This window comes from Mesorhizobium sp. M1217 (assembly GCF_040318275.1).
In the GTDB taxonomy this organism is placed as follows: Bacteria; Pseudomonadota; Alphaproteobacteria; order Rhizobiales; family Rhizobiaceae; genus Mesorhizobium.
Genome location: NZ_JAMYMA010000017.1, coordinates 1 through 111,499 on the forward strand (window position 1 = coordinate 1; position 111,499 = coordinate 111,499).

Annotated in this window: 113 protein-coding genes, 1 tRNA gene, 1 other RNA gene, 2 pseudogenes and 1 riboswitch (1 of these 118 cut by a window edge); of the genes and pseudogenes, 73 read left to right on the plus strand and 44 right to left on the minus strand. The window is 63.0% G+C overall.

From position 1 onward, the window contains the following. The first annotated feature begins 142 nt into the window (after positions 1–142). The 4 genes from NKH37_RS25000 to NKH37_RS25015 all read left to right on the plus strand — a co-directional run bounded on the left by NKH37_RS25000 (position 143) and on the right by NKH37_RS25015 (position 3,762). Positions 143–1,021 carry an ABC transporter permease gene (locus NKH37_RS25000; RefSeq protein ID WP_352482952.1) on the plus strand — a complete coding sequence of 293 codons (879 nt, stop codon included), beginning with the start codon at positions 143–145 and terminating at the stop codon, positions 1,019–1,021. Beyond that, on the plus strand, positions 1,018–2,154 hold the full coding sequence (locus tag NKH37_RS25005) for an ABC transporter permease (RefSeq protein WP_353003384.1): 1,137 nt from the start codon (positions 1,018–1,020) through the stop codon (positions 2,152–2,154). The genes NKH37_RS25000 and NKH37_RS25005 overlap by 4 nt, the downstream gene beginning before the upstream one ends. A gap of 40 nt (positions 2,155–2,194) precedes the next feature. Continuing rightward, positions 2,195–3,166, plus strand: a complete 972-nt coding sequence (locus tag NKH37_RS25010; RefSeq protein ID WP_353003382.1) for an ABC transporter substrate-binding protein — start codon at positions 2,195–2,197, stop codon at positions 3,164–3,166. Between the two features lie 152 nt (positions 3,167–3,318). Further along, on the plus strand, positions 3,319–3,762 hold the full coding sequence (locus tag NKH37_RS25015) for a CHRD domain-containing protein (protein ID WP_352495157.1): 444 nt from the start codon (positions 3,319–3,321) through the stop codon (positions 3,760–3,762). 40 nt (positions 3,763–3,802) lie between these two features. Here the strand turns inward: NKH37_RS25015 and NKH37_RS25020 are convergent, their stop codons facing one another. The 3 genes from NKH37_RS25020 to NKH37_RS25030 form a co-directional block, all read right to left on the minus strand. Further along, complete coding sequence (locus NKH37_RS25020; protein WP_023720843.1) at positions 3,803–5,452, minus strand: thiamine pyrophosphate-binding protein; 1,650 nt, start codon at positions 5,450–5,452, stop codon at positions 3,803–3,805. Further along, on the minus strand, positions 5,449–6,624 hold the full coding sequence (locus NKH37_RS25025; RefSeq protein WP_353003380.1) for a CaiB/BaiF CoA transferase family protein: 1,176 nt from the start codon (positions 6,622–6,624) through the stop codon (positions 5,449–5,451). The genes NKH37_RS25020 and NKH37_RS25025 overlap by 4 nt, the downstream gene beginning before the upstream one ends. Before the next feature lie 164 nt (positions 6,625–6,788). Beyond that, positions 6,789–7,724 carry an alpha/beta fold hydrolase gene (locus NKH37_RS25030; protein WP_352482958.1) on the minus strand — a complete coding sequence of 312 codons (936 nt, stop codon included), beginning with the start codon at positions 7,722–7,724 and terminating at the stop codon, positions 6,789–6,791. 265 nt (positions 7,725–7,989) lie between these two features. Here NKH37_RS25030 and NKH37_RS25035 point away from each other — a divergent pair, with 265 nt between their 5' ends. The 4 genes from NKH37_RS25035 (at position 7,990) to NKH37_RS25050 (ending at position 11,042) form a co-directional block, all read left to right on the plus strand. Continuing rightward, the gene (locus tag NKH37_RS25035) at positions 7,990–8,775 is read left to right on the plus strand and encodes an alpha/beta fold hydrolase (protein ID WP_023720840.1); all 786 of its coding nucleotides are present in this window, start codon (positions 7,990–7,992) and stop codon (positions 8,773–8,775) included. Next, positions 8,772–9,221 carry a MarR family winged helix-turn-helix transcriptional regulator gene (locus NKH37_RS25040; RefSeq protein ID WP_352482959.1) on the plus strand — a complete coding sequence of 150 codons (450 nt, stop codon included), beginning with the start codon at positions 8,772–8,774 and terminating at the stop codon, positions 9,219–9,221. Before NKH37_RS25035 ends, NKH37_RS25040 begins: the two co-directional genes overlap by 4 nt. Before the next feature lie 118 nt (positions 9,222–9,339). Further along, positions 9,340–10,353 carry a ribonuclease T2 family protein gene (locus NKH37_RS25045; protein WP_352482960.1) on the plus strand — a complete coding sequence of 338 codons (1,014 nt, stop codon included), beginning with the start codon at positions 9,340–9,342 and terminating at the stop codon, positions 10,351–10,353. A 74-nt stretch (positions 10,354–10,427) separates the two neighbouring features. Continuing rightward, entirely contained in the window at positions 10,428–11,042 is a 615-nt protein-coding gene (locus tag NKH37_RS25050) for a hypothetical protein (RefSeq protein ID WP_352482961.1), read from the plus strand. Between the two features lie 28 nt (positions 11,043–11,070). Here the strand turns inward: NKH37_RS25050 and NKH37_RS25055 are convergent, their stop codons facing one another. Then, on the minus strand, positions 11,071–12,366 hold the full coding sequence (locus tag NKH37_RS25055) for a GGDEF domain-containing protein (protein WP_353003375.1): 1,296 nt from the start codon (positions 12,364–12,366) through the stop codon (positions 11,071–11,073). Positions 12,367–12,608: 242 nt separating this feature from the next. Between NKH37_RS25055 and ettA the strand changes: the two genes are divergently transcribed. The 7 genes from ettA to NKH37_RS25090 all read left to right on the plus strand — a co-directional run bounded on the left by ettA (position 12,609) and on the right by NKH37_RS25090 (position 18,068). Then, positions 12,609–14,258 carry an energy-dependent translational throttle protein EttA gene (gene ettA, locus NKH37_RS25060; RefSeq protein WP_023720834.1) on the plus strand — a complete coding sequence of 550 codons (1,650 nt, stop codon included), beginning with the start codon at positions 12,609–12,611 and terminating at the stop codon, positions 14,256–14,258. A gap of 59 nt (positions 14,259–14,317) precedes the next feature. Then, positions 14,318–14,566 carry a DUF6290 family protein gene (locus NKH37_RS25065; protein ID WP_352482964.1) on the plus strand — a complete coding sequence of 83 codons (249 nt, stop codon included), beginning with the start codon at positions 14,318–14,320 and terminating at the stop codon, positions 14,564–14,566. Positions 14,567–14,664: 98 nt separating this feature from the next. Beyond that, positions 14,665–14,796, plus strand: a complete 132-nt coding sequence (locus NKH37_RS25070) for a type II toxin-antitoxin system RelE family toxin (protein WP_352482966.1) — start codon at positions 14,665–14,667, stop codon at positions 14,794–14,796. Positions 14,797–14,818: 22 nt separating this feature from the next. Next, on the plus strand, positions 14,819–15,616 hold the full coding sequence (gene tam, locus NKH37_RS25075; RefSeq protein ID WP_352482967.1) for a trans-aconitate 2-methyltransferase: 798 nt from the start codon (positions 14,819–14,821) through the stop codon (positions 15,614–15,616). 108 nt (positions 15,617–15,724) lie between these two features. After that, positions 15,725–16,066 carry a hypothetical protein gene (locus tag NKH37_RS25080; RefSeq protein WP_352482968.1) on the plus strand — a complete coding sequence of 114 codons (342 nt, stop codon included), beginning with the start codon at positions 15,725–15,727 and terminating at the stop codon, positions 16,064–16,066. 121 nt (positions 16,067–16,187) lie between these two features. Then, complete coding sequence (locus NKH37_RS25085) at positions 16,188–17,309, plus strand: beta-ketoacyl-ACP synthase III (RefSeq protein ID WP_352639723.1); 1,122 nt, start codon at positions 16,188–16,190, stop codon at positions 17,307–17,309. A 141-nt stretch (positions 17,310–17,450) separates the two neighbouring features. Next, positions 17,451–18,068, plus strand: a complete 618-nt coding sequence (locus NKH37_RS25090) for an MOSC domain-containing protein (protein ID WP_352495167.1) — start codon at positions 17,451–17,453, stop codon at positions 18,066–18,068. 226 nt (positions 18,069–18,294) lie between these two features. On the opposite strand, the gene NKH37_RS25095 is transcribed toward NKH37_RS25090, so the two are convergent. Beyond that, complete coding sequence (locus NKH37_RS25095; RefSeq protein ID WP_023676715.1) at positions 18,295–18,492, minus strand: hypothetical protein; 198 nt, start codon at positions 18,490–18,492, stop codon at positions 18,295–18,297. Between the two features lie 147 nt (positions 18,493–18,639). Beyond that, positions 18,640–19,125: a thioesterase family protein gene (locus tag NKH37_RS25100; RefSeq protein ID WP_352495168.1), complete on the minus strand. Its 486-nt coding sequence runs from the start codon at positions 19,123–19,125 to the stop codon at positions 18,640–18,642. Between the two features lie 119 nt (positions 19,126–19,244). Here NKH37_RS25100 and NKH37_RS25105 point away from each other — a divergent pair, with 119 nt between their 5' ends. From NKH37_RS25105 to NKH37_RS25115, 3 genes are all read left to right on the plus strand, one after another. Next, entirely contained in the window at positions 19,245–20,657 is a 1,413-nt protein-coding gene (locus NKH37_RS25105) for an FAD-binding oxidoreductase (protein WP_353003373.1), read from the plus strand. Between the two features lie 104 nt (positions 20,658–20,761). After that, positions 20,762–21,283 carry a hypothetical protein gene (locus NKH37_RS25110; RefSeq protein WP_352515711.1) on the plus strand — a complete coding sequence of 174 codons (522 nt, stop codon included), beginning with the start codon at positions 20,762–20,764 and terminating at the stop codon, positions 21,281–21,283. Positions 21,284–21,398: 115 nt separating this feature from the next. After that, a complete protein-coding gene (locus NKH37_RS25115) occupies positions 21,399–25,553 on the plus strand; it encodes an AsmA family protein (RefSeq protein WP_353003371.1) in 4,155 nt (1,384 codons plus the stop codon). 11 nt (positions 25,554–25,564) lie between these two features. Here the strand turns inward: NKH37_RS25115 and NKH37_RS25120 are convergent, their stop codons facing one another. Next, positions 25,565–25,810 (minus strand): winged helix DNA-binding protein, encoded by a 246-nt coding sequence (locus tag NKH37_RS25120; protein WP_352844476.1) that lies wholly within the window; start codon positions 25,808–25,810, stop codon positions 25,565–25,567. Between NKH37_RS25120 and NKH37_RS25125 the strand changes: the two genes are divergently transcribed. Then, positions 25,694–25,966, plus strand: a complete 273-nt coding sequence (locus NKH37_RS25125) for a CBS domain-containing protein (protein ID WP_245278655.1) — start codon at positions 25,694–25,696, stop codon at positions 25,964–25,966. The genes NKH37_RS25120 and NKH37_RS25125 overlap by 117 nt on opposite strands. A 3-nt stretch (positions 25,967–25,969) precedes the next feature. On the opposite strand, the gene NKH37_RS25130 is transcribed toward NKH37_RS25125, so the two are convergent. From NKH37_RS25130 to NKH37_RS25145, 4 genes are all read right to left on the minus strand, one after another. Further along, complete coding sequence (locus tag NKH37_RS25130; RefSeq protein ID WP_352844475.1) at positions 25,970–26,191, minus strand: ribbon-helix-helix domain-containing protein; 222 nt, start codon at positions 26,189–26,191, stop codon at positions 25,970–25,972. Positions 26,192–26,208: 17 nt separating this feature from the next. Next, the gene (locus NKH37_RS25135; RefSeq protein WP_023720822.1) at positions 26,209–26,412 is read right to left on the minus strand and encodes a DUF4169 family protein; all 204 of its coding nucleotides are present in this window, start codon (positions 26,410–26,412) and stop codon (positions 26,209–26,211) included. Positions 26,413–26,430: 18 nt separating this feature from the next. Beyond that, entirely contained in the window at positions 26,431–26,967 is a 537-nt protein-coding gene (locus NKH37_RS25140; RefSeq protein WP_353041673.1) for an SspB family protein, read from the minus strand. A gap of 134 nt (positions 26,968–27,101) precedes the next feature. After that, complete coding sequence (locus NKH37_RS25145; protein WP_353003369.1) at positions 27,102–27,791, minus strand: TetR/AcrR family transcriptional regulator; 690 nt, start codon at positions 27,789–27,791, stop codon at positions 27,102–27,104. 167 nt (positions 27,792–27,958) lie between these two features. Here NKH37_RS25145 and NKH37_RS25150 point away from each other — a divergent pair, with 167 nt between their 5' ends. Further along, positions 27,959–29,164 carry a multidrug effflux MFS transporter gene (locus NKH37_RS25150; RefSeq protein ID WP_353003367.1) on the plus strand — a complete coding sequence of 402 codons (1,206 nt, stop codon included), beginning with the start codon at positions 27,959–27,961 and terminating at the stop codon, positions 29,162–29,164. Positions 29,165–29,266: 102 nt separating this feature from the next. Beyond that, positions 29,267–30,088, plus strand: a pseudogene (locus tag NKH37_RS25155) (LysR family transcriptional regulator); the annotation flags it as partial. Between the two features lie 66 nt (positions 30,089–30,154). On the opposite strand, the gene NKH37_RS25160 reads toward NKH37_RS25155, so the two are convergent. Next, a complete protein-coding gene (locus tag NKH37_RS25160; RefSeq protein WP_353003365.1) occupies positions 30,155–30,895 on the minus strand; it encodes an SDR family oxidoreductase in 741 nt (246 codons plus the stop codon). 405 nt (positions 30,896–31,300) lie between these two features. Between NKH37_RS25160 and NKH37_RS25165 the strand changes: the two genes are divergently transcribed. Further along, positions 31,301–33,097, plus strand: coding sequence for an acetolactate synthase 3 large subunit (locus NKH37_RS25165; protein WP_353003363.1), 1,797 nt, complete (start codon positions 31,301–31,303; stop codon positions 33,095–33,097). An 83-nt stretch (positions 33,098–33,180) separates the two neighbouring features. On the opposite strand, the gene ssrA is transcribed toward NKH37_RS25165, so the two are convergent. Then, positions 33,181–33,536, minus strand: a transfer-messenger RNA (tmRNA) gene (gene ssrA / locus NKH37_RS25170). Positions 33,537–33,698: 162 nt separating this feature from the next. Here ssrA and NKH37_RS25175 point away from each other — a divergent pair. The 6 genes from NKH37_RS25175 to NKH37_RS25200 all read left to right on the plus strand — a co-directional run bounded on the left by NKH37_RS25175 (position 33,699) and on the right by NKH37_RS25200 (position 38,236). Beyond that, on the plus strand, positions 33,699–34,010 hold the full coding sequence (locus NKH37_RS25175) for a DUF2853 family protein (RefSeq protein WP_023676702.1): 312 nt from the start codon (positions 33,699–33,701) through the stop codon (positions 34,008–34,010). Positions 34,011–34,123: 113 nt separating this feature from the next. Beyond that, positions 34,124–34,918, plus strand: a complete 795-nt coding sequence (locus NKH37_RS25180) for a thymidylate synthase (RefSeq protein WP_352482986.1) — start codon at positions 34,124–34,126, stop codon at positions 34,916–34,918. A 274-nt stretch (positions 34,919–35,192) separates the two neighbouring features. Then, complete coding sequence (gene modA, locus NKH37_RS25185; RefSeq protein ID WP_352482987.1) at positions 35,193–35,984, plus strand: molybdate ABC transporter substrate-binding protein; 792 nt, start codon at positions 35,193–35,195, stop codon at positions 35,982–35,984. Between the two features lie 15 nt (positions 35,985–35,999). After that, on the plus strand, positions 36,000–36,704 hold the full coding sequence (gene modB, locus NKH37_RS25190; RefSeq protein ID WP_353003361.1) for a molybdate ABC transporter permease subunit: 705 nt from the start codon (positions 36,000–36,002) through the stop codon (positions 36,702–36,704). Next, the gene (modC, locus tag NKH37_RS25195; protein ID WP_023720813.1) at positions 36,701–37,813 is read left to right on the plus strand and encodes a molybdenum ABC transporter ATP-binding protein; all 1,113 of its coding nucleotides are present in this window, start codon (positions 36,701–36,703) and stop codon (positions 37,811–37,813) included. The genes modB and modC overlap by 4 nt, the downstream gene beginning before the upstream one ends. Before the next feature lie 81 nt (positions 37,814–37,894). Beyond that, positions 37,895–38,236, plus strand: a complete 342-nt coding sequence (locus NKH37_RS25200; RefSeq protein WP_023676697.1) for a winged helix-turn-helix domain-containing protein — start codon at positions 37,895–37,897, stop codon at positions 38,234–38,236. Positions 38,237–38,269: 33 nt separating this feature from the next. On the opposite strand, the gene cobF is transcribed toward NKH37_RS25200, so the two are convergent. Beyond that, positions 38,270–39,043, minus strand: coding sequence for a precorrin-6A synthase (deacetylating) (gene cobF, locus NKH37_RS25205; protein WP_352482990.1), 774 nt, complete (start codon positions 39,041–39,043; stop codon positions 38,270–38,272). A gap of 141 nt (positions 39,044–39,184) precedes the next feature. Here cobF and NKH37_RS25210 point away from each other — a divergent pair, with 141 nt between their 5' ends. The 5 genes from NKH37_RS25210 (at position 39,185) to NKH37_RS25230 (ending at position 44,588) form a co-directional block, all read left to right on the plus strand. After that, positions 39,185–40,192 carry a DUF4424 domain-containing protein gene (locus tag NKH37_RS25210; protein WP_353003359.1) on the plus strand — a complete coding sequence of 336 codons (1,008 nt, stop codon included), beginning with the start codon at positions 39,185–39,187 and terminating at the stop codon, positions 40,190–40,192. Continuing rightward, the gene (locus NKH37_RS25215) at positions 40,192–40,710 is read left to right on the plus strand and encodes a dihydrofolate reductase (protein ID WP_023720810.1); all 519 of its coding nucleotides are present in this window, start codon (positions 40,192–40,194) and stop codon (positions 40,708–40,710) included. The genes NKH37_RS25210 and NKH37_RS25215 overlap by 1 nt, the downstream gene beginning before the upstream one ends. A gap of 160 nt (positions 40,711–40,870) precedes the next feature. Continuing rightward, positions 40,871–41,965: an FtsH protease activity modulator HflK gene (gene hflK / locus NKH37_RS25220; RefSeq protein ID WP_023720809.1), complete on the plus strand. Its 1,095-nt coding sequence runs from the start codon at positions 40,871–40,873 to the stop codon at positions 41,963–41,965. After that, on the plus strand, positions 41,965–42,927 hold the full coding sequence (gene hflC, locus NKH37_RS25225) for a protease modulator HflC (protein WP_023720808.1): 963 nt from the start codon (positions 41,965–41,967) through the stop codon (positions 42,925–42,927). Before hflK ends, hflC begins: the two co-directional genes overlap by 1 nt. A gap of 143 nt (positions 42,928–43,070) precedes the next feature. Then, complete coding sequence (locus NKH37_RS25230; protein ID WP_023720807.1) at positions 43,071–44,588, plus strand: DegQ family serine endoprotease; 1,518 nt, start codon at positions 43,071–43,073, stop codon at positions 44,586–44,588. Positions 44,589–44,630: 42 nt separating this feature from the next. On the opposite strand, the pseudogene NKH37_RS25235 reads toward NKH37_RS25230, so the two are convergent. Continuing rightward, positions 44,631–45,197 (minus strand): annotated as a pseudogene (locus tag NKH37_RS25235) (GNAT family N-acetyltransferase); the annotation flags it as partial. Next, positions 45,194–46,015: a phosphoserine phosphatase SerB gene (serB, locus tag NKH37_RS25240; protein ID WP_352495198.1), complete on the minus strand. Its 822-nt coding sequence runs from the start codon at positions 46,013–46,015 to the stop codon at positions 45,194–45,196. The gene serB and the pseudogene NKH37_RS25235, both read right to left, overlap by 4 nt. Positions 46,016–46,064: 49 nt before the next feature. Here serB and miaA point away from each other — a divergent pair, with 49 nt between their 5' ends. From miaA to NKH37_RS25255, 3 genes are all read left to right on the plus strand, one after another. Further along, positions 46,065–47,036 (plus strand): tRNA (adenosine(37)-N6)-dimethylallyltransferase MiaA, encoded by a 972-nt coding sequence (gene miaA / locus NKH37_RS25245; RefSeq protein WP_352788455.1) that lies wholly within the window; start codon positions 46,065–46,067, stop codon positions 47,034–47,036. A gap of 104 nt (positions 47,037–47,140) precedes the next feature. After that, entirely contained in the window at positions 47,141–47,935 is a 795-nt protein-coding gene (locus tag NKH37_RS25250; RefSeq protein WP_023720804.1) for a GGDEF domain-containing protein, read from the plus strand. Positions 47,936–48,064: 129 nt separating this feature from the next. Next, positions 48,065–48,451, plus strand: a complete 387-nt coding sequence (locus NKH37_RS25255) for an ester cyclase (protein WP_023720803.1) — start codon at positions 48,065–48,067, stop codon at positions 48,449–48,451. Positions 48,452–48,495: 44 nt separating this feature from the next. On the opposite strand, the gene NKH37_RS25260 is transcribed toward NKH37_RS25255, so the two are convergent. Continuing rightward, complete coding sequence (locus NKH37_RS25260) at positions 48,496–50,325, minus strand: ATP-binding protein (RefSeq protein ID WP_352788453.1); 1,830 nt, start codon at positions 50,323–50,325, stop codon at positions 48,496–48,498. 151 nt (positions 50,326–50,476) lie between these two features. Between NKH37_RS25260 and NKH37_RS25265 the strand changes: the two genes are divergently transcribed. The 12 genes from NKH37_RS25265 (at position 50,477) to NKH37_RS25320 (ending at position 62,786) form a co-directional block, all read left to right on the plus strand. Beyond that, a complete protein-coding gene (locus NKH37_RS25265; protein WP_352788450.1) occupies positions 50,477–51,043 on the plus strand; it encodes a helix-turn-helix domain-containing protein in 567 nt (188 codons plus the stop codon). Between the two features lie 4 nt (positions 51,044–51,047). Further along, complete coding sequence (locus NKH37_RS25270; protein WP_352547049.1) at positions 51,048–51,356, plus strand: hypothetical protein; 309 nt, start codon at positions 51,048–51,050, stop codon at positions 51,354–51,356. A 61-nt stretch (positions 51,357–51,417) separates the two neighbouring features. Beyond that, positions 51,418–51,942, plus strand: a complete 525-nt coding sequence (locus tag NKH37_RS25275) for a GNAT family N-acetyltransferase (protein WP_352788447.1) — start codon at positions 51,418–51,420, stop codon at positions 51,940–51,942. Between the two features lie 233 nt (positions 51,943–52,175). Next, entirely contained in the window at positions 52,176–53,972 is a 1,797-nt protein-coding gene (locus NKH37_RS25280; protein ID WP_353003357.1) for an acetolactate synthase 3 large subunit, read from the plus strand. 66 nt (positions 53,973–54,038) lie between these two features. Further along, positions 54,039–54,611, plus strand: a complete 573-nt coding sequence (gene ilvN / locus NKH37_RS25285) for an acetolactate synthase small subunit (protein ID WP_023720797.1) — start codon at positions 54,039–54,041, stop codon at positions 54,609–54,611. 60 nt (positions 54,612–54,671) lie between these two features. After that, positions 54,672–55,268 (plus strand): LysE family translocator, encoded by a 597-nt coding sequence (locus NKH37_RS25290; protein ID WP_352483004.1) that lies wholly within the window; start codon positions 54,672–54,674, stop codon positions 55,266–55,268. A 168-nt stretch (positions 55,269–55,436) separates the two neighbouring features. After that, a complete protein-coding gene (locus NKH37_RS25295) occupies positions 55,437–56,690 on the plus strand; it encodes an efflux RND transporter periplasmic adaptor subunit (RefSeq protein ID WP_352483005.1) in 1,254 nt (417 codons plus the stop codon). Further along, a complete protein-coding gene (locus NKH37_RS25300) occupies positions 56,687–59,845 on the plus strand; it encodes an efflux RND transporter permease subunit (protein WP_352547052.1) in 3,159 nt (1,052 codons plus the stop codon). Before NKH37_RS25295 ends, NKH37_RS25300 begins: the two co-directional genes overlap by 4 nt. Before the next feature lie 56 nt (positions 59,846–59,901). Beyond that, positions 59,902–60,507 (plus strand): nitrile hydratase subunit alpha, encoded by a 606-nt coding sequence (gene nthA / locus NKH37_RS25305; RefSeq protein WP_023720794.1) that lies wholly within the window; start codon positions 59,902–59,904, stop codon positions 60,505–60,507. Next, positions 60,504–61,163, plus strand: coding sequence for a nitrile hydratase subunit beta (nthB, locus tag NKH37_RS25310; RefSeq protein WP_352589607.1), 660 nt, complete (start codon positions 60,504–60,506; stop codon positions 61,161–61,163). Before nthA ends, nthB begins: the two co-directional genes overlap by 4 nt. After that, complete coding sequence (locus NKH37_RS25315) at positions 61,132–61,512, plus strand: nitrile hydratase accessory protein (protein WP_051409715.1); 381 nt, start codon at positions 61,132–61,134, stop codon at positions 61,510–61,512. The genes nthB and NKH37_RS25315 overlap by 32 nt, the downstream gene beginning before the upstream one ends. A 146-nt stretch (positions 61,513–61,658) precedes the next feature. Then, a complete protein-coding gene (locus tag NKH37_RS25320; protein ID WP_023720791.1) occupies positions 61,659–62,786 on the plus strand; it encodes an ATP-dependent DNA helicase in 1,128 nt (375 codons plus the stop codon). Between the two features lie 10 nt (positions 62,787–62,796). Here the strand turns inward: NKH37_RS25320 and NKH37_RS25325 are convergent, their stop codons facing one another. After that, a complete protein-coding gene (locus tag NKH37_RS25325) occupies positions 62,797–63,201 on the minus strand; it encodes a SpoIIAA family protein (protein ID WP_023720790.1) in 405 nt (134 codons plus the stop codon). 114 nt (positions 63,202–63,315) lie between these two features. Between NKH37_RS25325 and NKH37_RS25330 the strand changes: the two genes are divergently transcribed. The 3 genes from NKH37_RS25330 to NKH37_RS25340 all read left to right on the plus strand — a co-directional run bounded on the left by NKH37_RS25330 (position 63,316) and on the right by NKH37_RS25340 (position 68,119). Beyond that, positions 63,316–64,056 carry a pyridoxine 5'-phosphate synthase gene (locus tag NKH37_RS25330; protein WP_352589610.1) on the plus strand — a complete coding sequence of 247 codons (741 nt, stop codon included), beginning with the start codon at positions 63,316–63,318 and terminating at the stop codon, positions 64,054–64,056. 71 nt (positions 64,057–64,127) lie between these two features. Continuing rightward, complete coding sequence (locus NKH37_RS25335; protein WP_352483011.1) at positions 64,128–66,041, plus strand: potassium transporter Kup; 1,914 nt, start codon at positions 64,128–64,130, stop codon at positions 66,039–66,041. Between the two features lie 158 nt (positions 66,042–66,199). Continuing rightward, positions 66,200–68,119, plus strand: a complete 1,920-nt coding sequence (locus NKH37_RS25340) for a potassium transporter Kup (protein WP_352483013.1) — start codon at positions 66,200–66,202, stop codon at positions 68,117–68,119. Between the two features lie 43 nt (positions 68,120–68,162). Here the strand turns inward: NKH37_RS25340 and NKH37_RS25345 are convergent, their stop codons facing one another. Continuing rightward, positions 68,163–69,053, minus strand: coding sequence for an SDR family oxidoreductase (locus tag NKH37_RS25345; RefSeq protein ID WP_352589614.1), 891 nt, complete (start codon positions 69,051–69,053; stop codon positions 68,163–68,165). 136 nt (positions 69,054–69,189) lie between these two features. On the opposite strand from NKH37_RS25345, the gene NKH37_RS25350 reads away from it, so the two are divergent. Continuing rightward, a complete protein-coding gene (locus NKH37_RS25350) occupies positions 69,190–69,600 on the plus strand; it encodes a winged helix-turn-helix transcriptional regulator (protein ID WP_353003352.1) in 411 nt (136 codons plus the stop codon). Positions 69,601–69,855: 255 nt separating this feature from the next. Here NKH37_RS25350 and NKH37_RS25355 read toward each other — a convergent pair whose 3' ends face one another. Both NKH37_RS25355 and NKH37_RS25360 read right to left on the minus strand, forming a co-directional pair. Beyond that, positions 69,856–70,581 carry a glutathione S-transferase family protein gene (locus NKH37_RS25355; RefSeq protein ID WP_353003350.1) on the minus strand — a complete coding sequence of 242 codons (726 nt, stop codon included), beginning with the start codon at positions 70,579–70,581 and terminating at the stop codon, positions 69,856–69,858. Position 70,582: 1 nt separating this feature from the next. Then, complete coding sequence (locus tag NKH37_RS25360) at positions 70,583–70,888, minus strand: Rieske (2Fe-2S) protein (protein ID WP_353003348.1); 306 nt, start codon at positions 70,886–70,888, stop codon at positions 70,583–70,585. Between the two features lie 100 nt (positions 70,889–70,988). On the opposite strand from NKH37_RS25360, the gene NKH37_RS25365 reads away from it, so the two are divergent. After that, on the plus strand, positions 70,989–71,441 hold the full coding sequence (locus NKH37_RS25365; protein ID WP_352495188.1) for a MarR family winged helix-turn-helix transcriptional regulator: 453 nt from the start codon (positions 70,989–70,991) through the stop codon (positions 71,439–71,441). A gap of 37 nt (positions 71,442–71,478) precedes the next feature. Here the strand turns inward: NKH37_RS25365 and NKH37_RS25370 are convergent, their stop codons facing one another. Further along, positions 71,479–71,907 (minus strand): anthrone oxygenase family protein, encoded by a 429-nt coding sequence (locus tag NKH37_RS25370; protein ID WP_023720782.1) that lies wholly within the window; start codon positions 71,905–71,907, stop codon positions 71,479–71,481. A 156-nt stretch (positions 71,908–72,063) separates the two neighbouring features. Here NKH37_RS25370 and NKH37_RS25375 point away from each other — a divergent pair, with 156 nt between their 5' ends. The 5 genes from NKH37_RS25375 to NKH37_RS25395 all read left to right on the plus strand — a co-directional run bounded on the left by NKH37_RS25375 (position 72,064) and on the right by NKH37_RS25395 (position 76,613). Next, positions 72,064–72,717: a TetR/AcrR family transcriptional regulator gene (locus NKH37_RS25375; protein WP_023720781.1), complete on the plus strand. Its 654-nt coding sequence runs from the start codon at positions 72,064–72,066 to the stop codon at positions 72,715–72,717. A 23-nt stretch (positions 72,718–72,740) separates the two neighbouring features. After that, entirely contained in the window at positions 72,741–73,760 is a 1,020-nt protein-coding gene (ilvC, locus tag NKH37_RS25380; protein WP_352483016.1) for a ketol-acid reductoisomerase, read from the plus strand. Positions 73,761–73,998: 238 nt separating this feature from the next. Beyond that, on the plus strand, positions 73,999–74,976 hold the full coding sequence (locus NKH37_RS25385; protein ID WP_353003346.1) for a DUF3592 domain-containing protein: 978 nt from the start codon (positions 73,999–74,001) through the stop codon (positions 74,974–74,976). 499 nt (positions 74,977–75,475) lie between these two features. Next, positions 75,476–75,997: a hypothetical protein gene (locus NKH37_RS25390; RefSeq protein ID WP_353003344.1), complete on the plus strand. Its 522-nt coding sequence runs from the start codon at positions 75,476–75,478 to the stop codon at positions 75,995–75,997. Next, on the plus strand, positions 75,990–76,613 hold the full coding sequence (locus NKH37_RS25395) for a hypothetical protein (protein WP_353003343.1): 624 nt from the start codon (positions 75,990–75,992) through the stop codon (positions 76,611–76,613). The genes NKH37_RS25390 and NKH37_RS25395 overlap by 8 nt, the downstream gene beginning before the upstream one ends. 12 nt (positions 76,614–76,625) lie before the next feature. On the opposite strand, the gene NKH37_RS25400 is transcribed toward NKH37_RS25395, so the two are convergent. Together NKH37_RS25400 and NKH37_RS25405 are read right to left on the minus strand one after the other, a co-directional pair. Then, positions 76,626–76,910 carry a PilZ domain-containing protein gene (locus NKH37_RS25400; protein WP_353003724.1) on the minus strand — a complete coding sequence of 95 codons (285 nt, stop codon included), beginning with the start codon at positions 76,908–76,910 and terminating at the stop codon, positions 76,626–76,628. Positions 76,911–77,083: 173 nt separating this feature from the next. Then, positions 77,084–77,671: a BA14K family protein gene (locus tag NKH37_RS25405; RefSeq protein ID WP_353003342.1), complete on the minus strand. Its 588-nt coding sequence runs from the start codon at positions 77,669–77,671 to the stop codon at positions 77,084–77,086. A 187-nt stretch (positions 77,672–77,858) separates the two neighbouring features. On the opposite strand from NKH37_RS25405, the gene NKH37_RS25410 reads away from it, so the two are divergent. Next, on the plus strand, positions 77,859–78,971 hold the full coding sequence (locus NKH37_RS25410; protein WP_023720773.1) for an endonuclease/exonuclease/phosphatase family protein: 1,113 nt from the start codon (positions 77,859–77,861) through the stop codon (positions 78,969–78,971). Positions 78,972–78,978: 7 nt separating this feature from the next. Continuing rightward, a complete protein-coding gene (locus NKH37_RS25415) occupies positions 78,979–79,728 on the plus strand; it encodes a hypothetical protein (RefSeq protein ID WP_353003340.1) in 750 nt (249 codons plus the stop codon). On the opposite strand, the gene NKH37_RS25420 is transcribed toward NKH37_RS25415, so the two are convergent. The 4 genes from NKH37_RS25420 to NKH37_RS25435 all read right to left on the minus strand — a co-directional run bounded on the left by NKH37_RS25420 (position 79,703) and on the right by NKH37_RS25435 (position 83,281). Continuing rightward, positions 79,703–79,945 carry a hypothetical protein gene (locus tag NKH37_RS25420; protein ID WP_353003339.1) on the minus strand — a complete coding sequence of 81 codons (243 nt, stop codon included), beginning with the start codon at positions 79,943–79,945 and terminating at the stop codon, positions 79,703–79,705. The two genes, NKH37_RS25415 and NKH37_RS25420, sit on opposite strands and share 26 nt — an antisense overlap. A gap of 113 nt (positions 79,946–80,058) precedes the next feature. Further along, a complete protein-coding gene (locus NKH37_RS25425) occupies positions 80,059–81,276 on the minus strand; it encodes an ABC transporter permease (protein WP_352495191.1) in 1,218 nt (405 codons plus the stop codon). A gap of 2 nt (positions 81,277–81,278) precedes the next feature. Continuing rightward, on the minus strand, positions 81,279–81,986 hold the full coding sequence (locus NKH37_RS25430; RefSeq protein WP_353003337.1) for an ABC transporter ATP-binding protein: 708 nt from the start codon (positions 81,984–81,986) through the stop codon (positions 81,279–81,281). A 2-nt stretch (positions 81,987–81,988) separates the two neighbouring features. Next, positions 81,989–83,281, minus strand: coding sequence for an efflux RND transporter periplasmic adaptor subunit (locus tag NKH37_RS25435; protein WP_353003335.1), 1,293 nt, complete (start codon positions 83,279–83,281; stop codon positions 81,989–81,991). A gap of 111 nt (positions 83,282–83,392) precedes the next feature. Between NKH37_RS25435 and NKH37_RS25440 the strand changes: the two genes are divergently transcribed. Both NKH37_RS25440 and NKH37_RS25445 read left to right on the plus strand, forming a co-directional pair. Further along, positions 83,393–84,298, plus strand: coding sequence for a PhzF family phenazine biosynthesis protein (locus NKH37_RS25440; protein WP_353003334.1), 906 nt, complete (start codon positions 83,393–83,395; stop codon positions 84,296–84,298). Between the two features lie 105 nt (positions 84,299–84,403). Beyond that, positions 84,404–84,479: transfer RNA gene (locus NKH37_RS25445), tRNA-Lys, on the plus strand. Positions 84,480–84,564: 85 nt separating this feature from the next. On the opposite strand, the gene NKH37_RS25450 is transcribed toward NKH37_RS25445, so the two are convergent. The 8 genes from NKH37_RS25450 to cbiE all read right to left on the minus strand — a co-directional run bounded on the left by NKH37_RS25450 (position 84,565) and on the right by cbiE (position 91,381). Further along, complete coding sequence (locus NKH37_RS25450; RefSeq protein ID WP_353003333.1) at positions 84,565–84,780, minus strand: hypothetical protein; 216 nt, start codon at positions 84,778–84,780, stop codon at positions 84,565–84,567. Positions 84,781–85,043: 263 nt separating this feature from the next. Continuing rightward, positions 85,044–86,054 carry a nicotinate-nucleotide--dimethylbenzimidazole phosphoribosyltransferase gene (cobT, locus tag NKH37_RS25455; protein WP_353003332.1) on the minus strand — a complete coding sequence of 337 codons (1,011 nt, stop codon included), beginning with the start codon at positions 86,052–86,054 and terminating at the stop codon, positions 85,044–85,046. A 24-nt stretch (positions 86,055–86,078) separates the two neighbouring features. Then, positions 86,079–86,849, minus strand: coding sequence for an adenosylcobinamide-GDP ribazoletransferase (gene cobS / locus NKH37_RS25460; RefSeq protein ID WP_353003330.1), 771 nt, complete (start codon positions 86,847–86,849; stop codon positions 86,079–86,081). 3 nt (positions 86,850–86,852) lie between these two features. Beyond that, positions 86,853–88,202 carry a cobyrinic acid a,c-diamide synthase CobB gene (locus tag NKH37_RS25465; protein ID WP_353003328.1) on the minus strand — a complete coding sequence of 450 codons (1,350 nt, stop codon included), beginning with the start codon at positions 88,200–88,202 and terminating at the stop codon, positions 86,853–86,855. Continuing rightward, positions 88,199–89,005, minus strand: a complete 807-nt coding sequence (gene cobA, locus NKH37_RS25470) for a uroporphyrinogen-III C-methyltransferase (protein WP_353003327.1) — start codon at positions 89,003–89,005, stop codon at positions 88,199–88,201. Before cobA ends, NKH37_RS25465 begins: the two co-directional genes overlap by 4 nt. Next, positions 89,002–89,766 carry a precorrin-4 C(11)-methyltransferase gene (cobM, locus tag NKH37_RS25475; RefSeq protein ID WP_352496381.1) on the minus strand — a complete coding sequence of 255 codons (765 nt, stop codon included), beginning with the start codon at positions 89,764–89,766 and terminating at the stop codon, positions 89,002–89,004. The genes cobA and cobM overlap by 4 nt, the downstream gene beginning before the upstream one ends. Continuing rightward, the gene (locus NKH37_RS25480; RefSeq protein ID WP_023720761.1) at positions 89,763–90,143 is read right to left on the minus strand and encodes a cobalamin biosynthesis protein; all 381 of its coding nucleotides are present in this window, start codon (positions 90,141–90,143) and stop codon (positions 89,763–89,765) included. The genes cobM and NKH37_RS25480 overlap by 4 nt, the downstream gene beginning before the upstream one ends. Continuing rightward, a complete protein-coding gene (cbiE, locus tag NKH37_RS25485; protein WP_353003325.1) occupies positions 90,140–91,381 on the minus strand; it encodes a precorrin-6y C5,15-methyltransferase (decarboxylating) subunit CbiE in 1,242 nt (413 codons plus the stop codon). The genes NKH37_RS25480 and cbiE overlap by 4 nt, the downstream gene beginning before the upstream one ends. A gap of 1 nt (position 91,382) precedes the next feature. Here cbiE and NKH37_RS25490 point away from each other — a divergent pair, with 1 nt between their 5' ends. Beyond that, positions 91,383–92,165 (plus strand): cobalt-precorrin-6A reductase, encoded by a 783-nt coding sequence (locus NKH37_RS25490; RefSeq protein ID WP_353003323.1) that lies wholly within the window; start codon positions 91,383–91,385, stop codon positions 92,163–92,165. Here the strand turns inward: NKH37_RS25490 and NKH37_RS25495 are convergent. From NKH37_RS25495 to NKH37_RS25530, 8 genes are all read right to left on the minus strand, one after another. Further along, a complete protein-coding gene (locus NKH37_RS25495; protein ID WP_353003321.1) occupies positions 92,129–92,893 on the minus strand; it encodes a precorrin-3B C(17)-methyltransferase in 765 nt (254 codons plus the stop codon). The two genes, NKH37_RS25490 and NKH37_RS25495, sit on opposite strands and share 37 nt — an antisense overlap. Continuing rightward, the gene (locus tag NKH37_RS25500) at positions 92,890–93,648 is read right to left on the minus strand and encodes a precorrin-2 C(20)-methyltransferase (protein ID WP_353041675.1); all 759 of its coding nucleotides are present in this window, start codon (positions 93,646–93,648) and stop codon (positions 92,890–92,892) included. Before NKH37_RS25500 ends, NKH37_RS25495 begins: the two co-directional genes overlap by 4 nt. Beyond that, positions 93,645–94,298 (minus strand): precorrin-8X methylmutase, encoded by a 654-nt coding sequence (locus NKH37_RS25505; RefSeq protein ID WP_353003317.1) that lies wholly within the window; start codon positions 94,296–94,298, stop codon positions 93,645–93,647. The genes NKH37_RS25500 and NKH37_RS25505 overlap by 4 nt, the downstream gene beginning before the upstream one ends. Continuing rightward, positions 94,295–95,764: a precorrin-3B synthase gene (gene cobG / locus NKH37_RS25510; protein WP_353003315.1), complete on the minus strand. Its 1,470-nt coding sequence runs from the start codon at positions 95,762–95,764 to the stop codon at positions 94,295–94,297. Before cobG ends, NKH37_RS25505 begins: the two co-directional genes overlap by 4 nt. Beyond that, positions 95,761–98,694, minus strand: a complete 2,934-nt coding sequence (locus tag NKH37_RS25515; protein ID WP_353041691.1) for a cobaltochelatase subunit CobN — start codon at positions 98,692–98,694, stop codon at positions 95,761–95,763. Before NKH37_RS25515 ends, cobG begins: the two co-directional genes overlap by 4 nt. A 622-nt stretch (positions 98,695–99,316) precedes the next feature. Beyond that, positions 99,317–100,369: a cobalamin biosynthesis protein CobW gene (cobW, locus tag NKH37_RS25520; protein WP_353003313.1), complete on the minus strand. Its 1,053-nt coding sequence runs from the start codon at positions 100,367–100,369 to the stop codon at positions 99,317–99,319. After that, complete coding sequence (locus NKH37_RS25525; RefSeq protein ID WP_023720752.1) at positions 100,366–100,800, minus strand: DUF1636 family protein; 435 nt, start codon at positions 100,798–100,800, stop codon at positions 100,366–100,368. The genes cobW and NKH37_RS25525 overlap by 4 nt, the downstream gene beginning before the upstream one ends. Positions 100,801–100,838: 38 nt before the next feature. Further along, positions 100,839–101,042, minus strand: a riboswitch (cobalamin riboswitch). A gap of 29 nt (positions 101,043–101,071) precedes the next feature. Next, a complete protein-coding gene (locus tag NKH37_RS25530; RefSeq protein WP_023720751.1) occupies positions 101,072–102,271 on the minus strand; it encodes a winged helix-turn-helix domain-containing protein in 1,200 nt (399 codons plus the stop codon). 336 nt (positions 102,272–102,607) lie between these two features. Here NKH37_RS25530 and NKH37_RS25535 point away from each other — a divergent pair, with 336 nt between their 5' ends. The 10 genes from NKH37_RS25535 to nuoH all read left to right on the plus strand — a co-directional run. Beyond that, on the plus strand, positions 102,608–102,973 hold the full coding sequence (locus NKH37_RS25535) for an NADH-quinone oxidoreductase subunit A (RefSeq protein ID WP_023720750.1): 366 nt from the start codon (positions 102,608–102,610) through the stop codon (positions 102,971–102,973). Continuing rightward, complete coding sequence (locus NKH37_RS25540) at positions 102,964–103,536, plus strand: NuoB/complex I 20 kDa subunit family protein (protein ID WP_353003311.1); 573 nt, start codon at positions 102,964–102,966, stop codon at positions 103,534–103,536. The genes NKH37_RS25535 and NKH37_RS25540 overlap by 10 nt, the downstream gene beginning before the upstream one ends. Before the next feature lie 5 nt (positions 103,537–103,541). Further along, on the plus strand, positions 103,542–104,144 hold the full coding sequence (locus tag NKH37_RS25545) for an NADH-quinone oxidoreductase subunit C (protein WP_023720748.1): 603 nt from the start codon (positions 103,542–103,544) through the stop codon (positions 104,142–104,144). Continuing rightward, the gene (locus NKH37_RS25550; protein ID WP_023720747.1) at positions 104,145–105,335 is read left to right on the plus strand and encodes an NADH-quinone oxidoreductase subunit D; all 1,191 of its coding nucleotides are present in this window, start codon (positions 104,145–104,147) and stop codon (positions 105,333–105,335) included. Further along, positions 105,332–105,739: a hypothetical protein gene (locus NKH37_RS25555; protein WP_353041677.1), complete on the plus strand. Its 408-nt coding sequence runs from the start codon at positions 105,332–105,334 to the stop codon at positions 105,737–105,739. The genes NKH37_RS25550 and NKH37_RS25555 overlap by 4 nt, the downstream gene beginning before the upstream one ends. Positions 105,740–105,774: 35 nt before the next feature. Beyond that, positions 105,775–106,845 (plus strand): NADH-quinone oxidoreductase subunit NuoE, encoded by a 1,071-nt coding sequence (nuoE, locus tag NKH37_RS25560; RefSeq protein ID WP_352496386.1) that lies wholly within the window; start codon positions 105,775–105,777, stop codon positions 106,843–106,845. Between the two features lie 10 nt (positions 106,846–106,855). Further along, positions 106,856–108,160, plus strand: a complete 1,305-nt coding sequence (gene nuoF, locus NKH37_RS25565; protein WP_353003309.1) for an NADH-quinone oxidoreductase subunit NuoF — start codon at positions 106,856–106,858, stop codon at positions 108,158–108,160. 77 nt (positions 108,161–108,237) lie between these two features. After that, complete coding sequence (locus NKH37_RS25570) at positions 108,238–108,933, plus strand: helix-hairpin-helix domain-containing protein (RefSeq protein ID WP_352483048.1); 696 nt, start codon at positions 108,238–108,240, stop codon at positions 108,931–108,933. A 74-nt stretch (positions 108,934–109,007) separates the two neighbouring features. After that, the gene (nuoG, locus tag NKH37_RS25575; protein ID WP_352483050.1) at positions 109,008–111,089 is read left to right on the plus strand and encodes an NADH-quinone oxidoreductase subunit NuoG; all 2,082 of its coding nucleotides are present in this window, start codon (positions 109,008–109,010) and stop codon (positions 111,087–111,089) included. 2 nt (positions 111,090–111,091) lie between these two features. Further along, positions 111,092–111,499: the 5' end (the start) of an NADH-quinone oxidoreductase subunit NuoH gene (gene nuoH / locus NKH37_RS25580; RefSeq protein ID WP_352483051.1), read on the plus strand. 636 nt of this gene lie beyond the right edge of the window; 408 of the gene's 1,044 nt are visible here — the first part of the coding sequence; its start codon is at positions 111,092–111,094; its stop codon lies beyond the right edge, outside the window.

A 111,499-nucleotide genomic window follows, 5' to 3' on the forward strand; every position in this document is an offset into this window, starting at 1 on the left:
GCGAGACGCCGGAGTTCCTGGCCATCGCGGCACGGGTGCGCGACGGGCTGAGGGCAGGGCACAGCTATGATGATTGAGCGGGATGAGGGTCCTCCTCTCCCCGTTGGGGAGAGGAGGGCGCCAAGCGCCCGAGGATCGCTAGATGGACTCGTTTCGCGACAAGATCGTTCCCGTGACCTCGATCCTCCTGGGCGTGGTCGTCGTCTGGTACGTCATGGCCGTTGTCCTCAACGCGCCGTTCCAGCGCGATCTCGACCGCCGCGCCAATTTGACACCGGGCATTGTGGAATTCATCGGCAAGACGCTGGCACAACCGAAGCCGACGCTACCGGCGCCACACCAGGTGGCGGTGAATTTTTTCGAAAACACCTTTTTGCGCAGCATCACCTCGAACCGCAGCCTTGTCTACAATGCCTGGGTGACGCTGTCGTCGACGCTGCTCGGCTTTGCCTTCGGCACAGCGCTCGGCATCGTCATCGCCGTCGGCATCGTGCATGTGGCGACGCTCGACCGCAGCATGATGCCGTGGATCATCGCCTCGCAGACCATTCCGATCCTGGCGGTGGCGCCGATGATCATTGTCGTGCTGGCGGCGGTCGGCATCACCGGGCTGATCCCGAAAGCGCTGATCTCGACCTATCTGTCGTTCTTCCCGGTGGCGGTTGGCATGGTGAAGGGGCTTCGCTCGCCCGAGCTCACCCATCTCGACCTGATGCATACCTATAATGCCAGTCCCTCGCAGACCTTCTGGAAATTGCGGGTGCCGGCCTCGGTGCCGTTCCTGTTCACCTCGATGAAGGTGGCTGTCGCCGCCAGCCTGGTCGGCGCCATTGTCGGCGAGCTGCCGACCGGCGCCGTCGCCGGCATCGGCGCCAAATTGCTCGCCGGCGCCTACTACAGCCAGACGATCGACATCTGGTCGGCGCTGGTCGCCGGCTCGGTGGTGGCGGCGCTGCTGGTTATGCTGGTCGGCATTGCTGGGCGCCTTGTCGACCGCGCCATGGGCGGGAGGCCGGCATGAGCTCGCTCCTGAGCCTTTCCTCAATCACCCCCCGATCCTGGCAAGGATATGCCGCGCTTATCCTGCTTATCGGCGCGCTGCTTCTTTGGCCGCTCGTCAGTGCTACGCCCGGTTACGGCATGGCGACTACGGTTTTGATTTTCATTTTGCTGCTCATCGCAATCGAGGCCGACAACTTTCCACCGATGATCGGGGTGGTGTTGCTGTTCCTTGGCGCGCACGGCGCGGCGTGGATGTTGCTCGCCGGCATAACCGGCAATGAGGGCAGCGCTCGTGGCTCCTTCTATCTGCTGCTCGTCGCGGCGTGGTTTTTGGCCTGGCGCTGCGTAACGGTCTTGTCGTCGGTTCGCCCGACGTCGCGCTGGGCGTCAACCGCCTTGCGCCTGATCATTCCAGCCATCTTCGGCGCTTGGATCCTGATCATCTGGGAGGCGGTGACGCGTGGCGCCGGCATTCCCTTCATCCTGTTGCCGCCGCCAAGCGCCATCGGTGCACGCATCGTCGGCTCGCTGCCGGTGCTGGGGGCCGATGTCAGGCAGACCATCTTCAAGGCGGTGATCTTCGGCTATGTCGTGGGCAGCAGCGCCGGCTTCCTCGTTGCCATCGCCGCCGACCGTGTGCCGTTCCTGCGGCGCGGGCTTTTGCCGATCGGCAATATGGTGTCGGCGCTGCCGATCATCGGCGTCGCGCCGATCATGGTCATGTGGTTCGGCTTCGACTGGCAATCCAAGGCAGCCGTGGTCATAATCATGACCTTCTTCCCGATGCTGGTGAACACCGTCGCCGGGCTTACCGCCTCCGGCCATATGGAGCGCGACCTGATGCGCACCTATGCCTCGAGCTACTGGCAGACGCTGTTCAAGCTGCGGCTGCCGGCGGCGGCACCGTTCATCTTCAATGCGTTGAAGATCAATTCGACGCTGGCTCTGATCGGCGCCATCGTCGCCGAGTTCTTCGGCACGCCGGTGGTCGGCATGGGATTCCGCATTTCGACGGAAGTCGGGCGGATGAACATCGACATGGTGTGGGCCGAAATCGCAGTTGCAGCACTTGCGGGTTCGGTCTTTTATGGCGTGGTCGCTCTTTTCGAGAGAGCAATCACGTTTTGGCATCCCTCTGTCCGTGGTGGATAGGGGCGGTGGGTTTAGGGCGCTAACTTCAGAGGGTAAAAACATGAAAAGACTTGTTGTTTCGATGCTGGCCGGCGCGATGTCGCTTGCCGCGTTCCAGGCGGTGGCCGCGGACAAGGTGACGCTGCAGCTGAAATGGGTCACCCAGGCACAGTTCGCCGGCTATTATGTCGCCAAGGCCAAGGGCTTCTATGACGCCGAAGGCCTCGACGTCGACATCAAGCCCGGCGGCCCGGACATCGCACCCGAGCAGGTCATTGCCGGCGGCGGTGCCGACGTCATCGTCGACTGGATGGGCGGCGCGCTGGCTGCACGCGAAAAGGGCGTGCCGCTGGTCAACATCGCCCAGCCGTTCAAGAAGGCCGGCATGGAGCTGGTCTGCCCGAAGGACGGCCCGATCAAGACGGAAGCCGACTTCAAGGGCCATACGCTCGGCGTCTGGTTCTTCGGCAATGAGTATCCTTTCTATGCCTGGATGAACAAGCTTGGCCTCAAGACCGATGGCGGGCCGGACGGCGTCACTGTGCTCAAGCAGAGCTTTGACGTGCAGCCGCTGATCCAGAAGCAGGCGGATTGTATCTCGGTGATGACCTATAACGAATACTGGCAGCTCATCGACGCCGGCTACAAGCCGGAAGAGCTGACCGTCTTCAACTATTCCGCCATGGGCAACGATCTGCTCGAAGACGGGCTCTATGCGTTGGAGGACAAGCTCAAGGATCCGGCCTTCGAGGACAAGATGGTGCGTTTTGTGCGCGCTTCGATGAAGGGTTGGAAATACGCTGTCGACAATTCCGACGAGGCGGCCGGCATCGTCATGGACAATGGCGGCCAGGACGAGAACCACCAGAAGCGGATGATGGGCGAAGTCGCCAAGCTGATCGACAATGCCGATGGCAAGCTCGATCCGGCGACGTACGAGCGCACCGCGAAGGCGCTGCTCGACCAGAAGATCATCAGCAAGGAGCCTACCGGCGCCTACACGACCGCGATCACCGACAAGGCCATCAAATAGGGGCTGTCAAACCGGCTCCGTTGGAAACCGAAAGGGGCGGGCGACCGCCCCTTTTTAGTGGGATGTAAAATGAACGTTACCGGTGGAAACATCCGCTCGCAAAATCGTTGTGCCGGTGCATCCGCCTCAAGGGTGTCACAACGGAGGTTTCCATGCGCATCCAGTCCTTCACGCCGATGCTTTCGGCGCTGGCCATTTCTGCAGCCATCTTCTCTGCTTCACCGGCCCTGGCCGAAACTATAAAGATGACGGCGACGCTCGATGGTGCTCAGCAGAACCCGCCCGTCACCACGAAGGGCAAGGGCACCGCCACGCTCAGATTCAACACCGCCACCAAGAAACTCAGCTGGACGGTGAGATATTCCGGCCTCAGCGGGCCGGCGAAGGCCGCACACATTCACGGCCCGGCGGCAGAGGGTCAAAACGCCGATCCAGTGGTGCCGTTCGAAGGCAAGCTGAAGAGCCCGATCAAGGGTTCGGCGACATTGACCGATGCCCAGGCCACCGATCTTGAGGCGGGCAAATATTACGTCAACATCCACACCGCGGCCCACGCCGACGGCGAGATCCGCGGCCAGATCGAAAAGGTCAAATAGGCACATCAAGACGACAAAAACAGGGCAACCACCCTGTTTGTCAGGCCTTGTCGCGAATCTGGGTCATCGTGCGGGTCGGCGTGATGGCTTCGGGGTCGAGCCTGATCTCGACGATCGACGGCTTGCCGCTAGCACGGGCGCGCTCGAAGGCCGCCGCGAAGTCGGCGGTCTTTTCCACCGTCTCGCCATGGCCGCCATAGGCACGGGCCAAAGCAGCAAAGTCGGGGTTTTTCAGATCGGTGGCGACGACACGGCCCGGATATTCGCGCTCCTGATGCATGCGGATGGTGCCGTAAATGCCGTTGTTGACGACTATGACGATGATCGGCAGCCCGTATTGCACGGCGGTGGCGAATTCCTGCCCGTTCATCAGGAAACAGCCGTCACCGGCAAAGGCGATCACGTCGCGGTCGGGGAAAAGCTGTTTGGCGGCGACGGCCGCCGGCGTGCCGTAACCCATCGAGCCGGATGTGGGTGCTGCCTGCGTGCCGAAACGCCGGAAGCGATGGTAGCGATGCACCCAGGTGGCGTAGTTGCCGGCGCCATTGGTGAGGATGGCGTCGTCCGGCAGCATCGTTTCGAGATAATTCATGATCGGCCCCATCTGCACGGCGCCGGGGCCGCTCTCCGGAGGCGTCGACCAGTCGAGATAGGCGGTGTGCAGCTTCGCTGCCTCCGCCGCCCACACCGGCGTTGCGGCCGGCTTGCGTTTGGCAAAGGCTTCGACGAAAGCGGCAGGCGAGGTATTGATCGCCAGCGCCGGCCGGTAGACGCGGCCGAGCTCGCCGGCGTCGGCATGGATATGGACCAGCGTCTGGTCGGGGTAGGGGCTCTTCAGCAGCGTGTAGTCGGATGACGGCATCTCGCCCATGCGGCCGCCGATCAGCAGCACAAGGTCGGCCTGCTTGATGGCGGTTGCCACTTTGGGATTGATGCCGATGCCGACATCGCCGGCATAGTTCGCGTGGAGATGGTCGAACAGCATCTGGCGGCGGAAGGAGCAGCCGACCGGCAGCGACCAGGCTTCGGCTATCGTCCGCATCCGTGCAACGGCCTGCGCATCCCAGCGCGTACCGCCAAGGATGACGAACGGCCGCTTTGCCTTGTTGAGCAGCTCGTCCAGCGCGTCGAGCTCGGCTTCGCCAGGCCGCGTCTCGACAGGGGTGTAATGCCGGGCTTCCGGTGCCTCGGCAAGGCTGGTCAGCATGTCCTCGGGCAGCGAGATGACGACCGGGCCCGGGCGGCCGGACGTCGCCACTGCAAATGCCCGTGTGACGAATTCGGGGATGCGCGCGGCGTCGTCGATCTCGACCACCCATTTGGCGATATCGCCGAAGAACCTGACATAGTCGACCTCCTGGAAGGCCTCGCGCCCCTTGGCGTGGCTGGCGACCTGGCCGATGAACAGGATGAGGGGGACCGAATCCTGCATGGCGATGTGGATGCCGGCCGAGGCATTGGTGGCGCCTGGGCCGCGGGTGACGAAGCAGATGCCGGGCCTGCCGGTCAGGCGGCCATGGCAGTCGGCCATCATTGCGGCACCGCCCTCCTGGCGGCAGACGATGGTGCGGATTGGCGAATCATGCAGCGCGTCGAGCACCGCCAGATAGGATTCGCCGGGCACGCAATAGATACGGTCCGTTCCGTTGGCTTCGAGCGCATCGACGATGAGTTGTCCGCCGGTCTTCATTTTCCTGACCTCTCCAGTTCGGCAAGGATTTCTTCGGTGTGTTCGCCGAGACGCGGCGACGGCCGTTCATAGACCAGCGGCGTGCCGGACATGACCATCGGCGCGCGCACCGAGGGCAAGAGATTGCCATGGCCGTCATCGAGGTCGAGCCGCATGCCGCGCGCGATGGTCTGCGGGTCGGCAAACATCTGGCCGATATTGTTGATCGGGCTGGCCGGCACGCCGGCTGTCTCCAGCCTGGCCAGCAGCGGGTCGCGATCGAAGACCTTCAGCGCCTCGACCATGTGCTCGCGCAGCTTTGCCCGGTTGGCGACGCGGGCGGGATTGGTGGCGAAGTCAGGGTTCGAAGCCAGCTCATCGAGGCCGACGGCAGCGCAAAACTTTGCGAATTGGCCGTCATTGCCGACCGCCAGGATGATGTGGCCATCTTTCACCGGCACCACCTCGTAGGGCGCGATGTTCATATGCGCATTGCCCATCTGCACCGGCGATTGTCCGGAGACGAGATAGTTGAGGTTCTGGTTGCCGAGCGTTGAGATCTGGGTGTCGTAGAGCGCCATGTCGATATGCTGGCCTTCGCCGGTCTTCTCGGCGTGGCGAAGTGCCGCCTGGATGGCAACGACCGAATAAAGCCCGGTGAAGACATCTGAAATAGCCACGCCCGCCTTCTGCGGTTCGCGGCCGGCTTCGCCGGTGATCGACATCATGCCGGCCATGCCCTGGATGATGAAATCATAACCGGCGCGCGGCGCATACGGTCCCGACTGGCCAAAACCGGTGATCGAGCAATAGATCAGCCGTGGGTTGATTTCCCTCAGGCTGTTATAGTCGAGGCCGTATTTCTTAAGTCCGCCGACCTTGAAGTTTTCGATCAGCACTTCCGAGGTCGCGACCAGCCGGCGCACCGTCTCGGCGCCCTCGGGCGTCGAGAAGTCGATGGCGATGGAGCGCTTGCCGCGGTTGCAGGAATGGTAATAAGCGGCCGAAAGGTTCTCGCCATCATGGCCGATGACGAAGGGCGGTCCCCATTTGCGGGTGTCGTCGCCGCTGTCCGGGCTCTCGACCTTGATCACGTCGGCGCCGAGGTCAGCAAGCAGCTGCCCGGCCCATGGCCCGGCGAGGATGCGTGCGAGTTCGATGACGCGGATGCCTTTGAGCGGAGGCTCAGTCATGGATCACCGTGGTTGGCCGAAAGCGCAGGCTTAGATGTTTTTTGTGCATGTCGTTATCCCAAAACCGCTGCGCACCCTCGGGTCGAGCCCAAGGGCATGCTTTGGGCGACATCCCACTATCAATCCCGGGTGCCGCTGTCACGGCCCTTGCAATGGGCCAAGTATCAAGGCGCCCTCAGCACGCGATCGGCCCAAGCGGCAAAATCCTCCATGATGATGTCTCGATTGACCTCGTTCAGGCTCTCGTGGCGGGTTTCGGCGTAAACCTTTGAAACGAGATTCGAAAAGCCCAGCATGTGCATCCGGCCGGCGAGATGGCTGACCGCCTTGCCGCCGTCCGAGGCCGGATCCTGCCCGCCTCCGACCAGATTGACGAACAGGTCGCGCCGCACGCCGGAAAAATTGCGGTCGCGGCCGCAATGCAGCGTCATCTTGACGATGTCCTGCCACATCGACACCGATGCGTCCCAGCCGCAGAGCGGGTCGGCGATGTATTTCTCGACTTCGGCGGCATCGCGCGACAGCCAGTCGAAGGGCGTCCGGCGATCGGGCACTGCCTTGCCCCAAGCCCGGAACGTCAGCCGGGGCAGCATGCGCGACGGCACGTCTGAGCCAAGCCGGAACTTTTCCCAGGCAAGCATGCCCAGCGCGATTTGGCCGAGCAGTCCGGCAGAGAAATTGCCGTTCCAGATCGCGGCGGCATGGATGCGCGCCGAGTTGCGGAGGACAAAGTTCAGAGCGACCGACGCGCCCAAGGAGTGACCGAAGGCGATGACCGGCAGGCCGGGCTGTTCCCTGGCGATCAGATCATGGACGGCAGCGACATCGGCGATGACCTTGGCACCTCCATCCGCATCGGCGAACCTGCCAGGTGGCGCGTCGGGCGCCTTGGTGACGCCGTGGCCACGGTGGTCGTGCGCGTAGACCTGGTAGCCGCGCGCGCCGAGGAAATCGGCGAAGCGGGCATAGCGCGCCGCGTGCTCGGCCAACCCGTGATTGATCTGGACAATGGCGCGCGGCTGGCCTGTGGCGTGTTTCACATAAAGGTTGAGCTCGGCGCCGGTCGGCGATGCCAGCATCCTCTGCTTGTCAAATGGCATGTCTCGCTCCCGTCGGCGACTGTTGGGCGACGCAGCGATCGACGTCAAGAGACGTAGGGTACCCATTCGACGCTAGTTGACAGTATGCTGTCAATATGATTACATGACAGCATACTGTCAATTGGCCAGCAGATTGGGGGTATGACTATGAAAACCACCGGGGCCATTTCGCGGCGTGCAATCTTGCTGGCGGGCTTCGCCTTCACGACGGCCACCCTGTTGCCAGGGATTGCTGCGTTCAGTCAGGAAACCAGGGAGATGACCCATGATGACGTCCACCGTTCCAGGCCCGCAAGGCCAGCTTGCCACTTATAGGATCAACGCCGGCAATGGCCTGCCGATCCTGTTCCTGCATGGAGATTGCAGCCGCGCTTCCCACTGGGACCGGGTGATGCAGCTCTCCGTCGAAGGCCGCGAGGCGGTAGCCTTCGATTTTCGCGGCCATGGCGCCTCCGCGCCGGCGCAGGACGGTGACTATGGCTATGACGGCCGTGCAATGGATGTCGGTGCCGTGGCCGACGCGTTTGGCCTGAAGCGGTTTCTCATTGTCGCGCACAGCGGCGGCGGTGGTGTGGCGCTCGCTTATGCCGCCAGCCATGCCGACCGGGTCGCAGGTGTCTTGCTCGTCGACCCGGCGACCAATCCTCGTGCGCTGCCGCAGGCGATTCGCGACGGCTTTGTCCGCGATCTGGCCGGTCCGCAAGGCCGCGATGTCCTGAACGCCTATTACACGTCGATTGCCGGCCCTAACGCGGCTGTTCGCCAGCGTGTTCTGGCCGATGTGGCAGTGGTCGATCCGGCGGCGAGGGCAGGTGTCGGCAAGGCACTGGCCGAATGGAACCCGGAGCCGGCACTCAATGCGTATCGCGGGCCTATGTTCGTATTGGCTACCGAGGCCAGTGACACTCCAGCCGCGCTCTACCGGCTGCGCACGGACATTCCGCGCCAGATCGTGGCGGGCAGCGGCCATTGGGTGATGCTTGACAAGCCCGAGGTCGTAGCCGAAGCCGTTAATAATTTCGTCGCGACCATCGAGGCCGGCCAGAAATGACGACCAGGACCGAAGCGGCAAATGTGTTCACGGAACTCGTGCTTGCCGTGTTCAGGATGAACGGCAGTTTTCTGGATGCGGCCGACCGGCTGGCCGCTCCAACCGGGCTGACGGCAGCGCGCTGGCAGGTTTTGGGTGCGGTTTTGAAGGAGCCGAAATCCGTGGCCGACGTCGCCCGCGACATGGGTCTCGCCCGTCAGAGCGTACAGCGGCTGGCCGACATACTGGCTGCGGAGGGGCTTGCCGCCTATGCCGACAACCCAGCGCATCGCCGCGCCAAGCTGTTGTCGATAACCGATGCCGGCCGGGCAGCGGTCAAGAATATCGGCACACGCCAGCATGTTTGGGCGAACCGCGTTTCGGAGGGTATGGACGCCGACGCGCTAAAAGCCTCGCTTGATCTGCTGCGCACCTTGACAGAACGCGTGGAGGCGGGCGGATCCTGATCGACCACACGGGAACCGTCTCAATGCGCTGGCGATTGTTTTTACGGCCGACGAAAGAAATCGTAATTCTGACATGTCGCAAGTTCTAGCTTGCGGCGTGAATACGAGGAGTGCCGGAATGCGGATTTGGGCGATATGGGGGGCGGTGTTTCTTGCGTTTGCTGGCGCAAGCGCGGCGCGGGCCGATGTGAAGATGACCGGCTCTTTCGTCGCCGATGCCGCCTGTCCGGCAACGCAGGCGATCAAGAGCGGCAAGAATCCCCGCAACGTCTCGACCGCGGCTGGCCAGAGTTACGATCTGCTGGCCGGCAACAAGGACGCGCCCACGCACTATCTCATCCGCGTTCCGGGCGCCGATCCGGAGCGCCGCTGGGTTAAGATCAGCTGCGGTCACGTTTCGGGCGGCAGCGCGTCGACGATACCGGCTGCACCGGCGCCTGCCGAGCCGAACAAGCCATCGGCGTCCGGAAAGCCGGAATATGTCTTCGCGCTGAGCTGGCAGCCGGCTTTCTGTGAGACCAAATCCAGCAAGACCGAATGCCGGGCGCAGACCGCCGCCGGTTTCGATGCGACCCACTTCACCTTGCATGGGTTGTGGCCGCAACCGAATGGAAATTTCTATTGCCAGGTCGCGGCAAGCGACAAGGCGAACGACGATCCGGCACATTGGCGGGATTTGCCGCCGGTCACGCTGGACCCGAATACGCGATCGGAACTCGACCAGGTGATGCCGGGCACCGCATCCGCCCTCGAAAGGCATGAATGGATCAAGCACGGCACCTGCTACGGCAAGAGCCAGCAGGAGTATTTCTCCGACGCTTTGAACCTGATGCAAGCGGTGAACGCGTCGCCGGTGCGCGATCTCTTCACCAGGAACGTCGGCAAGCAGCTGACATCCGATCAGATCCGCAGCACCTTCGACAGCGCCTTCGGCAAAGGCGCGGGCGACCGGGTCCGCGTATCCTGCGTGGTCGATCCCTCGAGCGGCAGGCGGCTGATCGACGAGCTGACGCTCGGCCTGGCCGGCCCGATCGCTTCGAACTCTTCGCTCGGTGCGCTGCTGCTTGCCTCGGCACCGACAGCCAAGGTGGGTTGTCCGAAGGGTACCGTCGACGCCGTCGGGTTCCAGTAGACAGGCCGAACGCGACTGTCGCCTTGCGCCGGGGGTGGTATGGTCTTGAAGGCACACATTCGTAGGGGGTGGCGATGAGTGGCATGACGAACGGGGCGCTGGCGCGGCTGGCGTTCTGGGCCAGGGGCATGACGGCGATCCGAGACGGCCATATGGAATGGCCGGGCTTTTCCTACACCGAAGTGGAGTGGGCGCGCATGACCACGCTGGCCAAACCGATCGGCGGCGGCACCTACCAATTGTTCACGCTGGTCAACGCGGCGATCTTCATCGCAATCGCCGCGCTCGGGATCTTCTGTGTCTTCCTGCCGCTGGCGACGCTGCTGTTCCCGGTACCACCCGAAACCAGTGCGCTCAAGTTTTCGCTGCTCCTGGCGGCATGCGCCTTGCTGATCATCGGCATCGGCTTGCCGATTTCGCTGCGTCTCTCGACCGCGCTGGTCGCGCCGAAGGCAATGCGGGCCGCGCTTGTCGCCGTGCCCGGCGACCAGATGCTTGCGGCAAAAGTGTCATGGCAGATCAACCGGATCACGCTCGTGCTTTGCGGCCTGCTGGTGCCGGGCATTCTTCTGTTCATCGCCTACGACATCGATGCCGGCCCGGTCATCGCGGCAATGAAATGGCTGGCGATCGGGTTGATGGCGGTTTCGGTTGCGATCGGCGCATGGCAGCGGCGCAAACAATCCTGATTGCGCCAATCCGAGACCAGAGTGAGAGTTACGCGCCGGCGCTGCGCTCCGGCCTGTTCCATGTGTTGCGCCCGTCTGCTTCGTTGCCACCCGGTTCGCCGACAACGCGATCGCGTCCGGTCGATTTGGCCTTGTAGAGACGCTGGTCGGCCAGCGCAAAGAGATCGGCAAGGCAACGCGTCGTCTCGCTGACCGTCGAGATGCCGGCGCTGACGGTGATGTCGAACCGGCTGGTGCTCGCAGACGTCTTGACCGCTTGCCTGACGGTTTCGCCCAGCAGTCTGGCGAGCGGCTGTGGACGCCAGCAGAGGATGGCGAATTCCTCACCGCCGATCCTGAACAATTGATCTTCGGTCCCGACAAGTTCGCCAAGCAAAATCGCCAGGGCTTTCAGCACCTTGTCGCCCTCGGCGTGGCCGAAGCGGTCATTGATCGATTTGAAGTGGTCGACATCGATGATCAGCAGGCTGAGCGGCTTGGCGGTCCGTAGGCTGGTTGCCACGGAGGCCTCGCCATCGCTGTCGAAGCGACCCCTGTGCAGTAGGCCGGTGAGGCCGTCGCGACCGACGTGCTCGATCAGCGCCTCATAGCGCTCGCGATAGGTCAGCGTGTCGAAAATGTCGGAAAGCCCGCGCGGCGCCGGCACCTGCCGCGCCTCGAACCATCTGATGTAGGCGACCAGCATGGTGCTGTAGACCAAGGCCGCTGCCACCTTGGCGAACCAGCCGCCGAAGAACACCGCGACCGGCGCCCCGGTGACGAAATGCAGCGCCGTGAAAAAGCCTGCCTGGTCGAAGGTGAGCACGCACGCGACGGAGACCAGGATGCGCGTGAAAAGCGCTTTGCGCAGATATTTGCCGAGCTTTTCATAGAGCAGGATGATCAGGATGGCGTCGACGAACAGCAGCGTCGTGCCCCACACCATCAGCCAGCCCATCTCGTCGATGAAGCCGATGTCCGGAAGCTTGCCGTCGGGCAGCGGTGCGATGTCGTGCAGGCGCAGGATCAGCACGAGCCCGATCATCAGGGCATTGCCGAGCAGCAGGCCGTAGATGGGCTGGCGGACGGTTGCCGCGTCCTCCTTGATGTAGAGCAGGAGAAGCATGACCAGCTTGCCGGAAAACAGCACAGCCGAACCCGGCGACACCATGCCGAACGGCAGCGCGACGTAGAAGACGCTGGCGAGGTAGGTTTCCAGGAAATGCATAACGCCAAGGGCGCAGACAAAGACGCCGAGGCCGATGCGGCCTCTGAACCGGAAAAGCGTGACCATGATGCCGAAATAGAGAACCGCTTCGGCAAAAAGCAGGAAACTGTTCAGCACGGCCCGATCTCTCTCCCCGAAATCGCGGCTGCCAGCGATTTCCCATCCAAACACTGTTTTGACGCGGAATGGTTAACCGGAGCTTTCGCCCGGGCGCCGGCACGAAATGAAGCGGCTAAGCGTTCGCGGTGCGACCAATTCCGCCTGGGACCAAAACTGTTTGCCGTTCGGGGCCGCATCGCTTACATAGCCCCCAACTTCCATTCAATCCGACATCAGTCGACCTTTCAGGGAAAGCGCGCGTGGCACGCCAGTTCATCTATCACATGGCCGGCCTCAACAAGGCCTACGGCACCAAGAAGGTGCTCGAGAACATTCATCTGTCCTTCTACCCGGACGCCAAGATCGGCATCCTCGGCCCCAACGGCGCCGGCAAGTCGACGATTCTCAAGATCATGGCCGGCATCGACAAGGAGTGGAGCGGCGAGGCCTGGCTGGCCGAAGGCGCGACCGTCGGTTACCTGGCGCAGGAGCCGGCGCTCGATCCGAACAAGAATGTGTTCGAAAACGTCATGGAAGGCGTTGCCGCCAAGACCGCGATCATCGAGCGCTACAACGAATTGATGATGAACTATTCCGACGAGACGGCGGACGAGTCGGCCAAGCTGCAAGACGAGATGGACCGGCTCAATCTGTGGGATCTCGAGCAGCAGGTCGAGATGGCGATGGAGGCACTCGGCTGCCCGCCCAAGGAGGCCGATGTCACCAAGCTGTCGGGCGGCGAACGCCGTCGCGTCGCGCTCTGCCAGCTCTTGCTGCGCCAGCCCGACCTTCTGCTGCTCGACGAGCCGACCAACCATCTCGACGCCGAGACGACGGCGTGGCTGGAAAAGCATCTGCGCGCCTATCCGGGCGCGGTGATGATCATCACCCACGACCGCTACTTCCTCGACAATGTCACCGGCTGGATCCTCGAGCTCGATCGCGGCCGCGGTATCCCGTACGAAGGCAACTACACCAAATATCTCGAAGCCAAGGCCAAGCGGCTCAAGCAGGAAGGCCGCGAGGACGATGCGCGCCAGCGGGCGATCGGCCGCGAGCGCGAGTGGATCCAGTCCAGCCCGAAAGCCCGGCAGACCAAGTCGAAGGCCCGTATCCAGGCGTTCCAGGATCTGCTGGATGCGGCCGACAAGCGGCGTCCGAGCGATACGCAGATCGTCATTCCGCATGGCGAGCGGCTCGGCAATGTGGTGATCGAGGTCGAGGACCTGTCGAAGGGCTTTGGCGACACGCTTTTGATCGACGATCTCGAATTCAAGCTGCCGCCCGGCGGCATCGTCGGCGTCATTGGCCCGAACGGCGCCGGCAAGACGACGCTGTTCCGCATGATCACCGGCCAGGAAAAGCCCGATGCCGGCACCATCCGCGTCGGCGAGACGGTCAAGCTCGGTTATGTCGACCAGAGCCGCGACGCACTCGACCCGACCAAGACCGTCTGGGAAGAGATCTCGGGCGGCGCCGAAGTGGTCAAGCTCGGCAAGTTCGAAGCCAACACCCGCGCCTATTGCGCGTCGTTCAATTTCCGCGGCGGCGATCAGCAGCAGAAGGTCGGCAACCTGTCCGGCGGACAGCGCAACCGCGTGCATCTGGCAAAGATGCTGAAGACCGGCGGCAATGTGCTGCTGCTCGACGAGCCGACCAACGATCTCGATACCGAAACGCTGGCCGCACTTGAAGACGCGCTCGAGAGCTTCGCCGGCTGCGCCGTCATCATCTCGCACGATCGCATGTTCCTCGATCGTCTGGCGACGCACATCCTCGCCTTCGAGGGCGACAGCCATGTCGAATGGTTCGAAGGCAATTTCGAGGATTACGAGCAGGACAAGATCCGTAGACTCGGGCCCGATGCCGTCAATCCGCACCGCATGACGTATAAGCGGCTGACGAGGTAGGGTCTCGATCCGTTGCGGGCGATCGTCGTTTGGCCTAAATTGATCGGATGGAGTTGCCCATGATCACGGTCAAATTGCCGCAAAAAGCCGAGAAGCTGCTGGCCGATATTGCCAAGGCCAGCGGCCGTACGATCGATCAGGTCGCAGTTGAAACGATCCTCGAAACCATTGAGGATTGGCAGGATGCCAGGATTGCGGAGGAACGCCTGAGGGATGACGACGGCGTACGCATTCCGTTGGAAGAGGTGATCCGGAAGCTTGAACTTCGCGAAGTCGAGGAGCGGCACAAGAAACCTGCCGCTGAATGAGTTGGCAGGTCGAGTTTACGCGAGCCGAAAAAGACATTGAAGGGCTTTCACCGAAGGACTAGCGCCGTGTCCTAGAATTCCTGTATCAAAGAGTTTCTGTGCACCCCAATCCAAGAGCACTCGCCAAACGGCTGACTGGGACCAAGGAAGCTTGGCGGTTTCGCGTCGGCGACTACAGAATCATTGCCCAGTTTCAGGACAGCCGGCTCGTCGTGCTGATCGGGAGATAGGCAACCGTCGCGAGATCTATCGATGAATAACAGCATAGCGGTAAAGGCAAAACCCGACTGGTCCGCCGCACTCTACCTGAAATTCGAGGATGAGCGCACGCGGCCGGCGCGCGACCTCCTAGCGCAGGTGCCAGTGCCGGAACCGCGCCGGGTGGTGGACATTGGCTGTGGGCCGGGCAATTCGACCGAATTGCTGGTCGAGCGCTGGCCGCAGGCACAGATCAGCGGCTTCGATACCTCGCCCGACATGATCGAGAAGGCGAAGGCGCGCCTGCCCGGCGTCACCTTTGCCTTGGCGGACGCGGCGACGTGGCAGCCGGCCGAACCGGTCGACGTGATCTTCGCCAATGCAGTGTTTCAGTGGCTACCGGAGCATCCGGCTGTGTTCCAGCGGCTGATAGGATTTTTGGCGCCCGGCGGCGCGCTTGCCGTGCAGATGCCGGACAATATGGGCGAGCCTTCGCACCGGCTGATGCGGGAGACCGCGGCCGAGATGCCGTTCACTGAAAAGTTCGAGCGTGCGGCCCGCGCGCCGCTGCCGCCTGTCGCGTTCTATTACGACCTTTTGTCGCCATTCTCGGATCGGCTCGATATCTGGCACACGATCTACAACCATCCGCTGGCCGATGCCGAGGCGATCGTCGAATGGGTGAAGTCGACGGGGCTGAAGCCGTTCCTCGATCCGCTCGACGAAGGCGAGCGGCAGCTTTTCCTGAAGCGCTACACGGCCAGGATCGCCGAAGCCTATCCGAAAACGGCAAGCGGCAAGGTGTTGCTGCGCTTTCCCCGTGTCTTCATCGTGGCGCGGCGTTCTGCTTAGAAACTCTTAGCTACACCCAAAAACAGCCAGCAGCGGATGCTTGACCGGCTTTCGCCGTCATGCGCATCTCGCTGGGGCAGGGATGGCGGCCCTCATGGGCCATGGGGGGTGGATGATGACACTGAAAACGCTCATTTTCGGCGGCAGCATTTGTGCGGCCGCTGTGCTTGCCTTTCGATATCGGCGCAGGCCAAGCGAGCGCGCTGCTTCACCAGCGATGACGGGTATTTCTCCTGCAGCTATCGGGCGCTGGATGATGCCGGCAGCTTTCGCATCTCGGCGCCGGGCTATCCGACTTACGTCCTGGAGATCGACGACCCGGGTTTTGCCTACGGCTATGTCAATCTCGGCCAGCGCAACGTGCCGCTGCCCGGACAATTCGTGCGCAGCAATGATGACGGTGCCTGCTGGAACAACCCGCAGACCAATACCAAGCTCTGCGCCTGGTAAAGACCCGTTCCAGGGACTTGATTTAAGCCGGCATAAACTGGCTAGGTGCAAAAAGAGGTTGCGCCGAGCTTTTGCGGCGTCGACATGAAGCCGCAACGCCTGCGCACGGGACGAACTGGAAATGCATCGCGTCATCATCAGCGGCATCGGCGTTGAAATCCCCGAAGCGTCGATCACCAATGAGGAGCTCGTCGCCAGCTTCAACACTTGGGTGGACATGGAGAACGTCCGGCGCGAGGTCTCGGGCGAGCCGCTGCTGCAGAAATCGGACAGTGCCTTCATCGTCCACGCCTCGGGCGTCCAGACCCGCCATGTCATCGAACGGGAAGGCATCCTCGACCCGACCCGCATGGCGCCGCGCTTCCCGGCGCGGCCCGACGATGCGCTGTCGCTGGAGGCCGAGTTCGGCATCGCCTCGGCCAGCAAGGCGCTCGATCATGCCGGGCTGAAGCCTGGGGATATCGACCTGGTGATCTGCTCGGCCTCGCACCATCAGCGGCCCTATCCGGCTATCGCCATCGAAATGCAGCAGGCGCTGGGCACGAGAGGCGCCGGCTTCGACATGGGGCTTGGCTGCTCTTCGGCGGCGGTCGCATTGCACATTGCGGTCAATCTGGTGCGGGCAGGGGCGCATAAACGCGTACTGGTGACGACGCCGGAGATCATCACGGGCCACCTCAATTTTCGCGACCGGCAGACGCATTTCATCTTCGGCGACGCGTCCGTGTCGATGATCGTCGAAGGGCTCGCCCAGGGCGAGAAGCGGTCGGGGCGTTTCGAGGTGCTCGACACGCGTGCCTGGACGCAGATGTCGAACAGCATCCGCACCAATCTCGGTTACTATACCCGCGCCACCCAGGACGATCCGTACATGATCGATCTGGAAGGCAATCTGATCAAGCAGATCGGCAACAAGGTGTTCAAGGAAGTCACCGTCGCCGGCCACAAGTTCATCGTCGAATTCCTGGCCGAACACGGGCTGACACCGCAAGCGATCCGGCGCTTCTGGCTGCATCAGGCGAATGCGCGGATGAATGCCATGATCCTGAAATTGTCGTTCGGCCATGACGTCGACCATGACCGCGCGCCGATGGTGCTGGAGCGCCTCGGTAATACTGCCGCCGCCGGTGCCATCATCGCCCTGTCGGAGAACCATGCCGACATGAAGGCCGGCGACTACGGCCTGCTCTGCGCCTTCGGCGCCGGCTACTCGATCGGCGGCGCGCTATTGCGCATGCTTTGACCATTTCGGCGCGAACGGAACCAGCATCGGAACGCGCCGAGCAGAGTCGCATCAGTCCGCTTGATCGGAGCATCAGCGCTTTCGACTGGACCCGATGAGCTGACCGCGGCTAATTGCGCGTATCACGCGAGGAACGAACCCATGCTGGATCTTTTTCCCGAAGCCGAAACTCCGGTCGAGATCGTCCCGGCGCGAAAGCTCACCGCCAGGGTGGCCTCGCTCTATCTCGCACCATTCGATCATTTCGAGACACGGGCGGTGGATAAGTTGCAGCTTGGCTTCGACGGCATTGAAGGCGATTTCCACGCCGGCACGACGCGGCGCTCCGGCGGACGGGAACCCTGGTATCCGCGCGGCACCGAAATGCGCAACGAACGGCAATTGTCGATCGTCGCGGCGGACGAACTGGCAATCGTTGCCGAACGGATGGGCATCGCCGAGATCAAGCCGGAATGGATCGGCGCCAATCTCCTGATCGAAGGCCTGCCGCACCTCTCGATGCTGCCGTCCGGCGCGCTGCTGTTCTTCAAAGGCGGCGCGACTGTCAAGATCGACGCGCAGAACGGGCCTTGCCGCATCGCCGGGCGATCGGTCGCCGAAAATGCCGGGATGGCCGATCACGAGGCCGGCGCGCTGCTGTTCGCGAAAGCGGCGAAGCGTTTGCGCGGCCTCGTCGCCTGGGTCGAGAAGCCCGGCACGATCACGGCCGGCGAGGAGATTTCGGTGCGCGTGCCAGAACAGTGGATTTACCGGGCCTGAAGACTAAAATCTTAGAGGATCAGGGATTGTCTGTTTGTAGTTGGCTGCTGAAACAGCTTCCAATCCATCGCCTTGTTTGGCCGTTTTCTTTCTTCGCCGCAATTTCTTCACCGCAATTCTTGCAACGATAGATGCCGGAATTCGGTGGCTTGCTGCCTGGCGACCATTCGTTGTCGTAAGCAACGCTGTATTCTTGTGCCGCAAGCTCGGTGTTATCATAACAGTTTCAGGCGTGGCCGCGTTTCATCCGCGCCTGCTTAAGGATGGCGCGCCAGCGGATCATGGCGAAAGGGATCGGCTCGTTGTTGTTGGCGATGTGGAAGATCTCGTTGTTGAGGTTCTTCAGCGAGCGCCAGAAATCATAGTCGGTGATGCGTGGGTCAGCCGCCAGCCTGTCCGCCTCGACCTTGATGTCGGTTTTCATGCACGTTCCCCGAACCGCTGCTGCTCCGCCGCCCGTATCGCAACTCGATGCGGATGGTTTTCCAACGCCGCGCTGAGTCGTTCAACGTCTCAATTCGGCTTGTTCACGTTAAAACCTCGGTAAGGTTAACGGCGGTTGGGTTGCGGTTCAAGCCGGCTTACGACGAATACCGATCGAGCGGCCGGCGCGCTCCGGCATCGGCAGGGCGGCATGGGCGGCGCGCATCGCTTCCACCCTGGCAAGGACGTCGGCGGGGAAGGGCGCCACCTTCGGGCCAGCCATGTCGACATGCAGCGACAGCGTTTCGGACGTGGCGGCAAGCCAGCCGTCGACATGGCGGATTTCCTGATAGGCCCTCAGCCGCTTGTCGTCATGGTCGAGGAGCTGGAACGAGACCGTGACCTTGTGGTCGAGATGCAGCTCCTGGACGTAGCAGACATGGACTTCCGCGGTGTAGATGGTCAGCCGCCGTTCCCTCACATAGTCCATCCCCATTCCCATCATCTCGAAGGCTTCGTCGGAGCAACGGTCGAACAGCACGTTGTAATAGGCCATGTTCAGATGGCCGTTGTAGTCGATCCAGGCCTTCTCGATGTCCATGGCGCGAGAGACGAAAGGGGCGGGGATGGGCATCGGAAACTTCCTTCTCGTCATGCCGGGATGAGCGTGGACTGGACAGAGCGTGGTCGGTGAGACTACGCATCCCTAGATGCAGAACAAGGGTGGACGCTGGTCCATTCGCGGAGGAATCGATGGCTCTAAGCGACCTCAACCCGGTCGAACGCAACGAGGAAGGCATTGCCGCCGTGCTCGGCATCCTCAAGCAGCGGCTCGGCGAGCGCTTCCAGACCGGCCAGGCGATCCGCGCCCAGCACGCGCACACCACGACCTATATCCCGACGCAGGCGCCGGACGGTGTCGCCTTTGCCGAGACGACGGAGGAGGTGCAGGAGATCGTGCGTGCGTGCGCTGCACATCGCGTGCCGGTGATCGCCTTTGGCGTCGGCTCTTCGCTGGAAGGCCATACCAATGCGCCGGGCGGCGGCATCTCGCTCGATACGTCACGCATGAACCGCATCATCGCGGTCAATCCGCAGGACCTCGATTGCATCGTCGAGCCCGGCGTGACGCGCGAGGACCTCAACCGGCACCTGCGCGACACCGGCCTGTTCTTTCCGATCGACCCGGGCGCCAACGCTTCGCTCGGCGGCATGGCGGCGACACGGGCGTCTGGCACCAACGCCGTGCGCTACGGGACGATGCGTGACAACGTCCTGTCACTGACGGCGGTGATGGCCGACGGCGAAGCGGTGACGACCGGAAAGCGCGCCAAGAAAAGCTCGGCCGGCTACGATCTGACGCGGCTGCTGATCGGCTCGGAAGGCACGCTCGGCATCATCACCCAGCTGACGTTGAAGCTGCAGGGCATTCCGCAGGCGATTTCGGGCGGCGTCTGCCCGTTCCCCAGCCTCGAGGCGGCGTGCAATGCGGTGATCGCGACCATCCAGATAGGCATTCCGGTGGCACGCATCGAATTGGTCAATGCGCTGCAGATGCGAGCGATGAAGACCTATTCGAAGCTCGACTATCCGGAGAGCCCGTGCCTGTTCGTCGAGTTCCATGGCAGCGATGCCGGCGTTGCCGAACAGGCCGAGACTTTCGGCATGATCGCCGAGGAAAATGGCGGCGGCCCGTTCCTGTGGACCAGCATCGCCGAAGAGCGGACAAAATTGTGGAAAGCCAGGCACGATGCCTACTGGTCATCGCTGACGCTGCGGCCGGGCGCCAAGGGCCTGTCGACCGATGTCTGCGTGCCGATCTCGCGCTTTGCCGAATGTGTCACCGAGACCGAGGCGGATATCGCCGAGATGGGCCTGATCGCACCGATCGTCGGCCATGCCGGCGACGGCAATTTCCATGTATTGGTGCTGATGGACGTGGACGACCCGAAGGAGATCGCATTGGCGGAAAAATTCGTGGCGCGGCTCAATATGCGCGCCATCGCCATGGACGGCACCTGCACTGGTGAGCATGGCATAGGGCAGGGCAAGATCGGCTTCCTGCGGCATGAGCTCGGTCATGGCGTCGACATCATGCGCACGATCAAGCAGGCGCTCGACCCGCTGAATATCATGAACCCGGGCAAGATATTGCCGGCCGAATAGTGGAAGAAGATCCAGATGGTCCCTGGCTTGACCGCACCACCATTTGGACCGAGACTCCAAGGACCTGAGAGGCAGGCAGGCGTCACAGACGGAGGAATGGTGTCATGGCGATTTCACGCAAGGAAGAGGCTCGGGCGCTGAGCGCCGACGAACATGCTCTCGTCGAGAAGTCGCACCATCCAGCGGTACAGCATCTTGCCGACGCCGAACTCGCCAACCTGGTCAAGCTCCTAAGGGAACGGCGCGACAAGGCCCAGACCGAGGCGCATCGCCGCCGCCGCGAAATGCGCGGCAAGGGTGCGCCAAAGGGCGCCGGCGCCTCGAAGGCCGATGAAGGTTCGCAGTTGAAGCTGGCGGTTCTGGCGATGACCATGCGGCGGCTCAATGGCGAGGCCGAACGCCGCCGCCAGTTGGCAGCGCGTGTTTCGCTGGTCGAGAATGCACGCAAGGCGCTGTCCATGAAGCAGGGCGCTGCGGCAGACGGTCCCGAGTTCAACACGCGCACCGCGCACAAAGGCATGCGCGCGATCGTGAGCCGGCGGCCCGAGAATCTGATCCGGCCGATGGAACTCGGCCGGCAGCGGCAGGCGGCAAAGGTGGCGCAGGCAAAGCGCGACGCGCGCTGAGTTTTCTTGGCCGCCTTCTTTTGCCCTGGACGCCTGTCTGGCGGGAATTGCCTCTTTATCGACACGCTGATGCGGGTAGAGTGCGGCTGATTTTCAATCAACCGCTTCGGAGTTCATGCTCGCACGCCTGTTCGTGATCTTCGGTGGGCTTCTCGTGCTGGTGCTGTGTGCGGCGCTGGTGGTGCCGTACTTTGTCGACTGGACGGGTTACCGTGCCGATTTCGAACGCGAGGCGAGCGCCGTTCTTGGCCGCAAGGTGACCGTGCGAGGCGATGCAACGGCAAGGCTGCTGCCGTTTCCCTCGGTGACCTTTTCCAACGTCGCCGTCGCCGGTGGCCCCAACGGCCAGCCGGCGATGACCGTCGAAACCTTTTCGATGGATGCAGAACTCGCGCCATTCCTGCGCGGCGAGGTGCTGATCTTCGACATGCGCCTGGTGCGGCCGAAGGCGACGATCGACATCGCCGCCGACGGCACGGTCGACTGGACGATACGGCCGTCCTCGCCGTTCGATCCCGGCCAGATCTCCATCGAGAAGCTGACGGTGACGGAAGGACAGATCGCGCTCAGCCACGCCGCCGGCGGCCGTAGCCATCTTATTTCCGAGATCAACTCGACGATCTCGGCCAAGTCTCTGGCCGGACCCTGGCGGCTGGACGGTTCGCTGTCGCTGGACGGGTTGCGGACCACGATCGCCGCTTCCACCGGCAAGGCCGAACCGGACGGGCAAATGCGGCTCAGGCTCAAAGCCGGTCCGGATGACTATCCGCTGGTCATCGAGACCGACGGCAATGTGGGCCTCGTCGAGGGCGCCGCGGTCTATTCGGGCCAGTTCAAGATATCGGGCGCAGACCAGACTGTAGCGCAGTTGCGCGGCACCGACGGCGAGGCAGTGAAAGTCAGCGCCGGCAAGCCGGATCCGGGGTTCAGGCTGAACGGCAAGTTTTCGCTCGACCACCAGGAGCTCGGCGTCGACGAATTCCGCTTCGAGACCGGACCGCTCGACAATCCCTACACCGCCGATGGCAAGGCTGCGGTCGACCTTGGGCTGAAGCCGCATTTCTCGATCGAGGCCAATGGCGCGCAGGTGCAGTTCGACGAGGCAGTGGGGGCGGCGGCCAGTGCCGGATTGACGCTGTCCGAGCGGGTGGCGGCGCTGGAGCAGGCGCTGCTCGATCTGCCGAAGCCGACCATACCGGGCACGGTCGAGGTGAAACTGCCGGCGGTGGTGGCAGGCGACACGACGATTCGCGACGTGCATCTGTCCGCCGAACCGGCCGAGGGCGGCTGGGCGGTAAAATCGCTGGCCGCCACGCTGCCCGGCCGCGCCAAGCTGGAAGCCAATGGCATGGTCAGCGTCGAGGATCATTTTGGATTCACCGGATCGCTGCTTCTGGCCGTGGCGCAGCCCTCCGGCTTTGCCGCCTGGCTGTCGAAGGACGTCGACGAGGCGATCCGCCGCTTGCCGGCCGCTGGCTTCAAGGCAAAAGTAGATTTGAGTGAAAAACACCAGGCCTTCAGCGATCTCGAACTCATCCTCGGCAAGGCGAAGTTCTCCGGCCGCATCGATTCCACCCAGCCCGAAAACACAAGGCCATCGGTGCTGATGCAACTGGAAGGTGGCGAACTCGACGTCGATGGGCTCGCCGCCTTCGCCTCGATCTTCGTCAGCGACAAGGGCGCCAACCGCTTTTCCGACCGCGACCTCGATTTCCAGATCAAGGCCGGGCCGGTCAGCGCAGGTGGGTTGACCGCCGATAGCGTCGACACCGCGCTTAGATTGCGCGACGGGCTGCTTGAGATCGACCGCCTGTCGGTCGGCGGACTTGCCGGCGCCTCTATCAGCGCCACCGGCCGGATCAAGGACTTCCCAGCGAGCCCGACCGGCAAGCTCGACGCCTCGGTGGTCGCCGTCGACCTCAAGCCGCTGATCGACGTCGCCGTCCGGCATTATCCGGACAATGCGGTGCTGAAGGGGCTGGCGGCGCGCGCCGCTGCCTATCCGGAGCTGTTCCAGGATGCGCGTATCGACGCCGTCACGAGTGCCGCAGACAATGGCGACGGTACGACTGGACTGGCAATGAGCGCACAGGGCAGGGCCGGTGGTTCGGCCTTTTCGGCGTCGCTGTCCGGCAAAGGGGCGCTCGACCGGCCCCTCGAAGCGCCGGTGACGTTGACCTTCAATGCCCGGAACGCCGACGCCACCGCACTTCTGGCGCTTTACGGGTTGCCGGCGCTGCCACTCGGCATGCTCGGCGAGGCGACCACCGACGTCTCGGCCAAAGGCACACTTGGCGGCGGCCTGGCGACACGCTTCAGCCTGGCCGGCAACGACTTCAAAGCTGGTTTCGACGGGACAGTTGCCGACACGCCTCAGGGCGCGGCCGCCAAGGGCAAGGTCAGCCTGGAAACGGCCGACATCGAGCCATGGCTGATGACGACCGGCGTCGGCCTGCCTGGCATGGGGACCGGCATGTCGACGTCGCTTGCTGCCGATGCCGACTACGGCAATGGTCTTTTGGTGCTGAGCGGCCTCAACGGCGCCGTCAACGAAGCGGCGGTTTCCGGTGACGTAAATATCGACGTCAAGGAGGGGCTGCCGCATCTTGCCGGCGCGCTGTCGCTGGACGAGCTGGACCTCGATCCGATGGCGATGATGCTGTTCGGCGACCAGGCCTTCCTCGTCAATGACGGGGCCTGGCCGACGGCACCGTTCAGCCAGAAATCCAGTTTGCCATTTACCGCCGATCTCGATCTGACGGCGGCGTCGCTTGCCGCCGGCCCGCTTGCCACCGCCTATGACGCTGCGCTTTCGCTGCAGCTCGACCAGGAGGGCATTCGTGTTTCCGACCTCAAGGCAAAATTCCTCGGCGGCGAGTTGAGTGGCCTGTTCGAGCTCAAGAACAATGACGGCACCGGGCTTTTCTCCGGTCAGATGAAACTCGCCGGCTCCGATCTGGCAGCCGTGCTGCCGGAGGCCGGTTTCAGCGGAAGCGGCGATTTCTCGACGGCGCTTTCGACCAGCGGCAAATCGGTCGACGCGATGGTCGCGGCGCTGTCCGGTTCCGGCACGGCGACGCTGAAGGGCATGACTATTGCCGGCTTCAATCCCGATGCCTTTGGCGCATTCATCGCCAAGGCCGACGCGATAGGGCGCGATATCGACGCGTCGAAGACTGCCGGCTTCGTGCCGCAGATCGCCGCGGCGGGAAGTTTTCCGGCGCAGGACACCGATATTGCCTTCACCATCGCCGGCGGCACGCTGAGGGCGCCACCGGTCAAATTCGAAAGCCCGGGCGCGACGCTGTCCGCCGACATCACCGCCGATCTGAATACCAGCACCGTCGATGCCAAGGGCGAGATCGCCTACCGACCCGGCGACGAGGCGCTGGTCGGCTCCGAACCAATTTTGAATTTCAGCGTCGACGGTCCGTTCGGCGCCATCAAACGGCAGTTCGACAGCGAGCCACTGGCACAGTTCCTGACCCAGCGTGCGCTGGAAAAGGAGCAGCAGCGGGTCGAAGCCATGCAAGCCGCGCTGCTCGAGAAACAAAGGCTGCGGCGTGAGGTGCGCTACTACGCTGCCCTGCAAACCGAGCGTGAAAGAGCGGCGGAGGAACTGCGCAGGCAACAGGAAGCAGCGCGGCTGAAGGCCGAGGCCGACGCCAAGGCAAAGGCCGAAGCTGAGGCGCAGGCCCAAGCCGAAGCGGAGGCGAGGGCGCAGGCTGAAGCCAAGGCGAAGGCTGAAGCGGACGCTAAGGCACAGGCCGAAGCCGAGGCTCAGGCCCAAGCCGAAGCGGAGGCGAGGGCGCAGGCTGAAGCCAAGGCGAAGGCTGAAGCGGACGCCAAGGCAAAGGCCGAAGCTGAGGCGCAGGCCCAAGCCGAAGCGGAGGCCAGGGCGCAGGCTGTAGCCAAGGCGAAAGCGGATGCAGCGGCGAAGGCCGAAGCCGAGGCCAGGGCGAAAGCCGAGGCGGCTGCAAAGGCCAAAGCGGATGCCGAAGCCAAAGCCGAGGCGGCGCAACAGGCTGCCGAGGAAGCAGCGCAGGCCGAAGAACAGCAACGCCAGAGGGCGGAAGAGGCGTTGCGGATCGCCTCGGAAGAGAAGGCAAAGCTCGACGCCGAACGCAAGGCCGCGGCGGAGCAAGCGCAGAAAGCAGAACGTGCGCCACCGGCCGCAAATAACGTGCCACCCTCAGTGCCGCCCCCGCCAAAGCTCAAGTTCGATCCCTCGTCGATCGACGATCTGCTAAAATCGCTGAATGGCGGGTGACGGCGCATCCCTTATGCGCCGCGTCCAGCAAGCAAGCGCTTCAGCATCGGCTCGATCCGCCCGAGTTCGTCGAGATGAGCGGCTGACAGATCGGCGAGACTGTCGTCGGCGCGGTCGGTCAGCCGCAGCAGCACGCGGCGGTGGTCCTCCTCGTCGTGGTCCCTCGCGACGAGCCCGGCTTCGCAAAGACGGTTGCCTATCCGGATGAGTATCTCGAGGGCCCCTCCGACAAGCTGCTGATGGCGAACGTGTCCCATTTGCCCGTCGTCACGCGAGAAAATGCGCGGCTGGTGGGCTATGTCGGCTGGAAGGACCTGATGCGTGTCAGATCGAAGAAGCAGGCCGAAGAACGCGACCGCTCGGCTTTGCTGGGCTTCCGTATCCGGCGCAGGAAACAAAATAGCGTTGCCTGAAGGCTACAACTTGCGGCGCTTGGCCCAGTCCAGCACATAGAGCCTGAGCGCCGAGGAGAGGTTCGCATCGCGCGGGCGGCTCTCGTCGATTTCGGCGACAAGCGCGGCGAGCGTCAATTTTCGCGCGGCTGCGATGGCGATCAGGTCGTCGTAAAAAGGCTTTTCGAGCGAATAGCTGGTGCGGTGGCCGCGAATGGTGACCGAGCGCTTTTCGACCGGGCTCACGCGACCGCCCTCACACTTCAAGCATCGGATTTGTCCGAATCGCCCGATTTTTCCCGGCGATGACTGGCGACGAATTTGTCGGCCTTGTCGGCGATCAGGCGGTCGCGATCCCGGCTGGTTTTGGAACGGCCATGCAGCGCCCGGTTCTGTTCGGCCAGGCGCTCCTTCTCGGCTCGCGCCTTCTGCTTGCGTGCCTGACGGAGATTGACGATCTCGGCCATGTCACGCCGCCCGTCGGGTCACTTCTTGCGGAAGGCGTCGAGCGACACCACGTCGGCCCCCTTGGCGCCGGCGTCGGCCGCGGCAGGCTTCTGTTCCGCCTCAGCGGTTTTCTTCTTCGTCTCAGGCTTTTTCTCGGCGACGATGGCCAGCGGCTCGGGAGCAGGCTTGGCCTTTGTCTCCTGTTCAGCCGGGGTATCCGTCTTGACGTCGAATTCGAGCTCGAAGTTGACGGACGGATCGTAAAAGCCGCGTACGGCCGAGAACGGGATTTCCAGTTTCTCCGGCACGTCGGAAAACGACAGCCCGACCTCGAAGCCGGTGTCGCTCACCTTCAGGTCCCAATATTGGAACTGAATAACGATGGTCATCTGTTCGGGATAGCGTTCGCGCAGCCGCGAAGATACGCGCACGCCCGGCGCGCCGGTGAGAAATGTGATGAAGAAGTGATGGTTGCCTGGGAGACCGGTGCGCGCGACCTCGGCCAGGACCTTGCGCATGACGCCGCGCAACGCCTCCTGGGCCAGAATGTCGTAGCGGATGTGGTCGTCGGCCATGTGGCTGTCGGCTTCCGTTGAATCGTCCTGATAGCTGTAATCAAGCTTGAGCGCGGCGTAAACCGGATATAGATCGCCGGGGTGCGGAAGCGAAGCCTGTTGGCGACGATTTGATCGCCAAACGGCTTTGATCGTCAAGCGCTGGCGAGCACGCCCTGTTTGCTTGCTCGGGCCACAGGCTGCCGCTTGCCGAAGGCGCGCAGGAAGGTGCGCACGCCATTTGTCGCCGATTGCACCACCTCGTCCTCGGTCGGTGTACCGCCGAGCATGAACGTCGTCTGCAACTCGGCATTGGCAAGCGCCATGAACTGGCGCGCTGCGACATCGGGATCGTCGATATCAAGGAAGCCGGCATGAGCGAGGCGGGCGAAACGGGCGGCGATCGCCGGCCATGTCCTGCCCGGTCCTTCTTCGCGCCATTCGGCGAAGAGCTCGGGGTAGCGCTCGCCCTCGCTCTGGATCAGCTTGCGCAGGAATTTTCCGTCGCGGTTGCAGATGCAGTTGTGGTTCATCCGGACGGCAAAGGCGATGAGGTCGGCCTCGAGATCCTTCGGTCGATCGGGAAAAGTGGAGATCGTGGCAAAGATGCCGGCATTGCAACGTTCGGTGAGGTCGCGAACGATAGCAACGAAGAGTTTTTCCTTGTCGCCATGATGATTGTAGATGGTCTGGCGGGAGACGCCGGCTTCGGCGGCAATCATGTCGATATTGGCACCGGCGAAGCTTTCGCGGCAGAAGACCGAGGCGGCGGCGTCGACAATTGACATCCGCTTGGCCTCATGGCCCCGCGGCGGGAAAATGTCAGGAGAAACGTTGGCCTTCATGCAAAACTATATAGAGGTGGTTGACGAATTAGACAAGCCTGTCTAAATTTGTGGACTAACACGAGGGGGTTTCGTTCCGCAGAAGAGTCGGAACTCCACGGGATGGAACGTCCTAGGGTTACACGCCGGCCCGCGGCGGCAACCAGAATTCGAAAGAGCCTGCTATCATGAACGCCAAATTCCTCCGCATTGCGGTCGTGCTCGGCCTATTGTCCGCCATCGGCCCGTTTGCCATCGATATGTATCTTCCGGCCTTGCCGTCGATCGGCGAGGATCTGCATGCCGGCACCGCCGCCGTGCAGATGAGCCTGCTGATCTTCTTTCTTTCCATGGGCTTCGGTCAGATCGTCGTCGGACCGATCTCCGATATGGTCGGCCGCAAGCTGCCGCTCTATGGCGGCCTGGCGCTGTTCATGGTCGGCGGCGTCGGCTCGGCGCTGGCCCCGTCGATCGAATGGCTGATCGCCTTCCGCTTCCTGCAAGGGCTCGGCGCCAGCGCCGGTATGGCGGTGCCGCGCGCGATCGTGCGCGATCTGCACACCGGCACCGAAGCCGCCAAGCTGATGTCGCTGTTGATGCTGGTTTTTTCGGTGTCGCCGATCCTGGCGCCGCTGACCGGTAGCCAGATCATCGAGAACTTCGGCTGGCGCGCCGTGTTCTGGACGGTGACGGGCGCGGCCGTGCTCGCCACCATCCTGCTGGCGACCTCTCTCAAGGAGACGCGGCCGGTCGAAGAGCGCGCCGGTTCGTCCTTCGGGACGGCACTTTCCGGCTACCGCTTCCTGATGGGCGACCGCAACTTCCTTGGCCTGACGGCCATCGCCGGCTTCGGCATTGCGAGCTTCTTTGTCTATCTGTCGAGCTCGTCCTTCATCCTGATCGACCATTATGGCCTGTCCCCTTCGGTTTACAGCGTGTTCTTCTCGATCAATGCGGTTGCCTTCATCGGCATGTCGCAGCTGACCGGGTTGCTATCGGAGCGGTTCGGACTGCAGCGCGTGGTGCGCGTCGCGGTGACCGGCTATGCGACGACGATGGTGGTGCTGTTTGCGGTGATGGCATCGGGTGTCGACCGGCTCGACGTAATGGCGGCGCTGCTGTTCATCGGCTACGGCTTTCTCGGCCTGGTCATCCCGACAACGTCGGTGCTGGCCATGGAAGAGCATGGCGAGATCGCCGGCACCGCTTCGGCGTTGATGGGCACGCTGCACTTCGCCATCGGCGCGGTCGCCATGGGCGTCGCCGGCGTGTTCTTTGACGGCACGCCGCTGCCAATGGTGGCGGGCATCACGCTCTGCGCGGCGATCTCCTTCACGCTGGCCAAGGTAACGCTCGGCCGCAGCCGCGAAGCTGCGGAAGCGCCGGCGGAGTAAGCTTCTCCTAGCGAGACAAAAAAGGCCGGGCGATGTTCCCGGCCTTTTCACGTTTGCGATCCCGGTTCAAAGCAGCCTATGCCTATATGACGGGTTCAGGACATGCAGCTTCGACATCTCAAGACATTCGTGGCGGTCGCCACCACCTTGAACATCACACGCGCCTCCGAGCGGGTTCATCTTGCCCAATCGAGCGTGACGGAACAGATCCAGGCGCTGGAAGCCGATCTGGGCACGTCGCTGTTCGACAGGTCACGGCGTGCCTTGAAGCTGACGGCGGCGGGACAGCGCCTGCTGGACTACGCAAACGATCTCCTCGACCTCGCGGACGAAGCCCGTTCCGCTGTCGCCGACGCGAGCGGCACGGTTGCCGGTCGCCTGACTGTCGGCGGCCTGGAGACGCTTTGCGTTACGCGCTTGCCAGCCTTGCTGAGCGAATTCCACCGGCGCTATCCAGACGTGGAACTGAACCTCCAGGCGGACGATAGCGGCCGGTTGCGTGCCGGCGTGGCCAGCGGGGCGCTGGACGTGTCTTTGCATTTCGGGGCCGCCCCGGTGGCGGCGCCGGAGCTGCGAAGCGAGCAGGTGGCAGAAGAAGAGCTCGTCATCATAATGCCGGCAAATCACCGGTTGGCCGGATATTCTGCCATAACGCCCGACGATCTGGCTGACGAGGCCTTCCTCGTCACCCAGCCCGGTTGCGTCTACAGGCGGATGTTCGACGAAACGTTTGCCGCAACGTTGCCTGACCGTCCAAAACTGGTCGGCGAGTTCGCCAGCATGGGCGCGATACGGAGCCTTGTTGCAGCCGGTCTTGGATCCGCGCTGGTCCCACGTCTCGTGGCTTCTGCAGCTGATGCCAATATCGTCGTGCTGCCTTGGGTTGGAAGCAGCCCGGTGACGCCGGTCACCATGGTATGGCGCCACCGGCGCATTCAAGCGCCGGTCTTGCGGCTGTTCCTCGCAATGGTTCGCGAGGTCTGGCCATCACTAGACCAATCGCTGGCCACCATCGACATGAAGCACGGTTCCGGTGATGAAGCCGTTATGCATCAGGGACGTGATGGCTTGAGCGATGTCGGCTGCCCGGCCGATCCGGCCGACGAGCAGACGCTTTGCCATGGCGTCCAGCGCGACCGTCTTTCCGCTGCCGACGACGGCATCCCAAATCGGCGTGTCGACCCAGCCCGGCGAGACGACATTGACGCGGATCGGCGCCAGTTCGACGGCAAGCGCGTAGGCGAGTGAGCCAAGGGCCCCATTAACGGCTGCTACCACCGAGCCTTTCGCCGCCGGACGATAGGCGGCGATGCCCGAGGTCAGCGTGATCGACCCCCTGGGCGTCAGACGAGGCGCGCCGTGTTTGGCGAGAAGAAGCGGCGCGACGACTTTGGAATCCGTCACTTTCCGCGCTATCGAGACGTCCATCTCGGGAAGCAACACATAGACGCCGATGATGTCTGCGGCGGTCGAGACGATGTGGTCGAGCGTACCGACGTCCTCGAACAGGCGCTGGACCTCGTCCTCGCTTGTGACGTCGGCTGCGATCGTCCTCAGCCTTTCCGGGTGAGGCAAGTGCTGCCGTGCGGCCGACAACCGGTCCTCGGAGCGGCCGACGATCGTAACCTCGGCGCCGGCAGCAAGCTGCTGTTCGGCAAGCGACAGCCCCATGCCGGAACTGCCGCCAACGATCAGGATGCGTTCGGGTGTTGGTGTGGTTTCCTGGTTCATCTTTTCTCCATCAGGTAGCTCGCGGGGCGTGACCGACACGCGGCGAGAAACTGAAGCCTTGTTCGACAAAGGCAGGGGAGAAGGGAAACGGGAAGATACGAATGCTGCCATCGGAAATTCCGATGAAGGGAAGCCCTTGGGTTTTCGCCTCGGCCTGAGACGCCTTAGCCTGAGACGTTGACGATGCGCGATTTTCTGTGTTAGCAGCGATGATCATGAAGATCGCTATGGTTCTTGCAGTGGTAGGAAAGCGCATGGGCAGGATGGTGTAACCATCCGGCGACAGCCACCCGTGCGCGACAAACAGGCTCCCGACGGGGCCTTTTTTTATGCCCGAAATTCTTCTTACGCCCGATTTCGGCGATGCCCCGTCAACCCATCCTCATCACGCTACGGGACAGAACCATGACAAGCGATAATTCCATTCAGGATACGAGCAACCGCATGACAGGAGCGGAGATCGTTCTCCGCGCACTCAAAGACAATGGTGTGGAGCATATTTTCGGCTATCCCGGCGCGGCTATTTTGCCGATCTATGACGAGATATTCCAGCAGGACGATCTCAAGCATATCCTTGTGCGCCACGAACAGGGCGCCGGCCATGCCGCCGAGGGTTATGCCCGGTCCACGGGCAAGGTCGGCGTGATGCTGGTCACGTCAGGCCCAGGCACGACGAATGCCGTGACGCCCCTGCAGGACGCACTGATGGATTCAGTGCCGATCGTCTGTCTGTCCGGACAAGTGCCGACAACATTGATCGGCTCCGATGCCTTTCAGGAATGTGACACGATCGGCATCACGCGATCCTGCACCAAGCACAACTCTTTGGTCAAAGACGTCGATGACTTAGCGTCAGCGATCCATAGGGCGTTCCGCATCGCCCAGTCGGGGCGACCGGGGCCTGTTCTCGTCGACATGCCAAAGGACGTTCTGTTTGCGTCCGGCATGTACACGCCGCCTTCGGACGTTGCTGCGCTGAAAAATTATCAACCGAAGCTGCAGGGCGACATCAACAAGATCGGCCAGGCGATAGCGCTGATGGCCAATGCCAGCCGTCCCGTTATTTATGCCGGCGGCGGCATCGTCAATTCCGGCCCGAAAGCATCGACATTGCTCCGGGAGCTGGTTCAACTGACCGACTTTCCGGTCACCTCGACGCTTATGGGCCTTGGAGCTTACCCCGCCTCCGGCAAGAACTGGCTCAAGATGGTCGGTCTGCATGGTTCCTATGAGGCGAACATGGCGATGCACGATTGCGACGTCATGATCTGTATCGGCGCACGCTTCGATGACCGCGTGACCTCGCGTGTGGATGCTTTTTCGCCCAACTCCAGGAAGATCCATATCGATATAGATCCGTCCTCGATCAACAAGAACGTCCACGTCGATATCGGCATACAAGGCGATGTCGGCAATGTTCTGGGTGACATGGTTCGTCTATGGCGCGCATTATCTCAGAAACCGGATGGAAGCCGCCTTCAGGACTGGTGGAGAAAGATCGCCGGCTGGCGCGCACGCAATTCGTTCTCCTATGAGATGAACAACGACGTGATCATGCCGCAATATGCGGTGCAGCGCCTTTACGAGCTGACGAAGGATCGCGACACATACATCACCACTGAAGTCGGCCAGCATCAGATGTGGGCGGCCCAATTCTACGGCTTCGAAAAGCCGAACCGCTGGATGAGTTCGGGCGGCCTGGGGACGATGGGTTACGGCCTGCCGGCGGCGCTCGGCGTGCAGATCGCTCATCCGGACAGCCTCGTCATCGATATCGCCGGCGACGCGTCGGTTCAGATGACCATGAAAGAGCTGTCGACGGCAGTCCAGTACGACGCGCCGATCAAGATATTCATCCTGAACAACGGATATATGGGCATGGTTCGCCAGTGGCAGCAAATCCTTCATGGCAACCGCCTCGCGCATTCCTATTCCGAGGCCTTGCCCGATTTTGTCAAATTGGCCGAGGCGTTCGGAGCGGTCGGCCTGCGCTGTGACAAACCAGCCGACCTTGACGATGCGATACAGGAAATGATCGACGTGGACCGGCCGGTGCTCCTCGACTGTCGTGTTGCCAAGCTCGCCAATTGTTTTCCGATGGTCCGGACGGGCAGAGGGCACAATGAGATGCTGTTGCCCGATGAGGCTACTGGTGAAACATTCGCCGGTGCGATCGACGCGGTCAGCCAGGGGCTGGTATAAACGTCGCGGCGTTTTGAGCGTATCAGGGCGCATAAAAAGCCCAGCCGGCGAGGCCTGCAGCTGCACATATCAAAAAAGGAAGAAATGGAGGTTTCTGTTGCCAGGTACCTCCGAACCCCGCCTAGAAGTGCGAACCACTAGGGCTTGAATTGAAGCTATCGCACCGCTTACGCGGCGAGACGTGCTTCCGCATAGTTGTCGTTGGCAACTATAAGTTTAGCCCGATAACGGTGGTACAATGCCGGGCAAAAGTACGATCTTTACACCTTCGTCGATCCTATTTCGCCCCCAGCAAAAGCCGCTCTTGAGCGGCGGTTTTTGGTGGAGGCGCCGGGTACCGCCCCCGGGTCCGAACGGCTTATTTCATCGCCTGTTTATCACCATAGTCGGTCGAGCCGACGAGGCGAATATAGGGACTGGCGGTGGAAAATGAAAGGCCGGAATGCCACTTTCGTCCGTGTCAAAGTGGATCATCAAGGGGTTGACTTGCAGCCGGTCTCAACCGAAGCTTTGTGGCGGTGAGGAGACCCAGCGCACAGTTGCGGCAGCGCGCCACAATCCTCATCGACCGGATCCCGTGGCGCCGACGAGGGGAAATTCGATGGCCGATTATCTCGCAGACGTAAAAAAATATGATGCGGCGGCGGATGCCGACGCGGTCGCCAAGATCGTCAAGCATCTGGGCATCGCGCTCAGGAACCGCGATTCCTCGCTGGTGTCCTGCACCGACCCGGAGGAACTGAAGCGCGTCAGGAACAGCTGGGTCGCTGGCAAGCTCGGTGTCACCGACGGCGCCAAGGCGGATGCGGCTATCGAAAAGACCTGCAAGGCGATGGCGGCCGACAACAGCAAGAGCCGGGTGACGTTCTATTATCTTGTCGCCAAGGATCTGGGCATGCTCGGCTCGCTCTGAACAAACTCGCCGCTGATGCTGGCGAGGCTTCTGCTGGAATTGTCTCGCTTTGCTGTGTTCGGCCGACGGTCATTCGGCTATGATGGCTGACAACCCGAATCGGACCGGAGCCGATGCGCCAGTATCTCGACCTTCTGAAGCATGTGCTGGAAAACGGCGCAGATCGCGGCGACCGTACCGGCACCGGAACACGCTCGATATTCGGCTACCAGATGCGCTTCGACCTGGCCCGCGGCTTTCCGGTCACCACCACCAAGAAGCTGCACCTCAAGTCGATCATCCATGAGCTTTTGTGGTTCCTGGCCGGCGACACCAACATCAAATATCTCAACGATCACGGCGTCTCGATCTGGGATGAGTGGGCCGACGAGAATGGCGATCTCGGCCCGGTCTATGGCAAGCAATGGCGTTCGTGGCCGGACGGCCATGGCGGCGCCATCGACCAGATTGCGAATCTTCTGAAGGAGATACGCAAAAATCCTAACTCGCGGCGGCTGATCGTTTCGGCGTGGAACCCTGCCGAGGTAGAGGCCATGGCGTTGCCGCCCTGCCACTGCCTGTTCCAGTTCTATGTTTCGGAAGGCAAGCTTTCCTGCCAGCTCTATCAGCGCTCCGCCGACATCTTTCTCGGTGTGCCCTTCAACATCGCTTCCTATGCGTTGCTGACGCTGATGGTGGCGCAGGTGACCGGATTGAAACCCGGCGATTTCATCCACACGCTCGGCGACGCGCATCTTTACTCGAACCATTTCGAGCAGGCGCGCGAACAATTGCGGCGTACGCCCAAGGCGTTGCCGACGCTATGGATCAATCCCGAGGTGAAGGATCTCTTTGCCTTCGGCTTCGAGGATTTCCGGCTCGACAACTATTTCGCCGACGCGACGATCAAGGCGCCGATCGCGGTTTAGCACCCTACCTGACTGTGCATATCGAAATTGCCTACTGCGGCTACGCCCTCGGACGTTGTCAGCATCCATCTTGATCGACCGACGTCTGTGGTGCGCGCAACAGATTCCATGCGATATTTTCTTCGACCTCGATACCGCTGTATCTAAAGGAGGTTATCGCAGGCGGAGAAAACCGCAGCTCAGAATGCCGTTGCCTGGTAAAGAGCCTTTCCTTGTTATGTTCACATGGATATATCGATGGACGGCTTCGGGCGATCCGAGACGAGGAGAGTTCATGCTGGCGCGCAAAGGTTCGACGACGATTGCCATCGCGGGTCTCGCTGCCATGCTGATGGCCGCGGTGCCGGCGGCCCATGCCGATGACAAGGTGGTCGTGTTTGCCGCGGCGAGCCTGAAGGACGGGCTCGATGCCGTCAACAAGGCCTGCGAGGCCAGTGTCGGCGAGGCGGCAACCATTTCCTACGCGGCGAGCTCGGCGCTGGCCAAGCAGATTGAAAGCGGCGCGCCGGCGGACGTGTTCATCTCGGCCGATCTCGACTGGATGAAATATCTTTCCGACAAGGAGCTGACCAACCCCGACACCGAAGTGAAATTGCTCGGCAACCAGATCGTGCTGATTGCGCCGCAGGATTCCAAAGTTGAAACCAGGATTGAAAAGGGTTTCGATCTTGCCGGGCTCGTGGGTGACGGCAAACTTGCCATGGGCGATTTCAAGGCGGTGCCGGCAGGCAAATACGGCAAGGCGGCGCTCGAATCGCTCGGTGTCTGGTCTTCCGTCGAAGGCAACGTGGCGCAGGCCGAGAATGTGCGCGCCGCCCTAAAGCTGGTGTCGACCGGCGAGGCAGCACTCGGCATCGTCTATGCCACCGACGCGCATGCCGAGCCTGGCGTGAAGGTGGTCGGCACTTTCCCGGACAATACACATCCGCCGATCATCTATCCGGTTGCCCAGCTTGCGGATTCGAAGGGCAAGGATACTCCGGCATTCCTGAAATGCCTGCAATCCGCCAAGGCTGGCGAACTCTTCAAGGCGCAAGGTTTTACAATCCTCGCGCCGAGCAACTGACGAACGGCCCTGACCATGAGCTGGCTGCTGGATCTCGCTCCCGACGAATGGAATGCGGTCCGACTGTCCATCAAGGTGGCGACCGTGGCGATGATTGCCAGCCTGCCGCCGGGCGTAGCGATCGCTCTTGTGCTCGCCCGCGGCCAGTTCTGGGGCAAGACGCTGCTCAACGGGGTGGTGCATCTGCCGCTGATCCTCCCGCCGGTGGTGACCGGCTATTTGCTGCTTTTGACTTTCGGCAAGCGCGGTCCGGCCGGAGCTTTCCTGGCCGAACATTTCGGCATCGTTTTTTCCTTTCGCTGGACCGGCGCCGCGCTCGCCTGCGGCGTAATGGGTTTTCCGCTGATGGTGCGGGCGATCCGGCTGTCGATCGAGGCTGTCGACCGTAAAATCGAGGCGGCCGCCGGCACGCTCGGCGCCAATCCATTATGGGTGTTCGGCACGATCACGCTGCCGCTGATCCTGCCCGGCCTGATCGCCGGTGCGATCCTCTCCTTCGCCAAGGCGATGGGCGAATTCGGCGCGACGATCACCTTCGTCTCCAACATTCCGAACGAGACGCAGACGCTGCCGTCGGCGATCTACACTTTCACGCAGGTTCCCGGCGGCGACGCCGGCGCGCTCAGGCTGACGCTGATCTCGATCGTCATCTCGATGGCGGCACTGGTCGCCTCGGAAGTGCTGGCGCGACGCGTCGGCCAGCGGATGGACATCGAATGACGGTTCAGGTCGACATCAGCCACCGGCTTGGCGATTTCGCCGTCAATGCCCGCTTCGAAAGCGCCGGGCGGCTGACTGCGCTGTTCGGGCCTTCCGGCTCCGGAAAGACGACGCTGATCAACCTGATTGCCGGGCTGATCCGCCCCGACAAAGGCCGTATCGCGGCCGACGGCCGTGTGCTGGTCGATAGCGATGCCGGCTTGTTCATGCCGAAGCACAAGCGGCGGATCGGCATGGTGTTCCAGGACGCGCGGCTGTTTCCGCATATGAGCGTGGCGAGCAATCTGCGCTATGGCCGCTGGTTCACACCGGCTGCTGAGCGCTACGCGGATATCAATGGCGTGGTCGAACTGCTCGGCATCGGTCATCTGCTCGACCGGCGGCCGGCAAAACTCTCCGGTGGCGAGAAGCAGCGCGTGGCAATCGGCCGGGCGCTGCTTGCCAGTCCGAAATTGCTGCTGATGGACGAGCCGCTGGCGTCGCTCGACGAGGCGCGCAAGGCCGAGATCTTGCCTTATATCGAGCGGCTGCGCGACGAGACGAAAATCCCGATCGTCTATGTCAGCCACTCGATCGCCGAAGTGGCGCGGTTGGCGAGCGACGTCGTGGTACTGATGCAGGGCAAGGTCGCTGCTTCCGGTCCAACCGGAGTGATCATGCAGCGTCTGGATCTATTGCCGGCCGAAGAGCGCGGCGAGGGCGGTGCCGTGCTGGATACCGCGGTTCTGCGCCACGACGAGGCGTTTGGCATGACCGTGCTTGGCTCGGCGGCGGGCGAGATCCGTGTGCCGCTTCTGGCAACGCCGGTCGGTGCGCCGGTGCGCGTCCGCATCCGCGCCCGCGACGTGATGATCGCCACCGAGCAGCCGGTTGGCCTCAGCGCGCTCAACATATTCCCGGGCGCGATCATGGCGATAAAGCCGGGCGAAGGGCCTACGGTCGAGATCGGCATCGACTGCAATGGCGCAACCGTGCTTGCCCGCATCACTGAACAGTCGCGGCAGACGCTAGGGCTCCAGCTTGGTCGAAAGGTCTTCGCGGTGGTCAAGACGGTGAGCTTCGACCGGGCAAATACCGGCGCCGGCCTCCCCGCCGAGGCGGATGGGTGAACGGCCGATGATTCGCTATATCGTTTTGGAATAGCGGTATCGCTGGAGAACTTGTAGAATGGCGTGACCGCGGAGGAGCAAATGCCGTCGCTGAGCTTGCGGATAAATCTCGATCCAGATGGCCGCATCGGGCCGGGCAAGATCGAGCTTCTGGAACAGATCGCTGCCTTCGGCTCGATTTCGGCCGCGGCGCGCGGCATGGAGATGTCCTACAAGCACGCTTGGGATCTGGTCGAGGACATGAACCGCGTGTTCGGCAAGCCGCTGGTTGCGGCACAGACGGGCGGCAAGAAAGGCGGTGGCGCCCAATTGACGTCGGTCGGGCTTGCGGTGGTCAGCCGCTTCCGCGCCATCGAGCGGGCTGCGTCTTCAGCAGCGGCGGCGCATATGGAGGCGCTGCAGGCCGAGATCGATGCTGCGTGAACTCGGCGGAATTCATGCCGCGCTCAATCCCTGTCACTCCTCAGGCTCGCCCGGCTTGCGCAGCAGATAGGTGTCCATGATCCAGCCCTTTTTCCGGCGGGCCTCCTCACGAGTGCCGACGATCTCGTCGCTGACGTCGCCAATCCGGCCCGAGATGATGATCTCGTCGGGTGTGCCGAGATAGGCGCCCCAGTGGACGCTAACGTCCTTGTCGGCCAGCGTGTTGAAGACGCATTTGCCGTCCAGCATGACGATGGTGCTGCCGGCGTTTTCGGGCAGACCTTCCTCGGCGAGCCGGCGGCCGGTGGTGATCAAAATGGCGTCGCCGATGCGGTTCAATGCCATTTTGTGACTGGCTGCGAGTGCCTGGATGGCGGTGATGCCAGGGATGACCTCCAGTTCGAACGCGACATTGCCTCTGAGGCGCACGCGCTCCAGGATACGCAGCGCGCTGTCATAGAGCGAAGGATCGCCCCAGATCAGGAAGGCGCCGCAGCCATCTTCGGGGAGTTCGCCGCGAATCAGGCCTTCATAGATCGCGGCGATCGCCTCGTGCCAGTCGTCGACGGTCGAGCGGTAAGAAGGCGCCGGCTCGGCGCGCACCGGCACATCGAATTCGACGCGGCGCGAGTTCGGATTGGTGACGAAGCGGTCGCAGATCTGGCGGCGCAATTCGGCGAGATCGTTCTTCTTGGCGCCCTTGTCGGGAATGAACAGCACGTCGGCCCGATTGAGGCCGTTGATGGCCTGGACCGTCATGTGCTCCGGATTGCCGGCGCCGATGCCGATGACAAGAAGCTTGCGCATGAGGGAACTCCTGCCCGATCGAGACCGGCGTGTCTAGACCGACACGACATGCCGGCAGGCGCCGGCGCATTTGCCGAAAGGCTTTGAAACGCCACATTGAACGGCTAGAGTCATGTTGGCATTCTCGCCGGGGGAGTTTTCATGTTCCGTTACGTCCTGACCGCGTTGGCGCTCTCGGCTACGCCTGCGCTCGCCAATGATTCGGTCGCCGAACTCGGCACCGGTGGGCTGATCCTGTCGCGCAGCGATGCGGTGGCGATGGAAAGCGAGGATCTCTACATCTCGCCGGAAAGGGTGACGGTCGATTACGTCTTCCGCAACAACACCGACAAGGATGTCGATGCGATCGTCGCCTTTCCGATGCCCGACATCGAAGGCGACCCCGAAGAAATACCGGCGATTCCCGAGGCGCAGAGCGACAATTTCCTCGGCTTCGAAGTGACGATCGACGGGGTGCCGGCAAAGCCGCAGCTCGAGCAGAAGGTGTTCGCGCTCGGCATCGACATCGGCGCCGACCTGGAGGCGCAGGGCGTGCCTTTCTTTCCATTCGGCGATGCGGCCAAGGCAGCGCTGGCAAAGCTGCCGCAAGCGGTCACCGACGACTGGGTCAACCGCGGCATCATCATCGAAGACACTGCCGATGACGGTTCGGGCATGAAGACCGTCTATACGCCGTTCTGGCAATTGCGCTCGACCTATTGGTGGCGCTCGACCTTTCCGGCCAACAAGGCGGTGCATGTCTCGCATCGCTACAAGCCGAGCGTCGGCGGCACCTCCTCGGTCAGTTTCTTCTATGACGGCCAGTTCCAGGGCCAGTATGCCGCCTACAAGACCCGCTACTGCATGGATGACACGTTCGAGAACGCCGTGCGCAAGGCAGCCAAGGACGATCCCGACGGCTACCCCAAATATTTCGAGAACCGCATCGCCTATATCCTGACCACGGGCGGCAACTGGGCGTCGGGAAACATCGGCACGTTCAAGCTGACCGTCGACAAGGGCGATCCGAAGAACCTGGTCTCGTTTTGCGGCGAAAACGTCAGGAAGATCGGACCGACGACGTTCGAGATGAAGGCGCAGAACTTCTACCCCGAGCGCGACATTGACATATTGCTGCTGGAGCCATCCGATGGCGGGAACGGCGGCTGATGGACCTCGCGATCTACGTCGCCATCGCCGAGAACGGCGTGATCGGGCGCGAGGGTGGGTTGCCGTGGCGGCTTTCCACCGATCTCAAGCGGTTCAAGGCCGATACGATGGGCAAGCCTATCATCATGGGCCGCAAGACCTATGAAGGCATCGGCCGGCCGTTGCCGGGCAGGCTCAACATCGTGGTGACGCGGGACAGGGCATGGCGCGCCGAGGGCGTAGAAGTCGCGCACTCGATCGAGGACGCAATCGCGCTGGCGACGGTGCGCGGGCGCTGCATGGCAGGCGCCGACGAGATCTGCGTCATCGGCGGCGGCGAGATCTATGCTCAGGCGCTGCCGCTGGCCGATCGGCTGCACGTCACCCATGTGCTGGCCGCGGTCGACGGCGACGCTCATTTCCCGCCGATCGACCCGGCACTGTGGCGGATAGTCTACTCCCAGGAGGTTGAGGCCGGTGAGAAGGACAGCCATGCGACACGCTATTCGGTTTACGAGCGGCGCCGCGATGTGAATTGAAGACGACAAAGCGTCGCGACAGGTCTAAATGGACCCAAAGGCGGACTGTGACGGCAGCCGATCGCGTTGAAAGCGTGCCGTTGCATCCCTATAGAAGAATAATATTGGATTTTGCGCCGGTGAGCCGGCGCTTGAGGGAATTCCAAGCGAAAGGACATTCATGCCCTGGAACGACAAGAGCGGCGGCGGCGGCCCGTGGGGCGGCGGCAACAATCAGGGACCTTGGGGACAGGGACCCAAGGGACCCAGCGGCCCGCAGGGCTCGCCTCCTGATCTCGAGGATATCATCCGGCGTGGGCAGGATAGGTTGCGGCGCGCACTGCCGGGCGGCGGTGGCGCGAGCCCGGCGGTGTTCGGGCTGATTGCTGCGGCGCTGGTGGTGCTGTGGGCGTTCAAGGCGGTCTACACCGTGCAGCCCGACGAAGTTGCGGTGGAGCTCAGGTTCGGCAAGCCGAAGGCGGAACTCTCGCAGCCTGGCCTGCATTTCCATTGGTGGCCCATTGAAACGGTCGAGACCGCCAACATCGCCGAGCAGCTTGTCAGCATCGGTGGCGGCAGCACCAGCGGCAATGGTCTGATGCTTTCCGGCGATCAGAACATCGTCAACGTGCAATTCTCTGTGGCCTATCAGGTTTCCGACCCGAAGGCCTATCTGTTCGACGTGTCCGACCCCGGCGGCATGCTGCAGCAGGTCGCCGAAAGCGCGATGCGTGAAGCGGTCGGCCGGCGCCCGGCGCAGGACATTTTCCGCGACGACCGGCAAGGAATTGCGGCGTCGGTGCGTGAGATCATCCAGACGACGCTGGACGGCTACAAGGCCGGCCTCAACGTCAACGCCATTTCGATCGAGGATGCCGCGCCGCCGCGCGAGGTGGCGGACGCGTTCGACGAGGTGCAGCGGGCCGAACAGGACGAGGACAAGTTCGTCGAGCAGGCCAATCAGTATTCCAACCAGAAGCTCGGCCAGGCGCGCGGCGCTGCCGCGCAGATCCGCGAAGACGCGGCCGCCTACAAGAACCGGGTCGTGCAGGAGGCCGAAGGCGAGGCGCAGCGCTTCATCTCGGTCTATGACGAATATGCAAAGGCGCCGGAGGTGACGCGCAAGCGGCTTTACCTGGAAACAATGGAGAGGGTGCTGAAGGATTCGAGCAAGGTCATCGTCGAGCAAGGCAATGGGCAAGGGGTCGTTCCCTACCTGCCGCTGCCCGCATTGCAGCAGAAGGCGCCGGCACCGGCCGCCGGAGGAAACCAGTGATGGCCAACCGTCTTCCCGTCATTGCGGTCATCGCCGCGGTCATCCTGTTCCTGCTCTATTCGTCTGTCTTCGTCGTCAATGCGCGCCAGCAGGCGCTGGTGCTCAGGTTCGGCGAAATCGTCGACGTCAAGAACCAGCCAGGCATCTATTTCAAGGCGCCGTTCTCCTTCTTCGATGCCGACACCGTGCAGCTGATCGAAAACAGGGTCCTGCGCTTCGACCTCGATAACATCCGCGTCCAGGTTTCGGGCGGCAAGTTCTATGAGGTCGATGCCTTTATCGCCTATCGTATCTCGGATCCGCGCGTGTTTCGCGCCGCGGTCTCCGGCCAGATCGAACTGGCCGAGGCCCGGCTGAGGACGCGTCTCGACGCCGCCTTGCGCCGCGTCTACGGCCTGCGCGACTTCGAGGCGGCACTCTCGGAAGAACGCGCCGTGATGATGCGCGAGGTACGCGATCAACTGAGGCCCGACGCCACCTCGCTTGGCCTGCAGATCGAGGATGTCCGCATCCGCCGCACCGATCTCACGGCTGAGGTCTCGCAGCAGACCTTCGACCGCATGAAGGCCGAACGTCTCGCCGAAGCCGAGCGGCTGAGGGCGCGAGGCAATGAGGCAGCGCAGCGGATCAGGGCCCGCGCCGACCGTGAAGTGGTGGAAATCGTCGCCGAAGCGCAAAAAGAGTCTGAAATCCTGCGTGGTGAAGGTGAAGCCCAGCGCAGCGCGACGTTTGCCGGGGCCTATCAGCGCGATCCGGCCTTCTTCGATTTCTATCGATCGATGAATGCCTATGGCACGGCGCTGAACAGCACCGGAACGACGATGGTGCTGTCGCCGAATTCCGAGTTCTTCCGCTTTTTCCGCGACCCGAACAGCAAGGAAACGCTCGCGGCACCGGCGGCACCACCGCCAGCGCCGCCCGCTCCCGCCGCGCCAGCGGCACAGCCAGGCACCGGCCAGTAGGGCCGGTGCAGGGGAAGCCGGCGTAATGGAGGATTTATCCTCTGGCGGTAGCCGTAGCCGCAAACGTGCCTTATTTCTTGCCAACATGACGCGACGCGGCGTTTTTGCCGAAGCGCTTTTTTAGAACACCCGGAGGCCTTTCGATGACATCCACCACCCTTCTGCGTGCAGCGAGGCGGACGTTCATCGCCGGGGCCGCTGCGCTTCTGGTCGGCGCCGTTGCCGTTCCGTCGTTCGTGACGCCGACAGTGGCAGCCGACGGGCCACCCTCGGTTGCCGATCTCGCCGCCGGCCTGCTCGGCGCGGTGGTCAACATCTCGACTTCGCAGACGGTGAAGGGCACGGAGGGTCCGGGCGCCGTGCCGATGCCGCAGCTTCCAGAAGGCTCACCCTTCCAGGACTTCTTCGACGATTTCTTCAAGAACCGCGGCGGCGACAAGGGCGGCGGCGGGCAAAAGGTGCAGTCGCTGGGCTCCGGCTTCGTGGTCGACGCCGAGCAGGGCATCGTGGTGACCAACAACCACGTCATTGCCGATGCCGACGACATCGAGGTGAATTTCTCCGACGGGGTGACGCTCAAGGCGACGCTGGTCGGCACCGACACCAAGACCGACGTCGCGGTGCTGAAGGTCGATCCGAAAGGGCACAAGCTGACAGCGGTGAAGTTCGGCGATTCCAATACGATGCGTGTCGGCGACTGGGTGATGGCGATCGGCAATCCGTTCGGTCTCGGCGGCACGGTGACGGTCGGCATCGTCTCGGCGCGCAATCGCGACATCAATTCCGGCCCGTATGACGACTTCATCCAGACCGATGCCGCGATCAACCGCGGCAATTCCGGCGGACCGCTGTTCAACAGCAGCGGCGAGGTCATCGGCATCAACACGGCAATCATCTCGCCGTCGGGAGGCTCGATCGGCATCGGCTTCTCCATTCCGTCGCAGCTCGCCTCGGGCGTCGTCGACCAGCTTCGCCAGTTCGGCGAGACGCGGCGCGGCTGGCTCGGTGTGCGCATCCAGCCGGTGACCGACGACATTGCCGAAAGCCTGGGCATGGCGACCGCCAAGGGCGCGCTGGTCGCCGGCGTCATCAAGGGCGGACCGGTCGACAACGGCACCATCCAGGCCGGCGACGTCATCATCAAGTTCGACGGCAAGGACATCCATGAAATGCGCGACCTGCCGCGCGTCGTGGCGGAAAGCCCGGTCGGCAAGGCGGTCGACGTGATCATCGTGCGCAAGGGGGTCGAGCAGACCGTGAAGGTGACGCTCGGCCGACTCGAGGACGGCGAAAAGCTTGCCAGCGGCGGTGAAAACGGCAACACCGACCAGGACGATGCCGACAAGGCGCCTGCCGTTTCGACGGCTGCCGTGCTTGGCATGACGATCGGCGAGCTCAACGACGAGACGCGCACGAAATTCGGCATCGCCGCCGACGTCTCCGGCGTCGTCGTGACCGACGTCACCAAGGATTCAGCCGCTGCCGAACGCGGCATCCAGCCGGGCGAGGTGATCACCGAGATCGCGCAGGAATCGGTCGCCACGCCCAAGGACGTCATGGACCGGATCGGCGCGCTGAAGGAGCAAGGGCGCAAGAACGCGCTTTTGATGCTGGCGTCGAAGACCGGCGAGCTGAGGTTTGTGACAATCCGGATGGATTGAGTCCGGAAGAGCCTGTAACACTCTGATCTTGAAAAGAAAAAGGGCGGCTAGCGTTCTTGCTTGCCAGTCTGTGCGTGACAGCCTGTAGAAGACATGTCGCCTGAGTGCGGTGTGGCTGTCCGGAACGCCGGGATGGTCGAAATCGGAGGCCGGGTCGGCGATCATGTTCAGGCGCTCCATGACGGCAGTGGACCGGCTGTTATCCTTGACTGCGAAGGACACGATTTCGTCGAGGCCAAGTCTTTCAAAGCCATAGGTGAGCCAGGCATCGGCTGCTTCGGTGACATAGCCGCGGCCCCAGAATTCGGGTGCCAGCCGCCAGCCGATCTCGATCGTGCCGGGCGGCAAGAATGGCAAATGATCGGTTCGGGTTATGCCGACGAAGCCGATGCATTCACCTGTGGCTGTGATCTCAGCGGCCGCGAAGCCGAAGCCGTTGCGATCGATAGCGGCGCGCAACTCCTCCATCTTGGCATCCGACTGGGCACGGTCGCGCCGAAACGGAAAGAATTCCATGACGCGCTCGTCGGAATTGATGCGATGGAAGAGCTCGCGGTCACGATCTTCCCAGTTGCGCAGGATCAGGCGTTCGGTGCGGATCGGCGTCACTCGACAAATTCCTCCCGGCGATAACCCTGCAGATAAAGCAAGGCGGTGAGGTCGCCGTGGTCGATGCGGATCTTTGCCTCGGCTGCCACGGCCGGCTTGGCGTGCAAGGCGACGCCGATGCCGGCAAGACGGATCATGTCGAGATCGTTGGCGCCGTCACCCACGGCAATGGCATCGGCAGGCGTCAGGCCGAGGCGGGCGGAAATCTCGATAAGGGCTTCGGCCTTGGCGGCGCGGCCGAGGATCGGCTCGGCGACCAAGCCGGTGAAGCGGCGATCCTGCTCGATCAGCCGATTGGCGCGATTTTCGTGAAAACCGAGCAATGCTGCGATGCGGGTGGTGAAGATGTCGAAACCACCGGAAATCAGCGCCGTCCACGCGCCGTTGGCCGCCATTGTCTGGACGAGCGTGCGACCGCCGGAGGCAAGCGTCAGGCGATTGTCGATGATGCGGTCGATGATTGCGGCATCGAGACCCTTAAGCAGCGCCACGCGCTCGCGCAAGGCCGGCTCGAATGCGATCTCACCGTTCATCGATCGCGCCGTGATGGCGGCGACGCGATCCTTGACGCCGATCTCGTCGGCAAGCTCGTCGATGCATTCCTGCTCGATCATCGTCGAATCCATGTCGGCGATCAGGACCTTCTTGCGCCTGTTCTCAGCCGGTTGGACGGCCACGTCGATGGGTTCGGAAGCAAGCGCGGCATGCAGGCGGGCCGTTATTTCGGAAGCTTCGGCGGTCTCCGGCAAATCGAGCTCGCAGGCGATGCCTTCGGCCAGCCAGCGAACAGCGCTTGCGCCGACAGACCCAGACGCCATATTCGCTAGCGTCGGCGTCAATGCGCGGCCGGCGGGATGGGATAGAAGCGTGGCGATCAGCATCGAAAATTCCAGCGGACAGGCGGGCGAAGGCCGCGTGAAGAACGCGATCCTGATAGCCGGGCCGACCGCCAGCGGCAAGTCGGCGCTCGCACTCGACCTCGCCGAGCGCAATGGCGGTGTCATCGTCAGCACCGATTCCATGCAAGGCTATTCGGTGCTCGACGTGCTGACGGCGCGGCCGGGTGCTGCCGAACTCGCCCGCGTCCCTCACTTTCTTTATGGACACGTCGATCCGTCCACCGCCTATTCCACCGGCGCCTGGCTGCGTGATGTCATGAAGCTGATCGACGACGGCACGCTTTCGGCGCGGCAAGTGATTTTCGTCGGCGGTACCGGGCTTTATTTCCGGGCGCTCACGGAAGGTATTTCGGAGATGCCCGACATTCCGCAGTCGATCCGCGAGCGCTGGCGCTACGAGCTGCAAGAACAGGGCGCTGTGAGATTGCACCGCATCCTGTTGCGCGAGGATTCTGCGGCCGGCATGATGCTGAGGCCGACGGATGGCCAGCGCATCGTGCGGGCGCTGGAGGTGCTCGACGCGTCGGGCCGCTCCATCCTGGACTGGCAGGCCGCGCGTGGCCAGCCGTTGATCGACAGGAGCAGCGCGCGCTTTTTCGTCATCGAGCCGGAGCGGGCGGCGCTGGTGGAGCGGATCGATGCCCGCTTCGACCGCATGCTGGACAAAGGGGCATTGGACGAGGTGAAGCAGCTTTCGGCGCTCGGCCTCGATCCCGACCTGCCGGCGATGAAGGCGATCGGTGTTCGCGAGCTTCAGGCCGCGCTGGCCGGCGCCATCAGTTTTCCCGAGGCTATCGAGCGTGCGAAGATCGCGACGCGGCAATATGCAAAGCGGCAGGCGACCTGGTTCAGGCACCAATTGGGTCCGGAATGGCACAGGTTGCGTCCCGGTGAGGGGATCAACTGGGTGATCTCACCCCCTCCTTCGAGCGCAACCTGAAAAGTCGACATCGAAGGGACATTTCGCGTTGAAGTTGTCCAGGTTAACTGTCCGTAAGCTCCCGCATGCCATAAGATCGATAGGAACTTTTCAACGGGGAGCAGATGCATTTCCACAAGGCGGAATCAGCGTTTTTCGTCTTTATTTTTGTGATCCTGGCCGCCGGCCTGGTGACGCTTTACGCCTATGGACTCCTGCAAACCCTGGCGGCCGACATTAGCAATACGCCTTCGGAACTCGATGAAATCGTCTATCTCAACAAGCTGCTGTTTGCGATCGGCGTGCTGCTGGCGACTGCGCTGTTCTTCGGCATTTTCTTCATCTATCCGCTGATCCGAAAGCAGGCGACGGAAGAAGGCAAGCTGCGCGCGATGACAGTTTCACTCAGTGCGCGCTCGGAGACGCTGGAGCATGCGGCGCTGACCGACAGCCTCACCGGCATGCAGAATCGGCGCTATTTCGACGATGCGCTGAAAGAATATCTCGAGGAGTTTCGCCGCATCGAAAAACCAGTCGGGCTGATGATCCTCGATCTCGACCACTTCAAGCAGGTCAACGACAGCCACGGCCACGATGTCGGCGACGAGGTGTTGCGGGCCGTCGCCAACTGTCTCAAGGACATGACACGCTATCACGACGTGGTGGCGCGCCTGGGCGGCGAGGAGTTCGCGGTGGTCACGCCCAATATGGACGCCGAGCTGCTATCCAAATTCGCCGAGCGCATCCGCAAGGCGATCGCCAGCATGTCGGTGCTGACAGGCAATGTCCGACTGAAAATCACCACCAGCGTCGGGCTTGCCGTCTGGGACCGCAAGGAAACCGCCGAGGAGTTCTATCGCCGCGCCGACCGCCAGCTCTATGAGGCAAAGAGGCAAGGCCGCAACCGCGTCTGCGCCTGAATCCCGTCATTAAATTCGTGATGCTGGCCGTCTAGTGCCGTTTTCTGTGCTTCCGGTGCTCGCAGACCGACGTCGCCAAATAAGCTGAGACGGCGCCTTGCAAGGCTTGTGGGAGATAGAGGTGTTGCCGTGATCAAATCCGACCTCTCCGATCTTTACCGAGGCTATATTGCATGTCTGAACAAGCAGGATTGGCCAAATCTGGGGCAGTTTGTTCATGATGAAGCGATCCACAACGGTCGGCCGCTCGGATTATCCGGGTACCTCGAAATGTTGGAGAGAGACTTCGATGAAATTCCGGACCTTTACTTCGACATTCGGCTATTGGTTGCCGATCCGCCTTATATAGCGAGCCGGCTAAGCTTCAACTGCACCCCAAGGGGAACGTTCCTTGGGCTCGATGTAAGCGGGAAGAGAATTTGGTTTACCGAGAACGTATTCTATGAGTTTCAGAGAGGGAAAATTCGCCAGGTATGGTCCGTTATAGACAAGGCAGCCATCGAAGTTCAGCTTTGATGGTTGCCGACGCACCGATGAGGTCTGCCTAAACGTCGCTCGGCTCAATCGTTCTGGGGACGCAGGCCGAAGGTCGCCGGCTTGAGGCCGTAGCGCAAGTCGAAATCCTCGTCCCGCTGGGTACGTACGGCCGGCGGTTTGCGATAGTCGGAATCGCCGGCCTGCCGGCCCGGATCAATGACTTCCGCGAACGGCATTGCCTGTTGTGGTCTAGGCACGTTGCGCAGCCGTTCGACGATCGCAACGAGGTCGACATCGTTGCCGGTTTCGGAGGGCAAGGCGTCCTCGCGCTTGGCCGTGCCGGGGATCAAATCCTCGGAGAGTTTTTCGAACTTCATCCGCATCGTCGTCGCCACGCCTTCTCCGAAGGCGATGGCCTCGCGCTGGCCCATGGAGGAGAGGAACGCCAGCGTCGAAGCCGAGGAATCGGCGATCGCCGAGCGGATGATCGCCTGGTCCTGCTCATTGGCGAGCCGCATGGCGAAGAACGTCGAGCACTGCGACAGGATGGTCGGATCAAGCTCGCCCGGGCGCTGGGTGACGACACCGAGATAACAGCCATATTTGCGGCCTTCCTTGGCGATGCGCGACAGCGCGTGCCGGGTCGGCGCGAAACCGAGGCGGGGATCGGCCGGCATATAGCGATGCGCTTCCTCGCACAGGAAGAGCAGCCGCAAGCGGCCTTCGCTCCACAACGCCAGGTCGAACGCCAGCCGCGCCAGCACCGAGCATACGGAATTGACCACCTCGGACGGCATACCGGCCATTTCGAAGCAGGTCACCGGGCGGCCGTGATGCGGCACGCGGAAAATGTTGCCGATCGTCTCGTGAATGGTGTCCTCGATCAGGCGCGAGTTGAACATGAAACGGTAGCGCGGATCGGATGCCGCCGATTCGATACGTGTCTTCAGTGACCTGAGGGTTGGACGATCGTTCTTGCTTTCCAGCAATCCCATGCGTTCGTCGACCAGCTTGATGAGGTCGGCAATGCGATAGGGTACCGGCGCGTCGGCGGTCAGCGCGTCGGTGCTGCGCCGCAGGTAGTTGCCGGTGTTCGGATTGCGATAGAGGTTCTTGGCCGCGGGAATGAGATCGCGCAAGGCGTCGACCTCTTCCGGCACCGTCTCGCGGCCGCGAAACAGCACCTCGGCGAATTCCTCGAGTTTGAACATCCAGAAGGGCAGGTCGAGCGTCGTCGAATCGACCCTGAAGCAATATTCGGGCAAGGACGCGGCGAACTCGTTGTGTGGATCGAGGATCAGCACGCGCAGGTCGGGCCGGGCGGCAATCGACTTGCGCAAGAGCAGCGAGACGGCGGTCGATTTGCCGACCCCGGTGGTGCCGACAATGGCGAAATGGCGCGCCAGCGTATCGTCGATGGCAATATTGGCGTCGATAGCCTCGTCCTGCGACAGCGTACCGATGGTGATCGAGTGACGCCCGGCGAGATCGTAGACGGCCTGCAGGTCGCGGCTGCGGATACGATGGGCAATGGCGCCGATATGCGGATAGGTCGTGATGCCGCGGTCGAACACCGGCTTGGCGCCGGGTTCGGCGCCGTCGCGCACCTCGCCAATCAATTCGATGCTGACCTCGATCGGATTCTGGCCCTCGCTGCTCCAGGCACGATCCGACTTGCCGATTTCGTAGACCAGTCCGACGGTTCGTGATGTACCGAGATTGATCGAGATCATCTTGCCGACGCTCCATAGGCCGGTGACCGTGCCTTCGATATCGTCGGCATAGGCGCTGATGGTGGCGCGCGCGCCATCGCATTGCACGACATTGCCCAGAATCCGCTTGTCGTTCTGCTCCGCCCTGCGGCGCTCCAGCAAAGTCGGTTCTCCAATGGAGGTTTCGCGTTCGACGAGCATGGACAGGCCGATCCCCTTTTCCCAAACAATGAGCCTAGGCGGATGGGGTTAAGGTGGGGTGAGGCCGGATGGTTTAGCGGACGTTAAGGGGTTTGCGAAAACTGGACGAAACGGCCGTTGCCCGAGCGCGGGATTTCGCTATAGTGGATGAATGGATAATATAGCGAACGATATCTCATCGACTATCGGCAGAAGGATACACGCCGAAAGGGTGGCTCGCAGCTGGTCCCTGGCGGATTTGGCGGAGCAGTCCGATGTCTCGAAAGCCATGCTGAGCACGATCGAGCGCGGCATGACGAGCCCGACGGCGGCACTCCTCGTGCGCATTGCGGCCGCGTTCGGCATGACGCTTTCCACTTTGATCGCAAGGGCGGAGTTGCAAGGCGGTGGCCTGCTTCGCGAACGTGACCAGCCGGTCTGGCGCGATCCGGCTACGGGTTATGTGCGGCGGCACCTTTCGCCGGTTTCGGACATGCCGCTCGAACTGATCCGGGTCAAACTGCCGGCGGGCGCCAAGGTGAGCTTCCCGGCGGCCTCCTATGCCTTCATCAGACAACAGATATGGCTGATCTCCGGGCAGCTGGAATTCGTCGAGGGCGACATCGTTCACAGGCTCGAGCCCGGCGACTGTCTGGCGCTCGGCGCGCCATCCGATTGCGTCTTCCACGCTCCGGGGCCGGACGCCGCCGACTATCTGGTTGCGTTGGCCAGGAGCTGAGACGATGGCGCGCCGTCCGAAACGTTCCGACAATGGCGGTCCGCCGCTCGACGACTACGACGGTCCGCCTTGGGGCAAGGGAGACCCCTATATCTTTCTTGCCTGGCGGACCGCCCATGCCCAGGCATGGAAAGTGCCGAGCCGCGAGATCATGCTGATGCGGCTGGACAAGGCCGAGCGGCTAGGCCTGACCTATGAGGAATACACGCTCGAACTGCTGGAACGCGGGCGACATCTGCAAGAGGAAGACGCCGAGCGCATCGGAGAAATCCGCCGAGCCAGGAAGCGGAAGCGGACCAGTCATTTCGGCTGACGGTGCAGGCCATGCTGCCGCTCGATGCACTGCCGTTCCCGTTGCACACAGAGGAGACCACATGGATTCAATAGAAATCAACCTGCTCAGCAATACTGCCGGAACGAAAAAAATGCTGGTCGATTTGCTGATCGGCACGGTTGCCGCCGGCGGCTCGGTCAGCTTCATGCGTCCCTTGGCGCCGGAGATGGCTGCAGCCTTCTGGAACAAGTCGCTTCAGGCGGTCGCCAGAGGCGAAAGGGCGGTGCTCGGGGCCTGGAACGGCGAGGCTCTGATCGGCACCGTCACCGTGCTGCTCGACTGCCCTCCCAACCAGCCGCACCGGGCCGAGATCGCCAAGCTGATGACCCGCCTCAATTATCGCGGCAAGGGCGTCGCAACCCGCCTGATGGAGGCGGCGGAAGCCGTTGCCATGGAGAAAGGCCGCACGCTGTTGGTGCTGGACACGGCAAAAGAGGAGGGGGCTTCCGGCCTCTATGAAAAGCTCGGCTTCACGCTGGGCGGCGAAATACCAGATTATGCGCTGAAGCCGCATGGCGGGCTGACGGGCACCCTCATCTACTGGAAGCGCATTGGTACAGTCTGATATCTGGCCCGCGCACATTCGCCGTTGACAGCACCATCAAACCAATTCTATTGTCCGCGACCATGAAAACGGCACTCATTCTCGTAGGAAAGCGCGTGGGCAAGGCGGTGTAACCGCCAGGCGGTGACCTCCCATGCGCAAGACACAGGCTCCCTCGGGGGCCTTTTTTATTGCCCGAAACACGACTAAACGACCAGCAATCGCCCGATGGCGAACAGTACGGGACCAGACCGATGAGCAGTGGACAGAATGAGCGGCGCGAAACGCCAAGAACCGAGATGACTGGCGCCGAAATGGTGGTGCAGGCGCTGAAGGACAATGGCGTCAAGCATGTTTTCGGCTATCCGGGAGGCGCGGTTCTGCCAATCTACGATGAAATCTTCCAGCAGGACGAGGTCGAGCACATCCTCGTTCGCCACGAACAGGGCGCTGGCCACGCGGCGGAAGGCTATGCGCGCTCGACCGGCAAGGCCGGCGTCATGCTGGTGACCTCCGGGCCGGGCGCCACCAATGCGGTGACGCCATTGCAGGACGCGCTGATGGATTCGATCCCGCTGGTCTGCCTGACGGGCCAGGTACCGACGTCGCTGATCGGCTCGGATGCGTTCCAGGAGTGCGACACGGTCGGCATCACGCGGCCCTGCACCAAGCACAACTGGCTGGTGAAGGACGTCAACCAGCTCGCGGCAACGATCCACGAGGCCTTCCATGTGGCAACGACAGGGCGCCCCGGTCCGGTCGTGGTCGACATCCCGAAGGACGTTCAGTTCGCCAAGGGCATCTATGTCCCGCCGCAGACGGCGCCGCGCACCAGCTACCAGCCGAAGGTCCAGGGCGACCTGGAGAAGATCAAGGCGGCGGTCGAGCTGATGGCCGGCGCCAGGAGGCCGATCATCTATTCGGGCGGCGGCGTCATCAATTCCGGCCCGGAGGCGAGCCATCTGCTGCGCGAGCTGGTCGACCTGACCGGCTTCCCGATCACCTCGACGCTGATGGGCCTTGGCGCCTATCCGGCGTCGGGCAAGAACTGGATGGGCATGCTCGGCATGCACGGCACCTATGAAGCGAACATGGCGATGCACGATTGCGACGTCATGCTCTGCATCGGCGCGCGCTTCGACGACCGCATCACCGGGCGGCTGACAGCGTTTTCGCCGAATTCGAAGAAGATCCACATCGACATCGACCCGTCTTCGATCAACAAGAACGTCCATACCGACGTGCCGATCATCGGCGATGTCGGCCGTGTGCTGGAGGATCTGGTGCGACTGTGGCGGGCAACCGCCAAGGCCGACAAGAAGGCGCTTCACCCGTGGTGGGAGCAGATCGCCAAATGGGGCGCGCGCGATTCACTCGCCTACAAGATGAACCATGAGGTGATCATGCCGCAATATGCCGTCCAGCGGCTTTATGCGCTGACCAAAGACCTCGACACCTACATCACCACCGAGGTCGGCCAGCACCAGATGTGGGCGGCGCAGCACTATCATTTCGAGAAGCCGAACCGCTGGATGACCTCCGGCGGGCTGGGCACGATGGGCTACGGCCTGCCGGCCGCGCTCGGCGTGCAGATCGCGCACCCGGATGCGCTGGTCATCGATATCGCCGGCGACGCCTCGGTGCAGATGACGATGCAGGAGATGAGTGCGGCGGTGCAGCACGAGGCGCCGATCAAGATCTTCATCCTCAACAACCAGTATATGGGCATGGTGCGGCAATGGCAGCAGCTGCTGCACGGCAACCGGCTGTCGCATTCCTATACCGAGGCGATGCCGGATTTCGTCAAGCTCGCCGAAGCCTATGGCGGCCACGGTATTCGCTGCGACAAGCCGGACGAGCTCGATGACGCCATCAAGGAGATGATCGCGGTCAAGAAGCCCGTCCTGTTCGATTGCCGCGTGGCGACGCTCGCCAACTGCTTCCCGATGATCCCGTCCGGCAAGGCGCATAACGAGATGCTGTTGCCTGACGAGGCGACCGACGAAGCTGTCGCCAACGCGATCGACGCCAAGGGCAGGGAGCTGGTGTAGCCTGGTTCGAGAAAGCTATGCGAAAACAGCAGATTAGCGTAAAAGTTTGAAATCGAGATTCATGTCATGAACGCACAGTTGCAACCGACCGGCTCCGCCTATTTCATCGCCAAGGAGACGGAAAAACCAGAGAACCACACGCTTTCGGTCCTCGTCGACAACGAGCCGGGCGTGCTTGCCCGGGTCATCGGCCTGTTCTCCGGACGTGGCTACAACATCGAGAGCCTGACGGTCTCGGAAACCGAGCACGAAAAGCACCTGTCGCGCATCACCATCGTGACGCGCGGCACGCCGCACGTGCTGGAGCAGATCAAGCACCAGCTCGAGCGCATCGTGCCGGTGCATCGTGTCGTCGATCTCACCGTGCGATCGCAGGAATTCGGACAGGAGCGGCCACTGGAGCGGGAGCTCGCGCTGGTCAAGGTCGCCGGCACCGGCGAATCCCGCGTCGAGGCGCTCAGGCTCGCCGATGCATTCCGCGCCAGCGTCATCGACGCCAACACCGAGCATTTCATCTTCGAGATCACCGGTAAGGGTTCGAAGCTCGATCAGTTTATCGCCATCATGAAGCCGCTCGGGCTGGTCGAAATCTGCCGTACCGGAGTGGCGGCGATGAACCGCGGCCCGCAAGGGATGTAGTCATCCAGCTTGGCTCTATCTCGTCGCTTTGCCACCGATCGCATTGAATAGGGGAACGGCATGACATTCGACGCATTCTTCGCCTTGCTGGTCTATGCCTTCGTGACCTCGATCACGCCGGGTCCGAACAATTTCATGCTTTTGGCCTCGGGTGTGAATTTCGGCTTGGTCAAGACCGTGCCACACATGCTCGGCATCGGCTTCGGCTTCCTCGTGCTGTTGCTTGCCGTAGGCTTCGGGCTTGGGGCCGTGTTGACGGCCTTTCCGGTGCTGCATACCGGGTTGAAGATCGCCGGCGGCCTCTACCTGCTTTATCTCGCCTGGAAGATCGCCATGTCGCGCTCGCTCGGCGGCGAAGGCGAGGCGAAGGGCCAGCCGATGCGCTTCATCGAGGCTGCGGCTTTCCAGTGGGTCAATCCTAAGGCCTGGGTGATGGCGATTACGGCCATGGCCGTCTATACCAATCCGGAACGCCCGTTTGTGTCCGTGGTGCTGATCGCGGCCGCTTTCGCCGTCGTCATGCTGCCGAGCATTTCGACTTGGGCCGGTTTCGGCATGGCGCTGCGCGGTTTTCTGGCTGATGCGGTGCGGCTCAAATGGTTCAACATCGCCATGGGCGTGATGCTTGCGGCGACGCTGTGGCCGATGCTGCGTTAGCTGCCGTTTTATTGTGCACTGCACATTAAATCTTCGTAATGACGGCTTTTGGCCCTTTTTCGCCTTCGGCATCCTCTATTATCTGGCAAAAGCGCGGCAAGAGGCTGCGAGTTGAGCTAGACTGCGGCCACCGGATAGCGGCGTGTCGGATCGAGAGGCCTTTTGTCGATGCGCGGAAAGATCGTATTTGCGGTGATTGCTGCAGCCTGCGTTGCCGCGGCGGCGTGGCTTTATCATTCGCCCACCGCAATGAGCGGTCTTCAGCAGATGCTGTCGGCGAAGCAGACGACGGCGGCGGCGGACAAGCCCGCTGCAGCGGCAAATGCCGCGCGTTCGACTTCGGTGGTTGCCGCCACCGCCTCGACGGCCGATTTCCCGGTCCGGCGCTATGCCATCGGCTTTGTGTCCTCTCCCGCCGTGGTCAGCATCAACGCACGGGTCTCGAGCCAGATCGTCGCAATCGCGGTCAAGGACGGACAGATGGTGAAGGCCGGCGACCTTCTGTTCTCGCTGGACGATCGCTCATTGAAGGCCCAATTGGCACGCGATCAGGCGACGCTCGCAAAAGACCAGGCGCTGCTTGCCAGCGCCACGGCCGATCTTCAGCGCGCCAAAAATCTCGTCGCCAGGCAGGCCGGAACACAGCAGACCTATGATCAGGCCGTCGCGGCGCAGAAATCCGCCGCGGCCACTGTCGACGCCGATAAGGCGACGATCGATGCGGACGAGGTCCAGCTTGGCTTTGCCACGATCAAAGCGCCGATTTCCGGCAGGCTTGGCGCGGTCAGCGTCGCGGTGGGCGACCTCGTCACCACCAGCAACGGCAGCAGCACGTCGACGCCGCTGGTGACGATCACGCAGGTCGACCCGCTGCAGGTGAACTTCAATCTTCCGGAAAGCGATCTTGCCTTACTGCACAAGGCCCTGGCGGCGCCGCAGCAAGGCGCGGTGACGCTGACCAAGGACGGCGACCCGAAGCCGATCGGCAAGGGAACGCTGGATTTCGTCGATTCCAGCGTGGACACGGCATCCGGCACGATCGCAACGCGGGCCAGCGTGCCCAACGCCGATCTTTCGCTGTGGCCGGGCCAATATGTAAATGTCGTGCTCGATGCCGGCATCATGCCGCAAATGACGTCCGTTCCGACGGTCGCCGTCCAGCCCAGCCAGAAGGGGCCGTTCGTCTATGTGATCAAGCCGGACAACACCGTTGAAATGCGGCCCGTGCAGGTCGCGCTGACAGAAGGCGCCAACACCGCGATCAGCCAAGGATTGGAAAGCGGCGAGCGTGTCGTCGTCGAAGGCCAGACCAAGCTGAAAAACGGCGCGGCGGTGCGCGAAGGCAAGGCCTCGACCGGTACCGACGACCAAGCGACTCCGAAGGTCGCGGAGGCCGACAGGACGGGCGGAACACAGCCATGATTTCCGAATTCTGCATCCGCAGGCCCGTCGCCACGCTGCTCATGTCGTTCGCCTTGGTTCTGGGCGGGCTATTTGCTTACAAATTCCTGCCGGTCGCGGCGCTGCCAAGCGCGGAATTTCCGGTTGTCAACGTCTCGGCCTCGCTGCCTGGGGCCTCGCCGGAAACCATGGCGACCTCGGTGGCAACGCCGCTGATCAAGCAGTTTGCCACTATCGCCGGCATCGATTCGATCTCGACGACCAATTCGCTCGGCACGACCTCGATCGCCATTCAGTTCGTGCTCAACCGCGACATCGATGCAGCCGCCGCCGATGTGCAGGCGGCGATCGCACGCACGCAACGACAATTGCCGCCGGAGATGACCAGCCCGCCGAGCTATCGCAAGGTCAATCCAGCCGACGCGCCGATCCTGCTGATGTCGCTGGTCAGCGACACCATTCCGCTGACCGATCTCGATGCCTTTGCCGAGAATGTGATTTCGCCGTCGCTGTCGACGATCGACGGCGTTGCGCAGGTTTCGATCTACGGCCAACAGAAATATGCCGTCCGCGTCCAGATCGATCCGACGGCGCTCGCCGCACGCGGCATCTCGATCGACCAGCTGCAGACGGCCATTGCCTCGGCCAACAGCAACACGCCGCTCGGTGTGCTCAAGAACAACAAACAGCAGCTGACCATCACGGCGAACACGCAGCTGACCAACGCGGCGGGATTCTCCAACATCATCATCGCCACCAAGAACGGCCATCCGGTGCGGCTCGGCGAGGTGACCCGCGTCATCGATTCGGTCGAGACCACGACGACGGCAAGCTGGTACGACGGCACCCGCGCTATCATCATGGCGGTGCAGCGCCAGCCGGATGCCAACACCGTCGACGTCGTCGACCGCGTCAAGGCGATGCTGCCTTCCTTCGAGGGTCAGATGCCGGCGGCGGCGAGCATCCAGTTGCTGAACGATCGCTCGACATCGATCCGCGAGGCGGTCGACGACGTGCAGTTCACGCTGCTACTCACCATCGCGCTGGTGGTGATGGTGATCTTCCTGTTCCTGCGCCGGGTGACGGCGACGGTGATCCCGGCCGTGGCGGTGCCGATTTCGCTCATCGCCACTCTGGGCGTGATGTACCTATTCGGCTTTTCCATCGACAACATCTCGCTGATGGGACTGACGCTGGCGGTTGGCCTTGTCGTCGACGACGCCATTGTGATGCTGGAAAATATCTTTCGGCATATGGAGGAGGATGGGCTCTCGGCAATGGAGGCGTCGCTCAAGGGCGCCCGCGAAATCGGCTTCACCATCATATCGATCTCGATCTCGCTGGTCGCCGTGTTCATTCCCGTGCTTTTGATGGGCGGCGTGATCGGGCGCATCTTCAACGAATTCGCGGTGGTGGTGACGGTCGCCATCCTGGCGTCGATGTTCGTCTCGCTGACGCTGACGCCGATGCTGTGCTCGCGGCTGTTGTCGTTATCGAAAGCCGAGCAGAAAGCAGCGCACGGCGCGGACCATAGGCAAAACGTCTTCATGCGGGGCTATGACCGGCTGCTGACATTCTGCCTGCGCCACAATTTCCTGGTTTTCCTTGTCTTCCTGGTAACCGCCGGGCTGTCGGTGTGGCTGATCCAGATCTCGCCGAAGGGCTTCTTCCCGCAGGAGGATATCGGCCAGGTCTCGGTGACGACCATCGCGCGCCAGGACATCTCCTTCGACGCCATGGTCAAGTTGCAGGGGCAAGTGGCTGATGTCTTCTCCCATTCGCCCTATGTCGCGCATGTCGGCTGGTCGGCGGGCAGTGGAAACAATGCGCTCAACCAAGGCCAGCTGTTTGTACAGCTGAAAGACAAGGACCAGCGCCCCAATATCGACAAGGTGCTTGCGGATCTGCGGCGCCAGCTTGCCAATGTGTCCGGAATCGAAACCTACATGCAACCGGTGCAGAACCTGCGGCTCGGCGCGCGCGCTTCGGCGAGTGCCTACCAGCTTGCCGTGCAGGGCCTCGATACCGGCCTGACGAACGTCTGGGCGCAAAAGTTGACGGACGCGATGGCTGCCGATCATGGCGCCTTCACCGATGTCACCAATGACCTGCAGAACAACGCGTTGCAGGCGACGCTGGTGATCGACCGCGACAAGGCAGCGACGCTTGGCGTCGATACCGACACGTTGCGCTCCAGCCTCTATGGCGGTTTCGGCACCCAGCAGGTGTCGACCATCTTCGGTTCGGCCGACAGCTATAAAGTGGTCATGGAACTCGACCCGAAGATCGAGTGGTCGCCCGAACGGATGCTGGCGATCAAGGTAAGGACGGTCAGCGGCAGCCTGGTGCCGCTCGGTGCGTTCGCCCGTGTCGATCGGACCGCCGGCGCTTTGACCGTCAATCAGCTCGGCCAGCTTCCGGCAGTGACCATTTCCTACAATCTGCCGCAAGGCGTGGCCCTCGGCGACAGCGTGAGCCACATCAATGCGCTGAAGGACAAGATCGGCATGCCGCCGACGATCTCGACCGCCTTCTCGGGCACGGCGAAGACGTTCCAGGATTCGCTTTCCAACCAGGGGCTGCTGATCGGCGGCGCGATCCTGACCATCTATATCGTGCTCGGCATGCTCTATGAGAGCTTTATCCATCCGCTTACCATCCTGACCGGGCTTCCATCGGCGGTGCTCGGCGCGCTGGTGGCGTTGCGGCTGGCGGGGATGGATCTGTCGGTGATCGCGGTGATCGGCATCCTGATGCTGATCGGCATCGTCAAGAAGAACGGCATCATGATGATCGACGTGGCGCTGGAACTCAGGCGCGAGGGGATGTCGCCTGTCGAATCCATCCACAAGGCCTGCCTGATGCGCTTCCGGCCGATCATGATGACTACGCTTGCCGCGCTGATGGGTACCATCCCGATCGCGCTCGGCACCGGCGCCAGCGCGGAATTGCGCCAGCCTCTCGGCGTGGCGGTGGTCGGCGGCCTTGTCGCCTCGCAGGCACTGACGCTGTTCGTCACGCCCGTCATCTACGTCTACATGGAGCATTTTTCCGGCTGGCTCGTCAGCGTATGGGCGGGGCACCGGGGCGAGCCGAGCCCGGTCGAGGCGGTCGACCAGCCGTCACTGTTCGACGACGAGGAAGAACCGGTGCCGCAGAAGGCGGCAGCCGAATAGCACTGGCCCAAGCCGTGGTGCTTGCGGCCGGAGGTCCGCGATCGTAATTTGATGCCATGCTGCACAATCACGACCACGACAACGAGCTTGATGCTTTTGCGGCGCGTGTGCGCGCACTGGAGACGATTCTCACCCGCAAGGGGCTGATCGATCCAGCGGCGATCGACGTCATCGTCGATACCTACGAAACCAAGGTCGGGCCGCGCAACGGCGCAAAGGTGGTGGCGAAGGCCTGGGTTGATCCCGGGTTTGCCGCATGGCTGAAGCGTGATGCGACGGCGGCCATCGAATCGCTCGGCCACACCGGCCGGCAAGGCGAACACATGCAGGCGGTGTTCAACACGGCCGACACGCACAACCTCGTCGTCTGCACGCTATGCTCCTGCTATCCATGGTCGGTGCTCGGCCTGCCGCCGGTCTGGTACAAGGCGCCGCCCTACCGTTCGCGCGCGGTGATCGATCCGCGCGGCGTGCTCGACGAATTCGGGCTGACCTTGCCGGCGACGACGGCAATCCGGGTGTGGGATTCGACCGCCGAGCTGCGCTATCTGGTGGTGCCGATGCGGCCCAGGGACACAGAGGGCTGGGATGAGGCACGGCTCGCCGATCTGGTGACGCGCGATGCCATGATCGGCACGGCGCTGGCGCGGGAACCGGCATGAACGGGCCGCAGGATCTCGGCGGCCAGATGGGTTTCGGGCCGGTCGCGCCTGAACAGGACGAACCCTATTTCCATGCCGATTGGGAAAGGCGGGCGCTGGGCGTGACGTTGTGCGCCGGCGCCATGGGCGCCTGGACCATCGACGAGAGCCGGCACGCGCGGGAATCGCTGCACCCGGCCGACTACTATGCGTCGAGTTATTATGAAATCTGGATCAAGGCGCTGGAGGTGTTACTCAAACGCCATGGTTTCGTCAGCGACCGCGATCTGGCCAGGGGCGATGCGGTCGACCCGGCAGCGACACCCAAGCGGGTCCTGAAGGCGCAAGACGTTTCGGCGGTGCTGGCCAAGGGCGGGCCTTGCGACCGGCCGCTCGCCGTCCCGCCGCGATTCAAGGCAGGCGACCTCGTGCGAACCAAGAACTTTCATCCGACCGGCCACACCAGGCTGCCGCGTTACGCGCGCGGCAAGCGAGGCGTCATCGAGGCCATGCGTGACGGCTTTGTCTTTCCCGACACCAATGCGCACGGCCAGGGCGAAAACCCGCAATGGGTCTATACGGTGGCTTTCACCGGCAGCGAAATCTGGGGCGAGGGCGCCGACCCGAAACTTGTCGTGTCGATCGATGCCTGGGAGAGCTACCTTGAACCGGCGTGAGACGAACTCAGCCGCCGTGCTGCCCGCCGGTGTCGAGGCGCCGGTCTTCGCCGAGCCGTGGCAAGCAGAGGCCTTCGCCATGACGGTGGCGCTACACGACAACGGGCTGTTTTCGTGGACCGAATGGGCGGACGCCTTATCGGCCGAGGTGAAGCGGCCGGGCGCCGCGAGCGACGGCCATGATTATTACGAGCACTGGCTGGCGGCGCTGGAGAATTTGCTGTCGACCAAAGGCGTTGCCGGTAGAAACGATGTCGACAGCCTTGCTGCTGCCTGGGAACGCGCCGCGCATGCTACGCCGCATGGCAAGCCGATCCTGCTGGAGAACGACCCACAGCGGGCTGGGTAAGCTGCCATCGCTCGGCGTTGTTCTCTTTACGTTCCTGTTTGTCGCTGATAGCCTGATCCTGTCGCACCGGCGTGATTGCTGGCGATGAAATTGATGGTGACGGCAGTCACCTTGTCTTTCCCTCGCGAATCCGGTCTGTCGCGCTGATGGAATTTTCTCCTCAACAGGACGAGGCGCTGAAGGCGGTGGCCGGCTGGCTGAAAGCCGGCAAGCCGCAGCTGTTCCGGCTGTTCGGCTATGCCGGCACCGGCAAGACGACGCTGGCGCGCTATTTCGCCGAGCATGTCGACGGCCAGGTGCAGTTCGCCGCCTTTACCGGCAAGGCGGCGCAGGTGCTGCGTTCCAAGGGCGCGGTCAATGCCCGCACAATCCATTCGCTGATCTACCGGCCGAAAGGCGAGGAATCGGTAGCGGACGAGGTGACCGGCAAAACCTCGATGTCGCCGACCTTTTCGCTCAACCGGCAGAGCCCGATCTCGCGGGCCAAGCTCGTCGTCATCGACGAATGCTCGATGGTCGACGAGCAGCTTGGCCGCGATCTGATGAGCTTCGGCACGCCGATCCTGGTGCTTGGCGATCCCGGCCAGTTGCCGCCGATCTCCGGCGGCGGCTTCTTCACCGACCACGAACCGGACATTCTGCTCACCGAAATCCATCGCCAGGCGCGCGACAACCCGATCATCCGGCTTGCGCTCGATGTGCGCGAGGGCCGCGAGTTCATGCGCGGCGACTATGGCGCGGCGCAAGTGATCGGCAAGGAAGACGTCACCCAGGAATTGGTGCTGAAGGCGGACCAGGTGCTGGTCGGCACCAACCGCACGCGCCGTCGCTATAATCAGCGGCTGCGCGAGCTGAAGGGGTTCAACGCCGATTATCCGCAAGCCGGCGACAAGCTGGTCTGCCTGCGCAACGATCCAGCCAAGGGGCTGCTCAACGGCTCGCTGTGGAAGGTGATGACCTCGTCGCGCGAGACGGTCAAGCCCGGCATCAATCTGCTGGTCTCGCCGGAGGAAGACGATCCGGATCGCGGCGTCGCCAAGATCAAACTGCTCAAGGCGGCGTTCGAAGATCCGGACGCCGACATTCCCTGGCAGCAGAAGAAGCGCTTCGATGATTTCGATTATGGCTACGCACTGACCGTGCACAAGGCGCAGGGGTCGCAGTGGAACGAGATCGTGCTTTTCGACGAAAGCTGGGCATTCAAGGAAACCCGGCAGCGTTGGCTTTACACCGCCATCACGCGCGCGGCCGAACGGCTGACGATCGTCCGATAGGGCGGCCGTATCAGCGCTGGGCGATCGGTCTGGCGCCAAGCCATTCCCAGGCGGCGGTTTCGTCCTTAGCCTCGAAATGCCGGAGTTCGATAGGCAAAGAGGCTGGCAAGAAGGCTCTTGCCTCCGCTATCCAGTTCGGCTCACCGACCGCCGCGCAGCGGCCGATATGCTCCACCGCGTGAGCTATGCCCTGTTCGATCGTCTCGTCCGATACGTCGGTCCAGTCGACACCCTCATGATCGATCAGGCGCACCAGCACGTCGATTTTCGTGTGCAGCGCGTAGGCTGCCTCCAGCAATCCGAACAGGTTTTCGGCATCAGCCGCTGCGACATGGCCGACGACATCGATGGCGAAGAGGTCTTCGCGATCGGTATCGATGCGGCGGATCGCCGGCACGGCATCGAGAAAATTCAACAGGAAACTCCTTGCGCTCGATTTTCTTCGTTCCCCTGGAACACCTGAAACCCTCTGTCTGTTCCCCTTAAAGGCGCTATAGATGCGCGCCGAGATCAGCCTGGAACCGTGCAAATGCCTGCAAAGCTTTCCGTCAACCTCAATGCCATCGCCATGCTGCGCAACCGGCGGGACCTGCCGTGGCCAAGCGTGACGGGGCTCGGACGCATCGCCCTTGCCGCCGGTGCGCATGGGCTGACGGTGCACCCGCGACCCGACGAGCGGCACACCAGGCATTCCGATCTGCCTGAGATCAGGGCGCTGATCGACGACGAGTTCCCGAGTGCGGAATTCAACATCGAGGGCTATCCGACTGAGGAGTTCCTGGCGCTTGTGGAAAAGCATCAGCCGGAACAGGTGACGCTGGTGCCCGACGACCCGGTGCAGGCGACTTCCGACCATGGCTGGAACTTCGCCGCCGGGGCTGCGTTCCTGACACCGGTCGTCAAGCGCCTGAAGAAGGGAGGCTTTCGCGTATCGCTGTTTTCCGATCCGGACCCCGATGGCGTGAATGCCGCTCGCGACACCGGTGCCGACCGGATCGAACTCTATACGGGTCCATACGGCAGCTATCATTCCGATTCGGCAAAGGCGGCGAAGGAATTGGAGAAATTGGGAAAGACGGCGGATGCCGCTCTTGCTGCAGGGCTCCAGGTCAATGCCGGGCACGACCTTGTGGTCAGCAATTTGCCGGCACTGGCCAGGCGCATCCCAGCATTGGCCGAAGTGTCGATCGGACATGGGTTGACAGCCGATGCGTTGGAGTATGGCATGGCCGCAACGGTCAGGCGGTTTCTGAAGGCTTGTGGCTGGTAGAGAGAGGCGAGCCGATAGGCCGTGCGTTCCCGGCATGGCAGCGCGTCCGCACGTCTATGGGAGTGTCGTCCATGGCCCTTGCTCACGCCGGTAGCGAGGCAGAACCCATCGAGCAATCCAGCCACTCCACCGTCGAGCAGCACAGCACCAAGGTGCTGATGCTGGGCGCGCTGGGCGTGGTTTACGGCGATATCGGCACCAGCCCAATCTATGCATTTCGGGAAGCGCTGCACGCATCGTCGGGACCGGTAGCGCGCAACGACGTCCTTGGCGTGCTGTCGCTTATCGTCTGGGCGCTGACGATCATCGTCACGATAAAGTACGTCGCTTTCGTTCTCAGAGCCGACAACAAGGGCGAGGGCGGCACGCTGTCGCTGATGTCGCTTGCGCGCAGCGCTTATCCCAATGGAGCCAAGCTCATCCTGGGGATCGGGCTGTGCGGCGCGGCGCTGTTTTTCGGCGACGCCATCATAACGCCGGCCATCTCCGTGCTTTCGGCGGTCGAAGGCCTGGAAGTGGTGACCCCGACGCTGGAAACCTATGTGGTTCCGATCACGCTGGTCATCCTGGCAATGCTTTTTGCCGTGCAACGCTTTGGCACCGGCAGGGTGGCGGCCGTGTTCGGACCGGTGACGGCAGTGTGGTTCCTGGCGATCGGCGCCGCCGGGGTGTACCATCTGCTGGACGACCCGTCGGTCCTGCTGGCGATCAATCCCTATTACGCGGTCGCTTATCTGGCCAATACGCCCACCGGTGCCTTCGTCACGGTCGGGGCGGTGTTCCTGGCGGTCACCGGGGCCGAAGCCCTCTATGTCGACCTCGGTCATTTCGGGCGCAGGCCGATCGTGCTGGCATGGTTTTCCGTGGTGTTCCCTTGTCTGCTCCTCAACTATTTCGGACAAGGCGCGTTCGTTCTGGCCAACGGCGGCAAACCCACCAATCCATTCTTCCAGATGCTGCCTGATTGGGCGCTGATGCCCATGGTTGGGCTGGCCACGGCAGCGACCGTGATCGCCAGTCAGGCGGTGATCTCCGGCGCTTTCTCGCTGACCCGCCAGGCGGTGCAGCTCAATCTGCTTCCGCGCATCGAGGTGCAGCATACGTCCGAAATGCAATCCGGCCAGATCTACATGCCGCGCGTCAATCTGGTGGTTGCGCTGGGCGTGATGTTGCTGGTGGTCGGCTTTGGCGGTTCGAGTTCGCTGGCTTCCGCCTATGGCATTTCGGTGACTGGCGAAATGCTGATGACAACCATCCTGCTGTTTGTCGTGATGCGGTTCCGGTGGAAATGGCAGCTTGCACTGGCGGCGGCGCTCACACTGCTGTTTGGCACGATCGATACCGGATTTTTCCTCGCAAACATCGTCAAGATCCTCGAAGGCGGGTGGGTCTCGATAACAGTCGCTTGCGCCATGGGGCTGATCATGTCCACCTGGATCCGCGGCACCCGCTATTTGTTCGAAAAGACCCGCCGGAACGAGATTCCGCTCGATTTCCTTGCCGGCAATCTGCTGAAGAAGAAGCCGCATCTGGTGTCGGGCACCGCAGTGTTCCTGACCAGCGATCCGCTGAGCGCGCCGACGGCGCTGATGCACAGCCTCAAGCACTACAAGGTGCTGCACGAGCAGAATGTCATCCTTTCGGTGGTGACGGCACCGCAGCCGGTTGTGCCCGACAGCGAGCGCGTCAAGATGGAGACGGTCAACGAACTGTTCATGCGGGTGACGCTGACCTTCGGCTATATGGAGCAGCCCAACATCCCGCGTGCGCTGGCGATCTGCCGCAAGCAGGGCTGGAAGTTCGACATCATGACGACATCCTTCTTCCTGTCGCGGCGCTCGCTCAAGGCCTCGCCCAATTCCGGCATGCCGGTCTGGCAGGACAAGCTGTTCATCGGGCTGGCGCGCACGGCGGCCGATGCGACGGAATATTTCCAGATCCCGACCGGACGCGTGGTCGAGATCGGGACGCAGGTGGCTATTTAAAAACGTGTCCGTTGCGACATTCCAGGTAGTCTGCCGATGGGACTGGGTCTGCCAAGTCGTGGACGACTCGCAATATCGGGACGGAGCCATTACGTGACGGCACTTGATATTGCAGCGCAGCAAGCGTAGAGCACCGCCCGCTTATCGGAGTGTCGTCCATGGCCCTTGCCAATGCTGGTAACGAGGCAGAACCTGTCGAACAATCGAGCCATTCTGAGGTCGAGCAGCACAGCACCAAGGTGCTGATGCTGGGCGCACTCGGTGTGGTTTACGGCGATATAGGCACCAGCCCGATCTATGCATTCCGAGAGGCGTTGCATGCATCAGCCGGCGGCAACGTCGCCAACCGTGGCGACATCCTGGGCGTACTCTCGCTGATCATCTGGTCGCTGACGATCACCGTCACCATCAAATACATCATGTTCGTGCTTCGTGCCGACAATCGCGGCGAGGGCGGGGTGCTGTCGCTGATGGCGCTGGCGCGCAACAGTTTCCCGACGCGCTCGGCGGTGATCCTCGGCATCGGCATTGTCGGCGCGGCGCTTTTTTTCGGCGACGCAGTCATTACGCCGGCGATCTCGGTACTATCGGCGGTCGAAGGCATGAATGTCGTCACGCCGACATTCCAGCCCTATGTGGTGCCGCTGACGCTGGCCATCCTGGCGATCGTGTTTGCGGTACAGCGGTTCGGCACCGGCGGCGTAGGATTGGTGTTCGGGCCAGTCACGGCGCTGTGGTTCCTGGCCATCGGCCTTTCCGGCATTAACCACATCATCGCCGATCCGGAAATCCTGCTGGCGATCAGCCCGCATTACATCGTGTCGTTCCTGGTCAACTCGCCCGACGTCGCCTTCGTCACTGTTGGTGCGGTCTTCCTCGCCGTCACCGGCGCTGAGGCGCTCTATGCCGATCTCGGCCATTTCGGCCGCAAGCCGATCGTGCTCGCCTGGCTGGCAATTGTGTTCCCTTGTCTGTTGCTCAACTATGTCGGGCAAGGTGCCTTCGTGCTCGCAAATGGCGGTGTTGTCGGCCATCCCTTCTTTGAGATGAACCAGGGCTGGACGCTTATTCCGATGGTCGTGCTGGCGACGGCGGCGACCGTCATCGCCAGCCAGGCGGTGATCTCCGGCGCTTTCTCGCTGACCAGGCAGGCGGTGCAGCTCAACATGCTGCCGCGTTTCGTCATCCAGCACACGTCGGAAAAACAGTCGGGCCAGATCTATCTGCCGCGCATCAACCTGATGCTGGCGCTGGTGGTGATGTTGCTGGTGGTCGGCTTCGGCGAATCCAGCCGCCTGGCCTCGGCCTACGGTATTTCGGTGACCGGCAACATGCTGGTGACGAACATACTGCTTTTTGTTGTAATGACGCGCATCTGGAAATGGCCGCTCGGCGTCGCGGTCGCCTTGATGGCGGTGTTCGCCTTCGTCGATACCGGCTTCTTTGCAGCCAACATAGTCAAGGTGTTTGAAGGGGGCTGGTCCTCGCTTGCCATTGCCGCAGTTATTGTGCTGACCATGTGGACATGGATCCGCGGCACCCGCTATTTGTTCGAAAAGACCCGCCGGAACGAGATCCCGCTGGATTTCCTCGCCGGCAATCTGCTGAAGAAGAAGCCGCATCTGGTGTCGGGCACCGCAGTGTTCCTGACCAGCGATCCGCTGAGTGCGCCGACGGCGCTGATGCACAGCCTCAAGCACTACAAGGTGCTGCACGAACAGAACGTCATCCTTTCGGTGGTGACGGCGCCGCAGCCTGTCGTGCCCGACAGCGAGCGCGTCAAGATGGAGACGGTCAACGAGCTGTTCATGCGGGTGACGCTGACCTTCGGCTACATGGAGCAGCCCAATATCCCGCGCGCGCTGGCGATCTGCCGCAAGCAGGGCTGGAAGTTCGACATCATGACGACATCCTTCTTCCTGTCGCGGCGCTCGCTCAAGGCATCGCCCAATTCCGGCATGCCGGTCTGGCAGGACAAGCTGTTCATCGGGCTGGCGCGCTCGGCGGCCGATGCGACGGAATATTTCCAAATCCCGACCGGACGGGTGGTCGAGATCGGGACGCAGGTGGCTATTTGAACAAGCGGCCATGCCCTTCGAAGGGCACGGCCATTTGTGAGGCTCAGTTCACCAGAGCCGCCTTGTTTGCTTCAAGAAATTCCTTCAGCGGCTGCGGCTTCCTGCCGGACAGAGTCTCGACCGCGTCGGTCACCATGCCGATCCGGCCGGAGCGGGTGTTGGTATCGAAGGAAACGATCACGGGCGCAAAAGCTTCGGGAACGCCGGCTGCCTTCAATCCCTCGGTCAGCGCTTCATCCGAAAGCTGGACAACGTCGATCGGCTTGCCGGTGACCTCGGTGACGAGGGCTGCAATCTCGGCCATCGTGTGGGCCTTGGGGCCGGTCAGCGTGTATGTCGTGCTTTCGGTTGCGCTCGAAGCGAGGCCGGCGGCAATCGCGGCAGCCATATCGTCGCGCGCGCCGTGGGCAATGCGGCCGTCTCCAGCGGACGTGTACCACTGCCCAGAGGCGATGGCGTGCGGCAGCGCCAGGAACAGGTTCTCCTGATACCAGCCGTTGCGGAAGATGGTGGAGGGGATACCGCTCGCCTTGATCGCCTGCTCGGTGCCGTGGTGATCGGGCGCAAACAGCACCGGCGATCCTGGCTCCGGATTGGGCATCGATGTGTAGAGCAGATGCGAAACACCCGCGCTTTTTGCGGCGGCGACCGCGGTCTCATGTTGCTTCAGGCGCTTGCCCGGAATGGCGAGCTCGTTTGTCGAAATGATCAGAACCCTGTCGGCGCCGGTAAATGCACTGGCCAACGATGCGGTGTCGTCGAAGTCGACCGTCCTGATGGTGACGCCTCGGGCTGCCAGATCGGCCAGATTTTCCGGATTGCGGGTAGCGGCGATGATGCGCTGAGGGGAGACCTTGAGCGTGTCAAGCAGATGATTGATGACGCCGCGGCCAAGCTGGCCGGAGGCGCCGGTGACGAGAAGGGTGTCGGTCATGAAAGGTCCTGACGTTGCGCCGGAGCGGCGGGTGCATATGTTAGTCTCAAAAAGAGACCAGCACTAAAATAGGAATTGACCCATCCTCGTAAAGAAGGCAGTTTTGCGGGAGGTAGGCACAGCCAGGGAACCAGCCATGGACGGCAAGATCGTCAATCTGAGATCGAAGCTCGAGATCTACAAAGCAGGCAGCGGTGGCGGAAACCTTGCGGATTGCCCGGTTCGCGACGTGATCCAGGGCATAAGCAACAAATGGAGTTCGCTGCTGATGGAGGCCTTGGCCGAGAAGCCGTACCGCTTTGGCGAGTTGCGGCGCCTCGTGCCCGATATTTCACAGCGCATGCTCACCCAGACGCTGCACGATCTGAAGCGCGACGGCTATGTGCATCGCGAGGTTTTTCCGACCAAACCGCCGAGCGTTGAATACAGCCTCACCGATCTCGGGCGCTCGATGTTTGGACCCTTGCACCAGCTGATCCAATGGGCCGAGCTCAATCACGGCGCTGTACGCGAGGCGCGGAAGGTTTTCGATGCTGCCGAAGGCTGAGTCTCAAGGCCGAGACAGCGGCTTGATTTAGCGACAACGCTGAAGGATTGTCCGGCCTGGGTCGGGTCGGGCAAATGGGCAATTCTCTGGACATCGCGATTGCCGGCGCGGCGATCAGTTACGCGCTCATCGGAACGGACGTATCGATACTGCGCTGGAGGCTTGCGTCCGCGACAGGCTGGTGGCCAGTGGCAAGCATTCCGCCGGAAACGAATATCCTTGCCTCGATGATTACAGGCACTGTGATCAATCCATTCAAGCCGATCGGGCTTGCGGAAGCCCGGTGGCCGGATCGTTTCGGCGGATGATTTCCGAAAGGTGCGAGCCCTTCGCCTGTAGGAATGTATGGAGGCGTTGCGGATAATCGGGAGCGACCGCGTCCTTCACGGATGGGCGTTTGCGCAACGCCTCGCGCCACACCTGGACATGCGGCTTTCCGTCCAGGATGCCGAAATCGCCGATCCGGTCGAAGACGTCGAAATAGCGGAAAATCGGCCCGTAGACCGCGTCGACCAGTGAAAAGCGCTTACCGGCGAACCACGGCCCAACCGCGCCATTCGCCAGTTCCACTTCCAGGCGATCGAACATCGCCGATAGCGCCTCGCTTTCGGCGAGCAACGCGGCTTCCGTAGGCGCTGAATAGAAGCGGCCGATGGCATTGAGGATTGCCGAGCCAAACTCGATCCAGGCGCGATGTCGGGCACGGGCATAGGGATCGGTGGGATGCAGCGGATTGGGCTGGGTTTCCTCGAGGAATTCGAGGATGACGAGCGATTCGAAGATCACCGTTTCCTGGCCGTCATGCTCAACGCGAAGCAGCGGCACCTTGCCGAGCGGCGATATCGCCTTGAACCAGGCAGGCTTGTTGGCGAGATCGACGGCGATGCGCTCGAACGGCACGCCCTTTTCGCGAAGCGAAATCGCCGCGCGCTGCACATAGGGACAAAGATGGTGGCTGACGAGGATGAACTTGTCGGTCATCTCACTCTCCCCAGACATAGTTCAAGGCGCCGTTCTCGACGCGGGTGGAGAGGAACATCAGGCGGGAGCCCTTCGGCGCTGGGCCTTCGAGGCGATCACCGTTCGCCATGTCGAACGAGGCGCCGTGCCATTGGCAGACGAGCTTGCCGTCCTTGCAGTCGAGCGGGCCACCGAAGTGCAGGCAGACGTTGGCGGCGGCGCGGATACGCTCGCCGCTGCGGTAGACATGGACCTCGCGGCCGAAAAACGGAGCGATCAGGCTGCCTGTTTCCGGAATGTCGGCGGTCCTGCAGATTTCATGCTTCATCGGAATTGCCTTTCATGATTGATGCGATTGCATCTATATAGATGCATTTGCATCGATCGTCAAGCTTGATGCAGTTGCATCTATCGCCTACGATGTAATCATGACCGGGATTCCTTCACCTCCAGCAATCAAAGCCTGGGCCCGCCTGATGCGGGTTTCGCGCCAGTTGTTGGAAAGTGCCGAGGACGCGCTGAAGGACAGTGGCCTGCCGCCGCTTGCCTGGTACGACGTGCTGCATGAGCTTGCCGAGGCGGGCGAGGGCGGATTGCGGCCGTTCCAACTCACCGAGCGCACCCTGTTTGCGCAATACAACATCTCGCGGCTGCTGGCGCGGCTCGAAGCCGACGGGCAGGTCGAGAAGCTTCCAGTTGCCGATGACGGCCGCGGGCAAACCATCCGCATCACCGGCAAGGGGCGCGAGACGCGCCGCCGCATGTGGGTCGTCTACGGCCGCTCGATATCGGAGTTGGTCGGCTCCCAGCTTTCCAACGATGATCTGGACACGCTGTCGGCTCTGCTTGGGCGCCTGCGAGATCCGCCCGCCCTGGCGTGACACGCCTTCGTGCCGAAGATGGCGCGGATCTGCGAGGTCAGGCACTGCCCCAAAGGAATGCCAATGTCGCCAGAACCCCAAGCCCGACGCGGACCAGATGCAGATTGCCCCATTTGACGATCATTGTCCGAGCCTCAGGATTGACGGTGTTAGCGTCCATCACCTCCAGCAGCCGATTTGCCGGCATCATCACCAGCAGCGTCCATGGCCAAGGCAGGATGATCAGCACGGCGCCGGCCAGATAAGCGAGATTGCCGGTCTGCCACCACGCGACGAGGCCCAGAATACAGGCGATGACGGCGATCGAGGCCTGCATGGCGGCGCCGCGCTTGTAGGAAGGCTGCCATTCCTGCAGCAATGCCTTGTCATCGAGGCGAAGCCGCGCCGGCTGTTCGGCGACGCTGACGTAGATAGCCGCGCCTGCAAACACAGCGGCAACGGTCAAGGCAAGCAATCCGGCGAGCATGATCCGTGTCTCCCGTAATGCCCCGCATGGAGCAAGCTACAGAAATAAAGGCTTGCGCCGGGTCGGGCAATACGCCATAAAGCCGAACCGTAACGTACGGTACGCTGTTGAGTTCGTATCTGAACTGCGGGTGAGTTCGCCTCCTGAGGAAAGACTGTGTTGCACGCTGTGACCGACATCGACACCAGCGAGACGCTGACAGAGCGGCAGAAGGCCGTGCTCGACGCCGCCCTTCGCCTGCTGGTCGAAGAGGGCGATCAGTTGACCATGACCGCCGTGGCGCGGCGGGCGAGCTGCTCGAAGGAGACGCTCTACAAATGGTTCGGCGATCGCGACGGGCTGTTGACGGCAACGGTGCAATGGCAGGCGTCCAAGGTGCGGGTAGTGCCGGTCGACCGCAAGGGACTCGATCTTGCCTCGCTGACGGCGAGCCTCGAACGCTTCGCTTCGGACTGGCTCAGGGTAATTTCGAGCGACACCTCGATCGCGCTGAACCGGGTGGCGGTCGGCCATGCTAGTTCGGGGAAGGACGATCTCGGCGCCATCGTGCTGGAGAACGGCCGCTTCGCGCTGGCCAGGCGGCTGAAGCCGGTGCTGGAGGCAGGCAAGGAAGCTGGTTTCCTCGAGTTTTCCGACGCTGAGATGGCTTTCCGCACCTTTTTCGGGCTGGTCGCCCGCGACGTGCAGATCCGCCTGCTGCTCGGCGACCGGCTGGAATTGACTGATGCGGCGATCGGCGGCGATGCCGTCCGGGCGACGCAGCAGTTTCTCGCTCTTTACGGGGCAAAAACCGGGCCGCAGGGCCTCTGAATTCAAAACGGGAAGGAAGAAAAATGCGTGTCTATTACGATCGCGACGCCGATCTCAACCTGATCAAAGGCAAGAAGGTTGCCATCATCGGCTATGGCAGCCAGGGCAGGGCGCATGCGCTCAACCTCAAGGATTCCGGCGTCAAGGATATCGCCATTGGCCTCAAGGCCGGCTCGGCGACCGCGAAGAAGGTCGAGGCCGACGGGCTCAAGGTGATGAGTGTGGCCGATGCCGCCAAATGGGCCGACCTGATGATGATGGCGACGCCCGACGAGCTGCAGGCCGACATCTACAGATCAGAGATCGCGCCGAACATCCGCGACGGCGCGGCGATCGCCTTCGCCCACGGCCTCAACGTGCATTTTGGCCTGATCGAGCCAAAAGCCTCGGTCGACGTCGTCATGATCGCGCCAAAGGGCCCGGGCCACACGGTGCGCGGCGAATACCAGAAGGGCGGCGGCGTGCCGTGCCTGGTCGCGGTCAACCAGGACGCTTCGGGCAATGCGCTCGATTTGGCGCTCTCCTACGCCTGCGGCGTCGGCGGTGGCCGTTCGGGCATCATCGAGACCAATTTCCGCGAGGAGTGCGAGACCGACCTGTTCGGCGAGCAGGTGGTGTTGTGCGGCGGTCTGGTCGAGTTGATCCGCGCCGGTTTCGAGACACTGGTGGAAGCGGGCTATGCGCCGGAAATGGCCTATTTCGAGTGCCTGCACGAGGTCAAGCTAATCGTCGACCTGATCTATGAAGGCGGCATCGCCAACATGAACTATTCGATCTCGAACACCGCCGAATGGGGCGAATACGTCTCGGGTCCGCGCATCATCACCGCCGAGACCAAGGCCGAGATGAAGCGCGTGCTCAAGGACATCCAGACCGGCAAGTTCACCTCGGAATGGATGCAGGAATACCGCGCCGGCATGTCGCGCTTCAAGGGCATCCGCCGCAACAACGACAGCCACCAGATCGAGGAAGTCGGCGCCAAGCTGCGCGCGATGATGCCGTGGATTTCCAAGAACAAGCTGGTCGACAAGGCCAAGAACTGAAGGAAATCCACGTTCGTTTCGTTACGCGCCCTCGGGCTTCGCCCTGCGGGCGCGTGGGAATTTCCAGGACCAAGCTGGTCGACAAGGCCAAGAACTGATCGCAATTTCATTGTCGATCAAGAAAGCCGGCGGAGCGATCCGCCGGCCTTTTTGCGTTGATTTCTCAGCAGGCGCGCTATTCCCGCTGTCGTGGTATGCGTGTGCAGGGTATGGCACAAAATGGCCAAGGGGGTGAGCGTTGGAACTCAAATTTCTGTTGGTCGGGTTTGCCTGCGCGGTTGCCGGCATGCTGTCCCTCGTCACCTTGCTGAAGTGGTGGGAGGTGAGGGCGGTCAGCCGCTGGTCTCCGACGCCGGGAAAGATCATCTCGTCGCGGGTCGAGGCTCGCGAGGTGACCAGTTCGGGATCCGGTTCGGACAGCAGAGGGTCGACCGAGATGCGCAACTTCCCGGCGATCACCTTCGAATACAAGGTGAACGGCAAGAAGTTTCGCAGTTCGCACTACAGCGTGCAGGAGAACCTTGGAAACTTTGCGGTGGCGGAAACCCTTGCGAAATTTCCAAACGGGGCCGGCGTAACCGTCTTCTACAATCCGGCCGATCCAGCCAAGGCCGTGATCGAACGCACCATGCCCGACGGTTCCTTCAAATTCATGGTCCAGCTTTCGGCCGGGTTGGTGGTTGGCGCGCTGGTATTGGTCTTCTCCGTTGGCGGCGTCCTGGAAGCGATCCGGCCGTTTTTGCCCAAGCCGCAGAACCTCGGCGCCGCGGCCCTGCTGCTTTTCATGGGATTGTTTGTCCTGCGCATGGGCTTTGCCCAGAAGTCACTTGCGGAACAGGCGGCCAAATGGCCCATCACGGCAGGACGCATCGACGCCTCGGGCCTGCAGAAATTCGAGACCCGCGACAGGTCCGGAGGCGGCTATCGGCCTTGGCACACAGTTTTCAAATCCCGCATCGTCTACAGCTATAGCGTTGCCGGCCAGCGCTACGCCGCCGATCGCATCGCTTTCGGCGCAAACGTGACGGCGTCGCTGCCGAGCCTCGTCAGCGGTCAATCACAGCGCTACCTCGAGGGCGACAAGGTCGAGGTCTACTACGATCCCGCCAATCCGGCTGCAGCCGTTCTCGAATGCAGGGTGCGTGGGCTTTGGCTACTGTGGATCTGCGCCGCTGGCTTCCTTGGTGGAGCCGCGCTTCTGGTAGGCGTAATCTGAAGCTGCTGTTCTAGTCTAGATGCTGCATATCCAGCGGAAGAAGGCACCTGTCGTCAGCATCTGACAAGAACTCCGCTGTCGAAGCCAGGCCAGGTCAATCTCACCGTCGTGCCATTGCCAACGATATGGACGAGACGCGAGAACGGCTCTTCGATCGTGGGATCAGAACCGTAGCATTGGCTGGCCCGCGCCACCCAGCCCGTGGATATCTTGCGAAACGTTGCGTGTTCGCAGCCGAAAGCAGGAACCGACAGTGCCTCAGGGTACAATGTGTAAACAGTCTGGCGTTGAACATCCGGACGGCGGTACAGTTCGATCTGTCCCCGGACCATGTGCCCACATAGGGTTCCGTGGCAAAGGCGCTGCCGCACGAAAATGTTAAGATCGAAATGAGCATCAAGAGATTTCGCATCATCGATTTCTTTCTTTCGACCGGGCCTCGGGTCATGCTAAAGCATCGATGCTTAAACTTCACAATGCTGCTGCTCCAGGGACGCAAATGATCATCCGCAAAGCAGCAGCTATTTTTCTGAGCATGCTGAGCCTGTTGCAAGCAGCGAACGCGACAGAATGTTCGCTCAGCCACGCGACCTATCGCGAGCCGCGTTCGGGAGCGACGATACAGTTCCGGCCCATCGACCGCGAACCGGCCGCGCTGACGACAGAGGTCTTTTCGCTGATCGTGCCCAATACCCCCATTCGCCTGCCATCGGACATCACCTGGACCAATGGCAAGTACGCGTTTCCTGTGGGCACGATTCGGCACACCTGCACCGACGGCGATCGCGAGGCGGGTCTCGAGGACGGCACCGGGCTGTGCAGAGTGTGGGACGGGCAGGTCTATGCATTCAACGCAGGCGGTGCCGAGCAGTTGAGCTCTCGCGAAGCCTCGCCGGCACCGACAGGGTTGCTGTTGCCTGACTTCGGCGCGATGTTGACCGAATGGCCCGATTTCGCCAAAGCCAATCCCGATGGCTCGGCCTGGGATGCCTTTACCTTGACGGGTTGCAGCGATGAATAACAAGAGACTGCCGGCCTGCATCTGCGCCCTGCCGGTCCTTGTGGCCATGGCCACCGGGGCTCGTGCCGACCAAAGCAAGCCGTCGCGTCCGCCTGTCGACAAATGCACCTGGGAACGGCTCGCGGACAGGGATGTCGGGCTTGCTGCCTGGGTGCAGCGCTGCGACTTCGGTTTTCGCCAGATCCATTTCGAGCTTGGCGGCAATGCTCTTGCGATCAAATACAGTGATGGCGGACCGGCCGATCCCGTCGTCGAAGTCTTCGATATGCTGCCGGGCGAGGCCGCTGACGCTGCATTACAGCGCATATACTCGCAGAAGACCGAGAAGGCTGTCAGCACACGTTGCGTGCTCATGCCTTACGCCGAAGGGGTCACGCCCACGGGCATCCTGCGATATGTCTTCAGTCCCGGTGCCGTTTATCTCAGTGAATTGAAAGCCGTTGCCGACCCTGACGAGGTCGGCGAACCGCCGTGCGGCGAATGGGGTGAAGCCCCGGACGGCATTCAGTATTTCGAGGTGCAATCACCCGAACGGCGAAAGCTTCTATTCGTTCGCGTCGGCCAGGATGAGCCTTTGTTTGACGAGCAGACACTGCAAGTCCTGCCGCCCGGATAGCGCCGGGAGATATCAGCCGTAATGCCAACTTGGCTTTGGCTGGGTGCCGGTGAACATCACGCCGATGCGATCCTCGCGGCGCCAGCGGACCACGGCCTCGTAGGCAATGCCTTCGGTCGGAACATAGAGCAGGAACTCATCGGGCACGCGCGCGTCGATCGAGACCTTCAATTCGGCGCCGCCGGCATGCATGTTGCGCAGCGTGCATGTGACCTCGGAATTGGTCATGCCGGTCAGGATCGTCGCGCCCTTCAAGACGCGCTGCCGGCGTTTGTCCCTCTGTTCGTCCTCGGCCATTGCACGCAATCCAGCCATCTTCGCGTCTCGGGCGTTCTGATCGGGAGGATTATTAGACCTGCCTGATAAAAATAGCGTTATCACCAGTGAGACTGGGCGATTTTCGCGATTCCTGGCTGGAAGAAAAAGGCGCCGCGAAGCACGGCGCCGAATGATGCTTATTGTCGGCCTGCTCAGCTATAGGGCGAATAGCATTGCTGGCGCGGGCCGTTGTAGGGCTGGAACGTGTTGTCCCAGGCGCGGTACGACCGGTAGCGATTGTAACACCATTGGACATGCGCGCTGGACAGCCGCTGTGTCCGGTAATAGCGCCGCGGTGGCGGCGCGTCGTAGTAGTTGTAGTTGTTGTACAGGCTGCCAAGGCCGAGCCCCAGGCCCAAGCCAAGAATCGCGGCACCCGCACCACCATCATCATAGTAGCCGCCACGGTAATGGCGGCGATGATGGCGCCTACGCCAGTTGTCGTCCCAGCCGCCATTGTCCCAGTGTCTCGAAAAATGACGGCCGCGGAAATTGTTGGACCGCCATCTCCAATCATTGTCGCCGTGCCATTGCCGAAAGCCGCGATTGCGCCAACGCCAGATTTGCCTGTCGTTGCCGCCTGCCCAATCTTCACGAATTTGCACGATGTCGGCGGCATTGCCCGCCACCGGCAGCAGGGGTTTGGGCATCGGCCCGGCAAGCGAGGGGGCCGAGAGGCCGGCTATCAGACCGAGGCCCATCAGCCCGGATCTGACGGAAGATAAAAAGAGCGGTTTCATCGCACTCTCCTAAGATTCAGGCCCCACGCCCAGAATACCCAGGGAAGAGCCCATTCATGGAACTTTCCATCTGAACGGAGGATGAACAAAAAAGGTTCCATCAACCATGACGAGCGCGCGGTCAATCGGGGCCGCCTGGGTTCTACGCCCTTGTTTTCGAGCGCGCTTGCGGGCAAAGGTCAAAGCCATGTCGCTGCGCCTTGCCACATTCAACGTCGAAAACCTGATGAACAGGTTTGATTATTCCGGATACCGCAATCAGCTCAACGAAGATCGCACGCTGGCGCTTTTCGACATCCAGAGCGAGGCCGAATACAAGATGCTCGAGCAGGCGCGGGCGATCGCGCAGTCCGACGACACGCGGCAGTTGACGGCACTGGCGATCGCGGCCACCCGCGCCGACATCATCTGCATGCAGGAGGTCGACAATATCGAGGCGCTGAGGGCCTTCGAATATGGCTATCTGTTCAAGATGGTGGGGCAAGGTTACCGGCAGAAATACACCACCGCCGGCAATGATTCGCGCGGCATTGACGTCGCCGTGATGATGCGCAACGAGACCGCGCAGGGCCAGCCGATCGAATTCGTGCGTATGACCAGCTACGCCTATGTCACGTTCGAGCAATTCGGGCTGCACACGGCGGAATTGGCAGCGCTTGGACATCAGGCCAATGAACGCATCTTCCGGCGCGACTGCCTGGAAATCGATCTGACGGTGGCTGGCGCGCCGTTGACACTCTATCTCGTGCATTTCAAATCGATGGGCTCTCCCCGCAACGGCCTCGACGGCCGTGAAGCAACAATGCCGCTGCGCATCGCCGAGGCGCAAGCGGTGCGGCGGATCATTGAGGAGCGCTTCGGCAAGGACCATGCCGCCGACAAACGCTGGGCAATCTGCGGCGACATGAACGACTACCGGCAGCGCGTGAAGATTACCGGCGATGCCGTCGACGGCTATCGCTTCGAGGTCATCGACGAGACCCGGTCCTGCATCGACGTGCTCACTGCCGGCGGTTTTTGCGAAAACGCGGTCGAGCGGCGGCCGGAAATGGATCGCTGGACTTTCTATCACACGCGCGGACCGGAAGAGCGGCATCTCTGCCAGCTCGACTACATCCTTTTGTCGAGGGCGCTAGCCAGGCAGAACGCCACCGCCGTTCCCGATATCATCCGCAACGGCCAGCCCTGGCGGACCATATTTCCGGCGGGCCAGGAGGTCGAGCGCTTTCCACGCGCCGGGTGGGACCGGCCCAAGGCATCCGACCATTGCCCGGTAGCAATTGCCCTCGACATGGCGTGAGACACGCGTGAGTTTCGACCTGCCGCGCAACGTCATCCTGCCGGTCGATGCCATCGACGTCAGGCTCGATCCCGGCCCACATCCGTTCGAGCGCGATAATGCCGAGGCGATCGCCGCAAACTGGCGGCGTGAGACCGCAGCCAAGCCGGCGCTTTTTGACGGCACCGTGGTGCTGCTTTCCGCTCTCAGCTATCGCGACAATCGCCTCGTCGGCCGCTGCCATGCGGTGCGTTATTCGACCTTCATGCTTTGGCGCAGCAATAGGCAGGTGCCTGGCGCCGAACATGCCTACGCGCACGCCATGCTGGTCGCCGGCGACAACGCGTTGGTGGCGATCCGCATGGCGCCGCATACGGTCAATGCCGGGCGCGTCTACTTCGCCGCCGGTTCGTTCGAGCCAACCGATTTCCACGACGGCCTTGTCGACGTCGACTTCAACATGATCCGCGAGGTGCGGGAAGAGACCGGCCTCGACCTATCAGGCGCGGCACGCGGCAGGCACCATTACGCCCTGTCGACGGCAAGCGGCACGGTGATCTTTCGCCGCTACCGCGAGACGGCCTCCGCCGACGACCTGGCACAGCGGATCAGCGCTTTCGTCGCCGCCGAGTCAGAGTCTGAAATCGAAGGCCCCGTCATCATCCGCAATGCCGCCGATCTGCCGGACGGGCTGATGCCGCATATGAGACCGCTGATCGAATGGCACTTTGCGAGCGGCAAGGCTTCCGACTCTAACGTCGTAGCCTGCCTTCAATAGCCTTGCGGTCGTTGCGGGCGGCGACAAAATACAACAGCACGCCGAGACCCAGGAGCGCCCCCATCGCCGTTCCCATCGTCTGCCCAATTACCTGCTGGAAGTCAGCGGTGACGCGATCGGGATTCTCTATCCCATAAAGGATCAAATTCCACCAAAGCCCTGCCAAGGCGGCTTCGACGATCACAATCGCCAGAGCCAGTCGCGCTTTCTTGCTCATCCATTGTTCCCCCTTAGTCCCCAACAGCATTGTTATCATTGCAGAATGTGCTGCGACAAGGGCAGGTTGCATAAAAAATCGGCAGCGTCTGGAGGCGACACTTGCTGCAACGCCTACTCATGTCTCAGCGCGTCGATGGGGTTGAGCCGTGCGCCGCGCAGCGCCGGGAAGAAGCCGAACACCATTCCGATCAGCGCGGAGAAGCCGACCGCAAGCAGGATGACCGCCGGGCTTGGAGCAAACGGGATCGTCAGCGTCAGCGAGGCAAGACCGGCAAGCGCCAGGCCGATCAGGATGCCGATGATGCCGCCAAGCAGCGACAGCACGGTTGCCTCGACCAGGAACTGGATGAGGATATGCTTTTCGTGGGCGCCGATTGCGAGCCTGATGCCGATCTCGCGCGTGCGCTCGGTTACCGACACCAGCATGATGTTCATGATGCCGATGCCGCCGACGAGCAGGCTGACGCCGGCGACGGCGCCGAGCATGCCAGTCATGGTGGTGGTCGCGCTGGCCATGGCATCGGCGATCTGGGTCATGTCGCGGATCGAGAAATCATCGTCACGGTCGGGCGTGATGCGGCGTGTGTCGCGCAAAATGTCCTCGACGCGCTGCTGCAGCACCGTGGTCAGCGTACGGTCGTCGGCGGCGACATAGATCGAGTCGATGTCGCGATTACCGGCAATGCGACGCTGATAGGCGGCAAGCGGCATCAGCACGACATTGTCCTGGTCCTGGCCGAAGCCGGTATAGCCCTTCGGTTCGAGCAGGCCGATGATCTTGCAGGAGGTGCGGTTGACGCGGATGATCTCGCCTTCGGGATCGCCGGCGCCGAAGAACTGCTGGCGCACCGTCTCGCCGACGAGGCAGACGCCGGTGCCGGAGCGGGTTTCCGAATCGCTGAAGGGGCGGCCCGAGACCAGCTTCCAGTCGCGGGCATCGAGATAGGCGCTGTCGGTGCCGGTGACGCCCGAGGTCAGGCTTTCGGTGCCGAAAATGACGCGCACCTGCTTTTGCGACGCCGGCGAGATGGCGCGCGCGCCGTCCAGGTGCGCGACAAGCGCGGCGAAGTCCTTGTCGGCAAGAGGCCGGACCACCTGGTCGAGCCCTCCCGGGCCGCCGGGTCCGGCCGGCCGGCCGGAACGAATGACGAGCAGGTTGCTGCCGAGCTTGGAAATGTCGGACTTGACCTTCTCGGTGGTGCCCGAGCCGATGGTCAGCATGGCGATAACGGCGGCGACGCCGATGACGATGCCGAGCAACGTCAGGAACGAGCGCAGCACGTTGCGGCGGATGGAGCGGAGCGAGAGGCGAACGGTTTCCCAGATCATGGCTAGGCCATCTCGAGATTGGCTGTGTCCGAGGCGACATGGCCATCGAGGAAACGGATCGTGCGCTGCGCATAGCCGGCAACATCGGCTTCGTGCGTGACCATCGCGATGGTCAGGCCGAGCTCGGTATTCAACTGCGTCAGAAGCTCCATGATCTCGTGCGTGCGGGCGGTGTCGAGATTGCCGGTCGGTTCGTCGGCGACGAGCAGCGTCGGCCTGGTGACGATGGCGCGCGCGATCGCCACGCGCTGCTGCTGGCCGCCGGACAGCTCGGCCGGCGTATGATGCTCGCGGCCGATAAGGCCGACCTCGGCAAGTGCCTGCATGGCCAGGCCGCGGCGCTCGCGGGCACCGACGCCGCGATAGATCAGCGGCAGTTCGACATTCTCGGCCGCCGTGGTGCGCGGCAACAGATTATAGCCCTGGAAAACGAAGCCGACATAAAGATTGCGCAGCTGAGCACGTCGGTTGCGGTCGAGACGGCCGGCGTCGATGCCTTCGAAGCTGTAGGTCCCGGCCGTCGGCGTGTCGAGGCAGCCAATGATGTTCATGGCCGTCGATTTGCCCGAGCCGGACGGGCCCATGATGGCGACGAATTCGCCGCGCCTGATGGCGAGGTCGACGCCGGCCAGCGCATGCACCCGGGCTTCGCCCTGGCCATAGCTTTTGCAGACCTTGTCGAAGCCGATGAGGGTCGCGCCGGATGCCACGATCAGCTCCTCTGCTGCGAGGCGGTAATGACTTGCGCGCCTTCCTCGAGGCCGGAAACGATCTCGGTCAGGTCGCCATCTGTCGAGCCGACCTTGACGTTGACCGGATGCGGCCGCCCATTCTCCAGCACGTAGAGCGTGCGCGAGCCGTCGGTGGGCTTCGTCGCCGCCTGGCGCTGGCGGTTGCCTCCGGGGCGTCCCATGCGGCCAGTGAACAGGTCGGTGAGGCTCCAACCGCGCTCCGCCGTCTGCGCCGGCCGGTAGCGGAAGGCGATGGACGGCACGGTTAGCACGTTTTTGGCCTGCTTGGTGACGACCGAGACGGTGGCGGTCATGCCGGGCCGCAACAGAAGCTCGCTGTTGTCGACATCCAGCCTTGCATCGTAAGTGACGACGCCGTCGGTAGTGACCGAGGCATAGGAAATGTCGCGGATTTCGGCGTCGAATGGCCGTTCAGGGAAGGCATCGACGGTGAAGCGCGCATGCTGGCCGGGTTTGACGGCGCCGATATCAGCCTCGTCGACTGCGGCCTTCAGCTCCATGTTCTTCAGATCCGCTGCGATGACGAACAGCACCGGAGCCTGCAGCGACGAGGCGACCGTCTGGCCGGGATCGACCGAGCGCGTCAATATGATGCCGTCGATGGGAGCGTAGATGGTGCTCTTGGCAAGATCCGTCTGCTGCGCCTTGAGATCGGCATTGGCCATGGCGAGGTTGGCTCTGGCGATATCGAGCGCCGCCTTCGAGCGGTCGCGCGTGGCGGTTGCCGCTTCAAGCGACTGGTCCGTCGCCATGCCGCGCTTGGTCAATTGCGCCGCGCGCACCAGGCCCTTTTCGTTTTCGGCCAGGGTCACGGTGGCGTCCTCGACGCTCGCCGCCGCCGCCTTGGCGGAGGCCTGGGCGCGCTCGATCTGGACCTCCAGCTTGGCAGTGTCGAGCGCGGCCAGCACATCGCCCTTCTTCACCAGCTGGTTCTCGTTGACCGAGACCGAGCGGACGACGCCGGAGAGTTCGCTGGAAATATCGACCTGGGTGAGGGGCTGCAGCGTGCCAGTAGCCGAAACCGCGACCGTAAGATCGGCCATGGCAGCCAGTGTCGTGGTATACTCGATCTTGGCGGGCGAGCCCGCGTACCACTCATAGCCGGCAAAAGCCGCGGCGACGGCAAGCAGTGCGAACACTGCGTAAAGCCAACCGCGACGGCGTTTTGTCTTCAGGCCCTGGTGGTCAAGCCCGAGCGCCGTCTCGATGGCGGAAGTGGAATCCGTCTTTGGCAGATTGACAATCTGGTCCACGCCGGACCCCTATGTTCAGTGATGTCCCATCAGTGCACAAATCAGGCCTAATGGTTCAAAATTCAAATTAAATTTCGCTCATGTTGGGAATGAGGCAGAGGACTTACTGAAATGCAGAAGCGGAATTACTTGCTTTACGACGTATTCACCACCACCCGGCTGGCCGGCAATCCGCTGGCCGTGGTACTCGACTGCGACGGGCTGGACGTTGCGGCGATGCAGGCGGTGGCGCGCGAGTTCAACCTGTCCGAAACCGTCTTCGTGCTGCCGCCCGACAACCCGAAGCACCGGGCCCGCATCCGAATCTTCACGCCTGACTATGAAATGCCGTTCGCCGGCCACCCAACTGTCGGCTCGGCGATAGCGCTCGCCGAAATGGCGGGAGAGGCCGCCGGCATCTTCGTGCTCGAGGAGAATATCGGCCCGGTGCGCTGCGCTGTCAGCAAGCACGATGGTTCGACCTTCGCCGAGTTCGACCTGGCAAAACTGCCGGCGCAGCTGGAATTGTCGGCCGATCCCGAGGCCATCGGCGCGGCCCTTGGCCTTGGGCCGCACGAGATCGGCTTCGAGAACCACCGCGTTTCATTCTGGTCGGCGGGCGTGCCCTACGTGACCATCCCCGTCGCTAATCTGGAGGCGGCTGCCCGGATCAGGCTGGACAACCAGGCGTGGTCGGAACTGGCACCACGCAAAAGCGAATGGGCCTTCGCCAGCCCCTATGTCTATTGCCGCGAGACGGTGCACCACGACAGTGCCTTCCATGTCCGCATGATGGTGCCCGGCAATCCGTCCTACGAAGACCCGGCGACCGGCTCGGCGGCGGCCGCGTTCGCCGGCGCGATCATGCATTTCGACGGCCCGACCGACGGCGTTTCACAACTGTGGATCGAGCAGGGGCTGGAGATGGGCCGGCCTTCGCGCATTCGCCTCGAACTGAATGTCGAAGGTGGCAAACTGACGGCCGCCCGCATCGGCGGCCATGCGGTCAAGGTGGCGGAAGGCAGGCTTTTCATCTGACCATGTGCGGCACTTGGGCAATTTGTCGGTAAATGAATCGGCAGGGCTGGACATGGCGGATGTCGGCGGCTATATGCCCGCCAACGCCGGTTTTTCCGGCCGAGTGGGTGCGTAGCTCAGTTGGTAGAGCAGCTGACTCTTAATCAGCGGGTCCACAGTTCAATCCTGTGCGCACCCACCAAAGATTTGGTGGCAAGACCCTGGAACAGGGTGAGAACCTGGGCGCGAATTCCGCGCCTCACACCCAACATCGTACTTCCTCTGGCTTACTGCGCGGGCTTGCCGACGCTGGCCTTGAACTTGACCTTCATGGCGATCTGGCCAGTCACTCCTATTTGGGGGCCATTCACGCCGCTATCCTTCGAGTTAACGTTTGTGGTGACGTTGGTAATTTCGCAAGTGTCGGCAATGGTTTCGATCACCATCGCGCAACTGCCGGCTACAAGCTTGTAGAAGGAGCGCAGCGCTGCTTCCTGCTGCATGGCATGTCGTCGCCGTCCTTGACCGGAACGCTTATCGCCAGGCCCGACTGGATCCTGACGAATCCGTCTTCGCCCGCACGTCGGAGGCGGCCCGTGGCATCAAGCTCCTGGGAAGTTGCAGGCGCGGCCGCGCAGCAGAGCAGAACGGCCGTGATTGCGGTTTTCAAATACATCAGCTGAGCTCCATATGAGATGTCTCCGTCTCATGGGGCGATCAAGATGACGTTATTCTTTTTGCTCAATTACATTGAAGTTGACGGGTTTTACTTCTCCGAAACACCAGCCTCCGCAAAGCTTGCCATGCGGGCATGGCATTCCAATGCCGAGCGGACGATGTTGATGGCGAGGCAGGCGCCGGAGCCTTCGCCGAGACGCATGCCGAGATCGAGCAGGGGCGGCAGCCCGAGCGCCTCCAACAAGCGGCGATGGCCGGATTCGGCCGAGACATGGGCTGCCAGTGTGTGCGCGAGGCCGGCAGGATGCAATCTCGCCAATGGTGCCGCGGCGGCGGTGCAGACGAAGCCGTCGAGCAGCACCGGCACGCCGAGATGGCGCGCCGCCAGTGTTGCGCCCAAGATCGCCGCAAGCTCGCGCCCGCCGAGGGCTGCCGCTATCTTCAGGGGGTCGGCTAGCGCCGGGGCGTGGCGCTTGAGGCCGGCCTCGATGGCGACGATCTTGCGCACGAGGCCGGCATCGTCGATGCCGGTGCCGCGCCCAGTCCATCTTTCCGCGCCGCCACCGAACAGAGCGGTCGAGATGGCAGCCGCCGGGGTGGTGTTGCCGATGCCCATTTCGCCGAAGCAGACAAGATCGAGATCCCTGCTGATCGCGTCGTAGCCGGCCGAGATGGCGGCGAGGAAGGCTTCGTCGTCCATCGCCGGCTCTTGCGTGAAGTCGCCGGTCGGACGGTCGAGGTCGAGCGGGATGACGTCCAGATCCGCGCCGGCGATGCGGGCAAGCTGGTTGATGGCGGCACCGCCGCCGGCGAAATTCGCCACCATCTGCACGGTGACTTCCGACGGGAAGGCCGACACCCCTTGCGCGGTGACGCCGTGATTGCCGGCGAAGACGAAGACCTTGACGCGGTCGAGCTTTGGCATGTCGCGGGCCTGCCAGCGCGCCAGCCAGGCGGCTATTGTCTCCAGCCGGCCAAGGCTGCCTTGCGGCTTGGTCAGCGTGTCCTGGCGGCGGGCGACGGCATTGGCGGCGGCGTCGCTGCCATTGGGCAGGTCGAGGCAGGCGGCGCGCAGTTCATCGAGCGATTTGAAAGGCATGGGGGCAAAATCTCCGAAACAGAGTCAGGAAAGGGAAACGGAAGCGACGAGCAGGATTGCGATCTCGCCGAGCTGCTGGAGGGCGCCGACGGTGTCGCCGGTCTGGCCGCCGATCTGGCTGATGCACAGCGCGCGGAAGGCGGCAAACAAAATCGCAAGCAGGATGAGGGCGAAAACGGCGGCGCCGAACCCAAGCGCCAGCAGCGCGACCGCACCGAGGACGGCACCGATGCCAGCGGTTTCGGCGGTAACTGTGCCTGCTTCGGCCGAGAGGCCGTCGCTTCGGGCCGGCGGCAAAAGGTGCATGAAGGCGCCGAGCAGGCCGCGCGAGGCCGCTTGCGCGGCAATGACGGCCCAGAAGACATGAGCCGGGCCGGCGAATCCAGAGAGCACGCTCCAGCGGATCAGCAGCGAGATGCTGAGTGCGCAGGCGCCGTAGGCACCGATGCGGCTGTCGCGCATGATCTCCAGTTTCCTGTCGCGCGTCTCGCCGCCAAAGCCGTCGGCGACATCCGAAAGCCCGTCTTCATGCAGGCAGCCGGTGGCGAGCAGGATCGCGGCAAGGGTCAACGCTGCAGCAGGATCTCCGGCTAGGCCTAGCCTCGTGCCGACGGCGTAGACCAGGGCACCGGCCAGAGCGACGGCGAGACCGGCGACCGGTGCAGCCCAGATCGCAGCGGCAAGGCTGCGGCCACGAAACTCGGCTCTCGGCAACGGCAGCCGGGTGAAGAAGACGAGGCAAAGCGCGATGTCGTCGAGCAGCTGCCGTTGCGAGGGGATCTGGAGTTTGAGCATGATCTATTCTGAAAACCGGCTACCACTTTTCGGGATCATGCTCTCGCCCCTCGCAATGGCATGAAAGAACGTGCCGCTGACATTGCCGCGCCGGTAGCCCGACGCACCAAGCGGATTGCCTTGTCCGTCGGCGAGGTCGGCCAGCGGCTCGTCATTGCCGGTGGCAACCATCTGCGCGTAGTGGAATTCGTGGCCGCGAATCAGCGTGCCGTGGCTGCCGAGCGGGCACCCGGAACGCAGCCGCGCCTCGCGGTAGCCGAGATTCATCTTGCGCTTGGCGAAGCTGGTCGAATGACCGAGCAGGCCGAGCATCCGATGCGTCTCGCCCGACGCGTCCTCGAGCGCCTCGCCGAGCACCATGAAGCCGCCGCACTCACCATGCACCGGCCGCGTAGCGGCGAACCGCGCCGTGCCGGCCCTGAAATTCGCCGCGGCCGCGAGGCGGCCGGCATGAAGCTCGGGATAGCCGCCGGGCAGCCAGCAGACATCGCAATTGTCGCCAGGCGCTTCATCGGCGAGCGGCGAGAACGGGACGATCTCGGCGCCGGCCTTGCGCCAATGCGCAGCAACGTGCGGATAGAGGAAGGTAAAGGCGGCGTCCTCGGCGAGTGCGATGCGCTGGCCGGGGGGCGGCAGCGCGTTGCCGAAATTGCCCGGCGCGGGCGTGAATGGCGCCGCCAGCGCCATAATCGCGTCGAGGTCGAGCGAGCGCTCGACCATGTCCGCCAGCCGGTCGAGATGCGCCATCAGATTCTCATATTCGCCGGCCTGGACGAGGCCGAGATGGCGCTCGGGCAGGTTGAGCGAGGGATCGCGCAGGATAGCGCCGACGACAGGCAGGCCAAGTGCTTCGATGGCATCGCCACAAAGCCGGCGGTGGCGCTCGCTGCCGAGTCGGTTGAGCACGACCCCCGCCATGCGCACATCCGGATCGTAGGTGGCAAAACCCTTGGCGACGGCCGCTGCCGTGGTCGATTGGCCGGAGACATCGAGCACCAGCAGCACCGGCAGGCCGTAGAGCCGGGCAAGGTCGGCAGCCGAGCCGGACCGTCCTGAAGCAGCCGGAATCCCGTCGAACAGGCCCATGGCGCTTTCGAGGAAGATAAAATCGGCATCTTCGGTCGCGTCGCCGGCCAGTGCGTTGAGCAGGGCGGGCGGCATTGCCCAGCTGTCGAGATTGACGCCGGACAAGCCGGTGGCTGCGGTATGGAAGCCGGGATCGATATAGTCCGGGCCGGACTTGGCGCCGCGCACTTTCAGGCCGCGCCGGGCGAGCGCGCGCAGAATGCCGATGGTGACGCTGGTCTTGCCCGAGCCCGAGCGCGGCGCGCCGATGATGATGGCGCGGGTCATGGCTCACCCGCCAGTGCCGCGCGCATAGCGACAATACCGCCGACGACGATCAGCGCCGGCGAGGTCAGACCGGCGGCCGCTGCCTCTTCCGCAATGGTGGCGAGCGTGGCGACCACGATCCGTTCCTGCGGTGTCGTCGCAGCGACAATCACCGCGGCGGGCGTCGAAGGCGCCAGCCCGCCCTCAAGTAGCGAGGCGGCGATCGGCGGCAGATTGGCCATGCCCATATAGATGACCACCGGCTGGCCGGTACGGGCGATGGCCGCCCAGTCGAGATCGTCATCGGTGCCGGCGGCGTGACCGGTCGCCAGGATCAGCGCCTTGTTGATGCCGCGCATGGTGCCGGGGATGCCGGTGGCGGCCAGCGCGCTGAGGCCGGACGTCAGGCCAGGCAGGATGCGGAACGGGATGGTTTCCCCTGCCAGTGCCAGCGCCTCTTCGCCGCCACGCCCGAAAATATAGGGGTCGCCGCCCTTCAGCCTGACGACGCGCCGGCCCTCGCGCGCCAGCCGGACCAGCAGAGCGGTGATGTCGTCCTGCTTCATCGATGGTTTGCCACCGCGCTTGCCGGCATAGAACAGTTCCGCGCCCTCGGCGACGGCGACGACTTCGGGCGAGACCAGCGCGTCATAAACCAGCGCGTCGCACTGTCCGAGGGCGGCCAGCACTTCCAGCGTCAGGCAGCCGGGATCGCCAGGGCCGGCGCCGGCCAGCCAGACATGTCCGGGCTCCAGCTGGCGCGGCTTGAAGTTCAGCCGGGTGAGCGCCTGCTCGACAGTAGTGTTTCTATTGCTGCCGCTCACGATCCGTCTCGTCCGCGAAAACGCCGCTGGTAGTGGGCGTCGTAAAGTGAACTTTCACTAAAATCTTCCGCCGCCAGCGAGCGGCCGACGAAGATGATCGCCGTGCGTTCCATCGGATCCGCGCCTAGCTGCGCCTCAATGGTCGCCAGCGTGCCGGTCAACACCCGCTCGTCCGGCCAGGAGGCGCGGAAGACGACCGCGACTGGGCAGTCGGCGCCGTAGTAGGGCGTCAGCTCGGCGACGACGCGGTCGACAGCGTGGATGGCGAGGTGGATGGCGAGCGTGGCGCCGGTGCGGCCGAAGCCGGCCAGTGTTTCTCCGGGCGGCATTTTCGAGGCGCGGCCGGAGATGCGGGTCAGCACCAGGCTTTGCGCGACTTCCGGAATGGTCAGCTCGCGGCGCAGCGCGGCGGCCGCGGCGGCAAAAGACGGCACGCCCGGCGTCAGCGTGTAAGGGATGCCGTGCTTTTCCAGCCGGCGGATCTGCTCGGCAACGGCGCTCCACACGGAAAGGTCGCCTGAATGGAGGCGGGTGACATCATGGCCGGCCGCGTGGGCTGCCAGATATTCGGCCTCGATCTCGTCGAGTGACATCGGCGCGGTGTCGATCAACATCGTTCCGGGCGCGCAGTGCTGCAACAGCTCCGGCGCGACGATCGATCCGGCATAGAGGCAGACGGGACAACTGCCGAGCAGACGGCTCCCGCGCAAGGTGATCAGATCGGCGGCACCCGGGCCGGCGCCGATGAAATGGACGGTCATACCGCATCTCCGCTGATGGCGATGGCGCAGGTGACAGCACCGAGCACGGTGCGTGGTCCGAGCAGTTTTGCGCCTTTGCCGGCGGCGGCAAGCGCGGAGGCTTCGGAAACCGACGGCGTGCCGGCGTGCTCCTGTGATAGGTTGGAGTGGCTGGTTGTAGATGCAGCTTTGAGTTCGTCCTGCTCGACAACGATCACCGGAAGGCGGAGTTCGCGTCCGGCGGCGAAGATTGCCGCTTCATCCTGCTTGAGAGACGCGGTCGCGAGCGCCGAAAGCGCGGGCAGGGCAAGCCCGTGCGCCTCCAGCGCGGTTTCTACCGCAGCAAGCACGTCGCGTGCGCTGACGCCTTTGCGGCTGCCGATGCCCGCGACCATCATGGCTTCACCCAGCTCCATTGGGTGACCGGCATAGCCGGCCGCCAAGCCTGCATCGAACCGACCGGCGAAGCACGGGATATGGCGATGCGGGTGAGCTCGCCGCCGAGCGCAGCGTGACGGGAAAGCAGCAGTGCCTCCATCTCCAGCGTCACCGCGTTGGCGACGAGGCGGCCGCCGGCGGGTAAGGCATCGATGGCTCTTTCCAGCACGCCGGCATCGCTGCCGCCGCCGCCGATGAAAATCGCCGCCGGCGTTTCCAGTCCGGCAAGAGCTTGCGGTGCCGAACCTTCAACGACGGCGAGACCGGGAACGCCGCAGGCCGCGGCGTTGTGTCGGATGCGCGCGGCGCGGGCCGGATCGGCTTCGACGGCGATGGCGCGCATGGAGGGATGCGCGAGCATCCATTCGACGCCGATGGAGCCGGAGCCGGCGCCAATGTCCCACAGCAGTTCGCCGCGCCTTGGCGCGAGCGCGGACAGGGTGACGGCGCGCACTTCGCGCTTGGTGATCTGGCCGTCGTGCTCGAACAAATGATCGGCAAGGCCCGATGTCAGCGGCAGGACGCGTGCTTGCGGGGTCGAATCAACTTCGATTGCGAGCACGTTGAGTGGGTTGATCTTTTCGAGGTCGAAAGCGCCGGCGTTCGCCGAGCGCAGCCTTTCGTTCTGCCCACCCAGCGCCTCCAGAACCGTCAACCGCGAGGCGCCGAAGCCGAGTTCGGTCATGAGACGGGCAATCGCTTCCGGTGCATCGCTATCCGAGGTCAGCGCCAGAATGCGGGTGCAAGGATGCAGCAACGGCCGGATCAGGTCGAGCGGGCGGCCATGCAGCGAAATGGTCTCGACGTCCTGTAGCGCCCAGCCCAAGCGTGAGGCGGCCAGCGAGAAGGCCGAGGGCGCGGGGATCACCCGCATATCCTCCGCCGCGACCTTGCGGGCGAGGGTGACGCCGACACCGTGGTAGAAGGGATCGCCGGAGGCCAGCACGCAGACGCGTCTGCCGGAGAGCGCCAGCACGTCGCGCATTTCGGCATCGAAAGGCGTCGGCCAGGCGCGCGCTTCACCTTTGGCGAGCGATGCGACGAGGGCCAGGTGGCGCTTGCCGCCGAAAACGAATTCGGCACCCGCGATCAACTGCTTGGCCTCGTCGCCGAGACCCGCTACACCGTCCTCGCCGATGCCGATGATCGTGAGCCATTTTGGAGTGAGCACGGCGGCGCTCGGACCTTCAGCAGGCATGATGACCCACCGCATTCTGATCCTCGGCGGAACCACCGAAGCCCGGCAGGTGGCCGGAATACTCTCGGTGCGCTCCGATCTCGCGATTACGCTGTCGCTGGCCGGCCGCACTGAAAACCCGGCCGCGCAAGGCGTGCCGGTGCGGGTTGGCGGCTTTGGTGGCGTCGACGGGCTGGCGTTGTATCTCCACGAGACGGACGTCGACCTGCTGATCGACGCCACGCATCCCTATGCGGCGCAGATCTCCGCCAATGCGGCGGAAGCAGCGCGCCGATCCGGCGTGCCGATCGTTGCGCTCAAGCGCCCAGGCTGGGAGCCTGCCGAAGGTGACCAGTGGACGCTGGTCGACGGTGTTACCAGCTCGGTGACGGCGCTGGGATCGGCGCAGCGCCGCGTGTTCCTGGCGCTCGGACGGCAGGAGATCACTGCCTTCGAGGCTGCACCCCAGCACCACTATCTCATCCGTAGCGTCGATCCGGTCGAACCAAGACTTACTGTGCCCGACGCGACCTATCTCTTGGCGCGCGGGCCGTTCCAGGAGCCGGACGAACACTCGCTGCTTCAAGAGCACCGCATCGATGTCATCGTTTCCAAAAACAGCGGCGGCGAAGCGACCTACGGCAAGATCGCCGCAGCGCGGGCGCTCGGCATCGAGGTGGTCATGATCCGCAGGCCGGCGTTGCCGGACGTCACGTCGGCTGAGACGGTCGAATCTCTTGCCGCGATGGTCGATCATTTTCTGGTCGGTCATGTTCTTGGGCCCGCTGCCGACCGCGGCGTGTAGACCAGCGCTGGTTTTTCACCGCGCTTGATGATCCGGGTTTCCGGTGAACCGATGATGATGCAGGTGGCCATGTCGGCATTTTGCGTATCGGCTTCCGCCAGCAAGAAAACTTCGATGCGCTCGTCGGGACGGCCGGCGGCGCGACCGAAGATCACCGGCGTGGTGCCCGGCAGGATCGCGGCAAGGCATTCGAAGGCGCGGCCGAGTTGCCAGGGGCGCGCCTTGCTGATCGGATTGTAGAGCGCGATGACGAAGCCGGCGCCCGCCGCGGCCAGCAGGCGCAGCTCGATCAAATCCCACGGCTTCAGATTGTCTGACAGCGAGATGGCGCAGAAATCATGGCCGAGCGGCGCGCCGATGCGGGCGGCGACGGCGAGCATGGCGGTGATGCCAGGCACGATGGCGATGTCGACCGCGCGCCACTCGACCGGCCCCGCCTCGATCGCCTCGCAGACGGCCGCCGCCATGGCGAAGACGCCGGGATCGCCGCCCGATACGACCGCGACATTGTGGCCTTCCGCAGCCTTCAGCAGCGCGTCCCTGGAGCGCGCTAGCTCCTCGCGATTGTCGGAAGCGACGCGAATCTGGTCGGGACGCAGATCAAGCCGGTCAAGATAAGGCTTGTAGCCGTAGAAGAATTTCGCCTCGGCGACGGCCCGGTTCGCTTCCGGCGTCACCTGGTCGGCGTTGCCAGGCCCCAGGCCGATGACGGTCAGGCGGCCGCTCATGCTTCGGCTCCCAATGCGCTTGGCCGCCCCGACCAGCCGGCGACCAGCACGATGGCGAAATAAGGCGCCTGGTCGTCCTTTTTGTCGGCAAGCCGCATCGAGACGCCGCCCGGCATGGTGCCGCGCTCGACATAGATGGCCCGCGGCAGCTTGTCGGTTGCCTCCAGCGCCCGCCTGATCTTGGGCAAGTTGCGGCCGACCTTCATGATTACGGCGGCATCGGTGTCGGCGAGGCGGCGCGTCAGCTCGAATTCGCTCATCGTGCCCGGCAACACAGTCAGCACGTCGTCGCCCTGGACGATCGGTAGGCCGGTCGCCGACCAGCAGCCGGACATGGCGGTGACGCCGGGAATGACTTCGGTCGGAAAGCGATGCGCCAGCCTGACATGCAGATGCATGTAGGAGCCGTAGAAAAGCGGGTCGCCTTCCGAGAGCACCGCAACCATCCTGCCGGCGCTGAGGTGCTCGGCAACCTTTTCGGCCGACTGCTCGTAGAAATCGGTGATCTGCGAGCGGTAGTCGCCGTGGTCCTTGTCGATCTCGGTGGGCACCGGATAGAGCAGCGGCAACTCTATCAAATCAGCGCGAAAATGGGCTCCGACAATGGCGCGCGCGTTGCTGTTGTTGCCGCGCTTGGCGAAATGCGCAACGACATCGGCCTCAGCCAGCGCGCGCACTGCCTTCAGCGTCAAAAGTTCTGGGTCGCCAGGACCGGTGCCAACGCCGACCAGCCGACCTTTTGCGATCGCATTCATAGGCCCGGCCTCGCCAAAGCGTTGAGCGCGGCGGCGGTCATGGCGCTGCCGCCCAGCCGGCCGCGCACGATGGCGAAGGGCACGCCATAGGAATTTTCGGCCAGCGCATCCTTCGATTCGGCGGCGCCGACAAACCCGACCGGCATGCCGATGATCGCCGCCGGCTTCGGCGCGCCGTCGCGCAGCTTTTCCAGCAGATAAAAGAGGGCGGTCGGCGCATTGCCGATGGCGACGACCGAACCGGCCATGCGCTCGCCCCACAGGTCGATCGCCGCGGCCGAGCGGGTGTTGCCGATTTTTCTCGCGATGTCGGCGGTCCGCGGATCGCGCAGCGTGCAGATCACTTCGTTGCCGGCCGGCAGCCGGGCGCGCGTGACGCCATGCGAGACCATCTGTGCGTCGCAGAAGATCGGCGCGCCGGCGCTCAACGCTGTGCGCGCAGCGGCGACGAAATCGCGTGAGAAAACGAAATGCCGCGCAGCCTCGACCTGGCCGCATGCATGGATCATGCGGATAGCGACGTCGGCCTCGGCTTCGGAAAAGCGCGACAGGTCGGCCTCGGCGCGGATGATGGCGAAGGAGCGCTCATAGATCGCTGTGCCATCATGAATATAGTCGTAGGTGATGGGGTTCTGGGCGGGCATGCTCATTCCTGTCGGTAAGCTTTGACGACGCCGGCCGTGCCAAGCCTTGCAAGGCAGGCGGCGGCAGTCTGGCCTCGGAGTCGTTTTCTGCGGATTGCCGCTGCAATGCCGCCGATGCCGCGCGAGGCGTCATCGCCCGGCCTGTATCCGGCAGGAAACATCTTAGCCGTCCCGTCCACGACAAGTCCGGCTCCGTTTTCGCTACCGACCAATGTCAGCGCCGCCGGACCGGGATGGGCGCAGCCCTTGGCGCAGCCGGAGATGTGCAGCGTCAAGGAAGAATCGAAGATGTCGCGGTTTTCCACGGCGATGGTCTCGGCGATTTCGCGCGTCGCGATGCGGCCGGAGGCACAGGCGGGAGCACCCGGGCAAGCGGCGATCCTGGTGCGCGGGTCGGCGGCGTCGGTGACGAAGCCGAGGGTTGCGGCGGCTTGGTGGAGCGGCGGGCAGGCCGCTGGCGCGAGGCCGAGGAAAACCAGCGCGCGGCCCGGCGCCAGGCGGATTTCGGTGGCGCCAAGGGCCAGCGCGCTCTGCGCGAGAGCGATGATCTGGTTCGCCGGCATGCTGCCGAAGGGTAGGCCGATGCCGAGGGCGGTTCCGGCTGCAGCCAAGTCGAAAACTCCGATGGGCCGGCGATCCTTCGCGCCCCCCTCTGTCCTGCCGGACATCTCCCCCACTTGGGGGGAGATCGGCAGCTTCGCCGGTGGCTCACTCTTAGCATGCTTATCGATTGGCGAAAGCTGAGATGAGGGCGCAATCTCCCCCCAAGTGGGGGAGATGTCCGGCAGGACAGAGGGGGGCGCCAAGGATCGCCAATTTGCCAGAGATCTCAGCTGTCTTTCTGTCAAATCCCGCGCATGGGCATCGCGCCCCTTTTCGGCAACCATCCTTAGGATCGCAACGGCGATGTCGCAGGCCGCATCTTCCTCGGCCATGACGAGTAGCGTCGCAGTCTGACCGCCGCCGGCGATAGCCACCTGCCATTGCGTCCCCGCATCGGTCCGCACCGCAGCCAGCCTGGCATCGGCCGTCACTGCATCCAAGGTCAGCTGTCCGCCACCGTCGACAATCACCGAGACCTTCGGGCCAAGACGCTGCGTGACGCCGGCGTCCTCGATTGCCGCCCGAATCCGCTCCGCTAGCGGGCGCGGATCGGCGATTTCCTGCGGGTCGAGCCCGGCCAGCGGACCAGTCTCGACCGGCACGCCGGTGCGAACGGCAATACCCAGCGCATCGACCTCCATCGCCAGCAGCCGGGCGCTTTCGGGCGTCAGGCCGCGTATCTGCAAGCTGCCGCGGGCGGTCACTTCCATAATGCCGTTGCCGTGGCGCAGGGCGGATTCGCAGAGTCCGATCAACGACTTCGGCAACAGTCCTCCAGCGACCGGATTGAGCCGCACCAGCAGCCCGTCGCCGGTTTGCATCGGTGCCGACAAAGCAGGGCAGGCGCCGCGTCGGGAGAAAGCGTTCATGCCGCCACCCCAAGCGCCTGGGCTTCGGCAATCAGTGCGGCGAGATCGTCATCGATCGAATTGCGCAGCGGATGCCACAGACCGCGCCGTCGTGCCGACATGAAACGTTCGGCCATGACCTTCGCCGCCGACGGGTTCTCGCGCAGGATGAAGGCGCGGACAACGGGGTCGCCGAGATAGGCGTCGTGCACGGCCTCGATCAGCGCGCCAGATATGGCATGAGTGGTCTCGGCAAAGCCGACAAGCCGGTCGACCGTCTCGGCGAATTCCGAGGCGCCGCGCGGCCCGTGGCGCATCTGGCCGGCAATGAAGCGCGGATTGACGGCGCGTGCCCGTACGACGCGGGATACGGCGTCACCAACCGAGCGTGGCTTGGGCTTTTGCGGATCCGTGGTGTCGAGCACGATCACGTCAGCGTTTTTGCCGAGCGCAGCAAGCGCTGCCGAAAAGCCGCCGATAAAGGCGACGTCGGCCGAGCCTTCGAGGATGTCGCGGCCGGGATCGTCGCCGGTATGAACCAGAAGGTCGGCCTCAGCGATGCGGCCCTCAAAAGCGCCGGGCGCCGAAATGCCTTCGCCCTCGGCGCCGCCATAGGCATGCGAGGTGGCGGCGAGATAGGCGCGGCCGATCTCTTCGCGCGCGGCCCAGTCGCCGCTTGATAGCAAGTCCTCGATGCCGGCGCCGTAAGTGCCGGGCGAGGTGCCGAATATGCGCGGGCTGATCTTGCCGTCTGCACGGGTTCTCGCCGCCAGCGGGTTTTCCGAATCGTCCTCGTCGCGGGTCGCGACGGCGTTGGCGGCGGCATCGATCAGCGCGATCTGGGTTGGGAACATGTCGCGGAACAGGCCGGATATGCGCCAGGTGACGTCGACGCGCGGGCGGCCGAGCGTTGCCGGCGGCAGCACCTCGATGCCGGTGATGCGGCCGGTGGCGGAATCCCATTGCGGCCGGCAGCCCATCAGCGCCAGGCCTTGCGCGATCTCCTCACCGCCGGTGCGCAGCGAGGCCGAGCCCCAGAGGTCGATGACCAGCGAGCGCGGCCAGTCGCCATGCGATTGCATGTAGCTGCGGACGACTTCTTCCGCTGCCACCTTGCCCAGATCATAGGCGGTCGGCGTCGGCATGGTGCGTGGGTCGGCGGTAAACAAATTGCGGCCGGTGGGCAGCACATCGCGCCGGCCACGCGCCGGTGCACCGGCCGGACCGGCGGCGACATGGCGGCCGTCGAGGGCCGCGATGAGTGCTACTTTCTCGGCTGCCGCACTCTGCTCGCGCAAAGGGTCGGTTTCGCCCTCAGGCGAGCGACCGTAGATATGCAGGCCGTCCTTGATGGCGAAATCCTTGAGATCGCAGAGCCAGGCGTCGATGCGGCGCAAGGCTTCGTCGGCTGCGTCGGTCCTGGCGACGCCGGCCTCTGAGGCGAGGCCGGTCTTTTCCGCAGTCTCGACGATCAGCTTGGCCAGGCGGTCGCGGCGGCGGCGGTCGAGCCCGTCGGCCTGGGCATATTCGTCGACCAGTCGCTCGAGTTTATGCTGCTCTTCGTCCAGCCCGGCGCCGGTCAGCGGCGGCGGCAGATGGCCAAGCGTGACGGCGGCAATGCGTCGCTTGGCTTGTGCTGCCTCGCCGGGGTTGGAGACGATGAAAGGATAAATGACGGGCAGGGGGCCGGTGACGATTTCGGGAAAGCAGTTTTCGCTGAGCGCCACGGTCTTGCCGGGCAGCCACTCCAGCGTGCCGTGGGCGCCGACATGGACAATTGCATGGATGCCGAGCGACTTACGCAGCCACAAGCCAAAGGCGATCAGTGCATGGCGCGGCGGCAATGTCGGGTCGTGATAATCGGCACGGCGGTTGACTGAGCGCCCGCGATCAGGGGCGAGGGCTACGGTGATATTGCCGAAGGTGGCGGCGCGGAAGGGGAATTTTGCGGTGGTGGGCGCTTGGACACCCCCCTCTGCCCTGCCGGACATCTCCCCTTCAAGGGGGGAGATTGGCAGTTCGGCTGCCGGCTCTCCCTTAACGCCCTTGGTAGTTGGCGAAAGCAGAGACAACAGCGCAATCTCCCCCCTTGAAGGGGAGATGTCCGGCAGCACAGAGGGGGGTGCCTCGCGCGAACCTGTCTCATCATCCGTATTCCCCCATGCGGCCTCCACCGCAGCGATGGCCGCCGGCGGCAATTCCTTCGAGAAGGTCAGATAATCCTGCAAAGCCAGTCCCTGGTCGGCTGGCTCCAGCACCTCCAGCAACTGACGCGGCGTTTGCGGAATCCCTTCAACGGCGTAGCCCTGTTCGCTCAGGTCGTGCAGCATCGCCAGCACGCTGGACGGCACGTCGAGACCGACGGCATAGCCGGTGCGGCCGGGCGCGCTCGGATAGTCGGGGATCAGGATGGCGAGCTTGCGCTCCGCACGCGGCGTCCGCTGCAGGCGCACGAAGGCCTCGATACGGTTCGCGACCTGCGCCACGCGGTCAGGCTCTGGCCGGTTGGCGAAGGGGCGGAAGGCCAATGCCGGATCGGTCTCGCTTTCGCTCTTGAAGGAAATGGCGCCGGCCAGGATGCGGCCGTCGAGCTCGGGCAGGACGACATGCATGGCAAGGTCGGCGGGCGCCAGGCCGCGCTGGTTGTTCTGCCAGATGTCGCGGCGGGTGGTCGCGACGACGATCTGGAACACCGGCACTCCGGCGCGGTCGAACAGCGTCTCGACGCCGGGTTCGGCGCCCGAGGCGAAAGCTGTGGCGGTGATGATGGCGGCAGGGTTCAGCGCGGCAAACGCGGTTTCGACAAAGGCGAGCGATGCCGCGTCCTTGAGGCTGGAGACGAAGATGGGGACCGGCGCTATGCCACGCTGCCCGAGCGCCTCGACAAGCGCATCGATGGGCGCGACATCGGCGGCGAGCAGCATCGAGCGGTAGAACAGGATGGGGATGATGGGGGCGCGACGGAATGCCGACGCTTGATAAGTCCATTCTTTCTATAACGCCGCGTCCCGGCTCGTAAAATCCCGCCTTTGGCACGCTGACAGGTTCAGCGACCGCCGCACCCGATCCGGCGAGACTTGCCAACCTCTGCACCAGCGCCGTCATATTCGCCGGGCCACCTTCGCGGAAATAGTCGAGCAGACCATCAAGTTCCTGGCGCGGCAGCGTCGAGCCTTCGATCAGCCGCAAATCCTCGTCGTGGCTCTCGCCCGGTAGGAGCGCCAGCTTAATACCGCGATTTCGCGCGACAACGGCAAGCTGGTCGCAGCCGTAGCGCCACCAGTCGTAACCGCCGAGGATGCGGACCAGGACGACCTTGGCGTGGCGGGCGACGCTGTCGATCCAGAGGTCGACGGACATCGGGTGGCGCAGGTCGCGCAAGGCGGCGAGCCGCATCGACGGCAGGCGGTCCGCATCTGCCTTCCACGCCGCCGCCAGCCCGGCGAGGTCGCTGTCGGTGAAGGACAGCGCCACGACATCCGCAGGCGTTTGCCTGAGATCGACAGGCTCGGCGAGATCGTCGAGCGAGGCGGATGTGGTGGTGAGGATGTGCATCGCGGCTCGTACCTGGGATCAGCCGGCGAGGATACGCTCGATCGCCGGGCGGTTCAGCCCTTTCAGGCCGATGACGACGAGGCGCGAGCGGCGATCGTCTTCAGCGGTCCAGGCGCGGTCGTAATAGTGGTTGACACGCGGACCGACGGCCTGCAGCAAGAGCCGCATCGGCTTGCCGCCGACGTCGACGAAACCCTTGACGCGCAATACGTTTTCTTCCTCCGCCGCCGTGGCGACGCGTTGTGCCAGCTCGTCCGGGTTGGACACCGACGCAATGTCGATGACGAACGAGTCAAAGTCGTCATGTTCGTGGTCGAGCTCGTCGTCGTGATGGGTCTTGCGGTTCTCGATGTCGTCCTCGACGGCGAGACCAAGGCCGAGCAGCACCGACGGATCGACCTTGCCTTGCGAGGTCGGCACGATCTTCACCGCCCGCGCAACATGCTTGCCGATGACGGCATTGGCGCGCGCCGCGCCGGCTGCGTCCAGCAGGTCGCTCTTCGACAGGATGATCAGGTCGGCACAAGCGAGCTGGTCTTCGAACACCTCCTCGACAGGATCGTCATGGTCGAGCGTCTCGTCCGGCGCGCGCTGCGCCTGCAGGGCGTCCATGTCGTTGGCAACGCGGCCATCAGCCAGCGCCGGCCCGTCGACGACGGCGATGACGCCATCGACCGTGACGCGGCTTTTCACCGACGGCCACTGGAAGGCCTGGACCAGCGGCTTGGGCAGGGCCAGCCCGGACGTCTCGATCAGGATGTGGTCGACCTTCGGCGTCAGCGACAGGATCTGGTCGAGCGCGGGGACAAAGTCGTCGGCGACAGTGCAGCAGATGCAGCCATTGGCCAGCTCGACGATGTTTTCCTCGGGGCAAGTGTCGATGCCGCAGCCCTTCAGGATCTCGCCGTCGATGCCGATATCGCCGAACTCGTTGACGATGATGGCCAGGCGCTTGCCTTTGGCGTTTTCGAGCAAATGGCGGATCAGCGTCGTCTTGCCGGCGCCGAGAAAGCCGGTGACGACGGTGCAGGGGACGCGCGAAACGTTGGCGGCCGAATCTGGGGAAGTCATATCAAGTCCTTCAAAAGGTCGAGGGGAGGGATGCGGGCAACCAAGCCGCGCTTCAGGCAATCGGGACGGCCGCGCCACGGAATGAGGCCGTCCGTCGAAGTAGCGAACAGCTTTGCCCCCGTCACCAGATCGGTGCCGCTGGTCGTGGTCAGGTCGCCGAAGACATAGCTCCAGCAGCCGTCGCGCAGCATCGCGGCGCTGAGCCGGCGCTTGCAATTGCCGAGGCATTCGACGGTGCGGATTTTAATGTTTTCGCTGGAAGCGGCGCGGCGCGTGTGCTCGGCGAGCAGTTCGCCGGCGCGGGGATAAGCGTCCGAACCGGTCTCGTCACGGCAGGACGAGCAGACGATGACGGTAACGCCGGCCGGGGAATCACCATGGCCGGACAATAAATCCGCTGTCTCAGCCGGAAAACTGCTGTCGCGTTCCAAATCAGGCTCCTTGCCCGGAAAACCCGCCAGGCGATCGGATTCTTATGTCCTAGACGGCAGGTCTCCTGGCTCGCGGGTCATCGCCTGGGTGCCGCCTTCCCGGGAATATCCCAGTGGTTTTCGGCCTTGGCTCGTCGCTTACAGTTGCGGGGACAGCCGCGGATTTGAAATCGAGATTTCGCACCGCATTCCCTCTTGGCCCTTGCCGTTGCGGGCAGGGGACCGTCTGGAACGGATTTAGGCTTGTGAAGGCAGTCGTGTCAACGCACGTCTATGACGCGGCGATATCTGCGAGCGGCTGGCCGAGGTCGCCGGCAGCCGTCACCTCGATGCGCTCGAGCCCGAGCCAACCCTGCATCTGCTTCAATTCCTCGAAAAGGGCGGCGGCAGTTTGCGGCGGGGCGCCGGGCTCCGAATAGGCGGCATGGACGCGCAATACGCCGGCCGGGCGGTCGGCCCTGAGGTCGACGCGCCCGACGATGCTGTCGCCGAGCAGGAACGGCAGCACATAATAGCCATACTGGCGCTTTTCGGCCGGCGTGTAGATCTCGATGCGGTAGTGGAAGTCGAACAACCGCTCGGTGCGCGACCGCTCGAAGACGACGGGATCGAACGGCGCAAGCAAGGCGCGCGCCTCGATCCTGCGCGGCAAACGGGCGTCCTTGTGGAGATAGGCTGTTTTGCTCCAGCCTTCGACGCTCACCGGCAACAGGTCGCCAGCCTCGACCAGTTCCTCGATGCGGCCCTTGATGTCGGCGGGCGAGAGGCGGAAATAGTCGCGCAGATCGCCCGCCGTGGCGACGCCATGGGCGCGGGCGGAGATGCGCAGCAGTTCGCGGTGGGCGTCCGCGGGGGACGGAACTGGCAAAGCGAGTACCGTTGGCGGCAGCACGCGCTCCGGCAGATCGTAGAACCGCTCGAAACCACGCCGGTGCGCCGTGGTGATGCGGCCCGCCCAGAACAGCCATTCGAAGGCATGCTTGGCATGGCTCCAGCCCCACCAGCCGCCCGAGCCCTTCTGGCCTTCGAAAGCCGACGCCGCGATCGGGCCTCGTTCAGCGACCTCGCGATAGATGTCCTCAATGTAGGCGGCGTGCTCGCGGCCCCATTTTGCCAGTCCGCTGTACATTTCCTCGCCGCGCTCGGCCCGCCGCATGCGCCAGCGCATCAGCGGATAGGTCTCGACGGGCAGGAACGAGGCTTCATGCGCCCAATATTCGAAGACCATGCGCTTGCGTGTCACCGCGGCGTCGTCGAGCAGCGCCAGCTTGTAGGGGCCAAGCCGCGAATAGAGCGGCATATAATGGGCGCGAACCACGGCGCTGACGGAATCGATCTGCAGCAGGCCGGTACGTGCAAGCACCCGGGCCAGATGCCGGCGGTCAGGCGTGCCGCTGGGGCGCGGGTCATTGAATCCCTGTGCCGCAAGCGCAATGCGACGGGCCAGGGCAAGCGAGATTTTTTCTTTCATGAAGGCGGTATCCGGACGATGTTAGACAGAGAAAATGACCTGCGATTCCGCCCCATGCTAGCAAGGTTTTGGCGGCATCTATGTCAGGAGAGAAAAGTGGAGTGAAAAGTGAAGGAAATCAAACAGGAGCGGATCGGACCAGTTTTCCCGGATATGCCGTCCAGCACCGCGATTTGAACAAGGTTTGACTTGCTTCGCCGAAAGCGCTGCGCTAACCCTCGCCGCGTTGCAGCATAGAGCCCCCTTAAAACGGTTCAGTGGTTAATCTGTCACGCTTCCGCAAGTGGGTCCGGTGCTGTAATCAGAGTGGATTGGCCGCCAACGGAAAACTGCAGCATGAACGCACTTTTAGGTTCGTACCTGCCCATCGTCCTGTTCATCGGCGTGGCGCTGGTCGTCGGCCTGGCGCTGCTCGCCGCACCGTTCCTGGTGGCTTACCGCAACCCCGATCCGGAAAAGCTTTCCGCCTATGAGTGCGGCTTCAACTCGTTCGACGACGCCCGCATGAAGTTCGACATCCGCTTCTACCTGGTGTCGATCCTGTTCATCATCTTCGATCTGGAGGTGGCCTTCCTGTTTCCTTGGGCAGTGTCGTTCAGTCAGATCGGCATGCTCGGTTTCTGGTCGATGATGGTGTTTTTGGCGGTGCTGACCATCGGCTTTGCCTATGAATGGAAAAAAGGAGCGCTGGAATGGGATTGAACGACAGTTCCGTCGCGCCGAAGCCCAAGGGCCTCATCGACCCCAACACCGGCAGACCGGTGGGGGAGGATGATCCGTTCTTCCTGGAGATCAACAACGAACTCGCCGACAAGGGTTTTCTCGTCACTTCGACCGAGGCGCTGATCACCTGGGCGCGCAGCGGCTCGTTGATGTTCATGACCTTTGGCCTCGCCTGCTGCGCCGTCGAGATGATCCACACCTCGATGCCACGCTACGACAGCGAGCGTTTCGGTGTCGCGCCGCGCGCGTCTCCGCGCCAGTCCGACATCATGATCGTCGCCGGCACGCTGACCAACAAGATGGCGCCGGCGCTGCGCAAGGTCTACGACCAGATGCCGGAGCCGCGCTACGTCATCTCGATGGGCTCCTGTGCCAATGGCGGCGGCTATTATCATTATTCCTATTCGGTGGTGCGCGGCTGCGACCGCATCGTGCCGGTCGACATCTACGTGCCCGGCTGCCCACCGAGCGCTGAAGCGCTGCTCTACGGCATCCTTCTGCTGCAGAAGAAGATCCGCCGCACCGGCACGATCGAACGGTGAGCGGCATGACCCAGGCGTTGAATGACCTCTCGACCTATCTTGGCGAGAAGCTGACCGGCCGGATCGGCGAAGCGGTGCTCGCCTATGGCGAACTCACTATCTCGGTCGAGCCGCGCGACCTGATCGAGGTGGTGACCTTCCTGCGCGACGACCCGAAATGCCAGTTCATTTCGATCATCGACGTTTGCGGCGCAGATTATCCGTCGCGGGCAAAGCGCTTCGACGTGGTCTATCACCTGCTGTCGCCGAGGCAGAATATCCGCATCCGCATCAAGGTCCAGGCCGACGAAGAGACGCTGGTGCCGTCGATCACCGGCATATATCCCGGCGCGGACTGGTTCGAGCGCGAGACCTACGACCTCTATGGCGTGCTGTTTTCGGGCCATCCCGATCTGCGCCGGATCCTGACCGACTACGGCTTCGAGGGCCATCCGCTGCGCAAGGACTTTCCGCTGACCGGCTTCGTCGAGGTGCGCTACGACGACGAAGCCAAGCGCGTCATCTACGAGCCGGTCGAGCTCAAGCAGGAATTCCGCAATTTCGATTTTCTGTCTCCGTGGGAAGGTACGGATTACGTGCTTCCGGGAGATGAGAAGGCAAAGCAGTAAATGGCTGAAACCTCCGTTCGCAACTTCAATATCAATTTCGGCCCGCAACACCCTGCTGCGCATGGCGTTTTGCGCCTTGTGCTGGAGCTTGACGGAGAAGTCGTCGATCGCGTCGATCCGCATATCGGGCTTTTGCATCGCGGCACGGAAAAGCTGATCGAGCACAAGACTTATCTGCAGGCCGTGCCCTATCTCGACCGGCTCGACTATTGCGCGCCGATGAACCAGGAGCATGCCTTTGCGCTCGCCGCCGAGCGGCTGCTCGGTATCGAGGTGCCGAAGCGCGGGCAGCTTATTCGAGTTCTCTACTCCGAGATCGGCCGGATTATGTCGCACATCCTCAATGTGACGACGCAGGCGATGGATGTCGGCGCGCTGACGCCGCCGCTCTGGGGTTTTGTCGAGCGCGAAAAGCTGATGGTGTTCTATGAGCGCGCCTCGGGCTCGCGCATGCACGCGGCCTATTTCCGGCCGGGCGGCGTCCACCAGGACCTGCCGCAGAAGCTGATCGAGGACATCGGCAAGTGGATCGACCCGTTCCTGAAGTCGGTCGACGACCTCGACGCGCTTTTGACCGGCAACCGCATCTTCAAGCAGCGCAATGTCGACATCGCTACCGTCTCCCTGGCCGACGCTTGGGCCTGGGGCTTTTCCGGCGTCATGGTGCGCGGCTCGGGTGCGCCGTGGGATCTGCGCAAATCGCAGCCCTACGAATGCTATGCCGAGCTGGACTTCGACATTCCGATCGGCAAGAACGGCGACTGCTTCGACCGTTATCTGGTGCGTATGGAAGAGATGCGGCAGTCGGCGAAAATCATGCGCCAGTGCGTCGACCTGTTGCTCGGTAAGGAGGGCAGCGGGCCGGTGTCTAACCTCGACGGCAAGGTGGTGCCGCCGAAGCGCGCGGCGATGAAGCGCTCGATGGAAGCGCTGATCCATCACTTCAAGCTCTACACCGAAGGCTACCGCGTTCCGGCCGGCGAGGTCTATGCCGCGGTCGAGGCGCCGAAGGGCGAGTTCGGTGTCTATCTCGTCTCCGACGGCACCAACAAGCCCTACCGCTGCAAGCTGCGCGCCCCCGGCTTTGCGCATCTGCAAGCGATGGACTTTTTGTGCCGCGGCCACATGTTGGCCGACGTCACCGCCGTTCTCGGCTCCCTCGACATCGTGTTTGGTGAGGTCGATCGGTGAATCGCATTCTGAGCCTCATGTTAATCGTCATTGCTGTCGCAATGCACCCTGCATATGCAATCGAGTGCGGAGCGTCTATCGATGCTTCCGATCTTGTGAAGCAGCACTTCAAGCTGAGCTACGTCACGCTTGGCATGCAAGAAAGTGCGACAGCAGAATCCGCCGATGTCGATGCTTTCTATTTCAAGAGAGATACATGCGAGTGTAGCGTCGCAGCGCCGGATGGCGCGAGTTTCTCTAAGGCGGAGGTATCGGCAGCCGCTTCCGGCAAAACAGGGTTCGCGCGGCTTGTTGCTCGCTTGGCTGGTAAATCCGGCGTTTGCCCGCCTGTCATGAGAAATTCGCCGACTTTCCAATGTTTCGACGGTACGGCGAAACTTTGTAAGGAGGCCGCAGCAAGATGACGAACCTATACGTCTTTGGTGAGGTCGATCGCTAAATGTCAGTCCGCCGTCTCGCAGAAGCCAGCCTCCAGCCAGCCTCCTTCGCCTTCAACCGGGCGAATGCGGCAGCGGCGAAGCAGTGGATCAAGCAATATCCGAAGGGGCGCGAGCAATCCGCGATCATCCCCTTGCTGATGCTGGCGCAGGAGCAGGAAGGCTGGGTGACCAAGGCGGCGATCGAGACGATCTCCGACATGCTCGGCATGCCCTATATTCGCGGGCTAGAAGTCGCCACCTTCTATACGCAATACCAGCTCAATCCGGTCGGCACCCGCGCGCATGTCCAGGTCTGCGGCACCACGCCCTGCATGCTGCGCGGCTCGGAATCGCTGATGGATGTGTGCCGCTCGAAGATCCATCACGACCAGTTCCACACCAACGACAAGGGCACGCTGTCGTGGGAGGAGGTCGAATGCCTCGGCGCCTGCGTCAACGCACCGATGGTTATGGTCTTCAAGGACACATACGAGGATTTGACACCGGAGCGGCTTGCCGAGATCATCGACCTCTATGACGCCGGCAAGGGTGCTTCGGTGACGCCAGGACCGCAAAACGGCCGCGTCACCTCAGAGCCGGCCAGTGGCCTGACGACCCTCAAGAGTGAAAAGGCGATCCTGAAGGCGACCCGCGACCGGGAAACCAGGGCGGCGACCAAGGCCGCCAAGGAAGCGGCGCCGGCGGCTGCCGCCGCAGCACCCGCGGCGCCGGCCCCGCCAGCCGCTTCTGCCGCGCCGGCGCCGGTTGCGCCCTCGAATGCCAGCAAGCCGAAGACCGACGCTGTCGAGACCAGTCCGGCGCTGAAATCGCCATCGGCGACAAAAGTCGCGCCCGCGGCGGAAAAGGCGGCGAGCGTTGCAGCGCCGCTGCATTCGGCCGCCAATGCCAACAAGGCCGAGCCGCAGGTCGAGGACGTCTCGAAACAGCGCAAAGGCCCCAAGAACAAGGCCGAGCCGGCGTCTGCTTTCAAAGCGCCGGAGGCCAAGGTTAAACCGGCGAAGACTGCCGCCAAGGCGGCCACGCCGTCGCCCGGAAACAAAAGCCGGCCGACCGGCAAGAAGCCGGTCTGAGGAACGAGCAATGCTTCAGGACAGAGACCGCATCTTCAACAATATCTACGGCCGCTTCGACAAGTCGCTGGCCGGCGCCATGGCGCGCGGTGCCTGGGACAACACGCCCGGCATCATCGCCAAGGGGCGCGAGTGGATCGTCAATGAGATGAAGGCCAGCGGCCTGCGCGGACGTGGCGGCGCGGGCTTCCCGACCGGGCTGAAATGGTCGTTCATGCCCAAGCAAAGCGACGGCCGGCCGAGCTATCTCGTCGTCAATGCCGACGAGTCCGAGCCCGGCACCTGCAAGGACCGCGACATACTGCGCCACGACCCGCACACGCTGGTCGAAGGCTGCCTGCTTGCGGGCTTCGCCATGGGCGCGGTCGCCGCCTACATCTATGTGCGCGGCGAGTTCATCCGCGAGCGCGAGGCGCTGCAACGCGCCATCGACGAGGCCTATGCGGCCAAGCTGATCGGCAAGAACAACACCTCCGGCTATGATTTCGACATCTACATGCATCATGGCGCCGGCGCCTATATCTGCGGCGAGGAAACGGCGCTGCTCGAAAGCCTCGAGGGCAAGAAGGGCCAGCCACGGCTTAAGCCGCCATTTCCGGCCAATGTCGGCCTCTATGGCTGCCCGACGACGGTCAACAATGTCGAGTCCATCGCTGTCGCGCCGACCATCCTGCGCCGCGGTGCCGCCTGGTTCTCGTCCTTCGGCCGGCCCAACAATGTCGGCACCAAGCTGTTCTGCATCTCCGGCCACGTCAACAATCCGTGCACCGTCGAAGAGGCGATGTCGATCCCGTTCCGCGAGCTGATCGAGACGCATTGCGGCGGCATTCGTGGCGGCTGGGATAATCTGCTGGCGGTCATTCCGGGCGGAGCGTCGGTGCCGCTGGTGCCGGCCGAGCAGATCATCGACGCGCCGATGGATTTCGACGCGCTGCGCGACCTGAAATCGGGCCTCGGCACGGCAGCTGTCATCGTCATGGACAAATCGACCGATATCGTGAAAGCGATCGCGCGGCTTTCCTATTTCTACAAGCACGAAAGCTGCGGCCAGTGCACGCCCTGCCGTGAGGGCACCGGCTGGATGTGGCGGGTGATGGAACGGCTGGTGCGCGGCGAGGCGCAGAAGCGCGAGATCGACATGCTGCTCGATGTGACCAAGCAGGTCGAGGGCCACACGATCTGTGCGCTTGGCGACGCGGCGGCATGGCCGATCCAGGGCCTGATGCGACATTTCCGCGGCGAGGTGGAGCGGCGCATCGACGAGTTTTCGCGCAACGCACACCCCGCCGAACCGGTGCTGGCGGCGGCAGAATAGAAGAATTCAAAAATGCGGGCGAATGTCCGAGACGAGGAAACGAGCGCGGGCAGACGGAAACGACCAGGAGACCACCTATGTCGCTGTTTTCGACACCCGACGATTTTACGCCCGATATGGACCCGTTGTTGAAGATGAACCAGGATCTGACCAGGATGATGCCGAAGGAGATGGCCAATGCCGTCAATCTCCTGGCGCATCCTGTCGCGAGTGCGGCGGCGATGGCGGCACTCGGCATCGGTCTTGCCAACCACGCCTTTGGCATCTGGATGGGCGTGCTTTCGGGCGCGGCCGAAACTTCGCAGCGGCTTTGGCAGCCGGTCGCCGAGGATTTCGAAGCCAGGACGGAACGCTTTTCCGCGACCGGCAAAAGCTCCTCGACAAAGGCGCGCGCAGCGACCAAAACCCTGATTGCCGAGGCGCAGTCCTTCGCCAATGACGTGACCGACATTGCGACGAGCACCGCGGCGCGGAGCTTGGCGAATGCGAGCACCGTTGCAGCGGATGCCTCGGCCGGGCTGATGCCGGAAGATTTCAAGCAGCCCAAAGCGATGGACCGGCCAGCTGAGCCGGCCGACCTCAAGGCGATATCGGGCATCGGGCCGAAACTGGAAAAGGTGCTGAACGGCCTTGGCATCTGGACATACGCCCAGATCGCCGCGTGGACGCCGCAAGAGATCGCCTGGGTCGAAGATTACCTGTCGTTGAAGGGCCGCATCGGCCGTGACGGCTGGATCGGTCAGGCGGCCGCGTTGGCCGGGGTCAAAAAGTGAATTCAATATCGTGCGCGGTCTCGGCTGCGTCCGGAAGGAAAGATTGCGGAACGTCCGCAGGGGTTTGAGGCGAAATGGCAAAGCTCAAGGTCGACGGGAAAGAGATCACTGTACCCGACCATTACACGCTGCTGCAGGCGGCCGAGGACGCCGGCGCGGAAGTTCCGCGCTTTTGCTTCCACGAGCGGCTGTCGATCGCCGGCAATTGCCGCATGTGCCTGATCGAGGTCAAGGGCGGGCCGCCCAAGCCGCAGGCGTCTTGCGCCATGGGCGTGCGCGACCTGCGCCCCGGCCCGAACGGCGAGCCGCCGGAAATCTTCACCAACACGCCGATGGTCAAGAAGGCGCGCGAAGGCGTGATGGAATTCCTGCTGATCAACCATCCGCTGGATTGCCCGATCTGCGATCAGGGCGGCGAGTGCGACCTGCAGGACCAGGCGATGGCGTTCGGCGTCGATTCCTCGCGCTACCACGAGAACAAGCGGGCGGTCGAAGACAAGTATATCGGGCCGCTGGTCAAGACGATCATGAACCGCTGCATCCATTGCACGCGCTGCGTCCGCTTCACCACCGAGATTGCCGGCATATCGGAACTCGGTCTGATCGGCCGCGGCGAGGATGCCGAGATCACCACCTATCTCGAAAGCGCGATGACTTCGGAACTGCAGGGCAATGTCATCGACCTTTGCCCGGTCGGTGCGCTGACTTCCAAACCCTACGCCTTCCAGGCACGGCCGTGGGAACTGACCAAGACCGAATCCATCGACGTCATGGACGCCGTCGGCTCGGCGATCCGCGTCGATAGCCGAGGCCGCGAAGTGATGCGCATCCTGCCGCGTACCAACGAGGCGGTGAACGAGGAATGGATTTCCGACAAGACCCGCTTCATTTGGGACGGCTTGCGCACGCAGCGCCTCGACCGGCCCTATGTGCGCAAGGACGGCAGACTGGCCCCCGCAAGCTGGGCCGAGGCTTTTGCCGCGATCAAGGAAGCGGTGTCGAATGCCGCACCCGAAAAGATCGGTGCCATTGCCGGCGATCTTGCCGCCGTCGAGGAGATCTACGCGCTGAAGCTTCTGATGGCTTCGCTTGGCTCGAAGAACACCGACTGCCGCCAGGACGGTGCCGCACTCGATCCGTCGCTCGGCCGGGCGAGCTATGTCTTCAACCCGACCATCGAAGGCATCGAACAGGCCGATGCGGTGCTGATCATCGGCGCCAATCCGCGCTTCGAGGCGTCCTTGCTCAACGCCCGCATCCGCAAGCGCTGGCGGGCCGGCAATCTGCCGGTCGGCGTCATCGGCGATGTCGGCGATACGCGCTATGATTACGAGCAACTCGGCGCCGGGCCGGAATCGCTGAAGGATCTTGCCGATGGCAACGGCAAATTCTTTCAACTGCTGAAGAAGGCGACGCATCCGCTGATCATCGTCGGCCAGGGTGCGCTGGCGCGTCCGGACGGCGCGGCCGTGCTCGGCCAGGCGGCGAAGCTCGCCGTCGCCGTCAACGCCGCAAGGGCCGACTGGAACGGCTTTGCCGTACTGCACACCGCGGCGGCGCGGGTCGGCGGCCTCGATGTCGGCTTTGTGCCGGGCGAGGGCGGCAGGAACGTCGCCGGCATGCTGGGCGAGACCGATGTGCTGTTCCTGCTCGGCGCCGACGAAATCGACATGGCCAAGACCGGCGGCGCTTTCGTCGTCTATATCGGCACGCATGGCGACAAGGGCGCGCATCGCGCCAACGTCATCCTGCCGGGTGCCGCCTATACCGAGAAGTCGGGCACCTTCGTCAACACCGAAGGCCGCGTGCAGCAGACCAACCGGGCCGGCTTCGCGCCCGGCGAGGCGCGCGAGGACTGGGCGATCCTTCGGGCACTGTCGGATGTGCTCGGCAAGAAGCTGCCGTTCGATTCGCTGCCGCAATTGCGCGCTAGGCTCTATGCGGAATACCCGCATCTTGCCCGCATCGACCATGTCGCGGCCGGCGACCCGGCCGACATCGCCAGGGTGGCCAAGCTCGGCGGGCGGCTGAACAAGGGCACCTTCACCTCGCCGGTCAAGGATTTCTACCTGACCAACCCGATCGCGCGGGCTTCCGCGGTGATGGCCGAGTGCTCGGCTTTGGCGAAGAACGGCTTCAGGCAGGCGGCGGAGTAGACATGGACACCTTCTTCTCCTTCTACGTGCTGCCGGCGCTGCTGATCCTTTTGAAGTCGGTCGTGCTGATCGTCGTTCTGTTGATCTTCGTCGCCTATGTGCTTTACGCCGACCGCAAGATCTGGGCGGCGGTGCAATTGCGCCGCGGACCGAACGTCGTCGGCCCATGGGGCACGCTGCAGGCCTTCGCTGACCTTTTGAAATTCGTCTTCAAGGAGCCGGTGATTCCGTCCGGCGCCAACAAGGGCGTTTTCCTGCTGGCGCCGCTGGTGTCGGCGGTGCTTGCGATCTCAGCCTGGGCGGTGATCCCGGTCAATGAGGGCTGGGCCATCGCCAACGTCAATGTCGGCATCCTCTACGTCTTCGCCATCTCCTCGCTCGAGGTCTATGGCGTGATCATGGGCGGCTGG

Bases quoted from the DNA above. Each gene is read 5' to 3' on its own strand.
- NKH37_RS25180 (WP_352482986.1), top strand. From the start codon at position 34,124: ATGCGCCAGTATCTCGACCTTCTGAAGCATGTGCTGGAAAACGGCGCA.
- NKH37_RS25295 (WP_352483005.1), top strand. From the start codon at position 55,437: ATGCGCGGAAAGATCGTATTTGCGGTGATTGCTGCAGCCTGCGTTGCC.
- NKH37_RS25030 (WP_352482958.1), bottom strand. From the start codon at position 7,724: ATGCCATTTGACAAGCAGAGGATGCTGGCATCGCCGACCGGCGCCGAG.
- NKH37_RS25210 (WP_353003359.1), top strand. From the start codon at position 39,185: ATGTTCCGTTACGTCCTGACCGCGTTGGCGCTCTCGGCTACGCCTGCG.
- NKH37_RS25035 (WP_023720840.1), top strand. From the start codon at position 7,990: ATGATGACGTCCACCGTTCCAGGCCCGCAAGGCCAGCTTGCCACTTAT.
- NKH37_RS25065 (WP_352482964.1), top strand. From the start codon at position 14,318: ATGATCACGGTCAAATTGCCGCAAAAAGCCGAGAAGCTGCTGGCCGAT.
- NKH37_RS25085 (WP_352639723.1), top strand. From the start codon at position 16,188: ATGCATCGCGTCATCATCAGCGGCATCGGCGTTGAAATCCCCGAAGCG.
- NKH37_RS25405 (WP_353003342.1), bottom strand. From the start codon at position 77,671: ATGAAACCGCTCTTTTTATCTTCCGTCAGATCCGGGCTGATGGGCCTC.
- NKH37_RS25045 (WP_352482960.1), top strand. From the start codon at position 9,340: ATGCGGATTTGGGCGATATGGGGGGCGGTGTTTCTTGCGTTTGCTGGC.
- NKH37_RS25110 (WP_352515711.1), top strand. From the start codon at position 20,762: ATGGCGATTTCACGCAAGGAAGAGGCTCGGGCGCTGAGCGCCGACGAA.
- NKH37_RS25115 (WP_353003371.1), top strand. From the start codon at position 21,399: ATGCTCGCACGCCTGTTCGTGATCTTCGGTGGGCTTCTCGTGCTGGTG.
- NKH37_RS25150 (WP_353003367.1), top strand. From the start codon at position 27,959: ATGAACGCCAAATTCCTCCGCATTGCGGTCGTGCTCGGCCTATTGTCC.
- NKH37_RS25465 (WP_353003328.1), bottom strand. From the start codon at position 88,202: ATGACCCGCGCCATCATCATCGGCGCGCCGCGCTCGGGCTCGGGCAAG.
- NKH37_RS25165 (WP_353003363.1), top strand. From the start codon at position 31,301: ATGACAAGCGATAATTCCATTCAGGATACGAGCAACCGCATGACAGGA.
- nuoG (WP_352483050.1), top strand. From the start codon at position 109,008: ATGGCAAAGCTCAAGGTCGACGGGAAAGAGATCACTGTACCCGACCAT.
- NKH37_RS25270 (WP_352547049.1), top strand. From the start codon at position 51,048: ATGGCGCGCCGTCCGAAACGTTCCGACAATGGCGGTCCGCCGCTCGAC.
- modB (WP_353003361.1), top strand. From the start codon at position 36,000: ATGAGCTGGCTGCTGGATCTCGCTCCCGACGAATGGAATGCGGTCCGA.
- cobW (WP_353003313.1), bottom strand. From the start codon at position 100,369: ATGACTTCCCCAGATTCGGCCGCCAACGTTTCGCGCGTCCCCTGCACC.
- NKH37_RS25040 (WP_352482959.1), top strand. From the start codon at position 8,772: ATGACGACCAGGACCGAAGCGGCAAATGTGTTCACGGAACTCGTGCTT.
- cobT (WP_353003332.1), bottom strand. From the start codon at position 86,054: ATGCCTTTCAAATCGCTCGATGAACTGCGCGCCGCCTGCCTCGACCTG.
- NKH37_RS25105 (WP_353003373.1), top strand. From the start codon at position 19,245: ATGGCTCTAAGCGACCTCAACCCGGTCGAACGCAACGAGGAAGGCATT.
- NKH37_RS25570 (WP_352483048.1), top strand. From the start codon at position 108,238: ATGTCGCTGTTTTCGACACCCGACGATTTTACGCCCGATATGGACCCG.
- NKH37_RS25010 (WP_353003382.1), top strand. From the start codon at position 2,195: ATGAAAAGACTTGTTGTTTCGATGCTGGCCGGCGCGATGTCGCTTGCC.
- nuoE (WP_352496386.1), top strand. From the start codon at position 105,775: ATGTCAGTCCGCCGTCTCGCAGAAGCCAGCCTCCAGCCAGCCTCCTTC.
- NKH37_RS25050 (WP_352482961.1), top strand. From the start codon at position 10,428: ATGAGTGGCATGACGAACGGGGCGCTGGCGCGGCTGGCGTTCTGGGCC.
- NKH37_RS25335 (WP_352483011.1), top strand. From the start codon at position 64,128: ATGGCCCTTGCTCACGCCGGTAGCGAGGCAGAACCCATCGAGCAATCC.
- NKH37_RS25480 (WP_023720761.1), bottom strand. From the start codon at position 90,143: ATGATGGTCGCGGGCATCGGCAGCCGCAAAGGCGTCAGCGCACGCGAC.
- NKH37_RS25300 (WP_352547052.1), top strand. From the start codon at position 56,687: ATGATTTCCGAATTCTGCATCCGCAGGCCCGTCGCCACGCTGCTCATG.
- NKH37_RS25355 (WP_353003350.1), bottom strand. From the start codon at position 70,581: ATGACCGACAAGTTCATCCTCGTCAGCCACCATCTTTGTCCCTATGTG.
- NKH37_RS25370 (WP_023720782.1), bottom strand. From the start codon at position 71,907: ATGCTCGCCGGATTGCTTGCCTTGACCGTTGCCGCTGTGTTTGCAGGC.
- cobF (WP_352482990.1), bottom strand. From the start codon at position 39,043: ATGCGCAAGCTTCTTGTCATCGGCATCGGCGCCGGCAATCCGGAGCAC.
- NKH37_RS25095 (WP_023676715.1), bottom strand. From the start codon at position 18,492: ATGAAAACCGACATCAAGGTCGAGGCGGACAGGCTGGCGGCTGACCCA.
- NKH37_RS25215 (WP_023720810.1), top strand. From the start codon at position 40,192: ATGGACCTCGCGATCTACGTCGCCATCGCCGAGAACGGCGTGATCGGG.
- NKH37_RS25490 (WP_353003323.1), top strand. From the start codon at position 91,383: ATGACCCACCGCATTCTGATCCTCGGCGGAACCACCGAAGCCCGGCAG.
- NKH37_RS25495 (WP_353003321.1), bottom strand. From the start codon at position 92,893: ATGAGCGGCCGCCTGACCGTCATCGGCCTGGGGCCTGGCAACGCCGAC.
- NKH37_RS25015 (WP_352495157.1), top strand. From the start codon at position 3,319: ATGCGCATCCAGTCCTTCACGCCGATGCTTTCGGCGCTGGCCATTTCT.
- NKH37_RS25535 (WP_023720750.1), top strand. From the start codon at position 102,608: ATGAACGCACTTTTAGGTTCGTACCTGCCCATCGTCCTGTTCATCGGC.
- NKH37_RS25290 (WP_352483004.1), top strand. From the start codon at position 54,672: ATGACATTCGACGCATTCTTCGCCTTGCTGGTCTATGCCTTCGTGACC.
- modC (WP_023720813.1), top strand. From the start codon at position 36,701: ATGACGGTTCAGGTCGACATCAGCCACCGGCTTGGCGATTTCGCCGTC.
- hflC (WP_023720808.1), top strand. From the start codon at position 41,965: ATGGCCAACCGTCTTCCCGTCATTGCGGTCATCGCCGCGGTCATCCTG.
- NKH37_RS25090 (WP_352495167.1), top strand. From the start codon at position 17,451: ATGCTGGATCTTTTTCCCGAAGCCGAAACTCCGGTCGAGATCGTCCCG.
- hflK (WP_023720809.1), top strand. From the start codon at position 40,871: ATGCCCTGGAACGACAAGAGCGGCGGCGGCGGCCCGTGGGGCGGCGGC.
- NKH37_RS25340 (WP_352483013.1), top strand. From the start codon at position 66,200: ATGGCCCTTGCCAATGCTGGTAACGAGGCAGAACCTGTCGAACAATCG.
- NKH37_RS25265 (WP_352788450.1), top strand. From the start codon at position 50,477: ATGGATAATATAGCGAACGATATCTCATCGACTATCGGCAGAAGGATA.
- NKH37_RS25550 (WP_023720747.1), top strand. From the start codon at position 104,145: ATGGCTGAAACCTCCGTTCGCAACTTCAATATCAATTTCGGCCCGCAA.
- NKH37_RS25320 (WP_023720791.1), top strand. From the start codon at position 61,659: ATGGAATTTTCTCCTCAACAGGACGAGGCGCTGAAGGCGGTGGCCGGC.
- NKH37_RS25440 (WP_353003334.1), top strand. From the start codon at position 83,393: ATGCAGAAGCGGAATTACTTGCTTTACGACGTATTCACCACCACCCGG.
- NKH37_RS25140 (WP_353041673.1), bottom strand. From the start codon at position 26,967: ATGGCCGACGACCACATCCGCTACGACATTCTGGCCCAGGAGGCGTTG.
- cbiE (WP_353003325.1), bottom strand. From the start codon at position 91,381: ATGCCTGCTGAAGGTCCGAGCGCCGCCGTGCTCACTCCAAAATGGCTC.
- ilvC (WP_352483016.1), top strand. From the start codon at position 72,741: ATGCGTGTCTATTACGATCGCGACGCCGATCTCAACCTGATCAAAGGC.
- nthA (WP_023720794.1), top strand. From the start codon at position 59,902: ATGCTGCACAATCACGACCACGACAACGAGCTTGATGCTTTTGCGGCG.
- cobS (WP_353003330.1), bottom strand. From the start codon at position 86,849: ATGCTCAAACTCCAGATCCCCTCGCAACGGCAGCTGCTCGACGACATC.
- NKH37_RS25450 (WP_353003333.1), bottom strand. From the start codon at position 84,780: ATGCAGCAGGAAGCAGCGCTGCGCTCCTTCTACAAGCTTGTAGCCGGC.
- ilvN (WP_023720797.1), top strand. From the start codon at position 54,039: ATGAACGCACAGTTGCAACCGACCGGCTCCGCCTATTTCATCGCCAAG.
- nuoF (WP_353003309.1), top strand. From the start codon at position 106,856: ATGCTTCAGGACAGAGACCGCATCTTCAACAATATCTACGGCCGCTTC.
- NKH37_RS25395 (WP_353003343.1), top strand. From the start codon at position 75,990: ATGAATAACAAGAGACTGCCGGCCTGCATCTGCGCCCTGCCGGTCCTT.
- NKH37_RS25545 (WP_023720748.1), top strand. From the start codon at position 103,542: ATGACCCAGGCGTTGAATGACCTCTCGACCTATCTTGGCGAGAAGCTG.
- NKH37_RS25250 (WP_023720804.1), top strand. From the start codon at position 47,141: ATGCATTTCCACAAGGCGGAATCAGCGTTTTTCGTCTTTATTTTTGTG.
- NKH37_RS25350 (WP_353003352.1), top strand. From the start codon at position 69,190: ATGGACGGCAAGATCGTCAATCTGAGATCGAAGCTCGAGATCTACAAA.
- NKH37_RS25410 (WP_023720773.1), top strand. From the start codon at position 77,859: ATGTCGCTGCGCCTTGCCACATTCAACGTCGAAAACCTGATGAACAGG.
- tam (WP_352482967.1), top strand. From the start codon at position 14,819: ATGAATAACAGCATAGCGGTAAAGGCAAAACCCGACTGGTCCGCCGCA.
- NKH37_RS25260 (WP_352788453.1), bottom strand. From the start codon at position 50,325: ATGCTCGTCGAACGCGAAACCTCCATTGGAGAACCGACTTTGCTGGAG.
- modA (WP_352482987.1), top strand. From the start codon at position 35,193: ATGCTGGCGCGCAAAGGTTCGACGACGATTGCCATCGCGGGTCTCGCT.
- NKH37_RS25100 (WP_352495168.1), bottom strand. From the start codon at position 19,125: ATGCCCATCCCCGCCCCTTTCGTCTCTCGCGCCATGGACATCGAGAAG.
- nthB (WP_352589607.1), top strand. From the start codon at position 60,504: ATGAACGGGCCGCAGGATCTCGGCGGCCAGATGGGTTTCGGGCCGGTC.
- NKH37_RS25530 (WP_023720751.1), bottom strand. From the start codon at position 102,271: ATGAAAGAAAAAATCTCGCTTGCCCTGGCCCGTCGCATTGCGCTTGCG.
- cobG (WP_353003315.1), bottom strand. From the start codon at position 95,764: ATGAACGCTTTCTCCCGACGCGGCGCCTGCCCTGCTTTGTCGGCACCG.
- NKH37_RS25005 (WP_353003384.1), top strand. From the start codon at position 1,018: ATGAGCTCGCTCCTGAGCCTTTCCTCAATCACCCCCCGATCCTGGCAA.
- NKH37_RS25390 (WP_353003344.1), top strand. From the start codon at position 75,476: ATGATCATCCGCAAAGCAGCAGCTATTTTTCTGAGCATGCTGAGCCTG.
- NKH37_RS25425 (WP_352495191.1), bottom strand. From the start codon at position 81,276: ATGATCTGGGAAACCGTTCGCCTCTCGCTCCGCTCCATCCGCCGCAAC.
- NKH37_RS25360 (WP_353003348.1), bottom strand. From the start codon at position 70,888: ATGAAGCATGAAATCTGCAGGACCGCCGACATTCCGGAAACAGGCAGC.
- NKH37_RS25120 (WP_352844476.1), bottom strand. From the start codon at position 25,810: ATGGGACACGTTCGCCATCAGCAGCTTGTCGGAGGGGCCCTCGAGATA.
- NKH37_RS25145 (WP_353003369.1), bottom strand. From the start codon at position 27,791: ATGAAGGCCAACGTTTCTCCTGACATTTTCCCGCCGCGGGGCCATGAG.
- NKH37_RS25025 (WP_353003380.1), bottom strand. From the start codon at position 6,624: ATGACTGAGCCTCCGCTCAAAGGCATCCGCGTCATCGAACTCGCACGC.
- NKH37_RS25420 (WP_353003339.1), bottom strand. From the start codon at position 79,945: ATGAGCAAGAAAGCGCGACTGGCTCTGGCGATTGTGATCGTCGAAGCC.
- NKH37_RS25540 (WP_353003311.1), top strand. From the start codon at position 102,964: ATGGGATTGAACGACAGTTCCGTCGCGCCGAAGCCCAAGGGCCTCATC.
- cobM (WP_352496381.1), bottom strand. From the start codon at position 89,766: ATGACCGTCCATTTCATCGGCGCCGGCCCGGGTGCCGCCGATCTGATC.
- NKH37_RS25275 (WP_352788447.1), top strand. From the start codon at position 51,418: ATGGATTCAATAGAAATCAACCTGCTCAGCAATACTGCCGGAACGAAA.
- NKH37_RS25505 (WP_353003317.1), bottom strand. From the start codon at position 94,298: ATGAGCATGCCCGCCCAGAACCCCATCACCTACGACTATATTCATGAT.
- NKH37_RS25365 (WP_352495188.1), top strand. From the start codon at position 70,989: ATGACCGGGATTCCTTCACCTCCAGCAATCAAAGCCTGGGCCCGCCTG.
- NKH37_RS25315 (WP_051409715.1), top strand. From the start codon at position 61,132: ATGCCTGGGAGAGCTACCTTGAACCGGCGTGAGACGAACTCAGCCGCC.
- NKH37_RS25020 (WP_023720843.1), bottom strand. From the start codon at position 5,452: ATGAAGACCGGCGGACAACTCATCGTCGATGCGCTCGAAGCCAACGGA.
- NKH37_RS25135 (WP_023720822.1), bottom strand. From the start codon at position 26,412: ATGGCCGAGATCGTCAATCTCCGTCAGGCACGCAAGCAGAAGGCGCGA.
- NKH37_RS25175 (WP_023676702.1), top strand. From the start codon at position 33,699: ATGGCCGATTATCTCGCAGACGTAAAAAAATATGATGCGGCGGCGGAT.
- NKH37_RS25330 (WP_352589610.1), top strand. From the start codon at position 63,316: ATGCCTGCAAAGCTTTCCGTCAACCTCAATGCCATCGCCATGCTGCGC.
- NKH37_RS25345 (WP_352589614.1), bottom strand. From the start codon at position 69,053: ATGACCGACACCCTTCTCGTCACCGGCGCCTCCGGCCAGCTTGGCCGC.
- NKH37_RS25200 (WP_023676697.1), top strand. From the start codon at position 37,895: ATGCCGTCGCTGAGCTTGCGGATAAATCTCGATCCAGATGGCCGCATC.
- NKH37_RS25500 (WP_353041675.1), bottom strand. From the start codon at position 93,648: ATGAATGCGATCGCAAAAGGTCGGCTGGTCGGCGTTGGCACCGGTCCT.
- serB (WP_352495198.1), bottom strand. From the start codon at position 46,015: ATGGCGTCTGGGTCTGTCGGCGCAAGCGCTGTTCGCTGGCTGGCCGAA.
- NKH37_RS25400 (WP_353003724.1), bottom strand. From the start codon at position 76,910: ATGGCCGAGGACGAACAGAGGGACAAACGCCGGCAGCGCGTCTTGAAG.
- NKH37_RS25280 (WP_353003357.1), top strand. From the start codon at position 52,176: ATGAGCAGTGGACAGAATGAGCGGCGCGAAACGCCAAGAACCGAGATG.
- NKH37_RS25230 (WP_023720807.1), top strand. From the start codon at position 43,071: ATGACATCCACCACCCTTCTGCGTGCAGCGAGGCGGACGTTCATCGCC.
- NKH37_RS25160 (WP_353003365.1), bottom strand. From the start codon at position 30,895: ATGAACCAGGAAACCACACCAACACCCGAACGCATCCTGATCGTTGGC.
- NKH37_RS25000 (WP_352482952.1), top strand. From the start codon at position 143: ATGGACTCGTTTCGCGACAAGATCGTTCCCGTGACCTCGATCCTCCTG.